At 68.8% G+C, this 94,337-nt stretch carries 90 protein-coding genes, 2 tRNA genes and 2 pseudogenes (1 of these 94 cut by a window edge); 51 read left to right on the top strand and 43 right to left on the bottom strand.

Going from position 1 to position 94,337, the window contains the following annotated elements; all coding sequences use genetic code 11:
* Nucleotides 1-116 precede the first annotated feature (116 nt).
* Both D456_RS0101520 and D456_RS0101515 read left to right on the top strand, forming a co-directional pair.
* On the top strand, nucleotides 117-1,673 hold the full coding sequence (locus D456_RS0101520) for a hypothetical protein (protein WP_026115478.1): 1,557 nt from the start codon (nucleotides 117-119) through the stop codon (nucleotides 1,671-1,673).
* A gap of 93 nt (nucleotides 1,674-1,766) precedes the next feature.
* On the top strand, nucleotides 1,767-5,054 hold the full coding sequence (locus tag D456_RS0101515; protein WP_017574381.1) for a right-handed parallel beta-helix repeat-containing protein: 3,288 nt from the start codon (nucleotides 1,767-1,769) through the stop codon (nucleotides 5,052-5,054).
* Between the two features lie 181 nt (nucleotides 5,055-5,235).
* Here D456_RS0101515 and D456_RS0101510 read toward each other — a convergent pair.
* A tRNA-Arg gene (locus tag D456_RS0101510) sits at nucleotides 5,236-5,311 on the bottom strand.
* Nucleotides 5,312-5,826: 515 nt separating this feature from the next.
* Here D456_RS0101510 and D456_RS0101505 point away from each other — a divergent pair.
* On the top strand, nucleotides 5,827-6,834 hold the full coding sequence (locus D456_RS0101505) for a D-alanyl-D-alanine carboxypeptidase family protein (protein WP_017574380.1): 1,008 nt from the start codon (nucleotides 5,827-5,829) through the stop codon (nucleotides 6,832-6,834).
* Nucleotides 6,835-6,909: 75 nt separating this feature from the next.
* Here D456_RS0101505 and mscL read toward each other — a convergent pair whose 3' ends face one another.
* The 4 genes from mscL to D456_RS0101485 all read right to left on the bottom strand — a co-directional run bounded on the left by mscL (nucleotide 6,910) and on the right by D456_RS0101485 (nucleotide 9,461).
* Nucleotides 6,910-7,365, bottom strand: a complete 456-nt coding sequence (gene mscL / locus D456_RS0101500; protein WP_017574379.1) for a large conductance mechanosensitive channel protein MscL — start codon at nucleotides 7,363-7,365, stop codon at nucleotides 6,910-6,912.
* A 163-nt stretch (nucleotides 7,366-7,528) separates the two neighbouring features.
* Entirely contained in the window at nucleotides 7,529-8,179 is a 651-nt protein-coding gene (locus D456_RS0101495) for an SAF domain-containing protein (RefSeq protein ID WP_026115477.1), read from the bottom strand.
* Between the two features lie 134 nt (nucleotides 8,180-8,313).
* Entirely contained in the window at nucleotides 8,314-8,655 is a 342-nt protein-coding gene (locus D456_RS25350) for an FmdB family zinc ribbon protein (RefSeq protein ID WP_026115476.1), read from the bottom strand.
* A 170-nt stretch (nucleotides 8,656-8,825) separates the two neighbouring features.
* The gene (locus D456_RS0101485; RefSeq protein ID WP_017574375.1) at nucleotides 8,826-9,461 is read right to left on the bottom strand and encodes a 5-formyltetrahydrofolate cyclo-ligase; all 636 of its coding nucleotides are present in this window, start codon (nucleotides 9,459-9,461) and stop codon (nucleotides 8,826-8,828) included.
* Between the two features lie 192 nt (nucleotides 9,462-9,653).
* On the opposite strand from D456_RS0101485, the gene galU reads away from it, so the two are divergent.
* The 8 genes from galU (at nucleotide 9,654) to D456_RS0101445 (ending at nucleotide 16,721) form a co-directional block, all read left to right on the top strand.
* The gene (gene galU / locus D456_RS0101480) at nucleotides 9,654-10,601 is read left to right on the top strand and encodes a UTP--glucose-1-phosphate uridylyltransferase GalU (protein WP_017574374.1); all 948 of its coding nucleotides are present in this window, start codon (nucleotides 9,654-9,656) and stop codon (nucleotides 10,599-10,601) included.
* A gap of 92 nt (nucleotides 10,602-10,693) precedes the next feature.
* Nucleotides 10,694-11,914 carry a molybdotransferase-like divisome protein Glp gene (gene glp / locus D456_RS0101475; RefSeq protein WP_017574373.1) on the top strand — a complete coding sequence of 407 codons (1,221 nt, stop codon included), beginning with the start codon at nucleotides 10,694-10,696 and terminating at the stop codon, nucleotides 11,912-11,914.
* A gap of 141 nt (nucleotides 11,915-12,055) precedes the next feature.
* Complete coding sequence (gene moaC / locus D456_RS0101470; protein ID WP_017574372.1) at nucleotides 12,056-12,565, top strand: cyclic pyranopterin monophosphate synthase MoaC; 510 nt, start codon at nucleotides 12,056-12,058, stop codon at nucleotides 12,563-12,565.
* On the top strand, nucleotides 12,558-13,070 hold the full coding sequence (locus D456_RS0101465) for a MogA/MoaB family molybdenum cofactor biosynthesis protein (RefSeq protein ID WP_017574371.1): 513 nt from the start codon (nucleotides 12,558-12,560) through the stop codon (nucleotides 13,068-13,070). The genes moaC and D456_RS0101465 overlap by 8 nt, the downstream gene beginning before the upstream one ends.
* Before the next feature lie 242 nt (nucleotides 13,071-13,312).
* Nucleotides 13,313-14,002 (top strand): GNAT family N-acetyltransferase, encoded by a 690-nt coding sequence (locus tag D456_RS0101460; protein ID WP_017574370.1) that lies wholly within the window; start codon nucleotides 13,313-13,315, stop codon nucleotides 14,000-14,002.
* A gap of 397 nt (nucleotides 14,003-14,399) precedes the next feature.
* Entirely contained in the window at nucleotides 14,400-15,017 is a 618-nt protein-coding gene (sepX, locus tag D456_RS0101455; RefSeq protein WP_017574369.1) for a divisome protein SepX/GlpR, read from the top strand.
* A gap of 56 nt (nucleotides 15,018-15,073) precedes the next feature.
* Nucleotides 15,074-15,147: transfer RNA gene (locus tag D456_RS0101450), tRNA-Ala, on the top strand.
* Between the two features lie 1,094 nt (nucleotides 15,148-16,241).
* Nucleotides 16,242-16,721 carry a hypothetical protein gene (locus D456_RS0101445; RefSeq protein WP_017574368.1) on the top strand — a complete coding sequence of 160 codons (480 nt, stop codon included), beginning with the start codon at nucleotides 16,242-16,244 and terminating at the stop codon, nucleotides 16,719-16,721.
* A gap of 27 nt (nucleotides 16,722-16,748) precedes the next feature.
* Here D456_RS0101445 and D456_RS0101440 read toward each other — a convergent pair whose 3' ends face one another.
* From D456_RS0101440 to D456_RS0101430, 3 genes are all read right to left on the bottom strand, one after another.
* On the bottom strand, nucleotides 16,749-17,060 hold the full coding sequence (locus D456_RS0101440; protein WP_017574367.1) for a sec-independent translocase: 312 nt from the start codon (nucleotides 17,058-17,060) through the stop codon (nucleotides 16,749-16,751).
* 152 nt (nucleotides 17,061-17,212) lie between these two features.
* Nucleotides 17,213-17,416, bottom strand: a complete 204-nt coding sequence (locus D456_RS0101435) for a cold-shock protein (RefSeq protein ID WP_017574366.1) — start codon at nucleotides 17,414-17,416, stop codon at nucleotides 17,213-17,215.
* 300 nt (nucleotides 17,417-17,716) lie between these two features.
* Nucleotides 17,717-19,354 (bottom strand): dolichyl-phosphate-mannose--protein mannosyltransferase, encoded by a 1,638-nt coding sequence (locus D456_RS0101430; protein ID WP_026115475.1) that lies wholly within the window; start codon nucleotides 19,352-19,354, stop codon nucleotides 17,717-17,719.
* Between the two features lie 113 nt (nucleotides 19,355-19,467).
* Here D456_RS0101430 and rsmI point away from each other — a divergent pair, with 113 nt between their 5' ends.
* Both rsmI and D456_RS0101420 read left to right on the top strand, forming a co-directional pair.
* The gene (gene rsmI / locus D456_RS0101425; RefSeq protein ID WP_040698431.1) at nucleotides 19,468-20,352 is read left to right on the top strand and encodes a 16S rRNA (cytidine(1402)-2'-O)-methyltransferase; all 885 of its coding nucleotides are present in this window, start codon (nucleotides 19,468-19,470) and stop codon (nucleotides 20,350-20,352) included.
* 88 nt (nucleotides 20,353-20,440) lie between these two features.
* Complete coding sequence (locus D456_RS0101420; RefSeq protein ID WP_017574363.1) at nucleotides 20,441-21,103, top strand: AIM24 family protein; 663 nt, start codon at nucleotides 20,441-20,443, stop codon at nucleotides 21,101-21,103.
* Between the two features lie 85 nt (nucleotides 21,104-21,188).
* On the opposite strand, the gene secD is transcribed toward D456_RS0101420, so the two are convergent.
* The gene (secD, locus tag D456_RS0101415) at nucleotides 21,189-23,882 is read right to left on the bottom strand and encodes a protein translocase subunit SecD (protein ID WP_017574362.1); all 2,694 of its coding nucleotides are present in this window, start codon (nucleotides 23,880-23,882) and stop codon (nucleotides 21,189-21,191) included.
* 82 nt (nucleotides 23,883-23,964) lie between these two features.
* Nucleotides 23,965-24,345: a hypothetical protein gene (locus D456_RS26780; protein ID WP_017574361.1), complete on the bottom strand. Its 381-nt coding sequence runs from the start codon at nucleotides 24,343-24,345 to the stop codon at nucleotides 23,965-23,967.
* Between the two features lie 283 nt (nucleotides 24,346-24,628).
* On the opposite strand from D456_RS26780, the gene metG reads away from it, so the two are divergent.
* From metG to D456_RS25345, 3 genes are all read left to right on the top strand, one after another.
* Complete coding sequence (metG, locus tag D456_RS0101405; RefSeq protein ID WP_017574360.1) at nucleotides 24,629-26,497, top strand: methionine--tRNA ligase; 1,869 nt, start codon at nucleotides 24,629-24,631, stop codon at nucleotides 26,495-26,497.
* An 86-nt stretch (nucleotides 26,498-26,583) separates the two neighbouring features.
* Complete coding sequence (locus tag D456_RS0101400) at nucleotides 26,584-27,507, top strand: TatD family hydrolase (RefSeq protein WP_017574359.1); 924 nt, start codon at nucleotides 26,584-26,586, stop codon at nucleotides 27,505-27,507.
* A gap of 483 nt (nucleotides 27,508-27,990) precedes the next feature.
* Nucleotides 27,991-28,992, top strand: coding sequence for a DUF6531 domain-containing protein (locus D456_RS25345; protein ID WP_017574358.1), 1,002 nt, complete (start codon nucleotides 27,991-27,993; stop codon nucleotides 28,990-28,992).
* Between the two features lie 260 nt (nucleotides 28,993-29,252).
* On the opposite strand, the gene D456_RS0101390 is transcribed toward D456_RS25345, so the two are convergent.
* Nucleotides 29,253-29,459 carry a hypothetical protein gene (locus tag D456_RS0101390; protein ID WP_017574357.1) on the bottom strand — a complete coding sequence of 69 codons (207 nt, stop codon included), beginning with the start codon at nucleotides 29,457-29,459 and terminating at the stop codon, nucleotides 29,253-29,255.
* Between D456_RS0101390 and D456_RS27355 the strand changes: the two genes are divergently transcribed.
* Nucleotides 29,446-30,015 (top strand): hypothetical protein, encoded by a 570-nt coding sequence (locus D456_RS27355; RefSeq protein ID WP_239643748.1) that lies wholly within the window; start codon nucleotides 29,446-29,448, stop codon nucleotides 30,013-30,015. The genes D456_RS0101390 and D456_RS27355 overlap by 14 nt on opposite strands.
* Before the next feature lie 456 nt (nucleotides 30,016-30,471).
* Here D456_RS27355 and D456_RS0101380 read toward each other — a convergent pair whose 3' ends face one another.
* Nucleotides 30,472-31,209: a tetratricopeptide repeat protein gene (locus tag D456_RS0101380; protein WP_017574355.1), complete on the bottom strand. Its 738-nt coding sequence runs from the start codon at nucleotides 31,207-31,209 to the stop codon at nucleotides 30,472-30,474.
* A gap of 129 nt (nucleotides 31,210-31,338) precedes the next feature.
* On the opposite strand from D456_RS0101380, the gene D456_RS26250 reads away from it, so the two are divergent.
* The 3 genes and pseudogenes from D456_RS26250 to D456_RS27350 all read left to right on the top strand — a co-directional run.
* Nucleotides 31,339-31,923 carry a hypothetical protein gene (locus D456_RS26250; RefSeq protein WP_017574354.1) on the top strand — a complete coding sequence of 195 codons (585 nt, stop codon included), beginning with the start codon at nucleotides 31,339-31,341 and terminating at the stop codon, nucleotides 31,921-31,923.
* A complete protein-coding gene (locus tag D456_RS26245; protein WP_017574353.1) occupies nucleotides 31,904-32,122 on the top strand; it encodes a hypothetical protein in 219 nt (72 codons plus the stop codon). Before D456_RS26250 ends, D456_RS26245 begins: the two co-directional genes overlap by 20 nt.
* 39 nt (nucleotides 32,123-32,161) lie before the next feature.
* Nucleotides 32,162-32,344, top strand: a pseudogene (locus tag D456_RS27350) (hypothetical protein); the annotation flags it as partial.
* Between the two features lie 192 nt (nucleotides 32,345-32,536).
* Here D456_RS27350 and D456_RS0101365 read toward each other — a convergent pair.
* The 3 genes from D456_RS0101365 to D456_RS0101355 form a co-directional block, all read right to left on the bottom strand.
* Nucleotides 32,537-33,400 carry an MHYT domain-containing protein gene (locus tag D456_RS0101365; protein WP_017574352.1) on the bottom strand — a complete coding sequence of 288 codons (864 nt, stop codon included), beginning with the start codon at nucleotides 33,398-33,400 and terminating at the stop codon, nucleotides 32,537-32,539.
* A gap of 234 nt (nucleotides 33,401-33,634) precedes the next feature.
* A complete protein-coding gene (locus tag D456_RS0101360; RefSeq protein WP_017574351.1) occupies nucleotides 33,635-34,492 on the bottom strand; it encodes an MHYT domain-containing protein in 858 nt (285 codons plus the stop codon).
* A gap of 216 nt (nucleotides 34,493-34,708) precedes the next feature.
* Nucleotides 34,709-35,332, bottom strand: a complete 624-nt coding sequence (locus tag D456_RS0101355; RefSeq protein ID WP_160166709.1) for a TetR/AcrR family transcriptional regulator — start codon at nucleotides 35,330-35,332, stop codon at nucleotides 34,709-34,711.
* Nucleotides 35,333-35,597: 265 nt separating this feature from the next.
* Here D456_RS0101355 and D456_RS0101350 point away from each other — a divergent pair, with 265 nt between their 5' ends.
* From D456_RS0101350 to D456_RS0101335, 4 genes are all read left to right on the top strand, one after another.
* Nucleotides 35,598-36,308 (top strand): carbonic anhydrase, encoded by a 711-nt coding sequence (locus D456_RS0101350; RefSeq protein WP_017574349.1) that lies wholly within the window; start codon nucleotides 35,598-35,600, stop codon nucleotides 36,306-36,308.
* Between the two features lie 251 nt (nucleotides 36,309-36,559).
* Entirely contained in the window at nucleotides 36,560-37,063 is a 504-nt protein-coding gene (locus D456_RS0101345; protein ID WP_017574348.1) for a hypothetical protein, read from the top strand.
* Nucleotides 37,064-37,161: 98 nt separating this feature from the next.
* Complete coding sequence (locus D456_RS0101340) at nucleotides 37,162-37,533, top strand: hypothetical protein (protein WP_017574347.1); 372 nt, start codon at nucleotides 37,162-37,164, stop codon at nucleotides 37,531-37,533.
* Nucleotides 37,534-37,687: 154 nt separating this feature from the next.
* Entirely contained in the window at nucleotides 37,688-38,413 is a 726-nt protein-coding gene (locus D456_RS0101335; RefSeq protein WP_017574346.1) for a M48 family metallopeptidase, read from the top strand.
* Nucleotides 38,414-38,435: 22 nt separating this feature from the next.
* Here D456_RS0101335 and D456_RS23450 read toward each other — a convergent pair whose 3' ends face one another.
* The 4 genes and pseudogenes from D456_RS23450 to D456_RS27345 form a co-directional block, all read right to left on the bottom strand.
* Entirely contained in the window at nucleotides 38,436-41,828 is a 3,393-nt protein-coding gene (locus tag D456_RS23450; protein ID WP_017574345.1) for a type I restriction endonuclease subunit R, read from the bottom strand.
* Nucleotides 41,829-41,981: 153 nt separating this feature from the next.
* Nucleotides 41,982-42,179 (bottom strand): DUF397 domain-containing protein, encoded by a 198-nt coding sequence (locus D456_RS0101325; protein WP_017574344.1) that lies wholly within the window; start codon nucleotides 42,177-42,179, stop codon nucleotides 41,982-41,984.
* Entirely contained in the window at nucleotides 42,160-42,723 is a 564-nt protein-coding gene (locus D456_RS0101320; protein ID WP_017574343.1) for a DUF5753 domain-containing protein, read from the bottom strand. Before D456_RS0101320 ends, D456_RS0101325 begins: the two co-directional genes overlap by 20 nt.
* Nucleotides 42,724-42,780: 57 nt before the next feature.
* A pseudogene (locus D456_RS27345) lies at nucleotides 42,781-42,996 on the bottom strand (helix-turn-helix transcriptional regulator); the annotation flags it as partial.
* A gap of 210 nt (nucleotides 42,997-43,206) precedes the next feature.
* On the opposite strand from D456_RS27345, the gene D456_RS0101315 reads away from it, so the two are divergent.
* Genes D456_RS0101315 through D456_RS0101305 form a run of 3 tightly spaced genes read left to right on the top strand, consistent with a single transcriptional unit; the run spans nucleotide 43,207 to nucleotide 44,260 of the window.
* Complete coding sequence (locus D456_RS0101315) at nucleotides 43,207-43,701, top strand: ATP-binding protein (protein WP_017574342.1); 495 nt, start codon at nucleotides 43,207-43,209, stop codon at nucleotides 43,699-43,701.
* Nucleotides 43,698-43,925, top strand: a complete 228-nt coding sequence (locus tag D456_RS0101310) for a hypothetical protein (protein WP_017574341.1) — start codon at nucleotides 43,698-43,700, stop codon at nucleotides 43,923-43,925. The genes D456_RS0101315 and D456_RS0101310 overlap by 4 nt, the downstream gene beginning before the upstream one ends.
* Nucleotides 43,922-44,260, top strand: coding sequence for a hypothetical protein (locus tag D456_RS0101305; protein WP_040698429.1), 339 nt, complete (start codon nucleotides 43,922-43,924; stop codon nucleotides 44,258-44,260). Before D456_RS0101310 ends, D456_RS0101305 begins: the two co-directional genes overlap by 4 nt.
* Before the next feature lie 72 nt (nucleotides 44,261-44,332).
* Here the strand turns inward: D456_RS0101305 and D456_RS25325 are convergent, their stop codons facing one another.
* A complete protein-coding gene (locus D456_RS25325) occupies nucleotides 44,333-45,529 on the bottom strand; it encodes a restriction endonuclease subunit S (RefSeq protein ID WP_083904471.1) in 1,197 nt (398 codons plus the stop codon).
* Nucleotides 45,522-47,999, bottom strand: coding sequence for a type I restriction-modification system subunit M (locus D456_RS0101295; RefSeq protein WP_017574338.1), 2,478 nt, complete (start codon nucleotides 47,997-47,999; stop codon nucleotides 45,522-45,524). Before D456_RS0101295 ends, D456_RS25325 begins: the two co-directional genes overlap by 8 nt.
* Before the next feature lie 405 nt (nucleotides 48,000-48,404).
* Here D456_RS0101295 and D456_RS0101290 point away from each other — a divergent pair, with 405 nt between their 5' ends.
* Together D456_RS0101290 and D456_RS0101285 are read left to right on the top strand one after the other, a co-directional pair.
* Nucleotides 48,405-49,193, top strand: a complete 789-nt coding sequence (locus tag D456_RS0101290; RefSeq protein WP_017574337.1) for an alpha/beta hydrolase — start codon at nucleotides 48,405-48,407, stop codon at nucleotides 49,191-49,193.
* The gene (locus tag D456_RS0101285) at nucleotides 49,190-49,852 is read left to right on the top strand and encodes a DapH/DapD/GlmU-related protein (protein WP_017574336.1); all 663 of its coding nucleotides are present in this window, start codon (nucleotides 49,190-49,192) and stop codon (nucleotides 49,850-49,852) included. Before D456_RS0101290 ends, D456_RS0101285 begins: the two co-directional genes overlap by 4 nt.
* On the opposite strand, the gene D456_RS0101280 is transcribed toward D456_RS0101285, so the two are convergent.
* Nucleotides 49,832-50,611 (bottom strand): glycosyltransferase family 25 protein, encoded by a 780-nt coding sequence (locus D456_RS0101280; RefSeq protein ID WP_026115471.1) that lies wholly within the window; start codon nucleotides 50,609-50,611, stop codon nucleotides 49,832-49,834. The two genes, D456_RS0101285 and D456_RS0101280, sit on opposite strands and share 21 nt — an antisense overlap.
* Entirely contained in the window at nucleotides 50,608-51,816 is a 1,209-nt protein-coding gene (locus D456_RS0101275; RefSeq protein WP_239643747.1) for a hypothetical protein, read from the bottom strand. Before D456_RS0101275 ends, D456_RS0101280 begins: the two co-directional genes overlap by 4 nt.
* A gap of 164 nt (nucleotides 51,817-51,980) precedes the next feature.
* Here D456_RS0101275 and D456_RS0101270 point away from each other — a divergent pair, with 164 nt between their 5' ends.
* The 8 genes from D456_RS0101270 to D456_RS0101235 are packed head-to-tail and all read left to right on the top strand — an operon-like array spanning nucleotide 51,981 to nucleotide 59,051.
* Entirely contained in the window at nucleotides 51,981-52,469 is a 489-nt protein-coding gene (locus tag D456_RS0101270; RefSeq protein WP_017574333.1) for an NUDIX hydrolase, read from the top strand.
* Entirely contained in the window at nucleotides 52,466-53,158 is a 693-nt protein-coding gene (locus D456_RS23445) for a hypothetical protein (protein WP_017574332.1), read from the top strand. Before D456_RS0101270 ends, D456_RS23445 begins: the two co-directional genes overlap by 4 nt.
* A complete protein-coding gene (locus D456_RS0101260) occupies nucleotides 53,130-54,929 on the top strand; it encodes a DUF4254 domain-containing protein (protein WP_026115470.1) in 1,800 nt (599 codons plus the stop codon). The genes D456_RS23445 and D456_RS0101260 overlap by 29 nt, the downstream gene beginning before the upstream one ends.
* Before the next feature lie 26 nt (nucleotides 54,930-54,955).
* Nucleotides 54,956-55,528 (top strand): phosphoribosyltransferase, encoded by a 573-nt coding sequence (locus D456_RS0101255; RefSeq protein ID WP_026115469.1) that lies wholly within the window; start codon nucleotides 54,956-54,958, stop codon nucleotides 55,526-55,528.
* Nucleotides 55,529-55,545: 17 nt separating this feature from the next.
* Nucleotides 55,546-56,634, top strand: a complete 1,089-nt coding sequence (locus tag D456_RS0101250; protein WP_017574329.1) for a glycosyltransferase family 9 protein — start codon at nucleotides 55,546-55,548, stop codon at nucleotides 56,632-56,634.
* Nucleotides 56,631-57,761, top strand: a complete 1,131-nt coding sequence (locus D456_RS0101245; RefSeq protein WP_026115468.1) for a hypothetical protein — start codon at nucleotides 56,631-56,633, stop codon at nucleotides 57,759-57,761. The genes D456_RS0101250 and D456_RS0101245 overlap by 4 nt, the downstream gene beginning before the upstream one ends.
* A complete protein-coding gene (locus D456_RS0101240; RefSeq protein ID WP_017574327.1) occupies nucleotides 57,746-58,507 on the top strand; it encodes an SDR family NAD(P)-dependent oxidoreductase in 762 nt (253 codons plus the stop codon). The genes D456_RS0101245 and D456_RS0101240 overlap by 16 nt, the downstream gene beginning before the upstream one ends.
* A gap of 1 nt (nucleotide 58,508) precedes the next feature.
* Nucleotides 58,509-59,051, top strand: a complete 543-nt coding sequence (locus tag D456_RS0101235) for a histidine phosphatase family protein (RefSeq protein WP_017574326.1) — start codon at nucleotides 58,509-58,511, stop codon at nucleotides 59,049-59,051.
* Nucleotides 59,052-59,351: 300 nt separating this feature from the next.
* Here D456_RS0101235 and D456_RS25320 read toward each other — a convergent pair whose 3' ends face one another.
* Nucleotides 59,352-59,603 (bottom strand): DUF397 domain-containing protein, encoded by a 252-nt coding sequence (locus D456_RS25320; protein ID WP_083904468.1) that lies wholly within the window; start codon nucleotides 59,601-59,603, stop codon nucleotides 59,352-59,354.
* Between the two features lie 15 nt (nucleotides 59,604-59,618).
* Nucleotides 59,619-60,539, bottom strand: coding sequence for a helix-turn-helix domain-containing protein (locus D456_RS0101230; RefSeq protein ID WP_083904467.1), 921 nt, complete (start codon nucleotides 60,537-60,539; stop codon nucleotides 59,619-59,621).
* Between the two features lie 215 nt (nucleotides 60,540-60,754).
* Between D456_RS0101230 and D456_RS0101225 the strand changes: the two genes are divergently transcribed.
* The 6 genes from D456_RS0101225 to D456_RS0101200 all read left to right on the top strand — a co-directional run bounded on the left by D456_RS0101225 (nucleotide 60,755) and on the right by D456_RS0101200 (nucleotide 63,898).
* The gene (locus D456_RS0101225) at nucleotides 60,755-61,249 is read left to right on the top strand and encodes an ATP-binding protein (RefSeq protein WP_017574324.1); all 495 of its coding nucleotides are present in this window, start codon (nucleotides 60,755-60,757) and stop codon (nucleotides 61,247-61,249) included.
* Nucleotides 61,246-61,473 carry a hypothetical protein gene (locus D456_RS0101220; protein WP_017574323.1) on the top strand — a complete coding sequence of 76 codons (228 nt, stop codon included), beginning with the start codon at nucleotides 61,246-61,248 and terminating at the stop codon, nucleotides 61,471-61,473. The genes D456_RS0101225 and D456_RS0101220 overlap by 4 nt, the downstream gene beginning before the upstream one ends.
* Nucleotides 61,470-61,805 (top strand): hypothetical protein, encoded by a 336-nt coding sequence (locus tag D456_RS0101215; RefSeq protein ID WP_026115466.1) that lies wholly within the window; start codon nucleotides 61,470-61,472, stop codon nucleotides 61,803-61,805. Before D456_RS0101220 ends, D456_RS0101215 begins: the two co-directional genes overlap by 4 nt.
* Before the next feature lie 518 nt (nucleotides 61,806-62,323).
* Complete coding sequence (locus D456_RS26775) at nucleotides 62,324-62,500, top strand: hypothetical protein (RefSeq protein WP_017574321.1); 177 nt, start codon at nucleotides 62,324-62,326, stop codon at nucleotides 62,498-62,500.
* An 82-nt stretch (nucleotides 62,501-62,582) separates the two neighbouring features.
* Nucleotides 62,583-62,783 carry a helix-turn-helix domain-containing protein gene (locus D456_RS23440; protein WP_017574320.1) on the top strand — a complete coding sequence of 67 codons (201 nt, stop codon included), beginning with the start codon at nucleotides 62,583-62,585 and terminating at the stop codon, nucleotides 62,781-62,783.
* Nucleotides 62,784-63,658: 875 nt separating this feature from the next.
* Nucleotides 63,659-63,898: a hypothetical protein gene (locus D456_RS0101200; RefSeq protein WP_017574319.1), complete on the top strand. Its 240-nt coding sequence runs from the start codon at nucleotides 63,659-63,661 to the stop codon at nucleotides 63,896-63,898.
* 120 nt (nucleotides 63,899-64,018) lie between these two features.
* On the opposite strand, the gene D456_RS0101195 is transcribed toward D456_RS0101200, so the two are convergent.
* From D456_RS0101195 to D456_RS0101120, 16 genes are all read right to left on the bottom strand, one after another.
* Complete coding sequence (locus tag D456_RS0101195) at nucleotides 64,019-65,023, bottom strand: sugar phosphate isomerase/epimerase family protein (protein ID WP_017574318.1); 1,005 nt, start codon at nucleotides 65,021-65,023, stop codon at nucleotides 64,019-64,021.
* A 60-nt stretch (nucleotides 65,024-65,083) separates the two neighbouring features.
* Nucleotides 65,084-66,484 carry an alkaline phosphatase family protein gene (locus D456_RS0101190; protein ID WP_017574317.1) on the bottom strand — a complete coding sequence of 467 codons (1,401 nt, stop codon included), beginning with the start codon at nucleotides 66,482-66,484 and terminating at the stop codon, nucleotides 65,084-65,086.
* Nucleotides 66,485-66,510: 26 nt separating this feature from the next.
* Nucleotides 66,511-67,674 (bottom strand): metabolite traffic protein EboE, encoded by a 1,164-nt coding sequence (eboE, locus tag D456_RS0101185; protein WP_026115465.1) that lies wholly within the window; start codon nucleotides 67,672-67,674, stop codon nucleotides 66,511-66,513.
* A complete protein-coding gene (locus tag D456_RS0101180; RefSeq protein WP_017574315.1) occupies nucleotides 67,671-68,543 on the bottom strand; it encodes a TatD family hydrolase in 873 nt (290 codons plus the stop codon). The genes eboE and D456_RS0101180 overlap by 4 nt, the downstream gene beginning before the upstream one ends.
* Nucleotides 68,543-69,178 (bottom strand): EboA domain-containing protein, encoded by a 636-nt coding sequence (locus tag D456_RS0101175; protein ID WP_026115464.1) that lies wholly within the window; start codon nucleotides 69,176-69,178, stop codon nucleotides 68,543-68,545. Before D456_RS0101175 ends, D456_RS0101180 begins: the two co-directional genes overlap by 1 nt.
* Complete coding sequence (locus D456_RS0101170) at nucleotides 69,175-70,047, bottom strand: sugar phosphate isomerase/epimerase family protein (protein WP_026115463.1); 873 nt, start codon at nucleotides 70,045-70,047, stop codon at nucleotides 69,175-69,177. Before D456_RS0101170 ends, D456_RS0101175 begins: the two co-directional genes overlap by 4 nt.
* Nucleotides 70,044-70,919: an SCO3242 family prenyltransferase gene (locus D456_RS0101165; RefSeq protein WP_017574314.1), complete on the bottom strand. Its 876-nt coding sequence runs from the start codon at nucleotides 70,917-70,919 to the stop codon at nucleotides 70,044-70,046. Before D456_RS0101165 ends, D456_RS0101170 begins: the two co-directional genes overlap by 4 nt.
* A complete protein-coding gene (locus D456_RS0101160; RefSeq protein ID WP_017574313.1) occupies nucleotides 70,916-72,070 on the bottom strand; it encodes an inositol-3-phosphate synthase in 1,155 nt (384 codons plus the stop codon). The genes D456_RS0101165 and D456_RS0101160 overlap by 4 nt, the downstream gene beginning before the upstream one ends.
* A 56-nt stretch (nucleotides 72,071-72,126) precedes the next feature.
* A complete protein-coding gene (locus D456_RS0101155; RefSeq protein WP_017574312.1) occupies nucleotides 72,127-72,861 on the bottom strand; it encodes a hypothetical protein in 735 nt (244 codons plus the stop codon).
* A gap of 121 nt (nucleotides 72,862-72,982) precedes the next feature.
* Nucleotides 72,983-77,323 (bottom strand): ThuA domain-containing protein, encoded by a 4,341-nt coding sequence (locus tag D456_RS0101150; protein ID WP_026115462.1) that lies wholly within the window; start codon nucleotides 77,321-77,323, stop codon nucleotides 72,983-72,985.
* A gap of 229 nt (nucleotides 77,324-77,552) precedes the next feature.
* Nucleotides 77,553-78,479 carry a sugar phosphate isomerase/epimerase family protein gene (locus tag D456_RS0101145; RefSeq protein WP_017574310.1) on the bottom strand — a complete coding sequence of 309 codons (927 nt, stop codon included), beginning with the start codon at nucleotides 78,477-78,479 and terminating at the stop codon, nucleotides 77,553-77,555.
* Nucleotides 78,480-79,679 carry a substrate-binding domain-containing protein gene (locus D456_RS0101140; protein WP_017574309.1) on the bottom strand — a complete coding sequence of 400 codons (1,200 nt, stop codon included), beginning with the start codon at nucleotides 79,677-79,679 and terminating at the stop codon, nucleotides 78,480-78,482.
* A 5-nt stretch (nucleotides 79,680-79,684) separates the two neighbouring features.
* Nucleotides 79,685-80,746, bottom strand: a complete 1,062-nt coding sequence (locus tag D456_RS0101135) for an ABC transporter permease (protein WP_017574308.1) — start codon at nucleotides 80,744-80,746, stop codon at nucleotides 79,685-79,687.
* A complete protein-coding gene (locus D456_RS0101130) occupies nucleotides 80,743-81,846 on the bottom strand; it encodes an ABC transporter permease (protein ID WP_017574307.1) in 1,104 nt (367 codons plus the stop codon). Before D456_RS0101130 ends, D456_RS0101135 begins: the two co-directional genes overlap by 4 nt.
* The gene (locus tag D456_RS0101125) at nucleotides 81,843-83,438 is read right to left on the bottom strand and encodes a sugar ABC transporter ATP-binding protein (RefSeq protein ID WP_017574306.1); all 1,596 of its coding nucleotides are present in this window, start codon (nucleotides 83,436-83,438) and stop codon (nucleotides 81,843-81,845) included. The genes D456_RS0101130 and D456_RS0101125 overlap by 4 nt, the downstream gene beginning before the upstream one ends.
* A complete protein-coding gene (locus tag D456_RS0101120; protein WP_017574305.1) occupies nucleotides 83,435-84,586 on the bottom strand; it encodes a Gfo/Idh/MocA family protein in 1,152 nt (383 codons plus the stop codon). The genes D456_RS0101125 and D456_RS0101120 overlap by 4 nt, the downstream gene beginning before the upstream one ends.
* A gap of 153 nt (nucleotides 84,587-84,739) precedes the next feature.
* On the opposite strand from D456_RS0101120, the gene D456_RS0101115 reads away from it, so the two are divergent.
* Nucleotides 84,740-85,933 carry an ROK family transcriptional regulator gene (locus D456_RS0101115; RefSeq protein WP_017574304.1) on the top strand — a complete coding sequence of 398 codons (1,194 nt, stop codon included), beginning with the start codon at nucleotides 84,740-84,742 and terminating at the stop codon, nucleotides 85,931-85,933.
* A gap of 76 nt (nucleotides 85,934-86,009) precedes the next feature.
* Here D456_RS0101115 and D456_RS0101110 read toward each other — a convergent pair whose 3' ends face one another.
* A complete protein-coding gene (locus tag D456_RS0101110) occupies nucleotides 86,010-86,660 on the bottom strand; it encodes a DUF6069 family protein (RefSeq protein WP_017574303.1) in 651 nt (216 codons plus the stop codon).
* 93 nt (nucleotides 86,661-86,753) lie between these two features.
* On the opposite strand from D456_RS0101110, the gene alr reads away from it, so the two are divergent.
* The 6 genes from alr to D456_RS0101075 all read left to right on the top strand — a co-directional run bounded on the left by alr (nucleotide 86,754) and on the right by D456_RS0101075 (nucleotide 91,940).
* Complete coding sequence (gene alr / locus D456_RS0101105; RefSeq protein WP_017574302.1) at nucleotides 86,754-87,890, top strand: alanine racemase; 1,137 nt, start codon at nucleotides 86,754-86,756, stop codon at nucleotides 87,888-87,890.
* A 116-nt stretch (nucleotides 87,891-88,006) separates the two neighbouring features.
* Nucleotides 88,007-88,513 (top strand): tRNA (adenosine(37)-N6)-threonylcarbamoyltransferase complex ATPase subunit type 1 TsaE, encoded by a 507-nt coding sequence (gene tsaE / locus D456_RS0101100; protein WP_017574301.1) that lies wholly within the window; start codon nucleotides 88,007-88,009, stop codon nucleotides 88,511-88,513.
* An 11-nt stretch (nucleotides 88,514-88,524) separates the two neighbouring features.
* Complete coding sequence (tsaB, locus tag D456_RS0101095; protein WP_017574300.1) at nucleotides 88,525-89,202, top strand: tRNA (adenosine(37)-N6)-threonylcarbamoyltransferase complex dimerization subunit type 1 TsaB; 678 nt, start codon at nucleotides 88,525-88,527, stop codon at nucleotides 89,200-89,202.
* Nucleotides 89,199-89,672, top strand: a complete 474-nt coding sequence (rimI, locus tag D456_RS0101090; protein ID WP_017574299.1) for a ribosomal protein S18-alanine N-acetyltransferase — start codon at nucleotides 89,199-89,201, stop codon at nucleotides 89,670-89,672. The genes tsaB and rimI overlap by 4 nt, the downstream gene beginning before the upstream one ends.
* On the top strand, nucleotides 89,669-90,703 hold the full coding sequence (gene tsaD / locus D456_RS0101085) for a tRNA (adenosine(37)-N6)-threonylcarbamoyltransferase complex transferase subunit TsaD (protein ID WP_017574298.1): 1,035 nt from the start codon (nucleotides 89,669-89,671) through the stop codon (nucleotides 90,701-90,703). The genes rimI and tsaD overlap by 4 nt, the downstream gene beginning before the upstream one ends.
* A gap of 274 nt (nucleotides 90,704-90,977) precedes the next feature.
* A complete protein-coding gene (locus D456_RS0101075) occupies nucleotides 90,978-91,940 on the top strand; it encodes a zinc-binding dehydrogenase (protein WP_017574297.1) in 963 nt (320 codons plus the stop codon).
* 19 nt (nucleotides 91,941-91,959) lie between these two features.
* Here the strand turns inward: D456_RS0101075 and D456_RS0101070 are convergent, their stop codons facing one another.
* On the bottom strand, nucleotides 91,960-93,918 hold the full coding sequence (locus tag D456_RS0101070; RefSeq protein ID WP_017574296.1) for an aconitate hydratase: 1,959 nt from the start codon (nucleotides 93,916-93,918) through the stop codon (nucleotides 91,960-91,962).
* A 314-nt stretch (nucleotides 93,919-94,232) separates the two neighbouring features.
* Here D456_RS0101070 and D456_RS27970 point away from each other — a divergent pair, with 314 nt between their 5' ends.
* Nucleotides 94,233-94,337, top strand: partial view of an IS1182 family transposase gene (locus tag D456_RS27970; RefSeq protein WP_017574295.1) — the 5' portion only. Its footprint extends 372 nt past the window's final position; only the first 105 of its 477 coding nucleotides appear in the window; the start codon lies at nucleotides 94,233-94,235; its stop codon lies beyond the right edge, outside the window.

The raw sequence follows: 94,337 nt of genomic DNA, 5'->3' as shown, positions 1-94,337 counted from the left end.
CACTCGGGACCGCCTGAACCAGCCCCCCTGACCCCCCCCCTCCGACCGCGCAACCCACCGCGGTCGGCCCCCGACGCACCGGAAGACGTCCGGTGCCCGAAAGGACACGACGAAGAATGACGGAGCACAGCGAGGCAGCACGCGGGCCCGTTCGCCCGGGCCCCGTACTCAGCTCGACGGGTGAACCGCCCGCCGAACGGGCCACCGACGCCATCGGGGCCCCGCCCGCACCACTCCCGGGACGATCCGTCCCCGCCGCCGAGAAGACCGATGCCGCCGCCACGAGCGCTGAGGAGAACGGACGCGGGCGCGGCGCCCTGCTCGCCGCACTGGCGGCGCGCAGGGCAGGGACGGGGACAGGCCCGTCCGGGGACGCGGCGACCGCGCACCAACGGCCCGGTAGACCCTTCATGGCGGTCGCGGCCATCGCGGGTCTGGTCCTGGTGGCCGCGCCCTTCGGACTCTCCCTGGCCCAGGAGCAGAGCGCCGGGACCGCCTCTCTCGACACCGACCCCGCCTCGGCCGCCCTACCCGACCAGGCGGCCGGCACGGCGACCGGTTCCGACTCCGGTTCCGGGCTCGAGGGTTACGTTCCCGAAGTGTTGCCGGAGAGCCCCGGGGCCCCTGACGGTGCCCCGGAGGGAACAACGGACGGTGACGCCTCCGGTGGCGGCCCGCCGGAACGGCCCGTCGAGCCCCAGGACGGCTCCGGCGGTCCGGACTCCGGCGACGGCGATCCGCTTCCGGGCACGGCCGGGGCCGATGACCAGGACGGGCAGGAGGAGGACGGGGACGTCGACCAGGAGGCCTCGGCAGAGGAGGCCTCCCAGGAACAGACCCCGTTGATCGACCTGCTGACCGGCCGCGGTGGCGACACGGACGAGGAGGAAGAGGACGGTTCCGAGGGGGACCGGGACGGCGAGTCCTCCGAGGGGGACCGGGACGGCGAGTCCTCCGAGGGAGAAGAGGAGAAGCCCGGCTCCGACCGTGGCGGCGAAGAGGACGAGGAGGAGCCCGAGGGCGCCGCGGCCGGGACCATGAGCGCTGCCGAGGACGACAGCGGCGACGGCGGTGGCGAGGACCGGGCCGGAACCGGGGAGGACCGAGGTTCCGGCGCAGAGCCCGCACCGGAGGAGCCCCAGGCCCAGGAGCTCCAGGACCAGGAGCCCCAGGCCCAGGAGGCCCCCGAACCCTTCCGCGCCGTCGCCGGGCCGGGCTGCGAGCAGGAAGGCGCTCGCTACGGGATCCAGGGGGACGGTGTCTGGCGTTCCGGCCCGGCCGGCTACTCCGGGGCCGGGTGCGACGACGGTTACGATGTCATGGCCGTGAGCGGCGACCCCGACAGCGGCGACACCGCCGCCGAGTGGACGTTCCTGCCCGGACGTGCCGGTGCCACCTGCACGGTGAAGGTCCTCGTCCAGCCCGGAGCCGAGCCGCTCTGGGCACACGGTGTCCACGCCCACTTCCAGGTGTTCGACGGCGAAACGACCGACGGCGCTCCCCGCGCCGGGTTCGAACTCACACCCCCGGACGAGGGCCGGTACTGGGGGCTGGCCGAACTCGAGAACATGGGAGAGTCGTTCACCCTGCGTATGGCCAACGCGGGAGCCTTCCCCGAAGGGGAGGAGGCCCCGCAGCTTCCGGCGTCGGTCGTCGAGACCGAATGCCGCTGAACGCGATCCCCCGGCCGGTCCGTCGACCGGCGCAGTAGTACAGAGCCCGCGGGCCTGCCCGGCCCGCGGGCACAGAAAGGAAGACGACAGGCCATGAACCGTCACGTGCGCGCGGTCGACCCCGCAGGCGGAGCCGAGTTCCGAACCATCGGCGAAGCCCTCGCCGCCGCCGGCGACGGCGACGTATTGTCCTTGGCGCCGGGCCGCTACGACGAACAGTTCGTCCTCACCCGAGTGGTGACCCTGGTGGCGGAGGAGGGGCCCGGGACCGTCGAGATCCTGTCCTCCTCCGGAACCGCGGTGACGTCCGTGGCCGAAGCGGTCAAGCTCAACGGCCTGGTCCTGCGGGGGCGCGACCCGGAGGCTCCCGTGGTCGACGCGGCGGCCGGGCAGGTCGAACTGGCCGACTGCGAGGTCGAAGGGGCCGCCTGGGCGGCCGTGCTCGCCCGGGGAGACGGAGCACTCGCCCTCCGCGGCTGCACGGTCCGCTGCACGGTCGGAGCGGGGATCGTCGTCACGTCCGCCCGTCCCAGCGTCATCGAGGACTGCGTCGTCGAGGACGTCGGCACCAGCGGTGTGGTCATCAATGACAAGGGCGCCCCCGAGGTCCACCGGTGCACGATCCGTGACACGGGCGCCAACGGCATCTACGCGGCGGGCAGCGGTGCCGGCCGGATCAGCGATTGCACGATCTCCGGTACCGCCAAACCCGCGGTGGTCATCGACGAACACGCCGCCACTGCACTCAGTGGTCTGCGGGTGCGTGCCGTCGCCGACGACGGCGTCGTACTGACCACACGCTCTCCCGTGGCCGTCGAAGACCTCGTGGTCGACGGGACCACCGGACACGGCCTGGTCCTGCGGGCGGGTACCGACCCGTGTCTGGACCGGGTCAGTATCACCCGGAGCGGCAGCATCGGTATCGCCGTCGAGGACAAGGCACGCGGGACTTTCCGCGCATGTGACGTTCGTGACACCGGGGCCGAAGGGGTCAGCGCCTCGGGTCGGGCCTCCACCTCGTTCAACGACCTGAGCGTGCACGGAGCGAAGGCGGCCGGGATCCACGTCGCCGAGGATTCCACCGCCGAGTTCGACCGTGTCACCGTGGACCGCACCTCGGGGCCGGGCGTCGAGATCGTTTCGGGGGCCGCCCCGTTCCTCCGCAACGGTTCCCTCTCCGGGGCCCGGGGCCACGGTGTGCGCCTGGACGGCGGCAGCGGTCGCATGGAGGACATCGAGGTCACGGGCGCACGCCGGAGCGGGGTCCACGCCTCCGGAGGGGCGCGTGCCTCCCTCAGCGGACTGCGGGTCATCGGCCCCCGTGAGAACGGTGTCGCCGCGTTCGGCGGGGCCGTGCTCGACCTGCGCGACGCCGAGGTGTCCGAGTGCGGTGGTGACGGACTTGCCGTTCATGCAGAAGGGGAGGTCACCGCCCTCCGCGTGCGCTCGCACGGCAACACCCGTAACGGGGCTCTGGTGGCTTCGGGGGGGCGGGCCGTGCTGCGCTCGTGCGAACTGTCCCAGAACGGTGGTGACGGTGTCCTCGTCGGGAGCGAAGAGGACGTGGTCGTCGACGGCTGCACGGTACGGGGCAACGGGCGCTCGGGTCTGCGCCAGACCGTGGCGGGAGGCCAGGTCCGGGCCGATTCCCTGGTCAGTGAGGAGAACCGGGCGGAGGACCTGTACGGACCGGACGCCGTCCCGGTCGATTCCTCGCAGGGAACACACGGTGCAGAAGGTGGTGACGAGGACGCTGGGGAACGGGGACCACTGGCGGATCTGGAAGCCCTCATCGGACTCGACAACGTCAAGGAAGAAGTCACCACCCTCGTCAATCGGAACAAGATGGCCCGGCACCGCGCCGAGATGGGGCTGCCCTCGCCCCCGGTGGCCCGGCATCTGGTCTTCGCCGGCCCTCCGGGTACGGGCAAGACGACCGTGGCCCGCCTCTACGGCCGCGTCCTGGCCGACCTGGACGTCCTGCGCTACGGACACGTCGTCGAGGCGGCACGTGCCGACCTGGTCGGCCAGTACGTCGGTGCCACGGCGATCAAGACCACGGAGGTCTTCCAGAAGGCCCGTGGCGGTGTGTTGTTCGTCGACGAGGCCTACACGCTCTCGGCAGAGGACGGTGGCAGCTTCGGGCAGGAGGCCATCGACACCCTGGTCAAGCTCATCGAGGACCACCGCGACGAGGTGGTGGTGATCGTCGCCGGTTACGAGGCCGAAATGGAGGGTTTCCTGGCTTCCAACCCCGGGTTGGCCTCGCGGTTCGCCCGCACGATCACCTTTCCGAACTACCGTGCCGAGGAACTGGTGCTCATCGTCGAGCGCCTCGGCGCGGATCACAGTTACAGCCTCTCGGAAGAGCTGCGAACGATGCTGTTGCGGCACTTCGAGGCCGTGCCGAAGGGCCCGACGTTCGGCAACGGCCGGGAGGCCCGCAAGGTCTTCGAGGGAATGGTCGACCGCCAGGCGCACCGGCTCAGCGCGGACCCGCCCGCCGATCCCGCGGAACTGACCGTGCTCACCCCCGAGGATCTGGGGAACACGGCCGAGACCGCTTCCGGAACGGGCGAGAACGACCTGACCGCTCTGCGTGCGGAACTCGACTCGTTGACCGGATTGCACGAGGTCAAGGCCACGGTCAACGACCTCGTCAACGTGCTGGTGGCGAGCGCGCGCCGCCGGGAACTGGGAATGCCGGCGCCCAGCCTCGGCCACCACTTGGTCTTCGCCGGCCCTCCGGGCACGGGCAAGACGACCGTTGCGCGGCTCTACGGCCAGTTGCTGCGTGCCCTGGGGGCGCTGCCCCAGGGACACACGGTCGAGGTCGCCCGCTCCGACCTCGTCGGCCGTTACATCGGCCACACCGCCCAGCTCACCGCCGAGGCCTTCGAGAAGGCCCGTGGCGGTGTGTTGTTCGTCGACGAGGCCTACACGCTCACCCGGCCCGGTGCCGCGGGGGACTTCGGGCAGGAAGCGGTGGACACCTTGGTCAAGCTCATGGAGGACCACCGCGACGAGGTGGCGGTGATCGTCGCCGGCTACACGACGGAGATGCAGGGTTTCCTCGACTCCAACCCCGGGCTGGCCTCACGGTTCTCCCACCACGTGCCGTTCACGGACTACTCCGACGAGGAACTGGTCTCCATCGTGGCCGGTATGGCCGTCGGCAGCGGGTTCGTCCTCCCGGACGAAACGAATGCCGCGCTGCGGGAGCATTTCGCCGGGGTCAACAGGACGGAAGCTTTCGGGAACGCCCGTTACGCCCGGCAGGTACTGGAACGCATGATCACCCGCCAGGCAGGGCGCACCGTCGATCTGGCCGACCCCTCCCGGGAGGACCTGACCCTGCTCACCCCGGCCGACGTGCCCTGATCACGGGACGTTCGCTCCACCTCGCGCCGGGGCCCGCGCACGTCCGCAGGTCCCGGCACGCGGTTGCGGGGTCAGGAGCGATGGGGCGTGGACCGAAGCGGCTCGGTCCGCGAACTGGGCCCGGAACTGAGCCCAGCCGGTCTGCCCGGGGTCTCCGATGAGGAGAAACCCCAGGTCAGTGTGGCGGCTCCGGCAGGATTCGAACCTGCGGCACCCGCTTTAGGAGAGCGGTGCTCTATCCCCTGAGCTACGGAGCCAATGCGTGCGGCAGGTATGTGTTGGCCCGCCACAAGGCCAAGCCTAACTCAGGATGGGCGTGCTCGGGGTGTCGCGGCGCCACGGGGAGGGGACCCTGGGGGACTCTGCATGCAGGGCGCAGTACGCTGACCTACGATTGGTTGTCCTGGTGGCATTGTGATGTTGTTCACGAACCGCGCCGCAATACGGCCCCATTCACACCCTGGCCGTCGTGGAGGCCAGGTGGTGACGATCGATCACCCCACTGTGACCAGGGATGATTTCGGGGTCCGGTGGGAAGGGTCGCGCCCAGGCGCTCATGGCCCCGTCCGACGTCCGTGTCGAACGGATCAGTCCCGTGTGTCCGCAACCGGACATGTAGTACCTTGCGTTTCGGCCACGGGTATGTGTTCGAGGAAAATCAGCCGGAGGATCATTCGTGCCGTTCGATTCTGAGCAGGCGCGGCGTAGGTCCCGCGTTCCGGGTAACGGGGAGACGCCGGTCCTCACGGCGCCGCACGGTTTCCGGAAACGTGTGGCCCGAGCGTTCGTGCTGGTCCTCACCACCGTGCTGTGCGTGGTCCCGCTGCCGGGTTCCGCCTACGCCTCCGAACTGGAGGAGCTTCGCGAGCAGGCCGAGCAGGCCGCCAGCGATCTCGAGGAGGCCACCGAGCAGCACGTGGAACGCCAGGAGGATCTCGAGTCGGCTCAGGAAGACCTGGTCGACACGCTCCACGAGCTCCAGCAGACCGAGGTCGAACTCGGTGAGATGCGTGAGCCGCTGGCCCGCCTCGCCAATGCCCTGTACCGCCAGCCCGACGGGGGCATGCTCCAGATCCTGGTGGAAGGCTCGCTCGACGACGACATGCAGATGCAGTCGTACGCGGCGAAACTGTCCGAGGACAACCAGGCCCTCATCCAGGACGCCACCGACCTGCGCGAGGAGCAGGCGGAGCTGGCGGTCGAGGCCCAGCAGATGCAGACCGACACCCAGCTGGAACAGGCCGAGCTCGCCGCTGAGGTCGAGGAACTGCGGGACCAGTCCGAGGAGAGCACGGAGCGGTTGACCACCGAGCTGGAGGAGAGGGGGCTCGACCCCGGTACTTTCCAGGCGGCCGCCGAGTGCGACGGTTCCAAGGCCAGCGAGGCCGACAACTACCCCAACGGCCTGGTGCCCGAGGAGGCGCTCTGTGCGCTCTACGACGAAGGCCATTTCCTGAGGGCCGACGCCGCCGAGTCCTTCCTCGAGCTCAACATGGAGTACGTGGAGGAGTTCGGCGAGAACATGTGCATCAACAGCTCCTACCGTGACCTGCCGAACCAGCACCGCGTCTACGCCGAGCAGCCTCCCGGGTTCGCCGCCGTCCCCGGTACCAGTAACCACGGACTGGGCCAGGCCATCGACCTCGGCTGCGGCATCCAGAACTACCAGTCCGAGAGATGGAACTGGATGGAGGAGAACGGCGCCCGTTACGGCTGGATCCACCCGACCTGGGCCAAGAACAACCCGTTCGAGCCCTGGCACTGGGAGTACGAGCCGTGATCGGCCGCCGATGACACGGGGAGGGCGCCGCCACCGACAGCCGGTGGCGGCGCCCTCGTCGTGCGCGGTACGGGCTCAGGAGGCCGAGGGAGAGCTCCCCTCCGCCCGGCCCTCGACGGTTTCCTCCGGGACCGTCTCCGGGGTGACCTCGCTGGTGCAGTTGGAGCACCGGCCGGCCCTCTTGTCGATCTCGCTGCAGTAGTAGGGGCACTCGCGGGTGGTGACCTCTTCGGCCTTGGCCGTCTTCTCCAACAGTTTGGTCATCGGCAGGACCACGAAGAAGTACAGGATCGCCGCGGTGATCAGGAACGAGACCACGGCGTCGATGAACTGGCCGTAGTTGAAGACGCTCCCGTTGATCGTGAACGAGGCGTCGCCGAACTCCGGGGCCCCGCCGAAGATCCCGAGCAGCGGTGTGATGAAACCTTCGGTGAACGCGGTGATCAGGTTGGCGAAGACCGTCCCGATCACGACCGCGACCGCCAACTGCACCAGGTTCCCCTGGAGCAGGAACTTCTTGAAACCTTCCATGGAGCAGCCCTCTGGTCGTACTTTCCTGAACTGGACGGCCCCTGGGCCGGCCGCGGGGGCGGAGCCGGGGGGAGCCTGCCAGGGGCGCCGGAACAGCTTTCCGTACCTCGGAGCGGCTGGTCAAACGCGGAATGTGATGTTCGCTCCCGGTTCGTTCCGGGGGTCAGCTCCGGATCGAGACCGAGAGTCGGGAGTCGGCCGCGAAGCCGGCCAGGGCTCTGGCCTCCTCCGCGTCGGCGGCCACGAGCAGCAACGCACCGCCTTCACCGCCCCCGGTGTCCTGGTCGGGCACGGCCAGCACGGGACGGTCCGAGACCACCTCGACCGCCGGACCGGCGCGGGTGGGGGCCGAGGGGTCGGAGGCCGACGCGGCCAGGACGTCGACCCGGTCGCCGGGGGTGAGGAGGGTGGCCGCTCCGGGGTCGGCCACCCGTACCGGGGCGGCCACCAGGTCGGGGCCGTAAGGGCGCGCGGGCGGATCGGCCAGACGGGCATCGGTGAGTACCTCGCCCTCCCGTACAGGCCCACTCAGCAGGCGCCCGGCCGCGGTGGTGCCGGCGGCCAGAGCCCCCTGGGGCAGAACACTCTCGGGCAGGTGCCGAGGGGTGAGGTCGGCGTCGCCGAGTGGAGCGGAGGCGTCGAGGTCGCGCGCGGCCACGAGCACCTCGCGTCCGGGCTCGGGCGGGGGACGCAGCACCAGGACCGCGCTCAACAGCGCGCACGCCGCGAGCAGGGCGGTCAGGGGCCGCCGGTGACGGTCGAGGAACCGGTGCACCGCACGCCGGTGCCGGTAGGGGGACAATGCGTCGGCCATGGTCCGACGGTAGACCGGCCGGGTCCGCCCCGGCCGGTTGTCCACAGGCCCTTTTCCCCGGGAGGGGCCGGAGGTGGTGCGCCGCCGCGCGTGCTACGCGCACCGAGGGTCCGGCGGTCAACGGCAGGGATGCCTCAAGAACTGCTGGTGGTACTGGTGCTCTTGGAACCGGAGTCGCTGCTGCTCGAACCGGTCGACGAGGACTCCGAGGACGAGGAGGAACCGGAGGAGCTCTCGGAGGAACCGGAGTCCTTGCCGCTCTCCTTGCTGGAGCCCGAGAGCACCGAGCTGTTGCTGGAGGAGGCGCTGTCGGTCTTGTAGAAGCCCGAGCCCTTGAAGACGACGCCCACCGCGGAGTACACCTTGCGCAGGCGTCCCTCGCACTCGGGGCAGACGGTGAGGGAGTCGTCGCTGAACTTCTGGACGACTTCCATCTGGGCTTCGCACGCGGTGCACGCGTACTGGTACGTAGGCACGGTTCGGGTCCTCCTTGCTGGCACTCTCACCCGTTGACTGCTAAATAGTACGCGGTCGCCGACGGATGCGGTGACAACCCCTCACCCGGATGCGGCCGGGCGGTGCGGCACGTCCCGGAGTGCAGGCCCCGCGAACGGGCACCACGACGTCGGAACAGCGGACGGAGAGGTCAGCTCCGGGCGGCGCCCGGCACTGGAGGTGCTTGCCACACGGGGGAACCCGGGTCGAAGACCCGTAGCCCCGCGGGCGTGACCACCGCATCCACCGGAACGTCGTGTTCCTCGGCCGGGAGATCCGCCACCAGCTCACCCTCGTGCAGAGGCACCACGACGGGGGTGTGCGGGCCCTTGTGCGAGAGTGAACGGTCGTAACACCCGGCGCCCCGGCCCAGCCGGACCCCGCTCCGGTCCACTGCCAGCGCCGGGCACACCACGAGATCGACCCGGGCGGGGGCCTCCACCCCGTAACGGCGGCCGGTCGGTTCCAGGAGCCCGTACCGTGCCTCCGCCAAGGACTCCGGGCCCTCGTAGGCGGCCCAGTCCAGCTCGCCGCCCGGCAGGAACACCGGCAGCAGCACGGTCGCCCCGTGTTCCCACAGGGCGGTCACCAGGCGGTGCGTGTCGGGTTCCTCGCCGATGGACCAGTAACAGGCCACGGTCCCGGCCGCCGGCATCCACGGCTGTGCCCGCAGGGTGTCGCGAAGGACCTCTCCGGTGCGCACGTGTGCGGCCTCCTCCAGCGCCCGGCGTTCCTCCAGGAACTGCCTGCGCAACTGCCGCTTGCCGGCTCGGTCCAGATCGCTCACGGTCGCCTCCGGTGTCCCTTCCGCGCTCGTCCAGCCGGGAGCGTACCACCGGTACTTCCGAAGCCCCTGGGCAGCGGGTGGGTGAACGGGCGGTGGCCGTACGGGGCCGGGGCCGGAAAGGGTGCCTACTTCTTGTCCGAGCAGGCCGTGTGGCAGCCACGGGTGTTCTCGCGGCTGTCCTAAAGTGCCGATATGAACGCCGAAACCGAGCACACACGGCTCCGCCCCGCTTCCACCCCCGTCACCAAGGCCGTCGTGCCCGCGGCCGGCCTCGGCACGCGTTTCCTCCCGGCCACCAAGGCCACGCCCAAGGAGATGCTGCCGATCGTGGACAAACCCGCGATCCAATACGTCGTGGAGGAGGCCGTCGCCGCGCGCCTCGACGACGTACTCATGATCACGGGCCGCAACAAGCGCTCGATCGAGGACCACTTCGACCGCGCCCACGAGCTCGAGGAGACACTGGAGACCAAGGGCGAGTACGAGCGCCTCAAGGCCGTGCGTGAACCCGACGGCCTGGCCCAGGTGCACTACGTCCGCCAGGGCCAGCCCCGCGGCCTGGGGCACGCGGTGCTCTGCGCCGAGGCACACGTGGGCGACAACCCCTTCGCTGTGTTGCTCGGCGACGACCTCATCGACGACGCCGAACTCCTGCGCCGCATGATCGAGGTCCGCCAACAGCGCGGCGGCAGCGTCGTCGCCCTCATGGAGGTCGAGCCCGAACAGGTCTCCCGGTACGGCTGTGCCGGGATCCGGAGCACCGACGAGGACGACGTCGTCACCGTCACCGACCTGGTCGAGAAGCCCTCGCCGGAGCAGGCCCCCAGCCGGTGGGCGATCATCGGCCGCTACGTGTGCGATCCCGCCGTCTTCCCGGTCCTTCGTCGCACCCAGCCCGGCCGCGGCGGAGAGATCCAGCTGACCGACGCCCTCATGGAGCTTTCCCGCAGTGGTCCGGAGGAGGGCGGTCCCGTCTACGGTGTGCTGTTCCGCGGGCGCCGTTACGACACCGGGGACAAGGGCGACTACATCCGCACCGTCGTGGAGTTCGCCTGCCGCCGCCCCGACCTGTGCGACGAGCTCCTGCCGTGGTTGCGCGAGTTCGTCGAGGAGCACGACCGGGACGACACCGGCCACTGAGGGCGGGGCACTGTCGGGGACGGGGCGCGTGCCATCTCCTGTGGGAGGTGAGAAGCTCGGGCTGCACCAAGACCACACCCGGGAGGGCCCCAGTGAAGAGCGTCGAACAGCACATCGAAGACTGCCTCGGGCTCGTCGCCCCACCACAGCCGACCGAGATCGACCTGGATCACGCCCACGGCACCGTTCTGGCGGAGACGGTGGCCTCGCCGGTCTCCCTGCCCGGCTTCGACAACTCCGCCATGGACGGCTACGCGGTGCGTTCGGGGGACGTGGCCGAGGCCTCGCCCGAAGTCCCGGCCCGGCTCGCCGTGGTCGCCGACATCCCCGCGGGGGACCCCACCCCGGTCGCGGTACGTCCGGGCATGTGTGCGCGCATCATGACGGGCGCGCCCATGCCGGACGGCGCCGACGCGGTCGTCCCGGTGGAGTGGACCGACGGTGACACCGTCCGGGTGACCATCGACCGCCCGGCACGCCCCGGAAACGCCGTGCGCCGTGCCGGCGACGACATCGCCGCCGGCACGGTCGTCCTGGAGGCGGGTTCCCTCATCGGTGCGGGGGAGATGGGCGTACTCGCGGCTGTGGGGCGCCGTTCCGTCCCGGCCCACCCCAGGCCCCGTGTCGTGGTGCTCTCCACCGGTGAGGAACTGGTCGAACCGGGTCGGCCCCTGGGCCCGGGCCAGATCTGGGAGTCCAACAGTTTCATGGTCGCCGCGGCCGCCCGCGACGCCGGCTGCGAGGTCTACCGGCACGGTTTCGTGGGCGACGACCCGCGGACCGTCATGCAGACCCTGGAGGACCTGTTGTTGCGGGCCGACGTCGTGGTCACCACCGGCGGTGTCAGCATGGGCGCCCACGATGTCGTCAAGGAAGTGCTCTCCCAGAAGGGGGTGCACTTCACCCAGGTGGCGGTGCAACCCGGCAAACCCCAGGGCTACGGATCGATCGGCCCGGACAGGACGCCGATTCTCACACTCCCCGGCAACCCGGTGAGCGCGTTCGTCTCCTTCCAGGTCTTCGTGCGCCCCGTCCTGCTCAAGCTCCGGGGCCTGGAGCCGGCCCCGCTGACCGAGTACCGGGCCCGGCTCACCGACCCCGTCGCCTCCCCGCCCGGGCGCCGTTCCTACCTGCGGGGCTCCCTGAGCGCCCCGACCGCGGACGGGCGCCGCACCGTCAGCCCGGTCCGCCGCCAGGGCTCGCACCAGCTCTCCGTCCTCGCCGGCTCCAACGCGCTGGTGGTCGTGCCCGAGGACGCCACCGAGCTCCCGTCCGGTACCGAGGTCGAAGTGCGGGTTCTTCCCGGTACCTGAGCGGCCGGTACCCGGCGGAGTTCCCGGAACGGGACGGGTACGCGGTGCCGTACGGTCGGGGGGAACGGAGCGGCGGGGTTCTTCGCCCCGCCCCGCGGCCGCACCGGCCGCGCCCCAGCACGAACGCAGGACGTGTCGACAATGAGCCACACCCCAGAGCCGGACGGTTCCGGCCACCCCTCCGGTTTCACGCATCTGGACGAATCCGGTGCCGCACGCATGGTCGACGTGTCCGCCAAGGGCGTCAGCGCCCGCACAGCGACCGCCACGGGCAGGGTCCTGTTGTCACCGGGGACGGTGGCGGCGCTGCGCGAGGGAGAGGTGCCCAAGGGGGACGCACTCGCAGTGGCACGCATCGCCGGGATCCAGGGGGCCAAGCGCACCCCCGACCTCGTCCCGTTGTGCCATCCCATCGCGGTGCACGGCGTCGACGTCGAACTCACCGTGACCGACGAGGGCGTGGACATCAGTGCGACCGTGCGCACCGCCGACCGCACGGGCGTGGAGATGGAGGCCCTGACCTGTGTGATGACCGCCGGACTCGGACTGGTCGACATGGTCAAGGCCCTGGACCCCGAGGCCGAGGTCACGCGTGTACGAGTGGAGGAGAAGACCGGTGGCAAGAAGGGCGACTGGAGGCGCGGTGACTGAGCACCTCCGGCACAGGGTCGCCGTGATCACAGCCTCCAACCGTGCGGCCGCCGGGATCTACCCCGACCGCTCGGGCCCCGTCATCGCCGAACGGCTGAGCGAACTGGACTGCGAGGTCCTGGGGCCGTGGGTGGTGCCCGATGGGGAACCGGTCACCGAAGCGCTCGAACGGGCGCTGGAGGAACGCTGCGCGGCCGCACTGACCACGGGCGGCACCGGCCTGACCCCGGGTGACCACACACCCGAGGCCACACGTGAACTGCTCACCTGCGAGATCCCCGGCATCGCCGAGGCGCTGCGGGCCGCCGGGCGCGAGAAGGGGGTCCCCACGGCGATCCTCTCGCGTGGTCTGGCGGGTGTGGCCGAGCGGGACGGGCACCGGATGCTCGTGGTCAACCTGCCCGGTTCCCGGGGTGGGGCCGCGGACGGGATGGACGTGCTCGCACCGGTTCTGTCGCATGCCGTGGAGCAGATCGGCGGCGGTGACCATACCCGGTCCGAATGACCTCGGGCCATGACCGGAATCACAGGGGGATGCCGAGGTGTATCGGTTATTCCTTCCGTGCACTTTCCTTTCCGGTTCATTGGTGCAGAGGTTAAGAAGCGTCCGATTCGCGATGTGCCTTCGTGACGCACGCCACGGGGCGCCTTCGGGGTGGAATACTGGAAGGCACCACCGAAGGTGCGTGTCGGCTAGCGCCGTACAGCCTGTGTCCGGTGGCGACGGAAGGCTCGGAAGGGGCGGTTGTGAATCGCAGACGAGGATGGCCCACCACCCTGCAGGACGGTCCGGTCGCACTGCGCCCGTTGCGCCTCAGGGACGCCGCCGCGCTGCGCGAGACCCGTGGACGCAACGAGTCCTGGTTGCGCCCCTGGGAACCGACCTACCCGGAGATGCCGCTGCGCAGCGACGGCCTCACCCAGTACGCGGCCATGCTCCAGGCGATCCGGCGCGAGGCGCGCCAAGGGCTGTCGATGCCGTGGGCGATCACCTACGACGGGGTCTTCGTCGGACAGCTCACGGTGGGCGCCATCGTCTGGGGTTCTTCCAGGTCGGCGCAGGTCGGGTACTGGATCGACCGGGCCTATGCCGGCCGCTCCATCACCCCTGTGGCCGTGGCTCTGGCCGTGGACCACTCCTTCTTCGGTGCCGGGCTCCACCGCATCGAGGCGAACGTACGCCCCGAGAACCGCGCGAGCAGGCGTGTCATGGCCAAGCTCGGCTTCCGGGACGAGGGGGTGCGCCGTCGCCAGCTGCACATCGACGGAGCCTGGCGTGACCACATCTGTTACGCACTGACGGCCGAGGAGGTGCCGAGCGGGACCTTGTGCCGCTGGAGGGGTGATTCGTCCTCCGGTTCCGCTTTGAGGCCTCAGGACCCGAACAGCGGGGCAGATCCGTTTGATCGGGCTCGCCATCATCACGGATCCGGTTGAAGTCGGCATAGGCCAACCAGCGGTCCGGACACTAAACTTGGATTTACTCACATTGGCTCATTACTTTGTGTTGAATTAAAGCTACGCTCTGAGTTGGGCCTGTGGCCTGTGCTTTCGCTCCGGCGGATGAGGAGCCCGAAACTGAAGCCCAGAATCTTGCGACACTCCGGGCAGAATGTGGCGCATTTATGGACACGGGGTCGTACCGTGCGGAACATAGACGCATTGACGATGCGGGCAACGCGTGGATATGGCGGGAGATTCACCCCGGCCCGGGAGGGGCCAGGAACGATGACCCCGCCGGAGTCGTCTGTACTCCGGGGAAGCCACAACCACGCCGCGCGGTGTCGACGACGTGTCGAACAACGTCCAGCGGCCGTCATCGTGAGGAGGGGTGATGAGCAGCTCTCCTCTGTACTTGGCCATCGTGGTCGTGTGGCTCATCGTCCTCGTGCCCATGCTCCTGCGGAAGGACTCGATCGCCGAGTCCGCCGCCGAGGAGACCCGGCGCGAGGGCGACGAGGTGGAGGAGGACCTCGAGCAGGAGCGTACCGACGAGCAGAACCCCGACGCCGCAGAGACCCAGGTGCTCCGCCGGGGGGAGCACGGGATCCCCGAGCCGGCCGGCGAGGAACCCGAGATGCCCGAGCCGTTCCGCGAGTCCCGGGCCCGCGTCATCGCCCGTCGGCGCCGTCGCACCAGCACGCTGGTTCTGGTCAACGTCGCCACGATCATCGCGGTCTCTTTGGGGCTGGGGCCCTGGTGGGTCCTGGCTCCACCGGTTCTGTTGCTGGCGGGACACGTGCTGCTGTTGAGAGAGGCCGCCAAAGCCGACGCCGAGCAGCGGGCTGCGGCGCGCCGGGCTCGCCGCAGAGCAGCTCTCAGGGCGCGCAGAGAGGCGGAGGAGCGTCGTCGCGAGGCCGAGCGCGAGGCCGAGGTCATCGCGCTCAAGGCGCGTCGCAGCAACGTCTACGACCAGTACGCCGACGCCCGTATGCGGGCGGCCGGCGACTGATCCGGGCAGAGCGTTCGGAGCACGGCCGCAGGGCTGCTAGTCTTGGAGGCGTCTTCGGGGCTGTGGCGCAGTCCGGTAGCGCATCTCGTTCGCATCGAGAGGGTCAGGGGTTCGAATCCCCTCAGCTCCACCGACAGACGCAAGGGCCTTCCACCCACGGGTGGCGGGCCCTTCGTCGTGTGTGCCCTTCCATGACGAAGGGCCCGCCCCGGGACGGGGGCGGGCCCTTGCCGTGCGTGCACGGCGGGACGGTCGGGAGGGGACGTATTCCCTGTGGCGGGAGGTCCTCCGGACCGGAGCCCCGAGTCTCACCGGCGAAGCGTCCATCCCCTGGATCGGGGAGCGCCGGGCTCACCGCCACGATACCGCCGCTGTCCCGCGTGCTGACAGGCTCCTCGCTGCATTCCTTGGGTCGCGCTCGGCAATGCGGAAATGAGCGGGGCCCATACCTGTATTCCAGGTGGACCGAAACCGAGGGCGAGGGTGCCCTCGCGGGGCGCACGTGGGTGATGGTGGGCGTAGTAGGCAAACATTCGGTCATCACGGAGAGTGAGTGCGGTCGTCGTCTGTTGGCGGGGTGCTTGTCCGTGCGTGGGTGATTTCGGTGTTTTGTGTGGAACGCCCCTCACCTGCGGCCAGATCCTTGTGGGGCTGCGTTCCGATCGGTTTCTTATGGGGGTTCGTATCTTCGTAAGGACTGAAGGATTTCGGTTCCGTAGCTCTCAGTGATGATTGTTGGGGCCGCGTATGTGCCGTTTCGGCGTGGCGTCCCTGCAGCTCGGGGCGGAAGGGGCACGGGCGTGTGTGAATTCCACGTCCATGAGCTGGGAAAACAGGTTCTTGGGATCTGTTCGCCCCGCCGCTCTCCCGGTGTTCATGCAGGGTTGGGAAGTTCTTCCCCCGACGGGCTTGTCTTCTCGCTTTCCGTGCGCCACCTTTGGTGAGGCAAGGAAGCGGAACCGTCCTGAGAGGTGGAAACCATGATTGAGTGCGCCGTTTCCCGCAACAACGGTTGGTCCTGGATTTAGTACAGGCCCCCTGAACCCCTCGGTCGCAGAGGGGCAGCGGCCCCGGCAGTAGCTGATGCACTGCCGGGGCCGCTGCTCGCCCGGGGCCGGTGCCCGGTGGGTGCATGCTTTGTGGTTTCCGGCGCCGGGGTAGGGGAGGGAAGCGAACACGTTTCACGGGCCGAGCCGGCCCGAAGAGAAGGGGCGGAGAGCACCCGTGTCCAACTCCCCTCAGCACTCTGGCGGTTACCTGCCGCCGGAAGGAGAGCCCGAACGCGATCCGGAGAAGGAGAGCCGGGAGGAGAGCCGGCTCGACACCGAGCGCTTCCGGCGCACCACCCCGGCCCGGTTGCGGCCGATCCCCCCGCGCCGCAGCAGCGGTTACTGGCGTTTGGTCACCGGTGCGACGACCTACGTGATGGTCGTCGGAGGGATGGCCGACTACAGCGAACCCCAGACGCGGGCCGCGGCACACGTCCTCTTCTGGCTGCTGATCCTGGCGGCGATGCTGGTCACCGTCTCCCGGGAACACAAGCACGGTTGGGACCCCGGGCCGCGCTGGCCCTACGCCGCAGCGGCGCTGGGCGGGGCCGTGCTCGTGGAACTGCTGGTGCTGCTGGTGGGCTCGCCGACGATCATCGTCGGCTCGGTCATCCTGTTGGGGTTCGCCAGTTTCGTACTGATGCTGGCCGGCTGAACCGGCGGGGGGAAGGCGTGCGGGGCCTCAGGTGGCCTCGTCGTCGAAGGGGGGACGCTTGCCGTTGAGGCGCGCGCCCTGCTTCGGCTGCTCGTCCTCCTCGTCCTCCCAGAAGTGCTTCTGGACGAACCGCTTGGGGTTGAGGTCCTGGACGTCGAAGTCCTTGTACTCCGGGCCCAACCCCTCCTTGATGTCGTTCGAGGCGTTGTTGGCCATCTTGCGCAGCTGGCGCAGGACACGGCCCAGCTGCTGGGCCGCCTTCGGGAGCTGGTCGGGGCCGAAGATGAGCAGCGCGAGCAGGAGGAGGAGAGCGAATTCGCCTCCGCTGATCCCGAACATGTGCTTCCTCGCTTCGTCTACCGGCCGATCCAAGAAGGTTAACCGGTATGGGGGGCCTTGGGCGACGGTGCCCCGGTCCGAGGGCAAGGTCCTACGAGAACCGGCCCCCGCTCCGTGGAGTGGGGGCCGGTTCCGTCACGCCTGAAGTGTGATCAGACCGAGCGCACGTCGGCGGCCTGCGGGCCCTTGGGGCCCTGGATGATGTCGAACTCGACCTTCTGGTCCTCTTCCAGGTTCCGGAAGCCGGTACCCGCGATCGCCGAGTAGTGGACGAACACGTCGGGCTGACCGCCCTCGACAGCGATGAACCCGAAACCCTTCTCAGAGTTGAACCACTTCACGGTGCCCTGAGCCATCTGCTCTCCCTTGGGGACTGCTTCGGAACCGCACCTTGCTGGTCCCGGGTCGCCGGGCGCTGACCGACGAGACATCCCCCGATAAAGCGCCCGCGTGAAGTTCCGCGAGGCCCTGGGGCATCCATGGAAACAACAACAGCAACCAATGGTTGACGCTATCAGGGAGAGTGTGCACTTGCCGAGGGTTTTCTCGGTCAAGTTCCGAGTTGGATTGTCCTGTTTCGGCTGCACGAAACTATTGATTTCCGGCGTTCGGGGGGATAAAGGAATCGGGGCGGCCCGAGGGCCGCCCCGCTCCTGTCAGGAGCCGCCGCTCCCGTAGATCCAGACGTCGAACCACAGCCTTTCGCGCCACAGCCCTTCGTCCATCGGATACGCGGACATCACCGGATAGAGATAGGCGAAGTTCGCCACGACGAGCAGAAGCACGACACCGAAGACCACACCGCCCAGAGCCCGTGTGTACGGAGCGAATCTGGGGCTCTCCTCCCCGGCCCCCATGACCAGGCCGAGCATGAGCACGACCGCCAGGATCAGGAACGGCAGCATCGGAAGCGCGTAGAACAGGAACATCGGACGGTCGGGGAAGGCCAGCCACGGGATCCACCCCGCGGCCACACCGGTCAGGACCGCACTGGCACGCCAGTCCCTCAGGGTGAGCCACCAGGCGAGTACGACCACGCTCGCCACCAGGCTGATCCACCACAGGACCGGGGTGCCGATGGAGACCACCGAGGTCACACAGTCGCCCGTGCCGCACCCGACGGCTTCGCCGTCGTAGTGGAACATCACCGGGGTACGCATGACCAGCCATTCCCACGGAGCGGAAATGTAGGAGTGGTCGCTGGTCAACCCGTTGTGGAACTCCATCATCCGGCTGTGGTAATTGGCCAGGGCGGCCAGAGCCTCGTACGGGGTGGCCAGGAAGCCGGGAAGCCAGTCCGGGGCCGTGCCCGCGGCGTGGTCGCGGTTGTACCCGCCCGAGGTGAACAGCCAACCCGACCAGGAGACCAGGTACACCAGCCCGGTCACCACGACGGTCTGCACGAACGCCGGTACCGCGTCGATGCCGAACCACCGGAGGAAGGTACGGCGCCGCTGGCCCACGCTGCGACGCGCGCCGTAGTCCCACGCCACCGTGAGCAGGCCGAAGACCGCCAGGAAGAACAGGGCCGACCACTTCGTCCCGACCGCCAGGCCGAAGCACAGGCCCGCGGCCAGGCGCCACCAGCGCATCCCGAGCCAGCCCACGGTGGTGACGTCCACCCCGGCCTCCGCGAGGCGGACCCACCGTTCCCTGGTCTTGTCCCGGTCGATGACCAGGCACGCGAAACCCGCCAGCACGAACAGGGTCAGGAAGATGTCGACCATGGCGATACGGCTCAGCGTGAAGTGCAGGCCGTCCAGCGCCAGCAGCAGGCCGGCGGCCGACCCGAGCAGCAGTGACCGGGTGAGGCGGGTCGCCAGCCGCACCAGGATCAGCACCGAGAGCATCCCGGCCAGGGCCGCCGCGAAGCGCCAGCCCTCCGGGGTCATCGTCGAACCGAACGGGAACAGCGACCACAGCCAGTCACCGAGTGCGATCAGCCACTTGCCGACGGGCGGATGCACGACGAAGTCGCCGGTGCCGGTGAAGATCTCCTGCTGTCCTTGGGCGAGGAGGTCGTCGGCGTTCTCGACCGTCTGGTGCTCGTGACCGTGGGCCCGGAGCCCGTAGGCGTCCTTGGCGTAGTAGGTCTCGTCGAAGTAGATGCGTGCGGGCTCGCCGAGGTCGACCAAGCGCAGGGCGCCGGCGAAAGCCGCGACGATCACCGCTGCCAGCCAGCCGAGCCACCGGGGGACGGGGATGGCCGGGAGGAAGCGGGCGCGGAGGGAGTCGCCCCGGAATGGAGGTGGCATGTCTGGGCCTGACGCGGAAGATGTGGCGGTGGTGGTCATCTCAACTCGTACGTTGGGGACGAAAGATGGCGGTCCGTGTTCCGGACGGACCACGAAACCAGGTTTCGGGTGGCGTGACAGGCCAACCGTAGCGCGAGAGAACGGGGATCACAGTGGTTGAGGGAGTCGGTGATGAGCGGCGGTTCGGGACGCTCACGCTCGCGGGGTTGCCGATCGGGAACCTGGAGGACGCACCACCTCGGCTTCTGCGCGCGCTGGAGTCCGCGGCCGTCGTCGCGGCCGAGGACACACGCCGTCTGAAGCAGTTCGCCGGACGCGCGGGGATCCGGATCGGCGGGGAGGAGGGCGCCCGCGTGGTCTCCTACTACGACGCCAACGAGCCCAAGCGCTCCGCAGAACTCCTCACCGGGCTGAGAGAGGGCGGCGACGTCCTCGTGGTCACCGACGCGGGCATGCCGGGGGTCTCCGACCCGGGCTACCGGCTGGCATCGGCCTGCGCACAGGAGGGCATCCCCGTCACCGCGATCCCCGGGCCCTCCGCCGTGACCACCGCACTGGTCGTCTCGGGCCTGCCCACCGACCGGTTCTGCTTCGAAGGGTTCCCGCCCCGCAAGGGGCTGGCCCGCTACTTGGACGACATGGCTGCTGAACGGCGCACCATGGTCTTCTTCGAGAGCACCCACCGCATCGCCGCCACCCTCACCGCGATGGCCGAGGCCTTCGGCGCCGACCGCCGCGGCGCCGTGTGCCGGGAGCTCACCAAGACCCACGAACAGGTCCGTCGCGGCACTCTGGCCGAACTCGCGGAGTGGTCCGGGGCCGGAGTGCGCGGGGAGATCTCCGTCGTGGTGGAGGGTGCGGGGCGCGCACCCGCCGACACGAGCGACGAACACCTGAGAGCGGCCGTGGCCGACCTGGAGGAGGAGGGCGTGCGCCGCAAGGACGCCATCGCCCGTGTGGCCAAGGAGACCGGGGTGCGCAAACGGCACGTCTACGACCTGGTGCACGGCATCGGCGAGACGTCCTCCCAGTACTGAGGCGTGTCCGCCCGTAACGGGACGAAGGAACCGGAACGCACCCGGCGCATCGGAGCCCCTGAACCACGCGCCGAAGAGAGGGAGAGCTGTGCGTAGCCAACTGTTCGAGAAGGCACAGGAGAGCGCCTACCGGGGCATGCACCTGCAGAACCGAAAGATGCTCAAGGTGGGCCTGGAGGGGGAGTTCCTCGCCCGCCAGGGGTCCATGGTCGCCTACCAGGGCGATGTCGATTTCTCCTACCAGGGATCCGGCAGTGTCGGGCGGTTCTTCAAAAAGGCCCTCACGGGTGAGGGGCTGCCACTCATGCGTGTCTCCGGCCGGGGCGACGTGTTCCTCGCGCACGAGGCCTGGGACGTCCACCTCATCGACCTGGAGAACGAGTCCCTCACAGTCAACGGAGCCAACGTCCTGGCCTTCGAGTCGGGCCTCGACTGGGACATCGGCCAGGTCAAGGGCGCCGGCATGGTCGCCGGAGGGCTCTTCAACACCGTCTTCACCGGTTCCGGCCGGGTGGCCGTGGTCTGCCACGGCTCGCCCGTGCTGTTGAACGTCGACCAGCCCACGTTCGTCGACACCCAGGCCGTCGTTGCCTGGTCCAGCACTCTGAGTACCAGCGTGCGCAGCACCTTCAAGGCGGGCGCGATCATCGGCCGGGGCAGCGGCGAGGCCTTCCAGCTCGCCCTGGAGGGGCAGGGCTTCGTGCTCGTGCAGGCCTCCGAAGGGGTTCAGGCGGCCCAGCAACAGAGCTGACGCCCCAGGGCGGACGCACGAGGGCCCGGCCTCCCGACGAAGGGGAGACCGGGCCCGGTGTGTGTGGTGCACCTCTGGGGAGGCGTCAGACCACGGCGCCGTCGTCCTGGTCGCGTGCGGCCTTCGCGGCGTTGCGCTGCTTGGCCTTGCGCTCACGGAGCACGTGCGGCGGCGGGGTCCTGTCCCACCGCTGCAACCAGATCGACAGCGGCACCGCGACGAACACGGTCGAGACCACACCCGTGGTCAGCCCCACCAGCATGGCGATGGAGAAGTCCTGGAGCGAGGACCCACCCAGGAAGGTGAGGAAGCCCAGGATGATCCACGCGCCGACCGTGGTGTTGACCGTACGCGGCAGGGTGTTGATGATCGCCCGGTTCGCGATGGCCGAGAACTTCGACTTCTCGTCCTTGGCCCATTCGTCGCGGACACGGTCGAAGACCACCACCGTGTCGTTGACGGTGAAACCGATGACACTCAGTGTCGCGGCGAGGAAGATCCCGTCGATCGGTTTGCCCAGCCACATGAACATCCCCACGACCAGGAGGATGTTGAAGCCGAGCGAGAGGATCGTGGAGACACCGAAGGACCACCGGAAACGCCAGGCCAGGTAGGCCATCTGCGCGATCAGCGCCAGTCCCAGGGCGATGATCGCCTGGTTGCGCAACTCCTCACCCATGCTCGGGCCGATGAAGTTGTCCGAGGAGACCTCGACACCGCCGGTCGCGTCCGACAGCGCCTCGGTGATGCCGGCCATCTCGTCGTCGTTGATGTCGCCCGTGCGCACCGACAGGTCGGCGTCGCCGGACTCCTGCACCACAGCGGTACCCGAGCCCGGGAAGTCCGCTGCGGAGACGACGTCGCGTGCCTCGTCCACGCTGATGGACTGGTCACCGGTGACGTCGTACTCGATGACACGTCCACCGGTGAACTCCACACCGAGGTTGATGTCGCGGACCAACGGGGCGGCCACGGCCGTGACCACGATGAGCGCCGCCACGATCAGGCCGTACTTGCGGAACTTCATCAGGTCCGGGTTCTTACGGACCAGCCACTCGCGGACCCTGCCGATACGGCTGATACCGGTGATCGCCGGGTGCTTCTTGATGACGGCGCGGCGCACCGCCCACTCGACGAAGACCCGGGCGATGACCAGCGCCGAGATCATCGACGCGACGGTACCGATGCTCAGGGTCACACCGAAGCCCTGAACGGTGCCGGAGGCGAAGAAGAACAGCAGCGCCGCGGCCAGGAGCGTGGTGATGTTGGTGTCCAGGACCGCGCTCCAGGCCTTCTTGGTGCCCTCGACGAAGCCCTTCTCCAGGTTCGGCGGGATCGCACGGCGCCTGCGCCGCTTGAGCACACCCGCCTCGGCGTCCTCGGTCTCGTCGTCGGTGGCGTCCTTGAGCCCGGCCGACTTGTTGGCCTCGTAGTTGTTGCTCTGGCGCTGGTACTCCTCACGCGCTCGTTCGAAGATCAGCACGTTGGCGTCGATGGCCATACCGATCGCCAACACGAAACCGGCCAGGCCCGGCAAGGTGAGTGTGGCCCCGATCCCGACGAGCATGCCGTAGGCGATCAGCGTGTAGAAGGCCAGCGCCAGCGACGCCAGGAAACCGACGAGGCGGTAGACGACCGTGATGTACAGCGCGGTGAAGGCGATGCCCAGCACCGCGGCGATCGCACTGGCGTTGATGGCCTCCTCGCCCAGGGTCGGGCCGACCGTCTGGCGCTGGACCTCGGTGACCGGCAGCGGCAGCGAACCGCCCTCGATCAGCACCGCCAGCTCCTCGGAGGTCTCCGCGGTGAAGTCCTGGCTGGTGATGGTCGTGGAACCGCCGGGCATACCGACGTCACAACCGATGTCCTCGTTGACCTGCGGTGCCGAGATGATCTGCTCGTCGAGCACGATCGCGACACGGCGCTTGGGGTCGCCCACCGGGTTACAAGCGGCGTCACCGGTCAGGTTCGCCCACTGGTCGCGGCCCTCGCCCTCGAACTCGACGTTGACCTGCCACTGCGAGCGGTTCTCCGGGTTGAGCAGGGACTCGGCGCTGGCGACCTGGTCGCCCTGGATCTGGGCCTCACCGAGCTGCAGCGGTGTGCCCTCGTCGTCGGTGAGTGTGGTGACGACGTCCTCGGGGTTCTCGGCCGGCTGGCCGCCACCGCCCTGCTGCTGGGGCGGCATCATGCCCTCGAGGTCCTCCATGCCTTCGGGCATCCCGCCCTCGGGCGGGGCTTCTCCCCCGCCGCCTTCTCCTCCGCCGTCGGAGGGTACGCGGGCCTCGTCGGCCGGTGCCTGGGCGGAGTCGCCTCCGCCGCCGGGCATGCCGCCGCCCGGCATGCCGCCTCCGGGCATCCCACCGCCGGGCATGCCGCCTCCGGGCATCCCCTGGCCGCTCTGCTGCTCCACACCCAGGACGGGGTGGAACGTCAACTGGGCGGTCTGGCCGACGATCTCGGCCGCCTCGGCCGGATCCTGGACACCGGGGAGCTCGACGATGATCCGGTTCTCACCGGAACGCGACATGTTCGCCTCGGCGACACCGAGGCGGTCGATGCGCTGGCGCAGTACCTCCAGGACCTGGTCGGTGTTCTCGGAGTCGGCGACCGTGCCGTCCTTGCCGTCCTGGGTCTCCAGAACGATCTGTGTACCGCCGCTCAGGTCGAGGCCGAGCCGTGGCGGGATGAACCACGCCGCGCCGAACGCGACGACGATGACGAGTAGGGATATCAGAGCGCGCGTCCAGCGCGCCCCCGATCCCGTTTGACTGGACAAGGGGTGAACCTCTCACTGCGGTTACGGGTGACCGGCCCCTCACCCGGTACGAACCGTGTCGGGGGTGGTGAGCCGGGGATGGTCAGGTGGCGGTGGACGCGGTGAGAGGCGGAGCCCGGGTCGGTGGCAGGTCCTCCGGCACGCCCAGTTCGGGAACGGGGTCGACGCGCGGGGGGTCGCTCGGCCACCAGGGCTGGTCCCACAGCACCAGCCGCAGCATGCGGCTGGGGAGCGCGTCGGGGAGGTCGCGCACGGGCGAACGCTGATCGCAGACCGACGAGGCCGAGAACGTGACCTGTTCGTCGGCGTCCTCGCCCCGGTCGGCCGAAGCCGCGGCGGCCTGCGCGCCGCGGTCGTGCGGGTCGTGCAACACACTTGCCACGCCGTAGGAGGGGATGGCCCCCTCCGCCGGGCGCACCTGCAGCCATGAGGCCGAGGGCGCGCTCAGGACGACGAGCAGCACCACGCTCGCGACCAGAGCCGTGGTGCATCGGGCAGGACGGGGTACAGCACGGGTAACCGTGGTGACCACCGCCTCGCGTGAAGGGCCGGGGCTGTCTCGTCTCGACGCCACGGGCCCCGGCGGCACGTGCCGTCGTGCAGCCGAGCATAAGGGCAACGCCCGGCCGCTCAGGAACCACCTCCCTCTCCGGCCCCGGACGGGAGGCTTGTGCACAGGTCCCCGTCGTGCACAGGCCTTCGTGCAGGAGTACCGCGCCGTGCCCGGGCACCTTTAGTCTTGGGGCATGTCGTCGAAACGCCACATCCTGACCGCGGTCGCCTGGCCCTACGCCAACGGACCGCGCCACATCGGCCACGTGTCCGGCTTCGGAGTCCCCTCCGACGTCTTCTCCCGGTTCCAGCGAATGTCGGGGAACCACGTGCTGATGGTCAGCGGCACCGACGAACACGGCACCCCCATCCAGGTCCTGGCCGACCAGGAGGGTGTCGGCCCGCGGGAGCTCGCCGACCGTTACAACCAGGTCATCGCCGAGGACCTGGTCGGGCTCGGGCTCTCCTACGACCTCTTCACCCGCACCACCACCGGAAACCACTACGCCGTCGTCCAGCAGCTGTTCACCACGCTCTACGAGAACGGCTACGTCTTCACCCACACCACCAAGGGCGCCGTGTCGCCCTCGAACGGCCGCACCCTGCCGGACCGCTACATCGAGGGCACCTGCCCCATCTGCAGTTACGACGGCGCCCGCGGCGACCAGTGCGACAACTGCGGCAACCAGCTCGACCCCATCGACCTCATCGGACCGCGTTCGCGCGTCAACGGTGAGACGCCCGAGTTCATCGACACCGAGCACTTCATGCTCGACCTGCCGGCCTTCGCGGACGTGATGGGGGAGTGGCTCAAGGGCAAGGAAAGTGATGGGGCTGCGCCGGATGAGTCCGTTGAGGGCGGTGGCAGGCGACGGGTGGGCTGGCGGCCCAACGTCCTCAAGTTCTCCATGAACCTGCTGGAGGACCTCCAGCCGCGCGCGGTCACCCGCGACCTCAACTGGGGTGTGCCCATCCCGCTGGAGGGCTGGGACGAGAACCCCAACAAGCGCCTGTACGTGTGGTTCGACGCGGTCATCGGGTACCTGTCGGCCTCCATCGAGTGGGCCCGGCGCACGGGGGATCCGGAGTCCTGGCGCCTGTGGTGGCAGAGCGAGGAGGCCGATTCCTTCTACTTCATGGGCAAGGACAACATCGTCTTCCACTCGGTGATCTGGCCGGCGATCCTCCTGGGCGCCAGTGGCGAGGGCGACCGGGGCGGCGAGCCCGGCCCGCTCGGCGGCCTGAACGTGCCCTCCGAGGTCGTCTCCAGTGAGTTCCTCACCATGGAGGGGCAGAAGTTCTCCTCCTCGCGCCGCGTCGTCATCTACGTGCGCGACTTCCTGAAGCGCTACTCCGCCGACGCGCTGCGGTACTACATCATGGCCGCCGGGCCCGAGACCCAGGACACCGACTTCACCTGGGCCGAGTTCGTGCGCCGCAACAACGACGAGCTGGTCGCCGCCTGGGGCAACCTCGTCAACCGCTCCATCTCGATGGCCGCCAAGAACATCGGGCACGTGCCCGAGCCCGGCGCGCTCACCGAGGAGGACGAGCAGGTCATGGCCGCCTCCCGCGCGGCCTTCGACACCGTCGGCGCACGCCTGGAGCGTTCGCAGTTCAAGGCCGCCCTGCAGGAGGCCATGCGCACCGTCGCCGAGGCCAACAAGTACATCTCCGACCAGGCCCCGTGGGCGCTCAAGAAGACCGACCCGGAGCGGATGGCCACCGTCCTGCACGTGGCCCTGCAGCTGGTCAAGGACGCCAACACGCTCCTCACGCCGTTCCTGCCCGAGTCGGCCAACAAGGTGCACGCCATGCTCGGCGGCCAGGGCCAGTGGAGCGGCATGCCGTACCTGGCCACCGGCCACGACACCATCGGCGGCTCCGAGGAGGCCGTGGACTACACGGTCATCACCGGGGACTACTCCGAGGACGTCGCGCGTTGGACCTCGGTGGCGATCACCCCGGGCACGCCGCTGGAGCGGCCCCGGCCGCTCTTCGCCAAGCTCGACCAGTCCGTGGTCGAGGAGGAACTGGCGCGCCTGCGCGGCGAGATCGACTGAACCGAGCAGCAGCACCGGACCCGCGCCGGTGGGCGGGCGCCCCGAGCGCACCGCCCGCCGGCGCCTTCGTGGAAGGACCAGACAGCATGGGCAAGCGCAGCGGCAAGGCCGTCGACGAACGCAACAGACAGACGCCTCCGCCGGTCCCCGAGCCCCTGCGTGTCCCCGTGGCCGACAGCCACACCCACATGGACATGCAGACGCCCGATGTCGAGGAGATCATCGGGGTCGCCGAGAGTGTCGGTGTGACTCCGCTCCTGCAGGTCGGTGTGGACCTGCCGTCGTCGAAGTGGGCGGCCGAGGTCGCCGAGGCCCACCCCGGACGGGTGTGGGCGGCCGCGGCCCTGCACCCCAACGAGGCCCCGCGGATCGTGCACGGGGACGGGGCCGAGGGGGTGGAGGTCGACGACACCGACTGGGCCGGCAAGGCCCGCGCGGGCGTCGGCATCGAGGGTCTGGAGCGCGAGGTCGAGCAGATCGCCGAACTGGCCGCGCTGCCGCACGTGGTCGCGGTCGGTGAGACCGGCATGGACACCTTCCGTACCGGGCCCGAGGGCAAACGCGCGCAGGAGGAGTCCTTCCGCCGCCACATCGACATCGCCAAGCGCACCGGCAAGGCGCTCATGATCCACGACCGCGAGGCCCACGAGGACGTGCTGCGTGTGCTGGGCGAAGAGGGCGCACCCGGGACAGTGGTCTTCCACTGCTTCTCCGGCGACGCCGACATGGCCAAGGTCTGCGCCGAGCAGGGCTACTACATGAGCTTCGCCGGGAACGTGACCTTCGCCAGTGCCGAGTCCCTGCGTGAGGCGGCCAAGGCGGCCCCGGCCGAGCGGATCCTGGTGGAGACCGACGCGCCCTTCCTCACACCCAAGCCCTACCGGGGGCGCCCCAACGCGCCTTACCTGGTGCCGTACACGTTGCGCTCGTTGGCGGAGACCAAGGGCATGGACGAGGACGGGCTCGCCGCCGCGGTGGCCGAGAACGCCCGTCGCGCATTCTCCTTCTGAGGTCTTTCTCCGGACCCGTTCCCGGGAACAGAGCGGTCAGCGGCGGGGCCTTGCTGCGGGGACCAGAAATCCTCGGTGCGGTCCCGGGTGCAGGGCCGGAAGGCGTCCCCGTCCTGGGCCGCCGACTCTTCCGGGGTGCTTGCTTGATCACCGGACAAGAGGATTGTTGTCCGTGGCCGCATGCGGCCACCCTTGGTGTATGCGCTCTGAAGGACGGTTGGGGAGCACTGTGCGGGGCGGGTGGAGGGTTTGGTCTGTTCTGCGTGAGCTCGGCAAACGGGTGGCCGTCCGATGCTCGCTCTCTCAAGCCTGCTCAGGCTGACAATCACTGAAAGTCATGTATGTGACTCTGGGTGTGCTTTTTGTGACTGGTAAGAACTCTTACTGTCGCCGGGGCGCCTGTTCAGCGATGGGACCGAAACTGCTTCTGTGGACAGGCGTCTCTGTCCCCCTGCCCCCTCTGCATGGAGCATCCCCCGTGAGATGGCACCTACCGCGTGCCGCTGTGGCCACCACAGCGGCCGCGCCCCTGGTCACCGGTCTGTTGTACGCCCCCCGGCCTGGGCCGACGATGATCCCCACTCCCCGGCCGACCGTACCGTCCCGGTCCCGGAGACCTGGGAACCGGGCGAGGCCGACACCGACCCTTCGGGCGGAGACCCGCCCGAAGAACCCTGGACCCCGCCCGGGACCGAGACCGAAGCAGCCCCCCAGGGCGAGGAAACCCTGGCGGACACCTGCGCCAACTGGGGCAACGGCGGAATCCAGGACTGGTACCCGCTGGAGCGCCACCAGGTCAGCGACCGCCTCGAGTTGGCGGTCAACACCGCCACCGGCAACCTCCTCCTCCAACACCGGAACCTGACCACGGCCGGCACCGGACTGGACCTGTCGGTCTCCAGCTTCTACAACTCCACCGACGGCCAGGACGGCTGGACCCTCTCCCACGGGCGCGACGTGGGCCTGCAGATCTTCAGCAACTCCCTCATCTTCCAAGGCCCCTCCGGCTACTGCGAGCGCTTCGACGTCGAGGGCGAGGGCTCCTTCACCTCCCCGGCCGGACTCAACGCCGACCTGGAAGAGCTCGACAACGGCCACTACGCCCTGACCTTCCACCGGGGCGAGTACGCCGACCAGGTCTGGACCTTCACCGCCCAGGGCTGGTGGTACTCCCAGGCCGACCGCAACGGCCACACCCACCGGATGCGCTACGACCCCGAGGGCGACCTGGCCTCGGTCGTGGACACCCAGGACCGCGTCACCACCGTCGACTGGGAGAACTGGTACCAACCCGGCTCCATCACCGACCCCACCGGGTTGTCGAACGTGCCTGCCCCTCAGGCAGCTTGTTGGGGAGCCACCATCTACATGCTGAAGCTCTCGGCTGCATCCGCAGTGCTCGGAGTTGGTGGAACGCCAGTCCACATAGCTATGGGCGTGGTTACTGTTGGATGCCTGGCGTATGACATGGCAACTTCCGTCTGAACCGGGTTTCCAATGACTCTCTTCTCCGCTGCATGCATTTGCTTACTCGCAATGAGTATTATTCTCATAATCCGAGAGCGCGCCAAAAGAAACAAAAGCAGTCAGGTGAGATACCTGGAGGTCAGTGCTGCCATTTTTGGTGTAGGATTTGCAGTCCTTGTGGCATTTTCAGTGCTCACATTCTAGAAATGGGTGACAGTAGTGGAGTAGAAGAAATGCCTTCATTGGAAAATGGGTAAGAACTTCTGGAGCTCCGCGCCTCAGAGCAGTGTGCGTTCGGCGACCGGCCCGGCACCGTGCCAGCCCTGGACGAACTCCTCGGGCAGAGCGGTCCCGCCGGGCTCCGGTTCGCCCTTGATGGCCGCGCGGCGGGCGCGGTGCACGGCGGCGGCGTTGCCTCGGTAGAAGGCGTAGGCGGCGCTCGGTGCTGATGACGCCCCCTCCGACGAGCTGGTGCAGATGGTCATCGACGTGCTATGCGCCTACCTGCGCATGCCCTACACACCCCGCCCCGACGCTCCTTCCGAACAACCCGGCCAGCCCGTCCCACCATCGGCATCACCGACCACAGTCATCGACCTCAGCTGGCTCCGCAGCACCGAACCTGACGACGTCCAACGTGAGAAACAACAGGCGGCCCGGGAGGAACATCGAAGACGGGTTCTGGAGTTCGCCTCGTTCCGCGAGGTGCGCCACACCATCATCCGCATCATCGGCAACCACCTACGCGAGAACACCCGCTGGCGCGGCAAGGACTACGACTTCACTGGCGCCGTCTTCGATGGCGGCCACCTGGTTGGAGCCCACTTCACTGGCGGGAGGGTGCCCTTCAACGGGGCGGTGTTCTCGGGCGGGACAGTGGATCTCAGCGCGGCCTCGGGTGCGTGCCCCGGCGGGCTACTGGAGGCGATGGAGCGCGGAGAACAGGGAGTGGTGGGGTTGCCTGAGCACTGGCGGCCGGCCAACGATGAGAACGGCCAGCAGGAAGACCCGAGTGCGTCTCCTGATGCATCCGACCGCTGACATCCTCATGGCCGCATCCACTGTCATCCTCGTAGCCGTCAACAGATGTCAGTGGATCGAGCACCGACTTGTCAGTGAGCAACGAGCATGGGGATGTCAGTACTCGTCCTCCGTCTCCTCCTGCGCTGACGGTGAGCGCTCGGGGAGAAGGCTGAACCGGACGGCCGCGGGTGGGCTCGGCGCCTACTCGGGCAGTTCGACCGACTGCTGGAGGCGAACGTCTTGCGGTAGACGTCGCGGATCCACGCGATGTGCCGGTCCACGGCCGACTGCTCCTCGAAGCGCTTCCAGCCGGGGTGTTGACCTCGCCCCTCTTGAAGCAAGGAGGGGGATTCGACCGGACCTGAGGGTCCGGTTCCGCTGACGCGGACTGCCTCACAACAGCGGTTCCCTGCTTCGTCCTCCACCGAACCAAAGCAAGATCACCGTGGTGCCACCAGTGCGTACGGCCACCCCTCACATCAGGGCGCCGCGGACGGCCTGGGCCTCCTGGGCGGTGGCCAGCAGCAGTCCCGGCAGCGGATCGTAGGGGTGGGCGCGGCGCATCGCGGTGTAGCAGGTGTGCTCGGCCTCATGCGCGATCGTGTGGTCGCCCTCGGCCCTCGCCTGGACGAGCAGCGTCTGCGCGTAGGCCCGCAGGTAACGCGCATAGACCGGATCGGCGTCCACCGCGCCCTCCAGGGCCTGGCGGTGCAGCATCAGCGCCTCGTCGAGGGCCTGTCGGTCGGGTGCGGTGCTTCCCGTGGTCGCGCGAAAGCGCAGTACACCTGCCAGCAGCGTCAGCCTGCTGGGATACTGGGGGTGGGTGGCGGAAGTGAGTTCCACGGCACGGCGGGCATGGGTGAGCGCCTCATCGATGACGTCGGCCTTGCCGCCTTCCACCCGATGGCACAACGCGACGACGAACTCGGTCAGGTACTGCGGCAGGTCGGGGTCCTCACGCTCGCACGCGCGCACCGCGCGGCGCAGCGTGGTGACGGCCTCCTCCAGAATGGCCGGCTCCTCGTTGGCGGAGAACAGCGCCCGTAGCCCGGTTCCCAGCGCGAACAGTGCGAAGGCCCGGTCGGGATCCCGCGCCCCCAGCCCTGCTACCCGCTCCCGGGCGTGCTCCACGGCCGCGTGGAACCTCTCGGCGTCCTCGGGACCGGCGACGGCGAAGTCGGTGAGCGCCTCGGCTCGTTGAACAGAATCCATGCCCCTGCCCTTCAGCGCGATCGGCGGCCGTGTGCCTCCGGGAGACCGCCAGGACCCGGAACGCCGGAAAGAGTAACATTATCCAGGGTTTCGCACGCCGTGCGGTCCGGAGCGGAAAGGTGGAAGGTCATGGGAGTCGTGCACGCGATGGTGAACATGGGCATGCGCACCATGGAGCCGCCACGGGGGCCGGCCCGACAGGCGTCGGCCACCTGGGCCCGGCTGGAGGCGCTGTTCGGCACCGTGCTGTCGCAGGAGGCCTGGCGGCAGCACTGGGCGCAGGTACGCAGGCTGCGACGCGTCTACGCGGCCTCTGCGGGCGCCTTCGGGCTCCTCGCCGCCGGTTGTGCCGCCCTGTGGGCGACGCTCCTGCCCGCCACCCAGACCGCCGACGGTCCCTCGATCTGGACGGTGTTGTGGCTGTTCCTGCTGCCGCCGGTGCTCGGCGGGTTCTGGCGCCGCCTCCAGCGCAGCACCGTCGCCCCCTTCCTGCAGCAGCCGCGGCACATCTGGCCCCGCTGGGCCTTCCCCGTCGTCTACTTCTCCGTGCTCGCCGCAGGTTTCCTCGTGCCGGCCGGGACGGCCTGGACCCTCATCGCAGGGCTCATCGCGGCACTGCCGCTGTGGCTCAGTGCAGTGTTGGAGCTCGTTCGGCCCGTCCCCGCCTATCCGGAGCAGTGGCGGCAGGGCATCGGTGTCACAGCCACCGACTGACCTCTCCGCTTCAAGGAGCGTTCGCGGCCAGGCCATCGGCCGCGACAAAGGGGCGCGGATCTACACCCTGCTCACCGAGGACGACGTCCAGGCCGCGGTCGACGGCGTCGCCGTCGTCCAAACGATGGGACAACTGGCCAGTGACATCTTCACGGCCGAACCCACTGACATCTTCGCGGCCGTCAACACCTGGCCCTGACCGCTGAGGGTGCGGAGAACGACGACCCGGACGCGGTGTATGAGTACAAGCCCCTACGGCGAGCAGTCCAGTGAGACCATCGAAGACAGCCGGGTCGGGGACTTGAACGCGTTCGGCTACACGGGTGCGTACCAGTTCCTGGACGGGACGGTGCACCTGTCCCACCGGTTCCTGGACACGTTCACGATGAACTTCACCCGGCCGGACCCGTCGCGGCAGGAACTCAACAACACCACCTATGCGATGTGTGACCCCATCAACAACACCGACCCAGCAGGGCTCGCAGTTTGTGAGTGGGGAGTGTGGCTTTGGCTGCCGCTGCCGCTGCGGTGGCGGAGAACGCCCGCCGCGTGTTCGCCTTCTGAGGGCCTTTCCGAGGTCGTTCCCAGGGCGGCTGTTCCCGGGAAGGGGCGGTCAGCGGCGCGGGCCCTGCTGTGGGGGCCAGAGGTCCTCGGTGCGTGTGCCGTCGCGGTGGTGCCGGGGCCGGAAGGCGTCCCCGTCCGAGGGCGTCGGCCGGTCCGAGTCGTGCTGGGCGGGCCGCTCCGAGGGCGGGGGAGGGTCGTCGTCGGCGCTCAGCAGCAGGAACAGGCTGCAGATGAGCACGAAGACGAACAGGCCCACGATGAGCGGCAGCATCAGGTCGAACGCTGCGGCGCCCTCGGGGTTGCCGTGTGGTGTGTTCTCCGGCTCTGCCACCTCCACGCCGGCCATGCCGGCGTAGTGCATGAGGGTGACCGCCGCGCCCATGACGACGGCGGCGAGGACGATGGCGGGTTGCCCGTCGAGCCTGGAGGCGCACCACAGCGCCACCGTGGCTGCCACGAGCGCGATGAGGGTCGCGGTGGTGACCCAGAAGAGGTCGTGGTGCATCTCGCCGTGGGTGTTCATGGAGGCCATGCCGGTGTAGTGCATGGTCGCCACACCCAGCCCCGCGATGGTCCCGCTCAGCAGCAGCCGGCCCACACTGTTCTCGAACAGGGTGAGGGAGAGCGCCACACCCATGACCACGATCGCGGTGATTCCGCTGACGACGGTCAGGAAGGTGTCGTAGCGGATCGCGGGGCCGGGGGCCGAGAAGCCCATCATGGCGATGAAGTGCATCGACCACACGGCCACGCCGCCCAGGGTGAATGCGGCCAGCCCCAGCCATTGCCAACGGAAGAGGCCCTTCGTGGCGCGGGCTCGGGCAGCGAAGGACAGGCCCAGGTAGGAGCCGATCACCGACACGAGACAGGCGAGGGCGGGGATGATCCACCCCTGGTCGTAGAGGTCGAACACAGTATTCACATCCGGCGACAAAATCCACATCAGTTCCGGACCTGAATGCTAGGGAATATTTCGCCCCGATATCCAGGGGGTGGTCATGAATATTTATGGCCTGATGTGGCCAGTCGTCCTACCATCCTCTGTTGAACTGAATAATGGCCACAACAATGGCCCGATATCGGACATGAAAAAGGCGGAAGGGACTTGTTTTCCTTCCGCCCCGTGTGCTCTTCGGTGGTGCTGGGGTCACCGGTGCGGTTTCTTGGAGCCGCCGGAGGCCTCGGGCCAGTCGTCCCGGTGCATGGGCCGGTCCCAGGCGCTGCTCGGCAACGGGTGGTTGGGGGTGGTGGGTCGGGTGGGCTGCTCGGTCGCCCGAGGCGTGCGGTCGTCGTCGGCGCCGAGTAGCAGGAACAGGCTGCAGATGAGCACGAAGACGAACAGGCCCACGATGAGCGGCAGCATCAGGTCGAAGGCGGCCGCACCCTCGGGGGCGCCCTGGAGCTCGGAATCGGTCGCTTCCACGTGTACGCCGACCATGCCGGCGTAGTGCATGAGGCTGACGGCGACCCCCATGAGGAGCGAGGCCGAGATGATGGCGATCTGTCCCCGGAGCCGGGAGGCGAACCACAGCGCCGTGGTGGAGGCCATGATCGCGATGACGGCGGCGGTGGCGATCCAGAAGAGGTCGTGGTGCATCTCGCCGTGGATGTTCATGGAGGCCATGCCCATGTAGTGCATGCTCACCACGCCCAGGCCGGCGACCGGCCCGCTCAACAACAGCCTGGCCATGCTCTGGTCGAAGAGGGTGAGGTAGAGGGCCGTCCCCATGACCACGATCGCGGTGATTCCGCTGACGACGGTCAGGAAGGTGTCGTAGCGGATCGCGGTGCCGGGGGCCGAGAAGCCCATCATGGCGATGAAGTGCATCGACCACACGGCCACGCCGCCCAGGGTGAATGCGGCCAGCCCCAGCCATTGCCAGCGGAAGAAGCCTGTCGCATCACGGGCCCGGGCAGCGAAGGACAGGCCCAGGTAGGCGCCGATCACCGACACGAGGTAGGCGAGGCCGGGTACGGGCCACTCCTGGACGAGGAGGTCAAGCACGTTATTCACATCCGATAACAGGTTTCACATCCACATACGAACATAAATGATAGATGTTTTTGTCCGTAATGTCAGGTTAGGGACGTTCTTCGATCCTCATGTGGCCAGAGACTCGGTGGCCGAAAAAGCGCGCCTGTCAGGAACCGGCCAAAAGGAAGGGGCGGAGGAACGCGTGTTCCTCCGCCCCGTGTGCACCGCCCGGGTGGGCGACGGTGCTCAGGCGCGCATGCCCTTGAAGGCGATCGTGCTGAGGGAGTCGGCGACCTCCTCGGCCGCGAGCCCCCGGTCCGGCTTGTACCACTCGACGAGCGAGTTGACCATGCCGAACAACAGCCTGGAAGCGACCGCGGGGTCGATGTCGCTGCGGATGTCACCGTCCACGATGCCTTCGCGGACGAGGTCGGCGACGTGGTGGTCGAACTCCCGTCGGCGCTCCAGGGCACGCTTCTCCACCGCGGTGTTTCCCCGTACCCGCAGCAGCAGGGTCACGTGTGGCAACTCCTCCACCAGGACGCGCACGCTCCCTCGCAGGACGTGGTCCAGGCGCTGCGCGGCGCTCCCCCGAGTGGCGGACTCCTCACGGGTGACGGCGAACAGTGCGTCCAGGGCCAGGTCCAAGGACTGGCTCAGCAGCTCGGTCTTGCCGGAGACATGGTGGTAGATGGCCGACTTGGTCACACCGAGGGCACGGGCCAGATCCTCCATGCTCGTGCCGTCGTAGCCGCGTTCGTTGAACACGCGGGCCGCGACGCGCAGGACGGAGTCGGCGTCGTGCCCAGGGCGTCCTGACCGGCGCTTTCCGGGTCGGGTTTCGGGAGTAGATGTACGAGCCACGGGCATCGAATCTACCTCTCCTTCGTGAGAGTGGTGCCGGATGCTCCGATCCCGGCCACCAGCGCACCCCGCGTTCGGGGCCGGCCCGCCCATGAACCGAACGAACGGTCGGTCGGGAACCTATCACCCCGCGACCTCGGGCAACGCAAGACAAGTTTGGTCCAAGTATTGCCCGCTCTGGATTGTCCACAGCCGTGGCCGGGCGTAACTTCGGGCACATCGTCGGTGGTGCGGACGCCGGCCGCCGGTGCCCGAGTTCAACGGAGGCAGTATGGCGATCGCTCAGAGGGCCGCACCCGAGCGGGCGGCGCTCACCACGGGACACACGGCCGACCGCGTCCGGGTCCTGTTGGACGAGGGCAACACCCGATGGCGCACGTTCGCGCCCAGCCGGCCGAACCAGGGTTCCGGGCGGCGCCGCGCGCTGTGGGAGGCCGAATCGGAGAACCCCATGGCCACGGTCCTGGGGTGCGCCGACTCGCGCGTGCCGCCGGAGATGCTCTTCGACCGGGGTCTGGGCGACCTCTACACCGTGCGCGCCTCCGGTCAGGTCCCGGACTCCTCGGTGGCGGGCAGCCTCGTGCACGGGGCACGCGAACTGGCCACCCCGCTGCTCGTGGTGCTGGGCCACTCCCACTGCGCCGCCGTGGGCGAGGCCGTGGACGCACGCCGCAGCGGACGTGTCCCCGAGGGGCACACCGGCTTCCTCGTGGAGGGGATCCTCGACGCGATCGAGGGCGTGCCCGACGACGAGCCCGGTGATTTCCTCGACGCGTGCGTGCGGGCCAACACCGTGTACGTGGCCGACCAGCTCCGGCACGAACCCGGGCTGCGCGAGCGTGTGCACAGCGGTGAGCTGCGGATCGAACCGGCCCACTACAGCCTCAAGCGTTCCCGTGTGGAATGGCTGGGCGATCTGCCGGAGAACCGACCCGGTCCCGAAACGGGCGTTCCGCAGCAGAGCCCACCGAACACCCCTTGAAGACAGCTCGTGGGCGATCATTCGTGACAGGCGGGTGATCGCCCTTTCTGTGTATATAAGGACACGTTGCAGGGGGTTTCTGTCGGTCGAATTTTTTCTTTGTCCGGCTTGAGCTGGACATACGGAGAATTGTTCTGGAAAATCCTGCGGTCGCCCGCTTTCCCTCCTAGTCTCGTTCTTGTCCATGAAAGGACCGGAAAACGAGACCACGGGCCGTGCACCGGTACGGCCCCAGTTCACGAAGGACCGCTGTGCTCGCCATCGACCAGGAGATGCGGGAGCTGCTCCGGACACCGGGGGTGCGCAGTGTCTGCCTCGTCGAGCAGAGCACGGGGCACACCCTGACCACCGTCGGGGAGGCCGACCGCACCGCCGACGCCGTGGAACTCCTCACCGCCGTCACCGAAGGGCCGCTGCGCCACGTCGGCACCGTCGAGGACCTCGTCGTCACCGACCACGACCACCACCTGCTGTTCGCGCCGCTGCACCGATCAGACCTGTGCCTGCGCGTACGTATGGACCGCCGGCGCGGCAACCTCGCCCTGGCCCTGCGCCGGCTGCGCGGACTCGCCCGCACCGCCCAGCCGTCCCCGCCCCGAGAACCCGATCTGCCCCGGCGGGACGAGAACGACGAAACACTCCAGCACCGGCCCCGAGTCGCCGGCGGGGTGGACCGCGGCGTCCTGGAACGGGTCCTGGCCGCGCTGCGCACACTCGCCGCCCCGGAGCCGAAGGCAGAGAGGGCCACCGCTTGAGCGCTCAGCCCCATCGGCCCCGGTTGCTCCTCGGACTGCGCCGTTGGATGCAACGCCGGAGCAACACCACCGCACATCCCATTCGGAGGAGAGACGACATGGCCAACATCGAGACCGGCCTCAAGGAAATGATGGAGATCGAGGGGGCCATCGGCGCCGCCGTGGTCGACTACAGCAGCGGCATGGCCCTGGGCACCCTCAGCTCCACCAATACCCTCGACCTGGAGGTGGCGGCCGCGGGCAACACCGAGGTCGTGCGCGCCAAGATGCGCACCATGGACCAGCTGGGCCTCAACGACGCGATCGAGGACATCCTCATCACTCTCTCGGGCCAGTACCACGTCATCAAGCCCCTCACCAGCCGCAAGGGCCAAGGGCTCTTCCTCTACCTGGCGCTGGACCGCAACCGCGGCAACCTCGCCCTGGCCCGCCACCGCCTCAAGTCCATCGAGGCGGGACTGGAGGTCTGAGCAGGGCCGGCCGGATCGCGAGCCGCCCCTGGGAGGAGCCCCGGGCGGGAGTCACCGGCGCGCGGTGTGGTGACTCTCGCCCGGAGGAACGGCACCGACCGTTCCCCGGGCGGTGACTCACGGGTCCGGGTGGAGGGGACCTAACCTGGTAACCATGCCCGCGTCCCCGGTGTCCCACGTCCCCGACCAGCTCGTCCTGGACGAGCTGGTGTTCTCAGTGCGCCCGTCCTCTCGGCGTACAACTGTGGGGATCACTGTCGACCGGGACGGGGCCTTGCTGTTGCACGTACCGCACGGCATCTCCTGGGGACGCGTCGAGCGTTGGGTGGCCGCCAAGAAGAACTGGGTGCGCGACAAGCTTGCCGACAAGGACGTGCTGCTCTCCCGCCAACCCCCGCGTGAGTTCGTCTCGGGTGAGGGGTTCGACTACCTGGGCCGCCGGTACCGGCTGAAGATCACCGACGAGGTCGAGGGCGTGCACTTCAACGGCGGACGCATCCGGATGCACCCGTCGGTGGCCCGCGGCCGGGACGCCGCCGCTGCCATGGTGGCCTGGTACCGGGAGCGGGCCCGGGCGTGGCTTCCCGAGCGCCTGAGGCCGTGGCGGGAAGGCATGGGCCTGCACCCCGCACAGGTCCGTGTGCTCGACCTGGGGCACCGCTGGGGTTCGGCCGGCAAGGGCGGACGGCTCAACCTGCACTGGGCCATCATGCAGCTGCCGCCCACGGTCGTGGACTACGTCCTGGTGCACGAACTCGCCCACATAGTGGTCCGGGACCATTCGCCCGCGTTCTGGGAGCGGGTGAGGTCCGTACTTCCCGACGTCGAGCGCCGACGTGAGCGGTTGGCCGCCCTCGGCGGGCAGGTGTGGCTGGGCTGACCACCGGGGACGGCCGGCAGCGTCAACTCTGCATACGTTTCTCGGCCAGAGCCACCAGGTCCTTGGCCACTTCCTGCGAGCGCGGCGGGTCGAACAGGGCGACCCCGCCCAGACGGAGCCTGAAGAGTCGCGCGGCCACGGTCTTGCGCAGCCGGTCGCCCCGCGAAGGGTTGTAACCGACGAGCCCGATCTCCTCGGCCATCACGTCGGTGATCTCACGGACGAACCCTTCCAGGAGCTCACGCAGGTCCTCTTCCAGGTCGGCCCCGTCCTCATCCGTGACCGCGCGTACGAGCACACCGAAGTAGGGCGCCTCGGTCTCTCGATCCATGCCACGGTCCTCGTCCTCGGCCTGGCGCCCCTGGGCCATCCGGTCGACGAACTCCCTCATGCGTCGCGCCTGCTCGGCCCAGTCGCCGTCGAAGCCGGCGATGATCTCGTCCAAGCGCTCGGACAGCGTGGTGTAGTGGTCCGGGTCCAGGTCCAGATTCTCGCTGATGTGGTGGCGGGCGGCGTGCTCCATCTCCGAGGCCTTGGCCCGGTCGTTGGGCAGCGCGTCGACCTTGGCCGCGAAGTCGACCGCGGTGATGGCTGTGGGCGGGATCTTGGTACGGATGTCGTGGACCCGCACGTGCTGGTCGATGAGAGCACGCACCTTGCCCCCGTACAGGGCCGGGTCGAAACCCTCCCCTTCCCGGTAGCGGGCCCGGGCCACCTCGGCGATGGCGCCGAAAGCCTTGGCGTTGGGGACGAACTCGCGCGCCTCGGGGCGGGGCAGTACAGTCTCCAGGCTGCGGGTGAAGGCCTTCAAGGCGCTGCGGAACTCGTGGCGCACCCGCTCGTCGGCGAGCACCTGGACACAGTGCTCCCGGGCCTGCTCGGTGTCGAATCGGTCCAGGCCGCGGATGGTGAAGACCCGCCGCACCCTCTCGTGGCGTTCGCGCAGTAGCGGCACCTCGTCGCGGACGCTGCTGAGCGCACCTTCGACGTCTTCGGCGGCGTAGGCGTCCAGGGCGGTCTTGAGATGCTCGGCGACCCCGTAGTAGTCGATGACGTAACCCACGCCCTTGCCGCCGGCGGTGCGGTTGACGCGGGCGATCGCTTGGAGGAGCTCGGCCTCCTTCAGATGCCGGTCCAGGTAGAGGATCTGCTCGTTCGGGGCGTCGAAGCCGGTGAGCAGCATGGAGTTGACCACGACGAAGGCCAGCGGGTCGGTCTGCTCGGGGTCGGTGTTTCCGGCGGTGGGCAGGGCCTTCTTGAACGCGGCGATGTGGTGGCCGTGCCGCGTGGGGTTGGTCCATTCGCGCCAGTCGGCGCTGTCGTTGTGGGTACCCGAGATGACCGTGGCGGCGTCCAGGCGGGCGATGAGGTCGCGGTGGGACAGGGCGCGCACGAGACGGGCGGTGTGCTCGTCCCGGCCACCGTCGACCACACCGTCCTGTGCAGCTTCGATCGCCGAAGCGCTGCGCAGCCTCTCGGGGAGCGCGTCGATCTCGGCGACGAGAGCGTCGCGGGCCTGCACCAGGGCCGCCCGGTAACGCACTGCGGCCTTGCGGGAGACGGCCACGACCTGGGCCTTGAACCCGTTGGGCAGGATGACGTCGACGTAGTGGCGGAGCATGCTCGCGGCCTTGGCGGCGATCATCTCCTCGGCCTCGAGCACGCTGTTCTTGGTGGCGTAGCGCTTCTTGAGCTCCTCACGCTGCTCGGGCGTGAGGTCGACCATGTCGTCGAACAGCTCGTCGAGGTCGTTGCCGTCGCGCACGTGCGCCTTGGAGGTGCGGCCCTCGTAGAGGATCGGCACCGTGGCGCCGTCCTCCTCGGACTGCTTGATGGTGTACGTGTCGATGAACCGGCCGAAGATCTTGCCGGTGAAACGCTCCTTGTCGCCCATGATGATGGGCGTTCCGGTGAAACCGATCCGCACGGCGTTGGGCAGGGCCGCCATGAGGTTGGCGTGCAGCTGGGAGGTGTGGGAGCGGTGCGCCTCGTCCACGAGGACGAGGACGTTCTCGGAGTCGTCGAGTACGTCGAGCTGGGGGACGGCCTCCCTCTTGCGCTTGCCCTCTTTCCCGGACTCTTCGGTCTCCTCTGTCTCCCCGTCCGGGGCGTCGGCCTCGTCGGTGTCGTCGAGGTCGGTGTCGGCGGAGGGCTCCCCCTCACCCCGGTACTTGTGAATCATGGCGAAGTACAGGCCCTTGCCCGGCACCGCCAGGGTCGGGGCCAACGCGTCCACCCGGTCGATGGTGTCGCTGCTCTCGCCGGTGAGCGCCATGGTGGCCGATAGCTGACCCTGGAGCTGGGTGCGGTCGGTGACGACCACGACCTTGAAGCCGGTCAGTTCCGGATGCGAACGCATCGCCCGCACCAGGAAGACCATGGTCAAGCTCTTTCCGGAGCCCTGCGTGTGCCAGACGATGCCGCCCCGGCGGTCGAATTCCCCGTCCTGGAGCCGGGTGGGCTGGGTGAGCATACGCTCGATGGCCCGTTGCACGGCGCGGTACTGCTGGTAACGGGCCACCACCTTGACCCGGCGGCTCTCGGTGTTCATGAACAGGGTGAAGTGCCGTACCAGGTCCAGCAGTTGGGCCGGGCGCAGCATTCCGGCGACCAGCCGGTGCTGGCCGTTGAGCTCCTCGGGGTCGGAGACACCGGCCTCTCCGGCGACCTGCTCGGGTGTGGCCGGTTCGACGGTCTTCCACTCGGCGAAGTGTTCTGGCCCGGCGGTGAACCCGGCCGCGCGGGCGTTGGTGCCGCAGGCGGCCACGACGTACTGGTTGGTGTGGAAGAGGCGTTCGTTGCCCTCGGGAGCGCGGACCTCGGTGCGCTGGCCGGCGTAGCGGCGCAGTTGGTCGACCGCCGAAGCGATGGGGGCCTCGATGTCGGGGCTCTTGGCCTCGATGACGATTAGGGGGATGCCGTTGACGAACAGGACGACGTCGGGGGTGATCCGACCGTGACGGCCGGTTCCGGGGCCGTCCAGGGGGAACTGGTGGACGGCGTGGAAGTCGTTGTTGCCGACGTCGTCGAAGTCGATGAAGCGGACCGTCTGGCGGCGTCCTCCTCGCCAACCCTCCACCCCGTCCACCTGGGTGCCGGTGAGGAGGAGGGCGGTAAGCTCCTCGTTGATCTCGACGAGGCTGCGGGACTTCGGGCGCGTGAGCGCGCTGACCGCCTGGGAGAGACGGCCCTCGTCGAGCCACTCGCGGCCGTCGTCGTCGGGGTTGATCCGGCGCAGAGCGCTGCGGAGGGTGCCCTCCAGGAGGGGCTCGCGGGGAGAGCGGCGTTCGGGGTCGGTGACCCTGGTCCACCCCATGGCGGTGAGCTGGTCGAGCAGAGGTCTTTCGGTCAGTTCCCATTCGGGGCCGGCGGGGCTGCCGGGGGTGTGGGGGGAACGGCCCTCGGGGGCGCTCATGGGCCACCTTTCGTCACTGGTGTCAGAGGGGGCGGACGAGTTGTCGGTGTCGTCCTGATTCTGTCAGCAACCAGTGTCAGAACCGGTGTGTGCGGCGCTCCCGAAGGCCGAAATCCTACGGCCGGAACCGGTCAGAGCCGGAGAGGGGACGCCTCAGTCGGCTCCGTGTTCCTCGCGGAGGGAGGCGAGGAGGGATCCCCAGCCGGAGCTGGAGAAGGTGAGGTGGCCCAGGGCGCGGTTCTGGGTGTCACGGACGTGGACCTGATCGGGGGTTTCGGCAACCTCGACACAGTGCCCCCCTTGATTGCCGCTGTAGCTGGACTTGTGCCAGTTAAACGGGGTCGATGCCATGGCGATGTGCCTCCTTGTAGCGGGAGATGAGGTCAACGGACTCGTCCGGGGAGAGGGCCAGTGAACGGAGCACCCCGAATCGCAGGGTGCATTGTTCCACGTCATCGGTGGCAGCGGTCACCCGTCCGGTGCCTGGCATCTCAGCGTATGCCAGGTGCTCGCCACTCCCCATGTCCAAGGCGGTGAAGGCGCCGTCCAGAGCAGGGTGAACCCCTTTGGCAAAGGGCAGAGTCTGGAGCTGGATGTGCGGTTTGGCTGCGAGCGCCACAAGGCGGTCGAGCTGCGCTTGCATCGCTTCGAACGTGCCCACAGGCCTCCGCAGCACGCTCTCGTCGATGACCGACCAGATCAGGGGAGGTTTCCGCCGCTCCAGCATCTTTTGCCGGTCCACTCGGGTGGCGAGCAGGCGCTCGAGCTCTGCCTCTTCTATGGGTGGCCAACTGGCGCCAAGTACTGCCCGCGCGTAGTCCGGCGTCTGGAAGAAGCCAGGAACCACCTGAGTTTGGAAGTCGTGGATGACCCTGGCTTCTTGCTCCAGCTCCACGTACTCCTTGAACCCGTGTGGGTAACCCTCCTGGTCTCCCGGCCAGAGGCGTACGAGCGCACCACGTGCACCGAGTACTTGATCCGCCTTCTCCGCAAAGGCTCTGCGTGGTCCTCGTTCAGCCCGTTCGATCGAGCCGAGCATCTGGTGGGAGATCAGTGTCCCCTTGGCCAACTCACGTTGGGACAGGTCCGCCGAGCGACGCAAGCGCTGGAGCTCGTTCCCGAAACGAACCAACGCTGCCTTCGATGTTGATTTTCCACCACTCGCCATGGCTTCAGCTGACCACACTTGGTCATCTTCTGCTGCCAGTTTCCACAGATTGCTGCTTCTGATGGCGAAGCAAGATTTTCCAGGGTTGGCTGTGTCACTGTGGCCAAGTGAAGCCAGTGCGTGGCTCGGCCTCACAGAAGCGGCCCTGGCCGGTGCGTGAACACCGAACCAGGGCCTTCGCCCACAACCTGAACCAGCAGGTGAGGACTCATGGTCAAACGTACCGTTTCCGTCCCGGAACCGCGTCGGCGGCTGCCGCTGCGCCGCTGCTCTCCCCGCTTCATCGGCCGTCCCGAGAGCGTCAAGGAGTCGCGCGACTGGCTCGCCCGCATCCTGTGCGTGGAGGGTGTGCCGAGCGAGACCGCCGACACCGCGCTCCTCCTGCTCTCGGAGCTGGCGAGCAACAACGTCAAGTACGCCCCCGACCGGGCTGTCGTTCCTGGTGACTTCTACGTGCGAGCGCACCTCTTCCACGGCCGGCTGCGTGTGGAGGTCCGCGACGCGCACGGCAGGCGTCCGGTCCTGCGAACCGTCACCCCCGACACCATGGCCGAGAGCGGACACGGCTTGGAGCTGGTGAACGCACTCGCGGACCGCTGGGGTCGCTACCGGTCGATCCTGGGACCGGGCATGTTCTTCGAGCTGCCTTGGAACGCCCTTGAGCCTGCGGCGTCGGTGGTTCCGCTCCAGAGGAAGGGGTGGTGACCACCATGGGCGGCTATCACCTCAGGCCGAGCGCGACCGTTCTGCGCCTGCGTGAAGAGTTCCCCGACTTCCTCATCTGCGAGCTGCACGACGGGCGGGGATTGCCCAGCTACGTGGCGACCAGGACCCAGAACGGTGGCGACGGCCGGCCCGAACTGATCGAGCGGGGCTGCGGCGAGGAACTCCGGCGAGCGCTGAACACCCTGGGAGGTGGGCAGGTATGAGCGCGCCCATGACCCTGGAGACCCCGGGAACATCCACCGCTCTGGAACTGAACCGTCTGCGGGACGTGTACCGGCGGCGGGGATGGACGGTGTGGCACGGCGGCGCGACCGGACAGTACTGGGCGGCGCACACCGGGCAGATGGTGCTGCTCAGTGGTGACAGCGCTCGCGAGCTGGAGGGGAAGATCGAGCGGCTGGAACACAGCAGCAGGCCCGCGGCGACCACCTTCTCCCACTTGGTCCAGGCTCGGCGGACCGGAGCCTTGCGCCTGCCCCCGAGGCCCAAGCCGCGGGGTTCCTGGCCCCGGCGCGGTGCCCTGGCCGGAGCGCGATAGGTGGCGATCAACAACTGTGGCCCGGGGTGAGGGCTTCCCCGGGCCACATGGGTACGCGAGCTGGGGATGGGTTCAGACCGGGAGGTCCTGGAGTTGGTCGACCCGCACTCGCCCAGTCAGCAGGTCGTCCATGAGACCGGCCTTCAACTTGCGCAGCTTCTCCAAGCGGGCACGTTCGGCAGCGATCCGCTCGTCGTGCGCCTCGATGATCGAGACGATCCGCCGCTGCTCTCCCAAAGACGGAACAGGGATTGGGCATGACAGGACATCGCTCTTGTTAATGCTTGCTTGAGAAATAGCACTTTTTGCCCGAGAGCGGAAGTGGCGAAGGCAGGAAGCCTCGGAAAGAACAAGAGATATGTACTTCGAATCCAAACGACGATTGTCAAAACGAAGCCTCATGATGTTTGACTCAAAGATCGTATCTTCACGAAGGTCTTGCACCAAGGCAGATTTTCCGATGTGCTCAATTGAGTTCACCCGGTTAATTACGATATCGCCACTGCGAAGGCCGTAGGCGTCTATCTCTGCCTCAGAAAGTTTCACCCTTCGGAGGTTTCTGATATTGAAGATATCACCACCACCGAAAGAATCAATGCGAAGAATCGGCGTCCCGGCTGGGTCATACAAAGATTGGTGTTTGTAGATTCCATTCTTGGGGCTGTCAACCATGAAAGGAGCGACAGTCTCCGTCGGATCGAATCGGCCAAGCTGCTCTGAAGACTGAGCAAGGCGAAGTCCGCTCAGACTTTCCATGGATAGCTCAATGGAGGAAATTGCATCATCCATCGCATCCAGTGCATCGGCGATCTTGCGCTGCTCAACCACAGGAGGGATAAACAGAGGAAGTTTGGCGAGCTCGCCAAACTTCAAGTTCCAAGTATCACTCACTAAGCCTTGTGACATCTGGCGAAATTTGAGCACGTAGGATGGGTGCTTCAGGAGGTAGGCCAAAAAATGTGAGTCGACGCCATCTTTCGGAGTGCAGACAGTGTAGGCCGGACTCACGATTCCCGAGTGGGATGAAACGCCGGACACCCCTTGCCACATGCGCATGGTGTTATAGACAACATCTCCAGGCCTTACAAGATTATATGAGCTCTTATCTTCGCTGGAGATGTTTCGGCGCCCAGATTCAGCCTGAAGGATGACCCCATGGTCGGCCGTCACCGAGAGGAGGTCATCAACAGAACGCCCACCTTCCTTGCGGTGCTCTAGGAAATCACCGAAGACACCAGATGTCCACCCGGTCGGGATCGACTCATGCATACCCGAGCTCCTTCAGGAAACCGTTCAGCTTGAGCTCGGCCTGCTCCCGACGCTCCTCGATCTGGGCCAGCGACGTCTGGTACTTGTCCCACCAATTCTCCAGCGCCGCCACGACCTCGCGCCGCTGCTGAGCGGTGTGGTCTTCCAGCTCTTCGCCCAGCTTGCGTGCCACCAGGTCCATGACGTGACGGCGTTCGGCTTCTGTGCCCAGAGCCTGACGGGCCATTTTCAGCGCCGGAACGAGGTCCTCCCGCAAGGCTTTGACCTTCTTCCTGGCCTCGGCACGTTCCTTCTTCAGGTCCTTGAGGTCGGCCTCGCTCAGCGCGTTCGGGCCCGGATCCGCGCCTTCGCCACCGTCCCCGTCGTCGGTCTCGTCCCCGTCGGCGTCCTCACCTTCGGAGCTCTCGGCGCTTTCGGTCGGCTGAGCAGTCGCGGCCTTGACGCGGGCGTCCAGTTCCGAAGCCTCCTGCTCGGCCTCGGCGAGCTGGTCCAGGTGCTCCGGGATCAGCTCCGGCACCAGCGGGTGCTCGGCCGGCTCGGCTCCCATCCGGTCCTCGATGGTGGTGATCCACCCGTCCAGGACACCGCCGAACCCGTTCTCCGCCAGGGTCCGCAGGTCGTACTGGACCGTCTCCCACCAACGCACCACCACACCCGTGGTCTCGAAGCGGTCCAGCGAACCCACCGGCTCCAGGGCGTCCACGAAGCCGTTGACCAGTTCCCGGCGCACCGACATGAGTTGCTTGGTTTCCGGCAGCGTCGCGATGAGCTCGTCCTGGTCGCTCCACCAGCCCCACATCGCCTTGAAGAGTTCTGTGCGCTTGGCGTGCACACCGGTGTCGTTGGCAACGCGCCCGGCGAGGTCGGCGCGGGTCAGCCCCTCGGCGAAGTCACGGTAGGGCCCGTGGTTGCCATCGGCCCCCTCCGGCCGGGGCACCAGCACCCGGTCGGCGCTGAATCCGAGGCGGGCGAGCGTCTCGGCCCGCTCTGCGATTTCGGCCTCGGGCACGCCCCCGTGCAGGTGGGCGTACACGTCGTGCGGCTCCGGTGGTGGTGCGTTGTCCACGTACCGGCGGATGTTGAAGTTGAAGCCGTTCTCCCGCAGCTCCTTGTGCGAGACCACCCGCGAGTAACCCGGGATCTCGGTGAAGTTCTCGAACGCGTGGAGGAGCTTCTCGGTGTGCTCGGGCAGTAGGTGGTTCTGTGCTTTACCGGCCTTGAACTCCCGGTCGGCGTTGATGAACAACACCTTGCGCTCACGCCCGGCCGGCTTGCTGCGCGGGGCCCGGAAGACGACCACACACGCGGGGATGCCGGTGCCGTAGAACAGGTTGGGACCCAGGCCGATGACCGCCTCGACGCAGTCGTCGCGCAGCAGTTCGGTACGGATCTCGCGTTCCTCGCCACCGCGGAAGAGCACCCCGTGCGGCATGACAGTGGCTCCACGACCGCCGTCCTTGAGTACCGACACCATGTGCTGGAGGAACATCAGGTCGGCCTTCTTGGCGCCTTCCTTGACCCGGCCCCAGTGGTAACGGCCCGGGAATTCGGCGCCGATCCCGTAGAAGGGCTGGGAGAAGGGCGGGTTCGACAGGACCACGTCGAACCGTTCCAACCCACCCGACTCGGTGCGGTGCATGGGCTGCAGGAGGGTGTCCTGGTTCTCCAGAGCCGCGTCGGGGATGCCGTGCAGCAGCAGGTTCATCTTGGAGATCGACCAGGAGGTGCCGTTGAGCTCCTGCCCGGCCAGGCGCAGATTGCGGGGGTCGCGTCCTTGCTCGGCCATGTGGTGCTTGGCCATGATGAGCATCCCGCCCGAGCCGGCGCAGGGGTCGTAGACGCTCTCCTTCTCCTGCGGGTCGGTGAGCTGGACCATCATCCGCACCACCGAACGCGGGGTGTAGAACTCACCGCCCCGCTTGCCGGCCGAGTCGGCGAACCGGCCGATCAGGTACTCGTAGGCCGCGCCGAGCAGGTCGGGGAACTCGAAGTCGGAGTCGCGCAGGCTGTAGCGGTTGAAATGCTTGACCAGGTCACGCAGCGCGCGGTCGGACAAGCGGGTCTTGCCGATGGTGGCGTTGAAGTCGATGTGCTGGACCACGCCCTCGAGGTCCTGGTTGGACTCCTCCAGCGCCAGTAGGGCCTTGTTCAGATGGTCGCCGACGTTGGTGTGCACCTGATCGCGCAGGTTCTCCCACCGGGCCTCCGGGGGCACGAAGAACACGTCGGTATAGAACATAGGTTCTTCGGCGAGACTCTCGGCCTCTTCTTCGCCGTATCCGTCGTCCTTCAGCTCTTGGACGACGGCTGCCTGGTGCTCCTCGAACTCGTCCGAGGCGCGCTTCAGGAACAGCATCCCGAAGATGTACTCCTTGTAGTCGGAGGCGTCCATCCGTCCGCGCAGGATGTCGGCCGCCGAGAACAGGTGCCGCTCCAGCTGCGGCAAGGTGAGTTTGGCGTGCGTGGCCACTGTGTCCCCTCGTGGTGTGTTCGTGCCGGTCCCAGATGTCGACCACACGAGATGCCAGCTTAGAAGCGGATGCCGACAAGGGAGTAATTCACAGGTCACGGACCTGAGCTCCAACCTTCCGGACTCCGTCCCTCCGCCGCGCTCCAGCATCTCCCTGCCTACTTCAGGTACGGTGTCGATCCGCCAGGACCGACGGTGGTTAACACCACGGCCTCGGACCGCGGCACCTACGGTCAGGACAAGAATCGGCGTTCCTGTCCGTAGCGCCTGTTGGCCGGTATCCTTCCGGTGCCGTTTGCTCCAGGGGCCGATTCTCGTCCGAGCTTGCATCGCTCCATGCGGAACGTTTACGCCAACCCTTGAAACAGGCGCCCGCCCTCACCCCCGGCTCAGGAAGTCCAGCGCATGCGCACCCTCGACGTAGTCAGCGCCGACGGCGTCCCGCTCGACGCGGTCCTGCACCCTTCCGAAGACGACCGTTCGAAGGGCACCGTCGTCCAAACTCATGGCATCACCGCCGACAAGGACGAGGGCGGCATGTTCGTCCGCTTGGCGGAGACCCTGTCCGACAAGGGGTTCAACGTCATCCGATTCTCCTACCGTGGCCATGGCAAAAGTGGCGGGTCACCCCAAGGCGTGACCGTCGCCGGCGAGATGCTCGACCTCCAGTCGGTCATCGAGCACGCTCTGGACACTCGGCCCGAACCGCTCTCCGTGCTGGCCGCGAGCTTCGGGGCCGTGTCCTCTTCGCTCCTGCTTGCTGTACTCGGTGACCGGATCGACTCCCTCGTCCTGTGGAACCCCGTACTCGATCTGGAGCGCACCTTCCTCAACCCTGAACTCCCCTGGGGAGTGGAGAACTTCGGTCCTGACCGACAGCGGGAGTTGGGCGCCGGCGGTCAGTTGTTGATCGACGGCGAGTTCCCCGTCAGCCCGATCATGTGGCGCGAGTTCAGCCTGTACGATCCCCTCGGCGTGTACACGGAATCGCTTGTCCCCTCCCTCGTGGTTCACGGAGACAAGGACAGCTACGTGTCCTACGACATCGCCAGGGCCGCAGCCTCCTCCCGGCCCGACACGGACTTTCACACGGTGCGAGGGTCCGACCATGGTTTCGACTCCACCGAGCGTGAGGACGAGGCGATTCAGGTCTCGGTGGACTGGTTCAACACACGAGCACAGCGATTCTCATGACGCGGCAGAACCTGTACGGGCCAGTCAAGGGAGCCCATGACTGCCTCGTTGGCGAGCAGTGCGCAATCGGCACACCCAAGGAGGCACGACTGCGCGCCTTCCAACAGGGAGAGTCCATTGATCCGGGCTCTCCGGTCCGGATCGGGGAGAAGTGTCTGATACTGAACCAGGTCGTCATCTACGAGGGCGTATCCATCGCCGATGGGTGCATGCTCGAGGACCGGACCCGGGTCGGCTACGACACCTCCATCGGACCGGAGAGCCGACTCGTCTACGGGGCCTACGTCTGCGACCGGGTGATGATCGGCGCTCGTGGAAGGATCGCCGGTTTCGTGTGCGACGCGGCGATTATCGGCGACGATTGCACCATGATGGGCGACCTCGTGCACGAGTACACCCGGCCGCACGAGGGTTGGTGGGACGCGGACGAACCATCACCGCGTGTCCATGACCAGTCGGTGGTCGGGTACGGGGCAAAAGTCGTGGGAGGTGTAACCATCGGTCCTCGAAGCTACGTCGCGGCCGGTGCCACCATCACCCAGGACGTCCCCCCGGAACACGTTGCGATCGGCGTCAACGACTTCACCCCGATCCGGGACTGGCCGGGGAAGCGCCTGCGGGAACTCATTCGCCACTGGTCAGGAATTCCTGGGAGCTGACCAGGTCGGAGCTTCCTCATCCACGAAGGGTGATTCCTCCGTGTCGCTGCCCGCCAGGTCCTTCGCGAGCTGGGCCACCAGAGGCGGTTCGAAGGTGAGCGCGTCCAGGCGTCGGGGAAAACGCGTGCGGACGTCGAGGCGCTCGTGGTTCGTGTAGAGCGCGGGAAGGAACTCGTCGACCGGCACGACGGCGTCACCCAGCCTCGCGTCCAGGACGTGCTTGAGTCCTGAGCGGGTCAGCAGGTAGCCGTATGTGCAATGGCTATACCCAGGGGACACGAATCCGTCCACGGAACTGGGTGTGTCCGGGCGAAGGGGTACCCGCCCCAGGTATATGAGATCGGAGGGGATCTCAGCCGTCTCCAGTCTCTTCAACCCTTCTGAAAGCCTGGCGAGGAAGTCCTCACCGATCACGGCGTCGTCCTCGAGTACCAGCACGTACGGCTCCGCCCCCGTCGCCTCTGCGTCCTCCCAGCACGCCAGGTGGGCGAGTGAACATCCGACTTCACCGAACTTCAGAGGTCGATCCCACCAGGGGTTGTCCGATGCGATCTTCCAAGGGAAGAGTCGGTATCCGAACTCAGCGATGTCTTCCTTGGTGAGTGAGAGGCCGTCGAACGGTCCGTCCCAGTCAGAGGTGAAGAACGCACGCAACTGCTCAGGAAGGATCCGTTCCATCCGCCTTCGGCGGTCGGCTCGCCTACGCAGGTTCACCACGTACGTGCGTATGTCGGTGTGGTCTACCACGTCGCCTCTCAAGAGCTCGTGAGGATCCCTTCGTACCGTCGGCTGTTGTCGACCAGCAACTCGAAAGGGGAGTTGTTCGAACGTGTCATCAGCACCAGAGGTCCGACAGCGGTCAGATCGACGGTATCGGTCAGGCCGCCGACCCGCCGAGTCTCGGAGACGAGGACGAAATCCTCCTCCCCGACCATGTCAGTTACGTACCTGAGGTTGCGTGCACTTTGCGGACCGTGCAGGAAGAGCTTGGCGGCTCCGAGGACACCGAGGGTCAGACAACCTCCCAAGAGATACACGACAGTTCCCTGGGTGAGGGTGAGCCGTGACAGGATCGCCAGGTCCTCCAACAAGTCCTTCTTCGGGCTCCACACCGGCCCCATGATCGGCTGCGATAACTGGGGGATGACGAGAGGATCGTCCTCACCGAGAGGGTGCGGTTCGAAGTGGAAGGGCAGTTGCGGGAGGAACTCCCGGTACTTGGCGTTCCACGGTGGCCCGCCGATGACGATGAGCGTGTCCGCGTTGGTGTCGTGGTACTCGGAAGGAGCGAAGTCGCGGACGGTTGCATCAGGGCAGATCCCGGCGAGACCCGTCTTGACGTGGATGAGGGTGTCCAGGTCGGCGAACTTCGCGTAGCGGAGATAGTTCCGATCCGAGGGTGAGGCGAAGCAGGGCCTCTCCTCCTCAGGAATCTCTGAGCAGACGATGTCCAGTCGGCCCTGAGGGTGAGCGTTCCAGAATTTCTGGAAGTCGTTGGCCAGGACGTCCTGCTCTTCCCCCTTGGTAGGCCATCGATACTCGGTGTGGTTCGGGACGGCGGCAGGGGTTCCGGATAGCACTTGTACCGCCAGGGCTTGGAAGGCCCTCTCCGATTTCCTCCTGATCGTCTTCGACGCATACCCGAGGTGTGAGGCGAGGGATTCTTGGCGCCCGGTCAACGTCGGGTGATTGTGCTCCTGGGTGAGGTTCAGATCCACTTCAGCGAAGAGCCTCAACCCGTCGCCCAGCATTCTGGTCGCGGAGGCAATCTCTTGCACCAGGCCCATGATCTGGTCCGCGCTCATCTCTTCACCCGGGGCTACTGGGGTACCGAGTAGGTGGGAACGTAGTTCGGACCCGAGCACGGTGACCGCAGGTGGATTATCGAGACCTGCCCCCTTTCGCAGCGTTTTGAGCTCGTTCGCAATGAAATCCACGGTGAGGTTCGAGGGGTTGGCCAACACCTGTCCAGTTTATGTCCAGCACCGTGCTGGATGTCCAAGGATTGGGTGGTGAATGGGGTGGCTGCACCCAGCTCGGTCCGAGAGCATTCGAAGAGCTTGGCGGGGCAACCTGCGAGCGATGACAGCCCACGTGTGGGACCGGGTGAAGAACGAGGTGAGAACCCATGGGAAATGTCGTCAAGCAGAGCGCTCGGGCGCTTCTGTTCGACAACGAGGGGCGCTTGGTCCTCATCAAGCGCGTCAAGCCCGGGCAGGAGCCCTACTGGGTCGCCGTGGGAGGCGGACTGGAGCCCGAGGACCGTGACGTCGAGGCCGCCTTGCACCGCGAAGTGTTCGAGGAACTCGGAGGCCGGATCGACCACGTCCGTCAGGTCCTTCTCATCACAGACGAGCTACCTGACGGTATAGGACTCCAACACGTCTACGCCGCTCGGCTGACCTCCATGGACCTGGCCGCCCGCACGGGTGCGGAATTCGACGAACCCGGGCGAGGCACCTATGAGGTGGTCAGCGTCCCCGCCACACGGGACGCGCTGTCGCAGATCCGTCTCCTCCCGCCGCAGCTCGCTGAGTGGGCCCAAGCGAACATCCGTGGACTTCTGGCACTCGTGGAGCAGCGGGATAAACCCGATGAGGTGGGTGAGATGTCGTGACTGATTTCGTCAGTCTCAACGGTCCGGACAACAGCGGCAAGTCGACGCAGGTCCGCATTCTGGCCGAGTCCTGGGACGGCTTCTGCGACCTGGGACCCGTCCACCGACACGACCCTGCTTCCTGGTCTCGGGTATCCGGTCCAGGGTTCGGCACCTGGTGGTTTTCGGCTTCCACAACGGAGGAACTGACGTACCTGCTGTTCTCCAGCCACGAGGCGCGCTCCCGGTCACGCTCTCCTGAGCGAATCGGCCTGCTCGATCGCGGTTGGTACATGCTTCTCGCGACGGCCATTGCGACATGCGCGGTCAAGGAATCGCGATCCATCGAGTCCGCCTGGTCTCGCATCCTCGCTTTGACGGGGGATGCGGGGCCCCGGCCGGCGGAGATCCCTGTCCTGCTGATGCCCTCGCTCGATACCGAACGCAGCGTCGCTGTCGCCCAGAAGCGGGAGGGGATCCCGTGGGCCGGCGTCTACCTCGAATATCAGCAGTACCTGCATCGCGTCCTCCTGCGTATGGCACGCCGAGGAGTGTTCGCCGAGGTCGTGTCCGGTCCCTCTCACAGCATCGATGAGATGCACGCCCTCATTAGCCGCACCATCACCGCGCACGGCGTCGGTATCCCCTCGACCCCCATCTCGCGAAGGACGGACGACCCCCGTGACTTTGTCTCCCCTCCCGCTCAGTGACCCTCTCGGCCGGCTGCTCTCCCTGCTCCCGCCCAAGGAACGTGCTCGAGTCAACGAGGCAGTCGACGGCCTCCACCACACGAACCATCGCCTGTGGCTGGAGGAAGACGCCGTACGAGCCGATCCGGTCGACACGGTACGGATCGCTGACGGCAAGCGCGCCATCGACCAACTCAACATGGACCGCGTCCGCTTCGCCGAACGCCTCGACGAGCTGATCGGCGCCGTGTGCCCGCCTGTCACCACAACCGCTTCGCTTCACACTGAACCGATCAGCTCGGTGATCGACCGGCTGTCGGTGACGATGCTGCGACTGCATCACACCCAGCTGGTGGCGGCCGACGATCCGAACGCCGGATCCCGGGTGGCGGGAGTCCAAGAACAGGTCCACGACCTGCGGGAGTCGCTCACCCTCCTGGCCGAGGACGTCGCGACCGGACGAAGGCGGCTACCCAGTGGAAAGCGGTTCAAGCTCTACGGAACGACATTCCGAACTGACACCCGCCCGATTCCGAGCCCCAACCTGCCACGGATCATCGCCTTGGGAGGCATGAGCGAATGCGGTAAGAGTACGTCCGGGATGTTCCTGAACCGAGACGAGGAGGCCGCCCGGTTCAAGATCGGCTACCTGCTGACCCAGGCCGCAGCCCGGCATGGACTCGCCGACCCATATGCCCTGTCGCCGACACGGCAGGCGGAGTTGCTTCTGGACGAACTCAACCGGTTCGCCGACGCGCATCCCGACATCGAACTGATCACCATCGAGTCCGTGCACAGAGCCGAGTCGATCACGGCGCTCAAGGAGATGACGGGAGAGCGGCTGCGCGTCGTGTACATCGATGTCCCGCTCAACATCCGCCTGGAGCGCTCGGGAGGTGACAGGCGGGCGCTAGAGGAGAAGGACCGGGTCAAGTCTGATCGCGGTGCGGACCGGATCCCCGCCGACGAGGTCGTGGACAACTCGGGCAGTGTGGCCCGGTTGCGCGGAAATCTCTGGCGCATGGCCAGGCCTGCGATCAGCCCCCGCCTGAAGATCATTTCGCCCGAGGATCTTCGGCTGCCCTTCACGGTGCGGGCGGCGACGTCTCGGCTCGTCGACTTGCTGTCTGCCCTCTCCGAGGAACGGTGCCTGGCCGCATTGACGGGAAGCGCGGTCAACGGTGGTTGGCACGAGGGTTGGTCGGACATCGACCTGCTCGTCATTGCCGAGGATGAACATGGAATCAGGGCGGCACAGACGGTCGAGGAATACCGGGCGGAACTCGAGGAACTCGGTGGCATCCACCTCGGCGCGACGATCCTTCCTCTCGTCGAAGCACAGGTTCGCCGGCTCCCGAGCCGGGTGCTCGCGGCTCTGGTCATGCTCCAGGAAGGTGCTCCTGCTCTTCTGGCCGGACCTGCTCTGCGGCTCCCGGTGATCACGCGGCGGGAGGTCGAGCGCGATACATCCGCCGCTCTGGCTGAGGCGGTCGCCACCACTCGCAGGTTGCGCCACGACCCGGGGCGCGGGGGGATCCGTCCTCTGTACAAGCACCTGGTCCTGATCTGCCGACTCCTGCTCAGGGAGCAGTCGGTGTGGGTGAACGGCAACGACGACGTCGTGTCCGAAGCACAGCGTCTGTTGCCTGGGTTGGGACGCCTAGACCTTCCGGAACTGCCCGAGGTCATCGCCGCTCACCGGAATGGTACGGACCGGGCCGCGGTGCTCGGAGCGATCGTAACGGCCGTGGACCAGTTGCTCGCCTGGTACCGCCGACAGTGCGCCGCCTGACGACCGATGGGAAAGAAGGGATCGACATGGAAGCGGTCGCCCAGAACGCTGACTTTCGCGCCGAGGTCGTCACCCGATTGGACGCCGGCCCCAGCAGCCGACCCGAGCGGGTGATGCACGATCTCGACGGCACTCGATCGGCGGTTCCGCCCGCCGACCTGACCAACGCCGGACAGTTGCTGTGGACACGTCTTCTCTGCGAGGTCCCCGCGGTGACGGACGTCGACGTGGTCCTCGGACTGGACGCGGGCGGTATCGTTCCCGCTCTGGCCCTCAGCCTGGCCTCCGGACTCCCGTACAAGCTCGCGTGGAAGGTTCGTGTTCCTCTCCCCGGAACAGTCCACTTCGTTGAGGGGCACGCCAACCGGCCGAACGTGTTCGCCTACGGGATCGACACCGGGCAGAGCTACATCCTGGTCGACGACGAGGTGACGACCGGCGTTACTCTCGTCAACCTTGCACAAGCCCTGCGACACCACGGGGCGCATCCAGTAGCCGCGGTGTGTCTGGTCGAGGACACCCGATACAAGGCCAGGCACGGCATCGAAGAACTCGGGCTCCCTCTTGTCTCCCTCACACGGCTCGGGGAGGGCGGATGAACCCGGCGTGTCTCGCGGTGACCCGCCACTGGGGAAGCACTATCTACACCTCCGAGCAGGTGACCAGCGTTCCGCTCGGCTACGACCGCGAGGCGACTCCTGTCGGCGAACCGCTTCCCGAACATCCCGATAACGGGCTGCGGCGCACTCTGGAACGGTGCGGGCAGATCGTGGTGGCCTTCGAAGGCAAGCTGGGGGACTCCCTGTTCGCTTTCGGCACGGTCACTGCGATCGCCGACGCTCTCGCCTTGTTCGCCCGGAGCGTCCCTCTCACCATGCTGGGCCGGTACGGTCGCCTCTATCCGGGGAGGAAGGCGACTGCTTCGTCATCTCCCTCCCCCCGGTTCATCGTCGGCGATGAACCGGGGGTGGCACTGGCCCGGCCTGAGGGTGAGGACCACGTCCTGCTCTGTCGACCGGAGCAGGCCCACTGCCGTAGCGACGGGCGACATGCTTATCCCTTCCTTCCTGCGCGCTACTACCTGGCGATCGAAGAACGCGTTGGGCTTCGTCTTCCTGGCGGTCCGCCGTTTATGCCGTCCAGGCAGAGCGACCCCGCCGTCTCCGACGGAGGGACGCTGACGATCGCCGCTGTGACCGCGACGAGCTGGCCGGGACGTAAGGACTACGGGGCCGAGCGGTTCACCACGGCAGCACGGATCATCGGTCGAGTGACCGGCCGCAGAGTGCGGCTCCACCTTGTGTCCGGCCGCGATGAGACAGCACATCGCTCCTGGAATTCGGATGCTGTGCGGGTGGAACCGGTCGCTGGTGCTGATCTCGAAACGCTCGCCGCTCTGTTCACCCGCTGTGACCTCGTTATGGGAAACGATACCGGCCTCACCCACCTCGCCGCGTTCGTCTCCGACAGGGCAGAAGTCATCGGGCTCTACGGGCGGCACTCCCACAGCAAGTGGCGTACGGGGTTTAAACACCACCACGCGCTGGCCACACTCTTCTCCGAACGCATGCACCGCTGGGACATGTGCCCAGTACGCGATGGTTTGGACGAGGGTGATACCGAACGGCGAACACCGCTGTCCGCGATCACGCCCGATACCCTTGCTGACACCGCTGTCCTCGCACTGGAACGCGGACGCGTATGAGGATCTTGAATCCGCTCCCACGGATCGGGGCCCCGCTCACGTTCTCCCGCAACCGGCTCTATCCGGTCGACACACGACGACGGCGCCTTATAGCCAAGTGCATGCCCGACCACAACGAGGCCCGCGCTGAAGTCCTCGGCCACCAATTTCTCCGCGCCTGGTATCCGGTGCCCGTCCTGCACCATCGTGTCCACCTTCCCGGACGCAGCGTCCTGGTCTACGAACGACTGCCTATGGGCACCGACCGAGGGCTGCTGCTGGACCTGCTCAACACGCCGAACGACGGTGACCATTCGACCCTGGACGCGTACATGCGTCGGATCAACAGCACCTACCTGTCTGTCTTCACCGAGACAGCGGAACTGAGCTCTCCCTCCACGGTGGTCGGCAAGCTCTACCGGGACCGAGCTCTGTCCGGTGGGCGGCTCGACCAGTACTACGCCCACAACGACATCCCCCTGACCGAAACCCAGAAAGGGCCGAGACTCAGCGATCTCACGCGGACAGGGTTGTACGTCAACGGACGCCACTACCAACTCGACTGGGCCGGAACGCTTTCCTGGCTGCGCGAGGCGTTCGACACCCCCGTCTGGAGTGTGATCAGTCAGGGCGATCCGACTGACGTCAACCTCGCCGTGCCACCGGCCTGGCTGGACTACGACACCGCTGGCCGCAACGCCATCGCGGGCGAGATCGCCAACTTCAGTTTCTACACCGCTGTACTCGGGGGCTGGCTGGTCCCCACCCTCAACCCGCAGGCGTTCGCCCAGCACCCCGCCACGTTCGATCGGCTCCCCGCGAACACGCCGTGTGTCAGCGCCCACCCACATGCGGGCACCCTGCACATCCGGTTCACCGACCGGCTGACCCAGGCGCGGAGGCTCGCGCTGGCCCGCTACTGGGAACTGCTCGTCCGACCCCTCGCCGCCCGGTACTTCCCTGGGGGGACCCTCACAGAGGCGCTGCGCCCCTACCTGGTGATGCGGATCATCGGTGTGTTCGACCTCGTCAGCCTGCCCCTGGACCAGCGTCTGTACCTGCTCGCCAAGCTCACGCTGTGCATGGCGCCCGACTTCTCTCCCACACGATTTTTCGATCTGACGGAGCCCTCGTGCCCTACTCGTTGAACGGCCGTCTGGCACTGGTGACCGGAGCCGCCGGAGGAATCGGAGCGGCCATCGCCCGTACTCTCGCGGAGCTTGGGGCCCGCGTCGCGCTGGCCCACTTCGACACCGCTGGCGGGGCCATGGACATCGCCCAGGAGATCGCGGATGCAGGAGGAACAGCGGAGGTCTTCGACGCGGATCTGCGTTCACCCACCGCGCCGGCGGAACTCCACGCACACGTGCAGGACAGGATGGGGCCGCCGGACATCCTCGTCACTGCCGCTGGCGACTATCCCCGAACACCCCATGGGGACCTCAGCCGAGAACGCTGGGATGGATGCCTGGCCCTGAACCTGACTGCCCACCACCTACTCGCACAGGCCGCCGCACCCGCGATGATCGACCAGCGCCACGGCCGCATCATCACGATCGGTAGTGTCCTCGCCTCCACCGGGAGGCATGACCTGGCCGACTACATCGCGGCGAAAGCCGGGCTCGAGGGTCTCACCCGTGCGCTCGCTCGCGAACTCGGCGAGCATGGGATCACCGTGAACTGTGTGGCCCCGGGTTCCATCCACGTACCCGCCGAGGAACGGGTCGTTCTCGACTCCGAAGCCATGGAAAAGCGCCAGCTGGTCCGACAGTGTGTGCAACGCCGGGGTCGTCCCGAGGATGTTGCCTCCGCTGTGGCTTACCTCGCCGGTGACGAGGCCGGATTCATCACTGGTCAGACCCTGCGCGTGGACGGAGGGTGGGTCCTTGCCTGATGTGTACCTCATGCGCCATGCGCATTACGTCGGGCACCGTCCGGGTCACCACGCGCCCGACGACGTGGAACTCTCCCCTGAGGGCCGACGGGATACGGTCAGGGTGGCCCAGCGAATACCCGACGTGGTCGGCATCGTGGCCAGCCCGCTGCGTCGCGCACAGCAGACCGCCGAACTCCTGGCTGAGTACTCCGGGATCCCCTTGCTGGATTTCCTCTCCGATCTTCGCGAATGGCGGAGCCCCACAGCGGTCCAGGGCATTCCTCCGAAGGAATTCCCTGCCGACTACGCCACCTGGCGGGCGAAGCGTCTCGTGGATCCGGCGAACAGTTACGGAGACGGTGAGTCCTTGATGGAGCTCGGTGCCAGGGCGACGCGGGTCCGAGCTCGGCTCATCGCTTTGGCAGGCTCCCGAGGCCCCGTGCTCGTGGTCGCTCACAAGATCCTGCTCCGAGTGCTGATGGAGCCTGATGCGCCCATGGCAGCATTCGCCCCGGAGACACGAGACCAATGGCCCTTCCTCGGGCTCCGTACTTTCGGCTGAGGTCATCGAGTTCTGCCCCACGAGTCCCTCACACGAGGCCATACGTCACGACCAGCCTCGTCACCGTTGGCCTGCTGCATCCCGGTCAGATGGGCGCCGCCGTCCCCTCTGTGTCAGGCGCGGGGGAACGGCCCTCGGGGTGCTCATGGGTCGCCTTTCATCACTGGTGTCCGACATGGCGAACGAGCTGTTGGTGTTCGTCCTGGTTCTGGTAGTAACCAGTGTCAGAGCTGGTGTGTGGCGTCCCCGAGGGCCGAATCCTCACGGCCGGGATCGGTTGGAGCCGGCGGAGGGGATGCCTCAGCCGGCCCCGTTGCCCTCGCGGAGGGAAGCGAGGAGGGAGCCCCAGTCGGAGCTGGAGAAGGTGAGGTGGCCGAGGGGGCGGTTCTGGGTGTCACGGACGTGGACCTGGTGGGAGGCCTCGGCGACCTCGACACATGAGGGCCCATTGCCGCTGTAGCTGGACTTGTGCCAGTTGAGAGCAACTTCGACGCAGGCTCCTGTGTTTGAGCTGTAAGACGACTTGCGCCATGGGTATGAACTCCGCTTCATGGTGCGACCTCTTTGCTACTTGTACTCGGCGAGCGCGTGCTCAATCGCGGCCAATGATCTCTCACGACTCAAGGCTCGGTCTTCCAGGCCTCCGAAGATCTCAGAGAAGCGGGAGACGTCAGAGGGGTCCTCCAGATACAGCGCTCCCAAGCCGTACTCGACATAGGCCACGTCACTGTAGGTAATCGTTCGGTGCCCCGAGTCAGGGAAGGAGAGGATCATGAACGAGCCGTACCCGGCAGGGTGCTCTCCTGCCGCGAACGGGAGAATCCGGCACGAGACGTTGGGGAGTTCGCAGCGTTCCCGAAGTTGTCGAAGCTGGGAGCTCATGACCTCTGGGCCGCCCACTTCGCGATACAGAGCAGCTTCGCTCATGATGGCGTCCAGGTGAAGCGTGCGATCCTCAGTGAGTCTCTCCTGGCGCGCCATACGCAGGGCGGCGTGTTCCTGTGCCTCACTCTCGGACGCGACGTCGACCGCTGCCCGCGCCAGTGCGGAGGCGTACTCCTCGGTCTGCAATAGCCCGTGGACCAGCTCCGCCTGATAGTCACGGATCGCGCTGGCCTCCGTCTCCAACCCCAGGTAGGCGTCGAACCAGGCGGGTGTCGACTTGTAGGACTGCCACCAACCGCGACGGCGCGCGGCGTGGGCCAGCTCGAAAACAGCTTCGGAGTCTTCTTCCGAAGCTCCGTAGAACTTCATGAGCGCCTGAGCCGTGCCGGGCTGGATGCGGGTGGTCGCACTTTCCACCTTGCTCAGAGTCGCGGCATGCATACCCGCATGGCTGGCTGCCTTGGCGGCCGTGATCCGTGCACTCTCCCTGCGTTGTCGGAGCACTCTGGCCAGAGTCCGACGAGCAACCGTGGGACTGGCGTCCGCCACCCAACACCTCCTGATGCAGACATGGACGTCCACAGTGTCACTGACCCAATGCATGAAGCCAACTTTTCGCAAGTTGCCAATACTGAAGATTCTAGTAACCCTCTTGCCATGAGCGGTATTGCGATGCACACTAACAGTGACGTCGGCAACACCAGCAGTTCGTAGGCACAGGCTGTTGAGGTGTTCGACGCACAAAAACGGCCCTGCCAAGGTGAGGGCACACCTGGACAGGGCCTTAGCCCACAACCTGAAGTAGCAGGTGAGGACTCATGACCAAACGTACCGTTTCCGTCCCGGGGCCGCGTCGGCGGCTGCCGCTGCGGCGCTGCTCTTCCCGGTTCATCGGCCGCCCGGAGAGCATCCAGGAGGCTCGGGACTGGCTCGCCCGCACCCTGTGCGTGGAGGGCGTGCCGAGCGAGACCGCCGACACCGCGCTCCTGTTGCTCTCGGAGCTGGCGAGCAACAACGTCAAGCACGCCCCGAAGCAGACCGACGCGCCCGGGGACTTCTACGTGCGGGCGCACTTCTTCCACGGCCGGGTGCGCGTTGAGGTCCGCGACGCTCACGGCAGGCGCCCGGTCCTGCGGGCCGTGACCCCCGACGCCATAGCCGAGAGCGGCCACGGCCTGGTGCTGGTGAACGCACTCGCGGACCGCTGGGGTCACTACCAGTCGATCCTGGGTCCGGGGATGTTCTTCGAACTGTGCTGGGACGTTCCACAGCCCGTGGCGCCGGTGCTTCCGCTCCAGAGGAAGGGCTGGTGATCGTGGTGGAGGGCTATCGCATCCGGCCCAGCGAGACCGTCCTGCGGCTACGCGAGGAGTTCCCCGACTTCCTGACCTGCGAGCTGCACAACGAACGGGGCCTGCCCAGCTACGTGGCGACCAGGACCCGGAACAGCGGTGACGGCCGGCACGAACTGATCGAGCGGGGTTGCGCCGAGGGACTCCGGCAGGTGCTGAACACCCTGGGAGGTAGTCAGGCATGAGCGCGACCACGATGAAGGACCCAGGAATGGCCTCGGCCCGACAACTGAGCCGTCTGCGGGACGTGTACCGGCGACGGGGATGGACCGTGTGGCACGGCAGCGCGACCGGACAGTACTGGGCGGCCCACACCGAGCAGATGGTGCTGCTGAGCGGTGACAGTGCCCAGGAGTTGGAAGCCAAGATCGAGCAGTTGGAGCAGAGCAGCAGGCCCGTGGCGACCACCTTCTCCCACTTGGTCCGGGCCCGGCGGACCGGAGCCCTGCACCTGCCACCGAGGCCCAGGCCGCGAGGCTCCTGGCACCGGCGCGGTCCCATGGCCGGGACGCGATAGGTAGCCACCAGCGACCGTGGTCCGGAGTGAAGGCGATCCCGGGCCACATCCGGCCACCCGGTGGCCAGGGCCGCTCGGCGGTCTCGGTCCCGGGCACGCTTTCCGCAGAGGGGGCGTACACGTCGTGCGGTTCCGGTGATGGCGCGTGGTCCACATACCGGTGGGTGTCGAAAAGTCCGCGGAGTTCTCGTAGGAGTAGAGGAGCTCCTCGGGAGCGGAAAACGACCACACACGTGGGGATGACGGTGCCGTGGAACAGAGTCGGGGCCAGGCCGAGAACCGCATCGATGCAGTCGTCGCGCAGCAGCAGGGGCAAGCGCGAGCGCCCTAAAGCGGTCCGGGCCCGGGAGCGGACTTACCGCTCGTACCAGAAGATGAACCGGCGAGCCCGGAAGATCCGACGGAACCGGGGCTAGGTAGCCAGAGAAAAGGGCCGGGGATATATCAGCTATCCCCGGCCCTGCTTCCCACAGGGTCCCACCCAGAACACGCAACCGCAACAACCGCAAAGGACGAACATGGTTCGGATCTCGTTCACTGTGACGGTGGTCGCCCTGGTGGTCACCCCCGTGCTGCTGGTGGCCGCCATGACCATCAATGAACCCACGCCTCTGCTGTGGGCCCTGTGGCCCGTCTGGGCCGTCCTGGTGCTCGGCGCGGTCCTGATCTACCGCCTCGCGCGGCACCGTCTGTAAGACAGAGTTCTCTCGACACTCCGGCCGGCCCTCGGTATACCCGCGGGCCGGCCAAGACCCGAACCGGACAGGAACAACCACCATGGCCATGACCGATGACCCGTACATCCCCGACCTGGTCACCACCGGCGAGGCCGCCGACATCATGGGCATGACGAGACAAGGTGTGTCGGCCCAGGTGGAAGCCGGAACCCTGCCCGCTCGCCGTATCGGTCGCTACACCCTCATCCGCCGATCCGTAGCCGAAGCCGCACGCACGCAGGCGGATCCGTCCCATGAATGACCTGTTCGGCACGCCACACCCCTCGCCGCACCCGCACAAGGCCCGCCGCCCGCTTATCTGCCGAGCTCCGGCACGCCTTGTTGGCGTACGAAGAGACCGCCGCCTACGCGTTCGCCACCCACTGATGCAGCGAAGAACAAAGCTGGTACTGATGTTCGGCCCTGAGTAGTAGCGGTAACAGCGAGCTCAAGGCGGGCCGTGCCGGAGCGGACACGTCAGTCAGGTGCACCGTCAGCGTCCATGCCTACGGCTACCGACAGATGTCCGGCATCCTCGTGCCCATCGAGGACAACCCCGCCCCGTGCTGGCTCACTGGTGCGACGAGCCATCGTGCCAAAACCTGCGGCACATGGAGCCATCACACGCGCCGAGAACGTTCGCGACTACCACCGGCGCCGCCACACGTGGCCGCTCAACGAAAACTGCACCACGGCAGTCTGGAAATCGGCGCGTGCGCTCGGCCTGTCACCGCTGGCCAGAGTGGACACCGCTCAGCCGCTCCTGGGGGTGCCGTCCGCCGAGTTGAGGGTGGCCACCGGGGTGGTCTGCCGAGCCGGTCGGCAGTGGCCCCAGAGCCAGTCTCGACCGCCAAAGTCGGCTCTGGTAGCAAGAGCACCCACGTACGGTCCCACCCACTGGGTGCGGGGTCGGGCAGGGCGGCGAACTCCTGTCCGGAGTCACAAGACCGGGCGCAGACGCCCCTCGACCGGGGGTTCACCGCGCAACAGCCGTCCACGCGGCACGACCCCGCCCCGGCCCCACCGGCCCGGGGGCTTCCCCGGGCCGAAGGGCATGCCCGCTCCGCTCGGACCGTAGAGACGGGGACGGTGAGGCAGAATGTCGGTGACGACCCCCAACACCGCAGGGAGACCGGGATGTTCCGGATCGCCATCAGCCGCCTGGAGGGCCGGCTCATCACCCCGGTCCGGCGCGAGAGCGCGCTCTCCGTGGAGGAAGCGGTCCGTGCCGTACGCGGGCACCTGCCCGGCGCCGGAACGGACACGTTCTCCGACGACGAGGTGCAGAGCTCGGTCAACCGGATCAACGACTTCCGCCAGGACGTGGTCGATCCGGACGGGCAGCGCCACCGCGTGGTCATCGCGCCCATGATCTGAGGGCGCATCGAGCCTCCGCGGGGGCCTCCGCATCGAGCCTCCGCGGTGGGCCTCCGTGGCGGGCCGCCGGGGACGGAGGTCCTTCTCGAGGACCGCCCCGGCGGCCCGCCGCGGCCCGGCTCAGTCGGAGGAGAACGCGGAGTCGAAGGAGGACTCGGGCGGGTCGAAGGCGTTGGCGCGCACGAACTGCACGGCCTCGGCCGCACCGGTCAACCGGTCCATCCCGGCGTCCTCCCACTCCACCGAGATCGGCCCCTCGTAGCCGATCGAGTTCAGTACCCGGAAGCACGCCTCCCACGGCACGTCGCCGCGCCCGGTGGAGACGAAGTCCCATCCCCGGCGGGGATCACCCCACGGCAGGTGCGAGCCCAGGCGCCCGTTGCGGCCGTTGCCGACCCGCTTGCGGGCGTCCTTGCAGTCCACGTGGTAGATGCGGTCCCGGAAGTCGTACAGGAACCCGACCGGGTCCACGTCCTGCCACACCATGTGGCTGGGGTCCCAGTTGAGCCCGAACGAGGGACGGTGGCCGACCGCCTCCAGCGCCAACTGCGTCGACCAGTAGTCGTAGGCGATCTCGGAAGGGTGCACCTCCAGGGCGAAGCGCACCCCCACTTCCTCGAACACGTCCAGGATCGGGTTCCAGCGGTCGGCGAAGTCCCGGTAGCCCGCATCGATGACGTCGGGGCCCACCGGCGGGAACATCGCCACGTACTTCCAGTTCGCCGACCCGGAGAAGCCGACGACGGTGTCCACGCCCAGCTTCGCGGCCGCGCGTGCGGTCGTTCTCATCTCCTCGGCGGCGCGCCGGCGCACACCCTCGGGGTCGCCGTCGCCCCACACGCGTGAGGGCAGGATGTCCTGGTGGCGGTGGTCGATCGGGTCGTCGCACACCGCCTGGCCCAGCAGGTGGTTGGAGATCGCCCACACGCCCAGGCCGTGCTTCTCGAGGATGTCGAACCGGCCGCGGACGTAGGCCTCGTCCTCGGCCGCCCGCGTGACGTCGAGGTGGTCGCCCCAACAGGCGATCTCCAGCCCGTCGTAGCCCCACGAGGAGGCCAGCGAGCACACCTCCTCGAACGGCAGGTCGGCCCACTGGCCGGTGAACAGGGTGACAGGTCGGGTCATCGTGACCTCCGGATTCGATGGGGGTTGGGGGTGTCCGGCGCCTGCTCGGTCGGTGCCGGCTCAGGCGGGGGTCGGCCCCGCCGGGTCCGGCACCCCGACGAGGCCGAGCAGGAGGTCGCGCACCTCGGTGGCGGCGACACGGTCCCGGGCGGACCCGGGTTCGGTGCAGATCAGGAGGGGACCGTCGTCGGGGTCCTCGGCGCGGCGCCCGTGTGTGCCCCGCACCGGCGCCGGGTCCAGCGGGACGACGTTCATGGCGTAGCGCAGCCCGGCCTTCTTGCGGGCCAGGTTCGCGGCGGCCCGTGCCTTGACCAGGGGATCCTTCGGGTCGAGGAAGAGTTCGGCCGGGTCGAACCCGGGCTTGCGGTGGATGTCGACCCCGCGGGCGAAGTCGGGGGCGCGTGTGTCGTCGAGCCAGTAGTAGTAGGTGAACCACGCGCCCGGCTCGGCCACCAGCACCAGATCACCGGAACGCTCGTGGTCCAGGCCCTGCTCGGCCCGGCCCTTCTCGTCCAGGACCAGGTCCACGCCCTCGACCCGCTCCAGGAGCCCGGCGACCGCGGGCACGTCCGCCTCGTCGCGCACGTACACGTGGGCGCACTGGTGGTCGGCCACGGCGAAGGCGCGCGAGGCCCACGGGTCCAGGTACTCCATCCCGTCCTGGGTGTAGACCTCCAACAACCCGGCCCGGCGCAGCACCCGGTTGACGTCGACCGGGGTCGTGGCCGGGGTGATGCCGTACTCGCTGAGCACCACGACCCGGACCCCGGCGGCCTCGGCGTCGTCCAACAGCGGCGCGAGCGCGGCGTCCATGTCACGGGCGGCCCGCCGGGCCTGCGGCGAGTCCGGGCCGTGGCGTTGCAGGTCGTAGTCCAGGTGCGGGAGATAACACAGCGTCAGGTCGGCCCGGGGCATGAGCCTGCGGGTGGCTGCGACGATCCACTCGCTGGAGGCGAGCGATGCGGTCGGCCCCCAGTAGTTGAACAGCGGGAAGGGGCCCAGCTCCTCGGTGAGTTCGTCGTGCAGCTCGGGCGGGCGTGTGTAGCAGTCGGGGGACTTGCGCCCGTCCGCGTGGTAGATCGGCCGCGGTGTGACGGTCCAGTCGGTGGTGGCGCCCATCGCGTACCACCAGCACACGTTGGCCACCTTCAGCCCCGGACGGTGGCGGCGCGCGGTCTCCCACACCTTCTCGCCCTGCACGAGCCGGTTGTGCTGGCGCCACAGGTACACCTCGCCCAGGTCGCGGAAGTACCACCCGTTGGCGACGGCGCCGTGTCCGGCGGGGGTGCGGCCGGTGAGGAAGGTCGACTGCACGGTGCAGGTCACGGCGGGCAGCACCGTCTCCAGCGGGGCCTGCCACCCGCGTTCGGCCAGGGCGCGCAGCCGGGGTGCGTACCGCAGGAGCCGGGGCGTGAGCCCGACCGCGTCGATCACCAGCAGGCGGGGTTCGGGTGAGGACATGGCATCCCTTCCGTCGGCTTCGGGACTCATACCGGTTCCAGACCGAGTTCGGTGAGACGGTCGCGGGCCCAGGCGACCTCTGCGGCGATACCGGCCACCAGGGCGTCCTCGCCGGCGGGGCGGCGGTCCTGCGGCAGGACCGACCAGGTGTAGGTCTCCACCTCCACGTGGTCGGTCAGCGCCCGCTCGCCCCCGAACAGGTGCCCGAGTACATCGGTGAGGTGGTCCCGCGTGATCCGCAGCGGCGGCCGGGCCTCGGCGTGCAGGGGCACGTGGAAATGGGTGCGCCAGGGTCCCCGTGCCGGCAGGGGGTAGGGCCCCGACATCGCTTCGGGCAGGTCGTCGCGCCCGCGCGCCCGCAGACCCACCAGCTCACGGGTCTGGTGCAGGAACCGGTCCTCGGCGAACTCGGACAGCGCCTCCCGCGCCGCCGGGTCGCGCGGGTCGGGCACCTCCACGGCGGCCGAGGCCTGGGCCTTGACCACCGGCAGCCCCGCGTCGGCCAGCCGGCCCAGCGCCGTCCCGGCCCCCTCGAACCCGGTCGCGGTGTGACAGGTGTCCAGGCACACACCGAGCTGCGGGGGCAGACCGGACAGGAGGCGTGCCGCGTCCCGGCTGGTCTCGACCACACACCCCGGTTCCGGCTCCAGCCCCACACGCACCGGGGTCCCCTGATCGGCGAGCTCGGCCAGCACCCCGGCGAGTTCGGTCAGGTGGCTGCGGGCCCGGCCCAGACGGTCCGGGTCCCAGGGTTCACGCCAGGCCAGGGGCAGGGTGGACACGCTCCCGCGTGCCGCGTCCCCGGGCATGAGGCGGGCCAGGACCCGGGCGCAGTCGATCGTGTAGTCCAGGCGTGCCCGCTCGGTCCAGTCCGGGTGGTAGACGCGGTGTTTGACCACCGGGTCCTGGAACCCCCGGTACGGGAAGGCGTTGAGGGTGACCGTCTCCAGCCCGGCCGCGTCCAGCCCGCCGCGCAGCCGGTCGACCAGCGAGGGATCGGCCGCCAGCTGCCGGGCCAGAGGAGCGGGCAGCCACAGGCCCAGCCCGAGGCGGTCGGCGCCCAGGCGTTCGCGCACCCCGCCCCCGAACACCCGGATCTGGCGCAGCACGCCCTCCAGGTCCTCGGCCGGGTGCACGTTCGTGCAGTAGGCCAGGTGGACGACGGTGCCGTCGCGGTGGCGCAATCTCACTGCGTGTCCCCCTCCGGCTGACCGCGCAGGATCGAGTTGCCCGAGAAGGTCGCCGAGGCCTCGGCCGGCCCGACCTCGTCCAGGACCAGCCGCCCGCTCTGCCCGTAGAAGGCCACTGGGTTGTCCCAGAGCACCCGCTCGGTCTCGGCCACGGTGAACCCCGCGGAGCGCATCGCCTCACCGGTGCGCAGGGTCAGGAGCGGGTCGCTGTGGCCCCAGTCGGCGGCCGAGTTCACGATCATCCGATCGGTGCCCCACTCCTGGAGGATGCGCACCATCCGGTCCGGGCTCATCTTCGTGTCCGGGTAGATGGAGAAACCCATCGTGCACCCGGACGCGTGCACCATCTCCACCGTCGCCTCGTTGAGGTGGTCCACCAGCACCATCTCCGGAGGGATGCCCGACTCGGCGACCAGCTCCAGGCTCCGGCGTGTGCCCGCCACCTTGTCCCGGTGCGGGGTGTGCACCAGAACCGGGAGCTCGAACTCGAGGGCCAGCTCCATCTGGTAGCGGAACGCCTTCTCCTCCTCCGAGGTCATCGAGTCGAACCCGACCTCGCCGACCGCGACCACCCCGTCCTTGGCCAGGTACCGGGGCAGCAGGTCCAGCACCCCGGACAGGCGCGGGTCGTTGGCCTCCTTCGGGTTGAGGGCGATCGCGCAGTGGTGGCGGATCCCGAAGCGTTCGGACCGGAAACGCTCCCAGCCCACGAGTCCGTCGAAGTAGTCGCGGAAAGAGCTCACCCCCGTACGGGGCTGGCCCAACCAGAACGCCGGCTCCACCAGGGCACGCACCCCGGCCTCATGCATCGCCCGGTAGTCGTCGGTGGTGCGCGAGGTCATGTGGATGTGGGGGTCGAAGATGCGCATCAAGCCTCCGTGGGTTCGTCGGGGGGAGAGTGCCCCAGGACCAGATGGACGTCGTCGGGTACCGGTCTGCCTGCACGCTCGCGTTCGTCGGCGTAGTCGGCGCACATGCGCACCAACTCCGCGTCCACGCGTTCGGGCACACCCCGCACATCGGCCAGGGGCACCCCCACGAACAGGCACTTGAGCACCGCCTGCCGCCACGCGTGGGCGTCCAGCAGGTCGGTGGCCGGGCCGCTCGCGGCCGCGGCGATCAGGCGGGTGTCGTTGGTGCGTAGCGCGTCGGCCATGAGCTCGCGCGCGACCGGCGCCGAAGCCGGGTCGAGCACCGCCAGGCCGCGCAGCACCGCGCGCCGTTCCCCGGAGTCCCCGTGGTGGTACAGGTCGGCCACCTCGCGGGCCAGTGCGTCGGGGGTCAGCACCCCCGCACAGGCCCGCAGCAGCTCCAGCCGCACCAGGTCCTCCAGGGTCGGGCCGAGCACCCCGTCGGGGTCGCCCGAGGGGCCGGCGCCGCGCGCCACCCGGCGCGCGGCCGCAGGGAAGAGCACCGCGACGCGGTCGGGGCTCTCGCGCACCCGCTCCACCATCGTCGCCAGCTCGCGCCGGGCCTGCCCGTCGAGCAGGGTCTCGGTGTTCACGTTCCCACCCCCTCGGGCCCGGACGGACGCCGCCGGCGCGCCTCGGCCAACGCCTCCGTCAGGGCCCGCATCGACCGCTGAGCCACCAGCGGGGCCGCGTGCCCGTGGCGCGGCAGCTCCACGGCGGCCAACCCCCGGTAGCCGACCTCCTCCAGGGCGCCCAGCACCCCGGGCAGGTCGATCTCGCCGTCACCGAACTCCAGGTGGTCGTGCACCCCGGGGCGCATGTCGTCCAGCTGCACGTTGGCGACGAGGCCGGCTGCGCGGCGCACCGTGCCCTCGGGACCGTCCGGTTCGTTGCACACCCCGTGGCCCACGTCCACCGTCACCCGGAACCGCTCGGGCGAGCCCAGGCGTTCGCGCAGTTCCAGCACGTCACAGAGGCGTTCGGCGAACATTCCGGGTTCGGGTTCGAAGGCGCAGTCGACGCCCAACTCGTCGGCCAGGGGCAGCACCTGCTCCACGCCCGGGACCAGCCGGGACCACCCCTCGGCCTCCGGCACCCCGTCCGGCAGGATCCCCGACCAGAACGAGACCGCCTCGGCGCCCAGGTCGTGGCCGATCCGCACCGCCCGGCGCAGCAGCTCCACCCGCTTCTCGCGCCCCTGGTCCGAGACCAGCGTCGGTTCGTGCTTGCGGCGCGGGTCCAACAGGTACCGGGCACCGGTCTCGACCACCACCGCCAGGTCCAGCTCCGCCAGGCGGGCCCCGATCCGGCGCGTGCGCTGCCCGGCGTCGGAGGCGAACGGGTCCAGGTGCGGGTGGTCCAGGGTCAGGGCCACCCCTTCGTAACCCAGGTCGGCGATGATCGCCAGGGCGTCGTCCAACCTGTGGTCCCAGAAGCCGTTGCTGCCGTAACCGAACCTCACGTGATCGCCACCTTCCGCCGGGCACGCACAGCCAGGGCAGCGCCCACCGCCAGCGCGGTCGCGGCCCCCGGCGCCCCGGAGCGCGCCAGCAGCGCAGCCTGGAGCGGGATCATTCCCCGGATCCCCGTGCCGGTGGCCGCGCCCGCGTGGGCCGCCACCGGGGCCGACACCGCACGTGCCTGGGCCTGTCCGACCCGGGTCGCGAAGACCCCCGCGTACAGCCCCGACAGGATCTCGCCCCACGCACCGCGCCGTGTGCACGGCCTCGGACCGGACGGCGCGACCGCCACCGCCGCACTGCCGACCGTGCACGCCAGCGCCCCGGCCGCCACCGACGGCCGGGTCCCGTACACCTCACCGCGGCTCAGCGCCGTCACCCCGTAGGTGTGCGCGGCCATCACCAGCGCCGGACGCAGCGCGGCGCCCGGCCGGTCGCCCGCGCCCATGAGCACGTCCAGGCCCCGGTTGACCGCCATGCCCAGCGGCGCGAGAGGCGTCGGCTTCAGCGCCAGGTCGTAACCCCACACGGTCGCCGCCAGAGCACCGGCCACCGCGGCGCTGTGCCTCCCGCCGCACGCGGCCGCGGTGCCCACGCCCGTCGCGGTCAGGCCCGCCGCCACCGCCAGCGCCTCTCCCGGTCGCACCTGTCCCGACGGGATCGGCCGCTCGGGGCGCTCCACCGCGTCCAGGCCGCGGTCGGCGTAGTCGTTCAGTGCCATACCCGCCCAGTACAGGCACGCCGATGCCACGGGCAGCGCCCATGTCCCGGGCCTGTTCAGGCGCCCGGCCGCGGACGCACCCGCCAGGGTGTCGCCGACGACACTCGCGGCGGCGGGCAACCGGACCAGGCGTGCGAGATCGGTGGGGCTCAAGCGGATCCCTCCTCGGGTGCGGAACACCAGGACGTCAGCGCCTGCCACTGCTCCACCAGCCCGTGCACACCGCTGTCGGCCGGGTCCTTGAAGAAGAACCCCAGTTCGGGCACGGGTCCGGTGGTCCCACGACCGTGGGCGAGCGCGGCCAGGCGGGCCAGGTCGAGCACCAGCGGCGCCGCCAGTGCGGAGTCGTGACCCGCCCAGGTGAACTGGAGGGTCATCCGGGAGCCCAGGAACCCCTCGAACGAGACGTGGTCCCAGGCGGTCTTGGCGTCCCCCAGGTCGGGCACGTAGTCGATGTGCAACGGCCCCTCCACCGGGTGGCCCAGCATGTGCTCCAGGCCCAGGCCCTTGCTCTCGGTCTTGCTCCCGACGTGTGCGGGGTCGGACAGGGTCTGCCCGTCGCCGCCGCCCAGAAGGTTGACCGAGGACCACGAACGCACCCGTAGCGCCCGCGCGGCGAACATCGGGGCGAGTGCGCTCTTGACCAGCGTCTCCCCGGTCTTGCCGTCGCTCCCGGCCCAGGGCAGCCCCTCGCGCGAGGCCAACTCCCGCAGTGCGGGAAGCCGCGGGCCGGTGTTGGGGGTGAACTCCACGAACGCGCACCCCGCGCGCAGGGCCGCGTAGGCGTAGGCGGAACTGGCCGGGATCCGGGCCCCGCCGGAGTCGAGCGCGGCCTCCAACGCATCGAGGCCCTCGTGCTCGGGATGCTCCTCGGAGCGGGCCTCGGTGCTGGTCAGGTCGATCACGACCGTGCGTTCCACACCTTCCCGCCCGGCGAACTCCCGCAGGTCCTCCTCCACGCGCCGCACGTCCTCCCGGAGTACCGGGCCGCCCGTCGGGAGCCCCGGGCGCAGTGCGTGCTCCACCTCTCCCAGCCGGTCGGCGAAGGCCCCCGGCAGGTGCCCGGGCAGCACCCCCGTGCGGGCCAGGTGCTCCGCGGTCTTGCACAGGCGGACGTCGGACAGATCGTGCCCGCCGAAGACCAGCTCATCGATCCCGGGGAGTCCCGCACCGTCGAACTCCGGGCGCGCCGTCACGCACCCGGTCGGCTCGGCCGCGCCCTCCCGCATCGCGAACGCGCCCAGAACCGCGGTCGTGGCGACCGACCCGCGTGCCCCGAGCAGCCATACTCCTGTCCGGCCCATCCTGTGGTCCCTCCTCGTCCGGCCCCGGGGATCGCACCCCTGGGGCCCGTACGTGCTCAGTGGTCGTGGCCGCCGTCCTCCGCGGCGCCGTCGCCGTCCTCGGCGGGGTCGGGTTCCAGGGCGCCGCTCCCGGGCGCCGCGGGCAGATACAGGTGGACGTGGCCGTGTCCGGCGTCGAGGCTGAGCACGTCCAGCTGGGTCGCCGACACCGACCAGGACCGCACCGCCTGGGTGCGCAGGTCGCCGGCGAGCTCGGTCATCTCGGTGCGCAGGGCCTCGTCCTCGGCCTCCAGCGCGCCGGAGTAGGCCACGACCGCGGACCCGAGCAGGTCCACGGAGTTGGCCAGCCCGGCGTGTGCGATGTTGTAGTCGGTCTCGCCGGAGGGGACGTCCTCGAAGTGTTCGGCGGCCCCGTCCGTGGCCGCCAGCCAGTCGTCGACCTCGCCGGTACCGGGCTCCTCGTCGGCGGGGGAGGTGGAACCGTCCGCGGGCACGGCCCCGTCGAGCGACTCCACGACCGGGAGCAGTTCCTCGTGGGCGGTGCGTGTGTTCTGCACCAACTCCTCGACCTGGGCCACGTCGCGTTCGACGGCCGAGGCCTCCAGTTCGGCGACACGGCCGGCGTCGGGGGTGACGGTGTCGTCGCCGGTGAAGAAGAACACGGTCGCGGCCACGACGGCTCCGACCAGAACGAGCGCCCCGGCCGTCAGCCACCAGGTGGTGGGTGTGGCCGCCGTCGTCGAGACCTTCTCCGTCGTGCCGGGTGCGGACCGCTTGTTCTCGGTGGGCACCGTGACACCTCCTCCTCGTGTGGTTCGGCCCCGGCCGCGGCGGCGCGCGAACACCGCCGCGGCCGGGGTCCCGGGGGTGGAGGTGGGGCCGGTCGGGCCGGCCCCACCCGTCAGGACCGGGTCATTCCTCCGACGGCAGGGGCAGGCGGTCGGCCAGCGCGATCAGCTCCTCTCCCGCTTCCTGGTCGGCGACCTGCTCGGCCACCGTGCGGAACCGTTCCAGGGCACGCTCGGCCTGCGCGGGACGGGAGGCCTCCACGTGCCGTTCGGCTAGCTCCAGCTGCGGTTCCAGGCGGCGGGCCTCGGAGGTGGTCAGTGCTCCCGCCTCCTCCAGTTCGCCGACCAGGTCCAGGGCCTCCTGGAAGGTCGCCGGGTCCTCCTCGGCCAGGTCCCGGACCTGCACGTCCCGGAACAGGACCTGGTCCTGGTCACCGTGGTTCTGCAGGCCGACGTGGCCCGAGGACAGGTCCCGTGCGGGGTCCTGGCTCTCGAACTCGTTGACCAGCTCGCCGTTGATCCACACGCGGATCATCGGGTCCTCGACCTCGATCGCCATCGTGTTCCAGGCATCGATCTGCGCGGGATGGGAGTCGGCGGCCTGGAACTGGTAGACCGCACCGGTCCGGGTGATGGGTTCCCCGTCCGGGGCGCCGTAGGGGTCGATCTGGATCTCGTAGCCCTCGTCGACGGCCGTCCACGGGTCGTCACCGGGGTCGGGGAAGCCGACGAAGACACCGGAGTTGTCGTGCTCCTCCGGGGTGAGGAAGTCGAGCTCGAGCCGGTAGGTGTCGAGCTCGGTCTCGTGCCAGAGCAGCCCCATGCCGCCGTCGGTCTGCAGGTGGCAGCCCTCGTCGCCCTGGACGACATCGAAACCGCCCGGACCGGCCTGGTTCCATCCGTCCAGGGACTCGCCGTCCCACAGGGCGGTGTAGCCGTCGTCGACCTCGGGTGGCGCGCACTCCCCGGGTCCGCCGGCCCCGTCCCCGACCGTGACGGTCGCCGACGGGGAGCTGCCGGTGTTGCCGTCGCCGTCGGTGGCCACGGCGTTGACGGAGTACTCGCCCTCGGCCGGTTCGGCCCAGGTCGCCTCGTGGGGGGACTCCTCGGAGGTGGCCACGACCTCGTCCCCGACGAGGAACTCCACCTTCTCGATGCCCGCGTCGCCGTGGTCGGTCACGTCCGCGGCCAGCGGGACGTCCTGCCCGGCCTCGAAGGAGGCGCCGTCCTCGGGGCTGGTCAGCTCGGTCTCGGGGCCCTCGGAGGGGGCCTCGTCGCCGTCGATGACCGCCTCGAAGTGGTTGAGGTTGAACAGACCCTCGTCATCGGGGTCGTCCCCGCTGTAGACCAGGTACAGCTCGAAGGTCTGCCCGGGGTCCTCGACCGGCATCGTGACGGTTTCCCAGCTCTGCCAGCCGCCGGTGGGCTCCACGTCGACGCTGCCGAGCACGTCCCCGTCGGGGGCGCCGGCCCGCGCCTCGATGGTGCCGCCGGCCCCGGCGGAGGCCACGCGGAACTCCATCTCCTCCACGCCGGTGAAGTTCACCGGGTCGTAGGAGGTCCAGCCTCCGTCCTGGATCTCGGAGAGGTTCTCCAGACCGCCTTCCCCGTCCTCGGTGGGTTCGGTGGAGACGTTCTCGCTGTCGGAGAAGTACTGAGCCTGGGTCTGTGCCGGGTTGAGGCGCAGACCGTCACTGCCGGTGAGCGGGGGCGCTTCCCCGGAACCGGAGTCGCCGTACTCGGCCTGGAGCACCCAGAAGATGTTCATGTCGGCGCCGTGGCCGCCGTCGGTCTCGGTCTGTGTGGTGCCCTCGCAGGAGTCGTACTGGGTCCACGGGTGCGCGTGCGCGTCGTGGCCCAGCGACGAGGTGACCTCGACGTCCTCGCAGTCGATGCCGTCGCCGATCGAGCCGTCCTCGGGGTCCTCCACGGAGACCTCGAAGGGGATCTCGTCGCCCCAGTGGAAGTACTGGCCGTCCTGCGGGGTGTCGAAGGAGACGTCGGGCCGGGTGTTGCCGACGGTCACGGTGGTCGTGGCCGTGCCGGTGGCACCGAGCTCGTCGGTCACGGTCAGCACGACCGTGTACTGGCCCTCCTCCTCGTAGGTGTGGGTGGGGGCGATCCCGTCGGAGGCGGTGCCGTCCCCGAAGTCCCACTCGTAGGTCATGTCCAGGCCGCCGGGGTGCTCGGACCCCTCGGCGGAGAACTCGACCTCGAGAGGGGCCGGGCCGGAGGAGGTGCTGCTCTCCAGGTCGGCCACGGGGCTGCTGCCCGAGCCCGTGTAGTCGATGCGTGAGAGCGCCGAGTCGGGCGCGCCGCCGAAGTAACCGGAGCCGTACTCCAGCACGTACAGTGACCCGTCCGGGCCGAACTCCATGTCCATGGGGTTGGCCAGGTCGATGTCGTCGACCGTCTCGGTGATGTCGAGGAGCTCGCCCTCGTCGTCACGGTGGATCTGCTTGATCCACTTGCGGTCCCACTCGTACATCAGCGGGATGCCGTCGTAGTACTCGGGCCACTTGGTCTCGGACTCCAGCTCGGGATCGAACCGGTAGGCCGGACCGCCCATGGGGGAACCGCCACCCTCGCCCAGGTGCGGGAACTCCTCGGACTCGTCGTAGTTGTACCAGAGCATCGCGGGGGTGACCGGGGGCAGTTCGGTCAGCCCGGTGTTGTTCGGGGAGTCGTTGACCGGAGCGGCGCAGTCGAAGGCTTCCCCGGAGGCGTCCTCCTCGAAGTCGTAGTCGATGTAGGGGGAGTTGTCGCCGATGCAGTACGGCCACCCGATGTTGGCCGGTTCGTCGATGGCGTGCCAGGAGACCGTGTTCTGCGGACCGCGCTCGGGGTCGGCCTCCTGCGCGTCGGGGCCGTAGTCGCCCAGGTAGACGGTGCCGTCCTGCTGGTCGACGGAGAACCGGAACGGGTTGCGCAGGCCCATCGCGTAGATCTCCGGGCGGGTCTGCTCCTCGCCGTACTCCTCGGTCGGGAAGAGGTTGCCGTCGGGGATCTCGTAGCTGCCGTCCTCGTTGACCGAGATCCGGAGCAGCTTGCCGCGCAGGTCGTTGGTGTTGCCGGAGGTGCGCTGGGCGTCGAAGACGGGGTTGCGGTCCCCGCGCTCGTCGATGGGCGCGTACCCGTCGGACTCGAACGGGTTCGTGTCGTCGCCCGTGGCCAGGTACAGGTTGCCCTCGGCGTCGAAGTCGATGTCGCCGCCCACGTGGCAGCACATGCCGCGGTCGGTACCGACCTCCATGACGACCTGTTCGCTGTCCAGGTCCAGGCTCGGGCCGTCCTCGCCCTCCACCAGCTGGAACCGGGAGAGGTTGTTGTGCGCCTCGTAGGGTTCGAAGTCCCCGGGTTCGCCGTCGGAGGGCGCTTCACCCGGCGGGACCCCCTCGACCTGTGGCGCGTAGTAGGTGTAGACCCAGCCGTTCTCCTCGAAGCCGGGGTCCACGGCCACGCCCTGGAGTCCGTCCTCGTCGTGGTTGTAGACGGGGATCTCGGCGATGACCTCGGTGGCGTGGGTCTCGGGGTCCCACAGGCTCACTTCGCCGTCGCGGGTGGTGTGCAGTGCACGGCCGTCCGGCAGCACCGCCAGACCCATGGGCTCGCCCATCTGCTCCTCGCCCTGGGCCAACGTGACCTTCTCGAAGTTGTCCCACTGGGTGGCGCCGCAGTCGCCCTCGACCGCGCCGGCCGCCCACTGGATCCCGCCGAGCAGGTGTTCGGTGAACTCGGGTTCGGAGAAGGAGTCGACGGTGTGGCCGCCGCCGGTGTACCAGGAACGGCCGCCGTCGAAGTTCTGGCACCAGGCGGTGGGGTGGTCCCACCCCATCTGTCCGGCGGGATCGACCTCGTCCTCGTAGGAGCTCTCGTCCAGCCCCGCCAGGACGTGCACGTCACCGCGCGGGGACAGGTCGAAGTCGTACCACTCGTCGTGGCGGTCCCACCGGGCCGGCAACCCTTCGGTGGAGGGGTGCACACGGTCGTTGACCATCACCTCGGCGTCCTGGGTGCCGGGCGGATGGCTGGAGAAGTAGGCGCCGACGAGGTCGCCGTACCAGTCCCACTCGTACTCGGTGTCGGAGGCGGCGTGCACACCCGTGAAACCGCCGCCGTCCTGGACGTAGCTCTCGAAGGCGGACTGCTCCTCCTCGTTGAGCACGTCGCCGGTGGTCGAGAGCCAGATGACGGCGTCGAACTCGGCCAGGTCCTCCTCGTTGAAGACCGATGAGTCCTCGGTGTGCTCGGTGGTGAACCCGTGTTCGTCGGCCAGTTCCTCGATGAGGGAGACGCCGTGGGGGATCGAGTCGTGCCGGAAACCTGCGGTCTTGGAGAAGATCAGGGCGTGGAACGACCCCTGTTCGTCCTCCTCCTGTGCGTGGGCCACGGGCGCGGTCAGCCCCATGGCCAACGCGAGCCCGGACACCAGTGCGCCCAGTCGTAGTAACGGTCTGTGGAACATGCAGCACCTCACCTGGGGGTGGGAGTGAGTCGATGTGTTCCGTACGGCGTGCCGGCGCCGACGGCAGGGACGGGGACTTGCTCGACGGGGACCGTCCTCCGGTGGAGGGCATCCACCGGACAAGTCCTTCCGGTCGGCCGGGACGGGCCCGGCATGGCTGCGACCGGGGTGGTCGGGGGTGTCCTGCTATCAGGGTCGGGAAACGGGGCAGGCCCGCCTCATCGGCACATCAGTCCACAGGGGCTCCTCTCGTCGGGGCAGGGACATCGGGTGCGCCGCCGCCCCCGCCGTCGGCGGAGGCCGGCCGGTGCAGCCCTCTCAGGAACGCCAGGCCGTCGACCGCGAGCGCGTCCTGGGTGGCGGCCAGGGGCCGCCATACGGACGCGGCCGCGGCGATGCTGGCATTGTCAGAAGTGAAGGATTCGATGACTAGGGGACCTGAGTAACCTGTTTCGTCCAATGCGGACACGATCCGTGACCATTGCAGGTGATCGGCCCCGGGGGCCCCGCGATCATTCGCACAGACCTGGACATGCTTGAGTATTCCGGACGCGCGCTCGATCGCATTGGCGATGTCCTTTTCCTCGATGTTCAGGTGGTAGAGGTCCAACGCCAGCCCGCAGTGCTCACGCGGCAGCCCCGCCAACGCCTCCACCGCCTGGTCGACGGTGTTCAACACACTGGTCTCGTACCGGTTCAACGGCTCCACCGCCACCGCCACCCCCGCGGCCGAGGCGTGCTCGACCACGGGGGACAGGGCCTCGGCCAGCTCCTCGGGCAGAGCCGCGCGCTCGTCGGCCGACAGGCGCCACGTGCGCCCCACCGAGGTGTAGGCCGGCCCCGCGACGACCGGTGAGCCCACCGTTTCCGCCGCGTCCACCACCTGCTTCAGGTAGTCCCGGGTCGCGTTCCGGGTTCCGGCGCCGGTGAACACCAGCTCGCGGCCCGGGCCCATCACCAGGACCACCGTCGCCGACAGCCCCAGACCGTCGAGCAGGGCACGGGCGCGCCGGGGATCCCAGTCGCCGGCGTTCTCGACCGGCAGCTCGATCGTGTCGAAGCCCCATTCGGCCACGCGCGGCGCCAGCTGCTCCAGCGCGGCGTCGGTCAGCGGCGACGTCCACACCCAGGTGTTGATCCCCAGCGCGCGTTCCACTCAGCGGTCCTCCCACGCCTCGGGGAAACCGGGCAGGTCCTGGCCGCCGAAGCGGGCGTAGTGCAGGGACGGCATCCCGGAGTTGACCTCGAGCAGCTCGTCGCGCTCGTCCTCGGTGACCGGCTCCTGCGGCAGCACCCACTCCTGGGGAACCTCCTCGCCCCGCAGGATCATGCTTGCGGCCAGGACCGGGGTGCGCCACTGGAAGTTGGAGTAGACCGGGGCGATCGCTGTCAGGTCCTCCTCCTGCCACTTGCGCATGAAGCTCAGCTCGTCCTCGCCCGAGACGACCGGGTAGTCCTGGCCGGCGTCCTCGAACGCCTCCAGGCCCGCCACGGCCCCGTCGCCGGCGTCCATCCAGACACCGTCGACCGCGCCGCGCTGCAGGTGCTGGGAGACCAGGTCCTTGATCTGGGCGCCGTCACCCTCGGTGAACTCGTAGCCGATGATGTCCAGTTCGCTGTCGTCGAAGATGGTCTGGGCCGCCGCCCAGCGGTGCTCGAGCGAGTCCACGCCCGGCAGGATCCGCAGGGCCAGGACCCGTGAGCCCGGTTCCAGGTTGTCGACGAGGAACTCGGCCGAGTCGGCACCGTTGGCGTAACCGCCGATCGGGTGGATGAACGTGACCGCGCAGTCGGTGTTCACACCGCGGTCGAAGACGATGACCGGCACCCCGCTCTCGCACGCGGTCTCCACCGCCGGGGTCATGGTCGCGGTCGTCGACGGGGAGATGATGATCGTGTCGCAGTCACCGGAGTCCACGAACGCCTGGATGTCGGAGATCTGCTGGTTGTCGTCGTCCGCTGCGTCGGAGACCTGGAAGTCCCCGATCTCACCGGCCTCCTGCAACTCCTCCACCTGTTGCTCCATGGTGATGAAACCGGTGACGCGCCAGGGGTTGGACACCGAGGCGTTGGAGAAACAGACCGTGGCGTCCTCGGGGGCGTCGGACTCCCACTCCGAGGTGTCGACCCATTCCGGTTCGATCGCCTGGAGCCAGGGTTCGTCCTCGGGACCCTCCGGCTCGATGTCGCGCTGGGCGAGCTGGCGGTCGAACTCCTCCTGGTCGAACCATTCCTCCTCGGGGGTCAGATCCGCACCGTTGCCGTCGGCGGAGCCGTCCGGAGCGTCGGTGGTACAGGCGGACAGGACGAGGGCCAGGCCGGCGGCGCCGGCCAACAGCACGCGGGGGACGTGCATGGTAGTTACCTCCTCGAAGTGCCGAGCGGGCGCTCGGTGGGGGGACCGGTCCGCCGTCTCAGGCGTTCCGGTAGTCGCAGGTCGCCGCGGCGCGAGGCGTAGGCGACGGCGGCGATGATGATGAGCCCCTGCACGGTCGGCTGGATCGTCGCCGGCAGGTAGAGCTGGGTGAACAGGGTGAACAGGGCCTCCAGGGAGAGCGCTCCCAGGACGGCGGCAACGACTGTTCCGCGTCCGCCGCCCAGGAGCACGCCGCCGAGCACCACGGCGGTGATGGCGGTGAACTCCAGACCCTCCCCGACCTGTGCGGTCACCCCCGAGAACCCGCCGATGAGTACGGCGGCCACGGAAGCCATGAGCCCGGACAGGACGAAGGCCGCAGTGCGCACCCGCCACACCCGCACCCCCGAGAACGCGGCCGCGACGTCGTTGTCGCCGACAGCCATGAGGCAGCGGCCGTAGGGGGAGCGCATGAGCCAGACCGCCGCGGCCGCGGCCACGGCAGCGATGATCAGCGCGTAGGGGAGCTGCCCCAGGTAGGGGACGCCCTCGATGCCGCCCCGGCCCGGGAGCCGGAAGGACTCCGAGAGCGCACCGGTGGGCGCACCGCCCGTCCAGTACCGCACCGCTCCGAACAGGATCAGCATCGTGCCGAGCGTGGTGATGATCGAGGGCACCTTCAGTACCGTCGTGACCAGCCCGTTGAACAGGCCCACGACCAGGCCGAAGGCGACCATCAGCCCCATCACCGGCAGGGTCATGGCCTCGTCGCCGTCGATCAGCCGGGCGGCGACGACCACCTGGGCACCCACGAGTGAACCCACCGACAGGTCGAACTCCCCGGAGACGATCACGAAGTACTGGCCGACCGCCAACAGCACCAGCGGCGCCGCCATACGGGCGAAGGACATCAGCGGCGGGCCTTCGAAGAACGACGGGTTCTGGGTGGCGATGACCGCGAAGACCACCACCAGCAGCAGGGCGACCGTGCCCGTGCCGCCCGACAGGAAGGACCACGGGCCGCGGCGCGGCCCCGCGTGCTTCGGACCGGTGCGATCCGTACTCATCGTGCACCTCCCACTGCGGGCTCGGGATCGCGTGGTCCGCCACCGCCGGGCGGATCGGGGGCGGCCTCCGGCGGTGGCGGGCCGCCCGAGGGGAAACGCACCCGGACCGCGGCCCGGGACGACTGGCCGCGGGCGTAGAGGGCCACCGCGGCGATGACGATCGTGCCGCGCAGCACGTCCTTGACGAAGGGGTCCACCGCCAGGACGTTGAAGACCGTGTCGAGCGTGGCCAGGATCAGCACACCCGCGATCGTCCCGGCCACACCCCCGCGGCCGCCGAGGAGATAGGTGCCGCCCAGGACGACCGCCGCGATGGCCTCCAGCTCGTAGCCGCTGTCGTAGACCAGCGCGTTCCCGGTACCGAAACGGGCTGCCAGCAGCAGGCCCGCCACACCGGCCAGGACCGAACAGAGCACGTGTGCCGTCACCACGGGTGTGGCCACCCGCACCCCGGAGAGCCGCGCGACCTCGGCGTCGCCCCCGACCGCGTACATGTGGTGGCCCAGACGGGTACGGGCCAGCATCCAGACCGCGGCCACGGCCAGCACGAGCATCACGACCGTCGACACCGGAAGCAGGCCGAGGCGCGCGTAACCGAGCGTCTGGAACGCCGCCGGTATCTCGCCGGCCGGGCCCTGGAAGTTCGTGTCCAGGTATCCCTTGACGACCAGCCCCATGCCCAGGGTCGCGATGAACGGATTGACCCGGAGCTTGGTCACGACGAGCCCGTTGGCCAGACCGACGAGCGCGCACACGCCCAGGGCAGAGCCCACACCCAGCAGCATCCGTCCGGGATCGCCCGCCATCACCGTGGCCGCCACCACCGTGGACAGAGCCGCCACGTACCCCACCGACAGGTCCAGGGACCGGCACAGGATCACCAGGGTCATCCCGACCGCCAGGAACCCCAGCAGGCTGGAGCGGGTGAGCAGGTCGACCGTGTTGGCGGTGGTGAACAGGCTCGCGCCCCGGGCCGACACCAGTACCGCACTCACGGCGAGGATCACCACGAGCGCCGCGTAGACCAGACCGGTGGTGCCCAACCGCCGGTGGAGGGAACGGGGGGACAGGAGGGAGGGGGAGAGGGAAGGACGGTTCACGGTGCGGCCCCCTCGTGCTGCGAACGGGGACCGTTCTCGCCGGGACCGGCCCCCGAGGAGTGCGGACCGTGCCGGTCGGGGGAGCGACCGGGCTCCTGCTCCGGCGGGGCCCCGGTGGCCAGGGCCATCACGGCCTCCTCGTCGGAACCGCCCGGCAGCTCGTCGGCCACACGCCCCTCGTCGAGCACCACGAGCCGGTCCGACATCCCGATCAGTTCCGGCAGCTCCGAGGAGATGAGCAGGATCGCCACCCCCTCGGCGGTCAACTCCCGCATGAGCCGGTACACGGCCTGCTTGGCGCCCACGTCGATGCCCCGGGTGGGTTCGTCCAGCACCATCACACCCGGCTCGGCCGCCAACCACTTGGCCAGGACGACCTTCTGCTGGTTGCCGCCGGAGAGGAACCGCACCTCCTGACCGTGGCCGCCGCGCGCCACCAGCTCCAGGGAACCGAAGATCGCCGGCAGACGACGGGATCTTCGGCGCGTGCCCAGAGGCCAGACCGCGTCCAGCGCCAGGCGCCCGTTGGCCAGGATCGACTGGTTCAGCGCCAACCCCTGGGTCTTGCGGTCCTCGCTCACCAGCGTCACGCCCGCGCGTACGGCCCGGCGGGGCGAGCGCGGGTCGACACGGCGGCCGTCCACGCGGACCTCGCCGCGGGTGAACCGGTCCATGCCGAAGAGGGCCCGGGCGATCTCGGTGCGGCCCGACCCCTGCAACCCGGCCAGTCCCACGATCTCGCCGCCGCGCACGGTCAGGTCGATACCGTCGACCTGTTCGTTGCCGCCCCCGCGCACGTCCAGGCGTACCTTGCCCACGTGTTCACCGCGCGCTTCCAGACGATCGGGGAAGACCTGCGAGACCGGACGGCCCACCATCGTGCGGACCAGCTCGGCGGGCCGGATGTCCCCGGCCGCGACCGTGTCCACCCGCTGTCCGTCCTTGAGCACCGTGATGGTGGTGGCCAGGTCGAAGATCTCCTTGAGCCGGTGGGAGACGTACAGCAGCGCCACGTCGCGCTCGCGCAACCGGCCGATGAGGCGATAGAGCACCTCGACCTCGTGGTCGGCCAGCGACGCCGTCGGTTCGTCCATGGAGATGATTCGGGCGTCCTGCGACAACGCCTTGACGATCTCCACCACCTGCTGTTCGGCCACCGACAGCGACCGCACCTTGGCCCGGGGGGAGATGCCCTCCAGGCCCAGTTCGTCGAGCAGGTCGCCGGTGGCCCGTTCCATGGCGCGCACGTCGACCCGCCCGCGCCGCCGGATCTCCCGGCCCAGGTGGACGTTGCCCGCGACCGTACGTTCGGGCAGGAGGTTGAACTCCTGGAAGACGGTGGCGACCCCTGCCCGCTGTGCCCGCACCGGGTGGTCGAAGGAGACCGGTGTGCCGTCCAGCTCGACGGTCCCCTCGTCGGCGCGGTGGACGCCGGCCAGCACCTTCATCAGGGTCGACTTGCCCGCTCCGTTCTCGCCGACGAGCGCGTGCAGTTCGCCGGGGTACAGGTCCAGGTCCACGCCGTGCAGGACACGCACGCCGAGGAACGACTTGGTGATGGACCTCATCCGGAGCAGGGGGTCGGCGGTCATGGCTCCTCCACCCCCGGGACGTCGACCCAGCCCCGTGTACGGGCCGACTCCAGGACCGCCTCGGCCAGTACCGCGGCGCGCAGGCCGTCGGTGAAGACCGGGAGACCCTCGGGGGATGCTCCGGCCACGGCCGCGCCGGTGTCGGCGACCAGGGAGTTGAAACAGTCCTGGTAGCCCTGCGGGTGGCCGACCGGGACCTTCACGAACCGGGCGGCGTCGGGGCTGAGATCGGGGTCGTCGCGGGAGACGACGGCGGTGCGTTCGCGGCCGCCGGCCCACAGGGTCTCGGGGCGTTCCTGGTCGAAGGCGAGGGCTCCCTCGGTGCCGCTGATCTCCAGCACGAGCTGGTTCTTGCGGCCGGGGGAGACCTGGCTGATCACCGAGGTGCCGACCATCCCTCCCGCGGTCGCGAACTGGAAGGCCACCAGGTCCTCGGTGTCCACGGGACGGGACTCGGCGCCGCGGGTCTCGGAGATACGGGAGGTCTGGGCGCTGACAGCGGTGATGCGGTCGCCGGTGACGAACTCGAGCATGTCGCACCAGTGCGATCCGATGTCGCCGAAGGCGCGGGTGGGCCCGCCCAGGGCGGGATCGACCCGCCAGTTGTCCTCTTCGGTGCGCAGCATCCAGTCCTGGAGGTAGCCGCCGTGGGCGAGGGTCAGCCGGCCCACGGAACCGGCGGCCACCCGCGCGCGGGCCTCCCGGACCATGGGGTGGAAGCGGTAGACGAAGGGCACCACCGCCACGCGGTCGCGCTCGTGGGCGGCGGTGACCAGTTCCCGGGCGAGCGAGGCCTCGGTGGCCAGGGGTTTCTCGCAGACCACGTGCTTGCCCGCTTCGAGCGCGGCGAGGCTCAGTGGTGCGTGCAGGTGGTTGGGGGTGCACACGTGCACCACGTCGACGTCGTCGCGGTGGATGAGTTCGAGGGGATCGGCGTGGGTACGGCCGATGCCGTGGGCGGCTCCGAAGCTCGCGGCCTTGTCGGCCGATGAGCCGGCGGCCCCTACCACCTCGCCGCCGGCGGCCCTGACGGCGTGGGTGTGGGTCCGGCCCATGAAGCCCGTGCCGATCACGGCCGCCCGGTAGGTCTCCGGTACGGGCGCGGCGGCCGAATCGGTGGCCTCACCCAGGCTTGTGACCTTTCTCACTGTCATGCTCGGCAGATTACGCCGCACTTATGTCGATCGTCAAGCATAAGTTGTCGGAGAGAGGAAAAATAGGTCCATGGCGGCCGGTCAATAGATCCTGTGATTCACTGGGCGCATGCCAGAAGAAGCGCTGATTGGAACGGGGGACAGGGCGTGACGGAGTTGCGAGACACCGCGCCCGCGACGGCGGCGCCAGGGGCGGGAACCCTCCTGCGCCTGCTGCGGGACGGGCGCCCCCGCACCCGTTCCGAACTGGCCTCGGTGACCGGGTTGGCACGCTCGACCGTCACCCAACGCGTCGACGCGCTCCTGGCCAGCGGCCTCATCGGCCCCTCCGGCGAAGCGGTCTCCACCGGAGGACGCCCGCCCACGACCTTCTGCTTCCGGCCCGAGGCCCGTGTCGCCCTGGCCGCCGACCTCGGCGCCACCCACACCCGCACGGCCCTGACCGACATGTCCGGGCAGATCCTGGCCGAGGAAGGGATCGACCTCGAGATCGCCGCCGGGCCCGAGGCCGTCCTGGACTGGGTCGTCGAACACGGCCGCGTACTGCTCGACCGGGCCGGGCGTTCCGAGGCCGAACTCCTGGGCCTGGGACTGGGCCTGCCCGGGCCCGTCCAGCACGCCACCGGCCGCGCCGTGAACCCGCCGATCATGCCCGGCTGGGACCACTTCGACGTTCCCGGCTACGTCAGGTCACACCTGGACGTGCCGGTCCTGGTCGACAACGACGTCAACATCATGGCCGTCGGGGAGCACCACGTCTCCTGGCCGACCGCCAGCCACCTCATGTTCGTCAAGGTCGCCACCGGCATCGGCTGCGGCATCGTCAGCGAGGGGCGCGTCTACCGCGGGGCCCAGGGGGCCGCCGGCGACATGGGCCACGTCTTCGTGCCGAGCGGCTCCGACAAACCCTGCCGCTGCGGCAACACCGGCTGCCTCGAAGCGGTCGCCTCCGGCACCGCCCTCGCCGAGGCCCTCACCATCGAGGGCGTGCCCGCCTCCGGAGCCCGCGAGATCGTCGACCTGGCCCGAGGCGGCTCCGTGCCGGTGCTGCGCGCCCTGCGCCAGGCCGGCCGCGACATCGGTGAGGTCCTCGCCGCTGCCGTCAACATGTTCAACCCCTCGGTGATCGTCATCGGCGGCGCCATGGCCCTGGCCGGCGACCACCTGCTCGCCGGGGTCCGCGAGATCATCTACCAGCGCTCGCTGCCCCTGGCCACCGAGCACCTGAGCATCGTCTCCTCCACCGCGGGGGAGGGCGCGGGTGTCGTCGGCGCCGCCGTCATGGTCATCGAGCACTGCCTCAGCCCCGGAGCCGCCGACGCCCTCGTCGCCCGGGCCTGAGCCCCGCACACGACGGTGGGGGTGGAGCCGATCGGCTCCACCCCCACCCTGTTCGTCGCCGGTGCGGTCTCCTGCCTCATTCGTGCAGGGGGCCTTCCTTCGCGCGTTCCTCCTCGGCGTCCTGCCGCCTGGCGCGTGTCTCGGCCTTCCGGTACTCCTCCTGGCTCACGTCGGGGAGAACACCCTCCTGCTGCAGGGCGGGCCCGGTCGAAGCCTGGTTCGGATACCCCTCGGGATTGGACGGGGCGTTGGGCCCCAGCAGGGTGGGCGACTTCTCCGGGGTCGTGGGCGCCTGGGGCGTGAAGGCCGTACGGCCCACGCTGCGCAGCAGCGCCACGATCACGATGCCGGAGACCAGGTTGATGACCGCGGTGGCCGCCTGGCTCGACGTCTCGGCGGCCTGGCTGAACGGGGTCACCGCCGCGATGGCGATGGCCAGGCCCATGATCCAGCCGAAGAAGGTCAGCGCACGCGGCGCCGACAACAACAGCATCTGCAGCAGCGCGGTCGCGACGAGCGCGATCACGCCGGCCAGGAGAGCGTAGAGGGCGGTGCTCGTGTCACCGAGGTACCCGGCCTCCTCGGGAGCGAGGACGGGGACGTCGAAGACGCCGCGGAAGACGAGTGCTCCCGCGAAGATCACCAGTATCGCGACGACAGCCGTGGCGAGCCCCCCGGACCAGAGCCGGGAGACGTTGACGGCTCGTTCACTTCCGATTTCGCTCATTACCGATTTCCCCTCGTCAGGGCGTGAAATTCGGTCGAAAGGCACCTACCCGTGGGCCCTCAGCGGTAACCGGAACGTGGAACACTGGAGGGCATGGCAGCACACTTCGCGCGCGCCCGCGTCGATCTCGGAGCGCTCTCCGACAACGCCCGCTTCCTCAAGGAACGTGCGGGCGGTACCCCGCTCATGGGCGTGGTCAAGGCCGACGGCTACGGGCACGGGATGGTGCCGGCCGCCCACGCGCTGCTGGCGGGTGGCGCGACCTGGCTGGGCACGGCCCTGATCAAGGAAGGCCTGGAACTGCGCCGCGCCGGGATCAGTGCGCCCGTGCTCTCCTGGATCATCCCGCCGGGCGAACCGGTCGGCGAGGCCATCGAGGCCGAAATCGACCTGGGCGTGAGCGACATGGCGGTCCTGGACACGATCGTGGCCCAGGCGCGCCGCCTGGGCCGGGCCGCCCGGGTCCAGCTCAAGGCCGACACCGGGCTCAACCGCGGCGGGATCTCCCCGGACGACTGGGAGCATGTCGTGGCCGCCGCGGCCCGTGCCGAGGCCGACGGACTCGTGAAGGTCAGCGGCATCTGGTCGCACTTCGCGTGTGCCGACGAACCCGGGCACCCCTCGATCGCCATGCAGCTCTCGGCCTTCCACACCGCCCTGGCCGCCGTCGACAAGGCCGGTCTGGAGCCCGAGGTGCGCCACATCGCCAACTCCGCGGCGCTGCTCACTCTGCCCGAAGCACGATTCGATCTGGTGCGTGCCGGGATCGCCAGTTACGGTCTGTGCCCGATTCCTGATTATGACGTGCCCGAATTGCGGCCCGCGATGACCCTGGAGTCCCGCATCGCCCTCACCAAGCGGGCCCCCGCCGGCAGCGGCGTCTCCTACGGCCACCACTACGTCACCGACCGCGAGACCTCCCTGGCCCTGGTGCCCCTCGGGTACGCCGACGGTGTCCCGCGCGCCGCCACCAACCGGGGCCCCCTCCTGCTGGGCGGCCGGCCCCGTACCGTCGCGGGAACAGTCTGCATGGACCAGTTCGTTGTCGATGTCGGGGACGACGACGTCTCGGCGGGCGAGTACGCGGTCCTCTTCGGCGACCCCTCCCGTCAGCCCGGAGTCCCCACGGCCCTGGACTGGGCCCGCGTCCTCGACACGATCCCCTACGAGATCGTCACCAGGATCAGCACCCGGGTCCCGCGCGAGTACACCTCCCTCGGACGGCCCTGACCCCGGTGAACCGGCCGCGCAGGTGGGTCGGGGGCCATAACCTTGTCCGTGCAGGCCCCGCGACCGGCACCGGGCCGCCGCCCCTCCCGAACACACCCGACACGAGCAGTGAGCCCATGACACGAGCGACACCCACCGCACCCCGGGCCCACGTGCGCACGGTCGGCGCCGCCACCGACGACGCCATGCGCGCACTGGGCCGAGACCTGGCCGCCCTGACCCGACCGGGCGACCTGCTCATCCTCTCCGGCCCCCTCGGCGCCGGGAAGACCACCTTCACCCAGGGCCTCGGCGAAGGCCTGGGTGCGCGCGGATCGGTCACCTCACCCACGTTCGTGATCTCCCGCATCCACCCCTCCCTCGTCGGCGGTCCCGCTCTGGTGCACGTGGACGCCTACCGCCTCTCCGGCGCCGACGAGATCGACGACATCGACCTCGACATGACCCTCGCCGACTCCGTCACCGTCGTGGAATGGGGCGAGGACGTGGCCGAAGGACTGTCGGAGGAACGGCTGGAGATCGACATCGAACGCCACCCCGACGACACACGCACCGTCCGCCTGCGCCCCGTCGGCGCACGCTGGACCGGTGCCGAACTGCCCGGCGACCCCGGGAACGGATAGGCAGGTCACCCGTGCTGCTCCTGGCCTTCGACACCGCCACACCGGCGGTCACCGCCGCGATCGGCGAGAGCGCCCCGGACGGTTCCTTCGCGCTGCGCGCCTGCGCCTCCTCGGTCGACGCGCGCCGCCACGGTGAACTCCTCGCGCCCACACTCCGCGACCTCACCCGCGAGGCAGGCCTCACCCTGGCCGACATGGACGCGATCGCTGTCGGAATCGGCCCCGGCCCCTACACCGGCCTCCGGGTCGGGCTCGCCACCGCACACGCTCTCTCCGACGGGCTCGGCATCCCCTGCCACGGCGTCACCACCCTGGACACCCTGGCCTTCGCCACCGGACGCGAGGCCCCCTTCGTGGCCATGACCGACGCCCGCCGCAAGGAGGTCTTCTGGGCCCGCTACGACGACCACCGCACCCGTTCCGGTGAGGTCGAGGTCGTCAGGCCCGCGGAACTCGACACAGGCGGACTCCCCCTGGTCGGCGACGGCGCCCGTATGTACGCCGACGTGTTCGGCGAGGCCGCGGCCGCTCCCGAACCACTCCTGCCCGACGCCGCCGCCATGGCAGAGCTCGCACTGGGCAAGCTGCACAGCGGCCAGGGTCTGCCGGAGCCCCGCCCGCTGTACCTGCGCCGTCCCGACGCCGTGGCACCCGGAGCCCCGAAGAAGGTGCGCCAGTGGGTGAAATGACGCCCGTGCGCCTGCGCCCGATGAACCTCGCCGACGTCGGACCCGTGATGGCGCTGGAGACCGCGCTGTTCCCCGAGGACGCCTGGAGCCAGTACACCCTGCTCAGCGAACTCGCCGCACCCGGCCGCCACTACCTCGTCGCCGAGTCCGACAACGGGATCGCCGGCTACGCGGGACTGCGCGCGGACGCGCCCGAGGGCGACGTGCGGACCATGGCGGTCGACGAGAGCCTGTGGGGGCGCGGCGTGGGACGCGCCCTGCTCACCGCCCTGCTCGAGGAGGCCCGACGCCGCGGCGTCACCCACGTGTTCCTGGACGTGCGCGAGGACAACCCGCGCGCCCAGAAGCTCTACACCGACTTCGGGTTCACCCGGATCGGGATGCGGGACGGCTACTACAACGGCACCGACGCCATCACCATGTGCCGCGTCGACGAGGCCGGCGGTTCCGGCCACAAGGAGGACCGATGAGCGAACACCCGCTGATCCTCGGGATCGAGACCTCGTGCGACGAGACCGGCGTCGGTCTGGTGCGCGGCTGTGAACTACTGGGTGACGAAGTCGCCTCCAGCGTCGACCAGCACGCCCGCTTCGGCGGGGTCGTGCCCGAGGTCGCCAGCCGCGCCCACCTGGAAGCCATGATCCCCACCGTCCGACGCACCCTCGACTCCGCAGGGGTGGAGAAGGACGACATCGACGCCGTCGCCGTCACCGCTGGCCCCGGGCTCGCCGGTGCACTGCTGGTGGGTGTCTCGGCCGCCAAGGCCTACGCCATGGCGCTCGGCAAACCCCTCTACGGCGTCAACCACCTCGTCGGCCACGTCGCCGTCGACCAGCTCGAGCACGGACCGCTGCCCAAACCCGCGATCGCACTGCTGGTCTCGGGCGGGCACACCTCGCTGCTGCTGGTCAACGACCTGGCCACCGACGTGGTCTCCCTCGGCGACACCGTCGACGACGCCGCCGGGGAGGCCTACGACAAGGTCGCCCGACTGCTGGAGCTGCCCTACCCGGGCGGGCCCCACATCGACCGGGCCGCCCGGAGCGGCAGCGCATCGGCGCTGCGGTTCCCGCGCGGCAAGTGGGGCGACGGCACCTACGACTTCTCCTTCTCCGGGCTCAAGACCGCGGTGGCCCGCCACGTCGAGGAGGCCGACCGTTCGGGCAGCCCCCTCGTACTCGCCGACATCGCCGCCGCCTTCCAGGACTCGGTCGTGGACGTGCTCACCCGCAAGGCCGTGGACGCCTGCGTCGAGAACGGCGTGCGCACCCTGGTCATCAGCGGCGGCGTCGCGGCCAACTCCGCGCTGCGCGCCCTGGCCGAGCAGCGCTGCGCGGAGGCCGGTATCGAACTCCGGGTGCCGCGCCCGCGCCTGTGCACCGACAACGGGGCGATGATCGCCGCGTTGGGGTCTGAGGTCGTGGCCGCGGGTCTTCCGCCCTCGCCCCTGGACCTGGGAACCGACACCTCGCTGCCGGTCTCCATGCCCCTGGCCGTCTGAGGGCACCGGTGGTCCGGCACCGTCGGTGCGCCCCGGACCAATGCGTGCGCGGGTGTCGTCCTGACCGACGTCGAGAGGAAGGAGTCCCCCGTCGATGAGTACCGCACTCGTCATCGCGATCGCGCTCTGCGTCTTCGTGGCCGTCTTCGTCGCGGTGAACCAGAAGAAGAATTAACGGTGAGCACGCTCGCACTCCGGCCCGGCGGTGGTCCCGGGAACCGGCGGACGGGCTCGGGTCTGGTGACCGGAGCGGCCGTGTGATGGGGTGCCGGGTATGTTCGCGATCACAGCAGCACGTTTCGACGCCGATGACCCGGTCTCCGCTCTCGAGGCCGGGGAACGCCCCGGCCCCGAGCCGCGCGAGGGGTGGACGACCGTCCGTGTCCGGGCGGCCTCCCTCAACCACCACGACCTGTGGAGCCTGCGGGGTGTGGGCATCAAGGAGGAGCAGCTCCCCATGATCCTGGGGTGCGACGCGGCCGGGGTGGACGAGGACGGCAACGAGGTCATCGTGCACGGCCTGGTGGGCGACCCCACGGCCGGGGGCGCCGCACCCGGTGTGCGGCCCTCCCTGCTCTCGGAGGTCTACGACGGCACCTTCGCGGAGAAGGTGCTCGTGCCCCGGCAGAACCTGGTGCCCAAACCCCCGGAGCTCTCCTTCGAGGAGGCCTCCTGCCTGCCCACCGCCTGGTTGACGGCCTACAGCATGCTGTTCGGCAAGGCCGACCTGAACCCCGGTTCGCCCGTTCTGGTGCAGGGCGCGGGCGGCGGTGTGTCCGCCGCCCTCGTCACCCTGGCCTCACACGTGGGGCACCGCGTCTACGTCACCAGCCGCAGCGAGGCCAAACGGGAGCGGGCCCTGTCCCTGGGCGCGCACGCCGTACTGGCGTCCGGTGAGCGGCTGCCCGAACGGGTGGACGCGGTCTTCGACTCCGTCGGCCAGGCCACCTGGAAACACTCACTGCGGGCGGTCAAACCCGGCGGCGCGATCATCACCTGCGGCGCGACCAGCGGGGATGCGCCCTCCGCCGAGCTGACCCGGGTCTTCTTCCTTCAGTTGCGGGTGATCGGCTCGACCATGGGCACCAAACCGGAACTGGAAGCGCTCACCCGCATGCTCGCCGCGACCGGCCTGCGCCCCGGCATCGACCGGGTGCTGCCCCTGGACCGCGCAGGGGAAGGCTTCCGGGCCATGGCGGAGGGCGACCTCTTCGGCAAGGTCGTCCTCACCCCCTGACCCCGGTCCCCGACCGGGGTCAGTTCGACCCTCCTCTCATCAGGGGGATCTCACCGCCGGCGAGCACGGCGTCCACCTGGTGGGAGGAGAGGTTGTGGCGGAGCTCGTAGTTGCGGTCCGTGCCGCGCTCGAACGCGGTCAGCGTGCCCCCGGAAGCCAGAGCGTCGCGTACCCCGTCCAGGACCAGGACGGTACCGCCCTCCAGACGGTCGTAGTCGGCCGGATCGGCGAACTCCAGGGCCAGGACCCCGAAGTTGGCCAGGTTCTGCCAGTGGATCCGTGCGTAGGACTTGGCGATGACCGCGTGCAGGCCCAGATAGCGCGGGGTGATGGCGGCGTGCTCGCGTGAGGAACCCTGGCCGTAGTTCTGACCGCCCACGATGATGTGGCCGGTGGTGTCCACCACCTCCGCCGCTCTGCTCGGGTACTCCGGATCGATCTGGGTGAACGTGAACTCGGCGAGCTTCGGGATGTTGGAACGGAACGGCAGGGCACGTGCACCGGCCGGTGAGATCTCGTCGGTGGACACGTCGTCGCCGACCTTGAGCAGGACCGGTGCCTCGATCCGGTCCGGCAGTTCGGTCAGCTCCGGGAGGGCCGAGATGTTGGGTCCCTTCACCAGTTCCTCCTGCCGGGCCTCCTCCACCGGGAGCGGGGGCGTGAGCATCGAGGTGTTGATGCTGGCCCGCACGGGTTGCTCGATGCGGGGGTAGTCCATCCCCAGGTCAGCGGCCAGGTCGCGCGGGTCGGTGATGACCCCGGTGAGCGCCGACGCGGCCGCGGTCTCGGGGGAACACAACCAGACCGAGTCCTCCTTGGTCCCGGAACGGCCGGGGAAGTTGCGGGGGAAGGTCCGGAGCGAGTTCCTGCCCACCGCGGGTGCCTGGCCGATACCGATACAGCCCAGGCAGCCGGCCTGGTGGATACGGGCCCCGGCGTTGACCAGGTCGAGGACGGCGCCCGCCTTGGTCAGGTCGGCGAGGATCTGCCGGGACGAAGGGTTCACGTCGAAGCTGACACCGCTGTCGGTCTGCCGTCCCTGCACCATCTCCGCCGCCACGGCGAAGTCGCGGTACCCCGGGTTGGCGGACGAGCCGATGACGACCTGGCTGACCTCCCGGCCGGCCACCTCCCGCACGGGCACGACGTTGCCGGGTGAGGAAGGCGCCGCGATCAGCGGTTCGATCCCGGACAGGTCGATCTGCTCGTGGTCGTCGTAGACCGCGCCGGGGTCGGCGGACAGCTCACGGAAATCGTCCTCGCGCCCCTCCCCGCGGAGGAAGGAGCGCACCTTCTCGTCCGCGGGGAAAACGGTGGTCGTCGCGCCGAGCTCGGCTCCCATGTTCGCGATGACGTGGCGGTCCATGGCGCTGAGCGTCTCGACCCCGGGACCGTAGTACTCGATGATCCGGTTCACGCCCCCGGAGACGCCGTGCCGGCGCAGCATCTCCAGGATCACGTCCTTGGCCGAACTCCAGTCGGGGAGTTCGCCGTCGAGCCGGACACCCCAGATCCGGGGCATCCGCAGGCGCAGCGGGTGACCCGCGATGGCCAGTGCCACCTCCAGGCCGCCGACCCCGATCGCCAGCATGCCCAGGGAACCGGCCGCAGGGGTGTGGGAGTCCGAACCCACCATCGTGGTCCCCGGGACCCCGAACCGCTGCATGTGGGTCGGGTGGGAGACACCGTTGCCCGCCTTGGAGTACCACAACCCGTAGCGGAGGCAGGCCGATTGGAGGAAGGCGTGGTCCTCGGCGTTCTTCTCGTCGGTCTGCAACAGGTTGTGGTCCACGTACTGGACGCTCCGCTGCGTGGCGGCGCGGTCCAGTCCCAGGGCCTCGAGTTCCTGCATGACCAGGGTCCCGGTGGCGTCCTGGGTCAGGGTCTGCTCGATGGTCAGGCCGATCTCCGACCCCGGAACCATCTCTCCCCAAGCCAGGTGGTCGCCGATGAGCTTGTGAGCGACTGTCTGTGCCATGTGCGTGCCTCACTACCTCGAAGGTCGGGGGGCTTCGCTGGGGGCTGCTCGTCCGACCCCTACCCGTTCACCTCGGCAGGGATACCTTCCCGGAGCACAGGTACGACGAGGGCCCGGCCGCCGGGTCACGAGACTGCGGCCGGGCCCACGCGGCGGTTGAGCCGCACCGACTAGGTGAAGAGGTCTTCAGCGGAGTCTAGTGAGGAACCCCGGGCGTTCACGACTCTGTTCAAAAAGCGCGAACCGGTCGTGTCGGTCCTGCCGCTGTGCCATCCTTCCCGGTATCGGATCCCCTCTCCCCTGGAAGCGGTGCGATGTCACTGGAACCAGGTAAGGACACCGGTGTGCCGGAGATGACCGCCCAAGTGGTGGCCGCGGCCTTCCCCGACTCCAGCCCCGCGATCCGGCTGCGCGATGCC

This window comes from Nocardiopsis kunsanensis DSM 44524 (assembly GCF_000340965.1).
GTDB classification, from domain to species: Bacteria; Actinomycetota; Actinomycetes; order Streptosporangiales; family Streptosporangiaceae; genus Nocardiopsis; species Nocardiopsis kunsanensis.
This window is presented reverse-complemented; position numbering and strand designations above follow the sequence as displayed.

Excerpts from the sequence above, each read along its gene's own strand:
- D456_RS0101355 (WP_160166709.1), bottom strand. The coding sequence starts at position 35,332 with ATGCCCGTGGCTCGTACATCTACTCCCGAAACCCGACCCGGAAAGCGC.
- D456_RS0101230 (WP_083904467.1), bottom strand. The coding sequence starts at position 60,539 with ATGCATTGGGTCAGTGACACTGTGGACGTCCATGTCTGCATCAGGAGG.
- D456_RS25345 (WP_017574358.1), top strand. The coding sequence starts at position 27,991 with ATGGCACCTACCGCGTGCCGCTGTGGCCACCACAGCGGCCGCGCCCCT.
- D456_RS0101340 (WP_017574347.1), top strand. The coding sequence starts at position 37,162 with ATGGCCAACATCGAGACCGGCCTCAAGGAAATGATGGAGATCGAGGGG.
- metG (WP_017574360.1), top strand. The coding sequence starts at position 24,629 with ATGTCGTCGAAACGCCACATCCTGACCGCGGTCGCCTGGCCCTACGCC.
- D456_RS0101255 (WP_026115469.1), top strand. The coding sequence starts at position 54,956 with ATGGAAGCGGTCGCCCAGAACGCTGACTTTCGCGCCGAGGTCGTCACC.
- D456_RS0101495 (WP_026115477.1), bottom strand. The coding sequence starts at position 8,179 with ATGGCCGACGCATTGTCCCCCTACCGGCACCGGCGTGCGGTGCACCGG.
- D456_RS0101070 (WP_017574296.1), bottom strand. The coding sequence starts at position 93,918 with ATGGCACAGACAGTCGCTCACAAGCTCATCGGCGACCACCTGGCTTGG.
- tsaD (WP_017574298.1), top strand. The coding sequence starts at position 89,669 with ATGAGCGAACACCCGCTGATCCTCGGGATCGAGACCTCGTGCGACGAG.
- D456_RS0101180 (WP_017574315.1), bottom strand. The coding sequence starts at position 68,543 with ATGCGCATCTTCGACCCCCACATCCACATGACCTCGCGCACCACCGAC.
- D456_RS0101390 (WP_017574357.1), bottom strand. The coding sequence starts at position 29,459 with ATGACCATCTGCACCAGCTCGTCGGAGGGGGCGTCATCAGCACCGAGC.
- D456_RS26775 (WP_017574321.1), top strand. The coding sequence starts at position 62,324 with ATGGTTCGGATCTCGTTCACTGTGACGGTGGTCGCCCTGGTGGTCACC.
- D456_RS0101150 (WP_026115462.1), bottom strand. The coding sequence starts at position 77,323 with ATGTTCCACAGACCGTTACTACGACTGGGCGCACTGGTGTCCGGGCTC.
- D456_RS23440 (WP_017574320.1), top strand. The coding sequence starts at position 62,583 with ATGGCCATGACCGATGACCCGTACATCCCCGACCTGGTCACCACCGGC.
- D456_RS0101325 (WP_017574344.1), bottom strand. The coding sequence starts at position 42,179 with ATGGCATCGACCCCGTTTAACTGGCACAAGTCCAGCTACAGCGGCAAT.
- D456_RS0101160 (WP_017574313.1), bottom strand. The coding sequence starts at position 72,070 with ATGGGCCGGACAGGAGTATGGCTGCTCGGGGCACGCGGGTCGGTCGCC.
- mscL (WP_017574379.1), bottom strand. The coding sequence starts at position 7,365 with ATGGAAGGTTTCAAGAAGTTCCTGCTCCAGGGGAACCTGGTGCAGTTG.
- D456_RS0101430 (WP_026115475.1), bottom strand. The coding sequence starts at position 19,354 with ATGACCACCACCGCCACATCTTCCGCGTCAGGCCCAGACATGCCACCT.
- D456_RS0101335 (WP_017574346.1), top strand. The coding sequence starts at position 37,688 with ATGCCCGCGTCCCCGGTGTCCCACGTCCCCGACCAGCTCGTCCTGGAC.
- D456_RS0101515 (WP_017574381.1), top strand. The coding sequence starts at position 1,767 with ATGAACCGTCACGTGCGCGCGGTCGACCCCGCAGGCGGAGCCGAGTTC.
- D456_RS0101400 (WP_017574359.1), top strand. The coding sequence starts at position 26,584 with ATGGGCAAGCGCAGCGGCAAGGCCGTCGACGAACGCAACAGACAGACG.
- tsaE (WP_017574301.1), top strand. The coding sequence starts at position 88,007 with ATGACACGAGCGACACCCACCGCACCCCGGGCCCACGTGCGCACGGTC.
- D456_RS0101125 (WP_017574306.1), bottom strand. The coding sequence starts at position 83,438 with ATGACCGCCGACCCCCTGCTCCGGATGAGGTCCATCACCAAGTCGTTC.
- D456_RS0101225 (WP_017574324.1), top strand. The coding sequence starts at position 60,755 with ATGACCAAACGTACCGTTTCCGTCCCGGGGCCGCGTCGGCGGCTGCCG.
- D456_RS0101285 (WP_017574336.1), top strand. The coding sequence starts at position 49,190 with ATGACGCGGCAGAACCTGTACGGGCCAGTCAAGGGAGCCCATGACTGC.
- D456_RS23450 (WP_017574345.1), bottom strand. The coding sequence starts at position 41,828 with ATGAGCGCCCCCGAGGGCCGTTCCCCCCACACCCCCGGCAGCCCCGCC.
- D456_RS0101315 (WP_017574342.1), top strand. The coding sequence starts at position 43,207 with ATGGTCAAACGTACCGTTTCCGTCCCGGAACCGCGTCGGCGGCTGCCG.
- D456_RS0101200 (WP_017574319.1), top strand. The coding sequence starts at position 63,659 with ATGTTCCGGATCGCCATCAGCCGCCTGGAGGGCCGGCTCATCACCCCG.
- D456_RS0101215 (WP_026115466.1), top strand. The coding sequence starts at position 61,470 with ATGAGCGCGACCACGATGAAGGACCCAGGAATGGCCTCGGCCCGACAA.
- sepX (WP_017574369.1), top strand. The coding sequence starts at position 14,400 with ATGAGCAGCTCTCCTCTGTACTTGGCCATCGTGGTCGTGTGGCTCATC.
- D456_RS0101135 (WP_017574308.1), bottom strand. The coding sequence starts at position 80,746 with ATGAGTACGGATCGCACCGGTCCGAAGCACGCGGGGCCGCGCCGCGGC.
- D456_RS0101435 (WP_017574366.1), bottom strand. The coding sequence starts at position 17,416 with ATGGCTCAGGGCACCGTGAAGTGGTTCAACTCTGAGAAGGGTTTCGGG.
- D456_RS0101350 (WP_017574349.1), top strand. The coding sequence starts at position 35,598 with ATGGCGATCGCTCAGAGGGCCGCACCCGAGCGGGCGGCGCTCACCACG.
- D456_RS25320 (WP_083904468.1), bottom strand. The coding sequence starts at position 59,603 with ATGAAGCGGAGTTCATACCCATGGCGCAAGTCGTCTTACAGCTCAAAC.
- D456_RS0101140 (WP_017574309.1), bottom strand. The coding sequence starts at position 79,679 with ATGCACGTCCCCCGCGTGCTGTTGGCCGGCGCCGCCGGCCTGGCCCTC.
- D456_RS26250 (WP_017574354.1), top strand. The coding sequence starts at position 31,339 with ATGGGAGTCGTGCACGCGATGGTGAACATGGGCATGCGCACCATGGAG.
- galU (WP_017574374.1), top strand. The coding sequence starts at position 9,654 with ATGAACGCCGAAACCGAGCACACACGGCTCCGCCCCGCTTCCACCCCC.
- D456_RS0101110 (WP_017574303.1), bottom strand. The coding sequence starts at position 86,660 with ATGAGCGAAATCGGAAGTGAACGAGCCGTCAACGTCTCCCGGCTCTGG.
- alr (WP_017574302.1), top strand. The coding sequence starts at position 86,754 with ATGGCAGCACACTTCGCGCGCGCCCGCGTCGATCTCGGAGCGCTCTCC.
- D456_RS0101245 (WP_026115468.1), top strand. The coding sequence starts at position 56,631 with ATGAGGATCTTGAATCCGCTCCCACGGATCGGGGCCCCGCTCACGTTC.
- rimI (WP_017574299.1), top strand. The coding sequence starts at position 89,199 with ATGACGCCCGTGCGCCTGCGCCCGATGAACCTCGCCGACGTCGGACCC.
- D456_RS0101305 (WP_040698429.1), top strand. The coding sequence starts at position 43,922 with ATGAGCGCGCCCATGACCCTGGAGACCCCGGGAACATCCACCGCTCTG.
- D456_RS0101190 (WP_017574317.1), bottom strand. The coding sequence starts at position 66,484 with ATGTCCTCACCCGAACCCCGCCTGCTGGTGATCGACGCGGTCGGGCTC.
- D456_RS0101440 (WP_017574367.1), bottom strand. The coding sequence starts at position 17,060 with ATGTTCGGGATCAGCGGAGGCGAATTCGCTCTCCTCCTCCTGCTCGCG.
- D456_RS0101520 (WP_026115478.1), top strand. The coding sequence starts at position 117 with ATGACGGAGCACAGCGAGGCAGCACGCGGGCCCGTTCGCCCGGGCCCC.
- D456_RS0101270 (WP_017574333.1), top strand. The coding sequence starts at position 51,981 with ATGGGAAATGTCGTCAAGCAGAGCGCTCGGGCGCTTCTGTTCGACAAC.
- D456_RS25325 (WP_083904471.1), bottom strand. The coding sequence starts at position 45,529 with ATGCATGAGTCGATCCCGACCGGGTGGACATCTGGTGTCTTCGGTGAT.
- moaC (WP_017574372.1), top strand. The coding sequence starts at position 12,056 with ATGAGCCACACCCCAGAGCCGGACGGTTCCGGCCACCCCTCCGGTTTC.
- D456_RS0101290 (WP_017574337.1), top strand. The coding sequence starts at position 48,405 with ATGCGCACCCTCGACGTAGTCAGCGCCGACGGCGTCCCGCTCGACGCG.
- D456_RS0101075 (WP_017574297.1), top strand. The coding sequence starts at position 90,978 with ATGTTCGCGATCACAGCAGCACGTTTCGACGCCGATGACCCGGTCTCC.
- D456_RS0101195 (WP_017574318.1), bottom strand. The coding sequence starts at position 65,023 with ATGACCCGACCTGTCACCCTGTTCACCGGCCAGTGGGCCGACCTGCCG.
- D456_RS0101380 (WP_017574355.1), bottom strand. The coding sequence starts at position 31,209 with ATGGATTCTGTTCAACGAGCCGAGGCGCTCACCGACTTCGCCGTCGCC.